General features: G+C 64.1%; 109 protein-coding genes and 1 tRNA gene (2 of these 110 cut by a window edge). 66 read left to right on the top strand and 44 right to left on the bottom strand.

The features are described 5' to 3' along the window. A protein-coding gene (locus A3E1_RS39540; RefSeq protein ID WP_020520365.1) for a cell division protein PerM crosses the window boundary here: on the top strand, positions 1–1,301 show its 3' portion. The gene continues 34 nt to the left of window position 1, outside the view; 1,301 of the gene's 1,335 nt are visible here — the last part of the coding sequence; its start codon lies beyond the left edge, outside the window; its stop codon occupies positions 1,299–1,301. Between the two features lie 44 nt (positions 1,302–1,345). On the opposite strand, the gene A3E1_RS39535 is transcribed toward A3E1_RS39540, so the two are convergent. After that, positions 1,346–1,618: a CD225/dispanin family protein gene (locus tag A3E1_RS39535; protein WP_020520364.1), complete on the bottom strand. Its 273-nt coding sequence runs from the start codon at positions 1,616–1,618 to the stop codon at positions 1,346–1,348. 170 nt (positions 1,619–1,788) lie between these two features. Continuing rightward, positions 1,789–2,208 carry a DUF4190 domain-containing protein gene (locus tag A3E1_RS44575; protein WP_157631405.1) on the bottom strand — a complete coding sequence of 140 codons (420 nt, stop codon included), beginning with the start codon at positions 2,206–2,208 and terminating at the stop codon, positions 1,789–1,791. Positions 2,209–2,696: 488 nt separating this feature from the next. Between A3E1_RS44575 and purN the strand changes: the two genes are divergently transcribed. Beyond that, positions 2,697–3,302 carry a phosphoribosylglycinamide formyltransferase gene (gene purN, locus A3E1_RS0108650; RefSeq protein ID WP_020520362.1) on the top strand — a complete coding sequence of 202 codons (606 nt, stop codon included), beginning with the start codon at positions 2,697–2,699 and terminating at the stop codon, positions 3,300–3,302. Continuing rightward, positions 3,299–4,837, top strand: a complete 1,539-nt coding sequence (gene purH / locus A3E1_RS0108645) for a bifunctional phosphoribosylaminoimidazolecarboxamide formyltransferase/IMP cyclohydrolase (protein ID WP_020520361.1) — start codon at positions 3,299–3,301, stop codon at positions 4,835–4,837. The genes purN and purH overlap by 4 nt, the downstream gene beginning before the upstream one ends. A gap of 327 nt (positions 4,838–5,164) precedes the next feature. Here purH and A3E1_RS0108640 read toward each other — a convergent pair whose 3' ends face one another. The 5 genes from A3E1_RS0108640 to A3E1_RS0108620 all read right to left on the bottom strand — a co-directional run bounded on the left by A3E1_RS0108640 (position 5,165) and on the right by A3E1_RS0108620 (position 10,857). Continuing rightward, positions 5,165–6,166, bottom strand: a complete 1,002-nt coding sequence (locus tag A3E1_RS0108640) for an ABC transporter ATP-binding protein (protein ID WP_026208234.1) — start codon at positions 6,164–6,166, stop codon at positions 5,165–5,167. Next, entirely contained in the window at positions 6,159–7,184 is a 1,026-nt protein-coding gene (locus A3E1_RS0108635) for an ABC transporter ATP-binding protein (protein WP_020520359.1), read from the bottom strand. Before A3E1_RS0108635 ends, A3E1_RS0108640 begins: the two co-directional genes overlap by 8 nt. Positions 7,185–7,192: 8 nt before the next feature. Beyond that, positions 7,193–8,161 (bottom strand): ABC transporter permease, encoded by a 969-nt coding sequence (locus A3E1_RS0108630; RefSeq protein ID WP_020520358.1) that lies wholly within the window; start codon positions 8,159–8,161, stop codon positions 7,193–7,195. Beyond that, complete coding sequence (locus A3E1_RS0108625; protein WP_020520357.1) at positions 8,154–9,083, bottom strand: ABC transporter permease; 930 nt, start codon at positions 9,081–9,083, stop codon at positions 8,154–8,156. The genes A3E1_RS0108630 and A3E1_RS0108625 overlap by 8 nt, the downstream gene beginning before the upstream one ends. Before the next feature lie 154 nt (positions 9,084–9,237). Beyond that, complete coding sequence (locus tag A3E1_RS0108620) at positions 9,238–10,857, bottom strand: peptide ABC transporter substrate-binding protein (protein ID WP_020520356.1); 1,620 nt, start codon at positions 10,855–10,857, stop codon at positions 9,238–9,240. A 413-nt stretch (positions 10,858–11,270) separates the two neighbouring features. On the opposite strand from A3E1_RS0108620, the gene A3E1_RS0108615 reads away from it, so the two are divergent. Then, positions 11,271–12,134: a bifunctional methylenetetrahydrofolate dehydrogenase/methenyltetrahydrofolate cyclohydrolase gene (locus A3E1_RS0108615; protein ID WP_020520355.1), complete on the top strand. Its 864-nt coding sequence runs from the start codon at positions 11,271–11,273 to the stop codon at positions 12,132–12,134. Beyond that, positions 12,121–12,789: a uracil-DNA glycosylase gene (gene ung / locus A3E1_RS0108610; RefSeq protein ID WP_020520354.1), complete on the top strand. Its 669-nt coding sequence runs from the start codon at positions 12,121–12,123 to the stop codon at positions 12,787–12,789. The genes A3E1_RS0108615 and ung overlap by 14 nt, the downstream gene beginning before the upstream one ends. On the opposite strand, the gene A3E1_RS0108605 is transcribed toward ung, so the two are convergent. Further along, on the bottom strand, positions 12,786–13,553 hold the full coding sequence (locus A3E1_RS0108605; protein WP_020520353.1) for an MBL fold metallo-hydrolase: 768 nt from the start codon (positions 13,551–13,553) through the stop codon (positions 12,786–12,788). The two genes, ung and A3E1_RS0108605, sit on opposite strands and share 4 nt — an antisense overlap. 75 nt (positions 13,554–13,628) lie before the next feature. Here A3E1_RS0108605 and A3E1_RS0108600 point away from each other — a divergent pair, with 75 nt between their 5' ends. Next, positions 13,629–14,831, top strand: a complete 1,203-nt coding sequence (locus A3E1_RS0108600) for a transglutaminase domain-containing protein (RefSeq protein ID WP_020520352.1) — start codon at positions 13,629–13,631, stop codon at positions 14,829–14,831. A gap of 42 nt (positions 14,832–14,873) precedes the next feature. Here the strand turns inward: A3E1_RS0108600 and A3E1_RS0108595 are convergent, their stop codons facing one another. After that, complete coding sequence (locus A3E1_RS0108595) at positions 14,874–16,091, bottom strand: NADP-dependent isocitrate dehydrogenase (RefSeq protein ID WP_020520351.1); 1,218 nt, start codon at positions 16,089–16,091, stop codon at positions 14,874–14,876. A 123-nt stretch (positions 16,092–16,214) separates the two neighbouring features. Between A3E1_RS0108595 and A3E1_RS39525 the strand changes: the two genes are divergently transcribed. Then, on the top strand, positions 16,215–16,691 hold the full coding sequence (locus tag A3E1_RS39525) for an RNA polymerase sigma factor (protein WP_020520350.1): 477 nt from the start codon (positions 16,215–16,217) through the stop codon (positions 16,689–16,691). Further along, positions 16,691–16,894, top strand: coding sequence for a hypothetical protein (locus A3E1_RS0108585; protein ID WP_026208232.1), 204 nt, complete (start codon positions 16,691–16,693; stop codon positions 16,892–16,894). Before A3E1_RS39525 ends, A3E1_RS0108585 begins: the two co-directional genes overlap by 1 nt. Here the strand turns inward: A3E1_RS0108585 and A3E1_RS44570 are convergent. The 5 genes from A3E1_RS44570 to A3E1_RS45600 are packed head-to-tail and all read right to left on the bottom strand — an operon-like array spanning position 16,875 to position 22,348. Beyond that, positions 16,875–18,068 carry a CysS/YqeB C-terminal domain-containing protein gene (locus tag A3E1_RS44570; protein WP_020520348.1) on the bottom strand — a complete coding sequence of 398 codons (1,194 nt, stop codon included), beginning with the start codon at positions 18,066–18,068 and terminating at the stop codon, positions 16,875–16,877. The two genes, A3E1_RS0108585 and A3E1_RS44570, sit on opposite strands and share 20 nt — an antisense overlap. Beyond that, positions 18,065–18,877, bottom strand: a complete 813-nt coding sequence (locus tag A3E1_RS0108575; protein ID WP_020520347.1) for an alpha/beta fold hydrolase — start codon at positions 18,875–18,877, stop codon at positions 18,065–18,067. Before A3E1_RS0108575 ends, A3E1_RS44570 begins: the two co-directional genes overlap by 4 nt. Before the next feature lie 9 nt (positions 18,878–18,886). Further along, positions 18,887–19,900 (bottom strand): galactose-1-phosphate uridylyltransferase, encoded by a 1,014-nt coding sequence (galT, locus tag A3E1_RS0108570; RefSeq protein ID WP_020520346.1) that lies wholly within the window; start codon positions 19,898–19,900, stop codon positions 18,887–18,889. Between the two features lie 49 nt (positions 19,901–19,949). Then, positions 19,950–20,858 carry a glycosyltransferase family 2 protein gene (locus A3E1_RS0108565; RefSeq protein WP_020520345.1) on the bottom strand — a complete coding sequence of 303 codons (909 nt, stop codon included), beginning with the start codon at positions 20,856–20,858 and terminating at the stop codon, positions 19,950–19,952. Next, on the bottom strand, positions 20,855–22,348 hold the full coding sequence (locus A3E1_RS45600) for a sulfotransferase (protein WP_020520344.1): 1,494 nt from the start codon (positions 22,346–22,348) through the stop codon (positions 20,855–20,857). Before A3E1_RS45600 ends, A3E1_RS0108565 begins: the two co-directional genes overlap by 4 nt. A 36-nt stretch (positions 22,349–22,384) precedes the next feature. Between A3E1_RS45600 and A3E1_RS0108555 the strand changes: the two genes are divergently transcribed. After that, positions 22,385–23,188: a WecB/TagA/CpsF family glycosyltransferase gene (locus A3E1_RS0108555; RefSeq protein ID WP_051104896.1), complete on the top strand. Its 804-nt coding sequence runs from the start codon at positions 22,385–22,387 to the stop codon at positions 23,186–23,188. Between the two features lies 1 nt (position 23,189). Here A3E1_RS0108555 and A3E1_RS0108550 read toward each other — a convergent pair whose 3' ends face one another. The 8 genes from A3E1_RS0108550 to A3E1_RS0108515 form a co-directional block, all read right to left on the bottom strand. Continuing rightward, positions 23,190–23,507 (bottom strand): hypothetical protein, encoded by a 318-nt coding sequence (locus A3E1_RS0108550; RefSeq protein WP_020520342.1) that lies wholly within the window; start codon positions 23,505–23,507, stop codon positions 23,190–23,192. A gap of 37 nt (positions 23,508–23,544) precedes the next feature. Continuing rightward, complete coding sequence (locus A3E1_RS0108545) at positions 23,545–24,564, bottom strand: glycoside hydrolase family 26 protein (RefSeq protein WP_020520341.1); 1,020 nt, start codon at positions 24,562–24,564, stop codon at positions 23,545–23,547. 85 nt (positions 24,565–24,649) lie between these two features. Continuing rightward, complete coding sequence (locus tag A3E1_RS0108540) at positions 24,650–25,399, bottom strand: class I SAM-dependent methyltransferase (RefSeq protein ID WP_020520340.1); 750 nt, start codon at positions 25,397–25,399, stop codon at positions 24,650–24,652. Beyond that, positions 25,389–26,873 (bottom strand): lipopolysaccharide biosynthesis protein, encoded by a 1,485-nt coding sequence (locus A3E1_RS39510; RefSeq protein WP_020520339.1) that lies wholly within the window; start codon positions 26,871–26,873, stop codon positions 25,389–25,391. Before A3E1_RS39510 ends, A3E1_RS0108540 begins: the two co-directional genes overlap by 11 nt. Next, positions 26,870–27,736: a sulfotransferase domain-containing protein gene (locus A3E1_RS0108530; protein WP_020520338.1), complete on the bottom strand. Its 867-nt coding sequence runs from the start codon at positions 27,734–27,736 to the stop codon at positions 26,870–26,872. The genes A3E1_RS39510 and A3E1_RS0108530 overlap by 4 nt, the downstream gene beginning before the upstream one ends. A 1-nt stretch (position 27,737) precedes the next feature. Further along, the gene (locus A3E1_RS0108525; protein ID WP_020520337.1) at positions 27,738–28,952 is read right to left on the bottom strand and encodes a hypothetical protein; all 1,215 of its coding nucleotides are present in this window, start codon (positions 28,950–28,952) and stop codon (positions 27,738–27,740) included. Positions 28,953–28,980: 28 nt separating this feature from the next. Beyond that, a complete protein-coding gene (locus A3E1_RS39505) occupies positions 28,981–30,333 on the bottom strand; it encodes an O-antigen ligase family protein (protein WP_020520336.1) in 1,353 nt (450 codons plus the stop codon). Beyond that, entirely contained in the window at positions 30,330–31,979 is a 1,650-nt protein-coding gene (locus A3E1_RS0108515) for a tyrosine-protein kinase domain-containing protein (protein ID WP_020520335.1), read from the bottom strand. The genes A3E1_RS39505 and A3E1_RS0108515 overlap by 4 nt, the downstream gene beginning before the upstream one ends. A gap of 218 nt (positions 31,980–32,197) precedes the next feature. Here A3E1_RS0108515 and A3E1_RS44565 point away from each other — a divergent pair, with 218 nt between their 5' ends. Beyond that, positions 32,198–34,114, top strand: a complete 1,917-nt coding sequence (locus tag A3E1_RS44565) for a CBM96 family carbohydrate-binding protein (protein ID WP_157631404.1) — start codon at positions 32,198–32,200, stop codon at positions 34,112–34,114. On the opposite strand, the gene cysC is transcribed toward A3E1_RS44565, so the two are convergent. Then, entirely contained in the window at positions 34,087–35,607 is a 1,521-nt protein-coding gene (cysC, locus tag A3E1_RS0108505) for an adenylyl-sulfate kinase (protein WP_020520333.1), read from the bottom strand. The two genes, A3E1_RS44565 and cysC, sit on opposite strands and share 28 nt — an antisense overlap. Before the next feature lie 115 nt (positions 35,608–35,722). Between cysC and ppc the strand changes: the two genes are divergently transcribed. Further along, entirely contained in the window at positions 35,723–38,506 is a 2,784-nt protein-coding gene (ppc, locus tag A3E1_RS0108500) for a phosphoenolpyruvate carboxylase (protein ID WP_020520332.1), read from the top strand. Between the two features lie 72 nt (positions 38,507–38,578). Further along, positions 38,579–38,986: a DUF2784 domain-containing protein gene (locus A3E1_RS45965; RefSeq protein WP_083929409.1), complete on the top strand. Its 408-nt coding sequence runs from the start codon at positions 38,579–38,581 to the stop codon at positions 38,984–38,986. On the opposite strand, the gene A3E1_RS0108495 is transcribed toward A3E1_RS45965, so the two are convergent. Beyond that, entirely contained in the window at positions 38,913–39,845 is a 933-nt protein-coding gene (locus tag A3E1_RS0108495; RefSeq protein WP_020520331.1) for a phosphotransferase family protein, read from the bottom strand. The two genes, A3E1_RS45965 and A3E1_RS0108495, sit on opposite strands and share 74 nt — an antisense overlap. Before the next feature lie 22 nt (positions 39,846–39,867). On the opposite strand from A3E1_RS0108495, the gene A3E1_RS0108490 reads away from it, so the two are divergent. Continuing rightward, positions 39,868–40,368 (top strand): hypothetical protein, encoded by a 501-nt coding sequence (locus A3E1_RS0108490; RefSeq protein ID WP_157631403.1) that lies wholly within the window; start codon positions 39,868–39,870, stop codon positions 40,366–40,368. Here the strand turns inward: A3E1_RS0108490 and A3E1_RS0108485 are convergent. The 3 genes from A3E1_RS0108485 to A3E1_RS0108475 are packed head-to-tail and all read right to left on the bottom strand — an operon-like array spanning position 40,365 to position 44,287. Next, on the bottom strand, positions 40,365–41,345 hold the full coding sequence (locus tag A3E1_RS0108485) for an NAD-dependent epimerase/dehydratase family protein (protein WP_020520329.1): 981 nt from the start codon (positions 41,343–41,345) through the stop codon (positions 40,365–40,367). The two genes, A3E1_RS0108490 and A3E1_RS0108485, sit on opposite strands and share 4 nt — an antisense overlap. Before the next feature lie 52 nt (positions 41,346–41,397). Next, positions 41,398–42,834, bottom strand: a complete 1,437-nt coding sequence (locus tag A3E1_RS0108480) for a M1 family metallopeptidase (RefSeq protein WP_020520328.1) — start codon at positions 42,832–42,834, stop codon at positions 41,398–41,400. 10 nt (positions 42,835–42,844) lie between these two features. After that, positions 42,845–44,287 (bottom strand): M1 family metallopeptidase, encoded by a 1,443-nt coding sequence (locus A3E1_RS0108475; protein WP_020520327.1) that lies wholly within the window; start codon positions 44,285–44,287, stop codon positions 42,845–42,847. Between the two features lie 113 nt (positions 44,288–44,400). Between A3E1_RS0108475 and mfd the strand changes: the two genes are divergently transcribed. Together mfd and A3E1_RS0108465 are read left to right on the top strand one after the other, a co-directional pair. Further along, positions 44,401–47,976 (top strand): transcription-repair coupling factor, encoded by a 3,576-nt coding sequence (mfd, locus tag A3E1_RS0108470; protein WP_026208231.1) that lies wholly within the window; start codon positions 44,401–44,403, stop codon positions 47,974–47,976. A 64-nt stretch (positions 47,977–48,040) separates the two neighbouring features. Then, positions 48,041–48,505, top strand: coding sequence for a methylated-DNA--[protein]-cysteine S-methyltransferase (locus A3E1_RS0108465; protein ID WP_020520325.1), 465 nt, complete (start codon positions 48,041–48,043; stop codon positions 48,503–48,505). A gap of 53 nt (positions 48,506–48,558) precedes the next feature. Here the strand turns inward: A3E1_RS0108465 and A3E1_RS0108460 are convergent, their stop codons facing one another. Continuing rightward, positions 48,559–49,008 carry a hypothetical protein gene (locus tag A3E1_RS0108460; RefSeq protein WP_157631402.1) on the bottom strand — a complete coding sequence of 150 codons (450 nt, stop codon included), beginning with the start codon at positions 49,006–49,008 and terminating at the stop codon, positions 48,559–48,561. Between the two features lie 617 nt (positions 49,009–49,625). After that, positions 49,626–50,825, bottom strand: a complete 1,200-nt coding sequence (locus tag A3E1_RS39495; protein WP_407637346.1) for a hypothetical protein — start codon at positions 50,823–50,825, stop codon at positions 49,626–49,628. 71 nt (positions 50,826–50,896) lie between these two features. Here A3E1_RS39495 and A3E1_RS0108450 point away from each other — a divergent pair, with 71 nt between their 5' ends. From A3E1_RS0108450 to A3E1_RS0108415, 8 genes are all read left to right on the top strand, one after another. Then, positions 50,897–51,526, top strand: a complete 630-nt coding sequence (locus tag A3E1_RS0108450) for a hypothetical protein (RefSeq protein WP_020520322.1) — start codon at positions 50,897–50,899, stop codon at positions 51,524–51,526. Further along, a complete protein-coding gene (locus A3E1_RS0108445) occupies positions 51,523–52,413 on the top strand; it encodes a MazG family protein (protein ID WP_020520321.1) in 891 nt (296 codons plus the stop codon). Before A3E1_RS0108450 ends, A3E1_RS0108445 begins: the two co-directional genes overlap by 4 nt. Before the next feature lie 9 nt (positions 52,414–52,422). Next, positions 52,423–54,012: a DUF885 domain-containing protein gene (locus tag A3E1_RS0108440; protein ID WP_020520320.1), complete on the top strand. Its 1,590-nt coding sequence runs from the start codon at positions 52,423–52,425 to the stop codon at positions 54,010–54,012. A gap of 13 nt (positions 54,013–54,025) precedes the next feature. Next, positions 54,026–54,709, top strand: coding sequence for a hypothetical protein (locus tag A3E1_RS0108435; RefSeq protein ID WP_020520319.1), 684 nt, complete (start codon positions 54,026–54,028; stop codon positions 54,707–54,709). Positions 54,710–54,788: 79 nt separating this feature from the next. Then, positions 54,789–56,072 carry a phosphopyruvate hydratase gene (eno, locus tag A3E1_RS0108430; RefSeq protein WP_020520318.1) on the top strand — a complete coding sequence of 428 codons (1,284 nt, stop codon included), beginning with the start codon at positions 54,789–54,791 and terminating at the stop codon, positions 56,070–56,072. A gap of 28 nt (positions 56,073–56,100) precedes the next feature. Beyond that, a complete protein-coding gene (locus A3E1_RS39490) occupies positions 56,101–56,595 on the top strand; it encodes an FtsB family cell division protein (RefSeq protein ID WP_020520317.1) in 495 nt (164 codons plus the stop codon). A gap of 4 nt (positions 56,596–56,599) precedes the next feature. After that, positions 56,600–57,103 (top strand): DUF501 domain-containing protein, encoded by a 504-nt coding sequence (locus tag A3E1_RS0108420; RefSeq protein ID WP_020520316.1) that lies wholly within the window; start codon positions 56,600–56,602, stop codon positions 57,101–57,103. Then, complete coding sequence (locus tag A3E1_RS0108415) at positions 57,096–57,605, top strand: amino-acid N-acetyltransferase (protein WP_020520315.1); 510 nt, start codon at positions 57,096–57,098, stop codon at positions 57,603–57,605. Before A3E1_RS0108420 ends, A3E1_RS0108415 begins: the two co-directional genes overlap by 8 nt. Here the strand turns inward: A3E1_RS0108415 and A3E1_RS0108410 are convergent. Next, on the bottom strand, positions 57,592–58,470 hold the full coding sequence (locus A3E1_RS0108410) for a Ppx/GppA phosphatase family protein (RefSeq protein WP_083929434.1): 879 nt from the start codon (positions 58,468–58,470) through the stop codon (positions 57,592–57,594). The two genes, A3E1_RS0108415 and A3E1_RS0108410, sit on opposite strands and share 14 nt — an antisense overlap. A gap of 114 nt (positions 58,471–58,584) precedes the next feature. Between A3E1_RS0108410 and A3E1_RS0108405 the strand changes: the two genes are divergently transcribed. The 19 genes from A3E1_RS0108405 (at position 58,585) to A3E1_RS0108310 (ending at position 74,863) form a co-directional block, all read left to right on the top strand. Further along, positions 58,585–58,986: a hypothetical protein gene (locus A3E1_RS0108405; protein WP_157631401.1), complete on the top strand. Its 402-nt coding sequence runs from the start codon at positions 58,585–58,587 to the stop codon at positions 58,984–58,986. 26 nt (positions 58,987–59,012) lie between these two features. Beyond that, positions 59,013–59,450 (top strand): LppU/SCO3897 family protein, encoded by a 438-nt coding sequence (locus tag A3E1_RS0108400; RefSeq protein WP_020520312.1) that lies wholly within the window; start codon positions 59,013–59,015, stop codon positions 59,448–59,450. A 151-nt stretch (positions 59,451–59,601) separates the two neighbouring features. Beyond that, entirely contained in the window at positions 59,602–60,285 is a 684-nt protein-coding gene (locus A3E1_RS0108395; protein ID WP_020520311.1) for a dienelactone hydrolase family protein, read from the top strand. Continuing rightward, positions 60,273–60,962 (top strand): uracil-DNA glycosylase, encoded by a 690-nt coding sequence (locus A3E1_RS0108390; protein WP_026208230.1) that lies wholly within the window; start codon positions 60,273–60,275, stop codon positions 60,960–60,962. The genes A3E1_RS0108395 and A3E1_RS0108390 overlap by 13 nt, the downstream gene beginning before the upstream one ends. Then, a complete protein-coding gene (locus A3E1_RS0108385) occupies positions 60,959–61,345 on the top strand; it encodes a YrdB family protein (RefSeq protein WP_020520309.1) in 387 nt (128 codons plus the stop codon). Before A3E1_RS0108390 ends, A3E1_RS0108385 begins: the two co-directional genes overlap by 4 nt. A gap of 41 nt (positions 61,346–61,386) precedes the next feature. Beyond that, positions 61,387–62,466 (top strand): hypothetical protein, encoded by a 1,080-nt coding sequence (locus A3E1_RS0108380; protein ID WP_157631400.1) that lies wholly within the window; start codon positions 61,387–61,389, stop codon positions 62,464–62,466. 47 nt (positions 62,467–62,513) lie between these two features. Next, positions 62,514–63,200, top strand: coding sequence for a DUF4129 domain-containing protein (locus A3E1_RS0108375; protein ID WP_020520307.1), 687 nt, complete (start codon positions 62,514–62,516; stop codon positions 63,198–63,200). Next, positions 63,197–63,748 carry a hypothetical protein gene (locus A3E1_RS0108370; RefSeq protein ID WP_020520306.1) on the top strand — a complete coding sequence of 184 codons (552 nt, stop codon included), beginning with the start codon at positions 63,197–63,199 and terminating at the stop codon, positions 63,746–63,748. The genes A3E1_RS0108375 and A3E1_RS0108370 overlap by 4 nt, the downstream gene beginning before the upstream one ends. Continuing rightward, positions 63,748–64,785, top strand: a complete 1,038-nt coding sequence (locus A3E1_RS0108365) for an AAA family ATPase (RefSeq protein WP_020520305.1) — start codon at positions 63,748–63,750, stop codon at positions 64,783–64,785. The genes A3E1_RS0108370 and A3E1_RS0108365 overlap by 1 nt, the downstream gene beginning before the upstream one ends. Before the next feature lie 2 nt (positions 64,786–64,787). Further along, the gene (locus A3E1_RS0108360; protein WP_020520304.1) at positions 64,788–66,143 is read left to right on the top strand and encodes a DUF58 domain-containing protein; all 1,356 of its coding nucleotides are present in this window, start codon (positions 64,788–64,790) and stop codon (positions 66,141–66,143) included. Beyond that, positions 66,140–66,682: a hypothetical protein gene (locus tag A3E1_RS0108355; RefSeq protein ID WP_020520303.1), complete on the top strand. Its 543-nt coding sequence runs from the start codon at positions 66,140–66,142 to the stop codon at positions 66,680–66,682. Before A3E1_RS0108360 ends, A3E1_RS0108355 begins: the two co-directional genes overlap by 4 nt. 70 nt (positions 66,683–66,752) lie before the next feature. Further along, on the top strand, positions 66,753–68,066 hold the full coding sequence (locus A3E1_RS0108350) for an NAD(P)/FAD-dependent oxidoreductase (protein ID WP_026208227.1): 1,314 nt from the start codon (positions 66,753–66,755) through the stop codon (positions 68,064–68,066). A gap of 19 nt (positions 68,067–68,085) precedes the next feature. After that, complete coding sequence (locus A3E1_RS0108345) at positions 68,086–69,765, top strand: GEVED domain-containing protein (RefSeq protein ID WP_020520301.1); 1,680 nt, start codon at positions 68,086–68,088, stop codon at positions 69,763–69,765. 162 nt (positions 69,766–69,927) lie between these two features. Continuing rightward, the gene (locus A3E1_RS0108340; protein WP_020520300.1) at positions 69,928–71,499 is read left to right on the top strand and encodes a glycoside hydrolase domain-containing protein; all 1,572 of its coding nucleotides are present in this window, start codon (positions 69,928–69,930) and stop codon (positions 71,497–71,499) included. Between the two features lie 74 nt (positions 71,500–71,573). Beyond that, complete coding sequence (locus A3E1_RS0108335) at positions 71,574–72,212, top strand: hypothetical protein (RefSeq protein ID WP_157631399.1); 639 nt, start codon at positions 71,574–71,576, stop codon at positions 72,210–72,212. Continuing rightward, on the top strand, positions 72,209–72,379 hold the full coding sequence (locus A3E1_RS47010; protein WP_020520298.1) for a SigE family RNA polymerase sigma factor: 171 nt from the start codon (positions 72,209–72,211) through the stop codon (positions 72,377–72,379). The genes A3E1_RS0108335 and A3E1_RS47010 overlap by 4 nt, the downstream gene beginning before the upstream one ends. Positions 72,380–72,435: 56 nt before the next feature. Then, on the top strand, positions 72,436–72,633 hold the full coding sequence (locus tag A3E1_RS0108325; protein ID WP_020520297.1) for a hypothetical protein: 198 nt from the start codon (positions 72,436–72,438) through the stop codon (positions 72,631–72,633). A gap of 492 nt (positions 72,634–73,125) precedes the next feature. Then, positions 73,126–73,710 (top strand): DUF6414 family protein, encoded by a 585-nt coding sequence (locus A3E1_RS0108315; protein WP_211215891.1) that lies wholly within the window; start codon positions 73,126–73,128, stop codon positions 73,708–73,710. Beyond that, entirely contained in the window at positions 73,667–74,863 is a 1,197-nt protein-coding gene (locus tag A3E1_RS0108310; RefSeq protein ID WP_211215890.1) for an AAA family ATPase, read from the top strand. Before A3E1_RS0108315 ends, A3E1_RS0108310 begins: the two co-directional genes overlap by 44 nt. 174 nt (positions 74,864–75,037) lie before the next feature. On the opposite strand, the gene A3E1_RS0108305 is transcribed toward A3E1_RS0108310, so the two are convergent. Continuing rightward, positions 75,038–75,820 (bottom strand): hypothetical protein, encoded by a 783-nt coding sequence (locus A3E1_RS0108305; RefSeq protein ID WP_020520293.1) that lies wholly within the window; start codon positions 75,818–75,820, stop codon positions 75,038–75,040. 416 nt (positions 75,821–76,236) lie between these two features. Here A3E1_RS0108305 and A3E1_RS0108300 point away from each other — a divergent pair, with 416 nt between their 5' ends. The 3 genes from A3E1_RS0108300 to A3E1_RS0108290 all read left to right on the top strand — a co-directional run bounded on the left by A3E1_RS0108300 (position 76,237) and on the right by A3E1_RS0108290 (position 81,998). Further along, complete coding sequence (locus A3E1_RS0108300) at positions 76,237–78,450, top strand: WD40 repeat domain-containing protein (RefSeq protein WP_026208224.1); 2,214 nt, start codon at positions 76,237–76,239, stop codon at positions 78,448–78,450. Positions 78,451–78,455: 5 nt separating this feature from the next. Next, positions 78,456–80,717 (top strand): toll/interleukin-1 receptor domain-containing protein, encoded by a 2,262-nt coding sequence (locus A3E1_RS0108295; RefSeq protein WP_020520291.1) that lies wholly within the window; start codon positions 78,456–78,458, stop codon positions 80,715–80,717. 99 nt (positions 80,718–80,816) lie between these two features. Beyond that, positions 80,817–81,998 carry a hypothetical protein gene (locus A3E1_RS0108290; RefSeq protein WP_026208223.1) on the top strand — a complete coding sequence of 394 codons (1,182 nt, stop codon included), beginning with the start codon at positions 80,817–80,819 and terminating at the stop codon, positions 81,996–81,998. A 19-nt stretch (positions 81,999–82,017) separates the two neighbouring features. Here A3E1_RS0108290 and A3E1_RS0108285 read toward each other — a convergent pair whose 3' ends face one another. Further along, the gene (locus A3E1_RS0108285; protein ID WP_020520289.1) at positions 82,018–84,345 is read right to left on the bottom strand and encodes a CHAT domain-containing protein; all 2,328 of its coding nucleotides are present in this window, start codon (positions 84,343–84,345) and stop codon (positions 82,018–82,020) included. After that, positions 84,342–84,716 carry a hypothetical protein gene (locus tag A3E1_RS0108280; RefSeq protein ID WP_026208222.1) on the bottom strand — a complete coding sequence of 125 codons (375 nt, stop codon included), beginning with the start codon at positions 84,714–84,716 and terminating at the stop codon, positions 84,342–84,344. The genes A3E1_RS0108285 and A3E1_RS0108280 overlap by 4 nt, the downstream gene beginning before the upstream one ends. Positions 84,717–85,372: 656 nt before the next feature. On the opposite strand from A3E1_RS0108280, the gene A3E1_RS0108275 reads away from it, so the two are divergent. Both A3E1_RS0108275 and A3E1_RS0108270 read left to right on the top strand, forming a co-directional pair. Beyond that, entirely contained in the window at positions 85,373–85,804 is a 432-nt protein-coding gene (locus A3E1_RS0108275) for a hypothetical protein (protein ID WP_020520287.1), read from the top strand. Between the two features lie 95 nt (positions 85,805–85,899). Further along, a complete protein-coding gene (locus A3E1_RS0108270) occupies positions 85,900–87,078 on the top strand; it encodes an SMI1/KNR4 family protein (RefSeq protein WP_020520286.1) in 1,179 nt (392 codons plus the stop codon). A 738-nt stretch (positions 87,079–87,816) separates the two neighbouring features. Here the strand turns inward: A3E1_RS0108270 and A3E1_RS0108265 are convergent. Next, positions 87,817–87,899: transfer RNA gene (locus A3E1_RS0108265), tRNA-Leu, on the bottom strand. An 80-nt stretch (positions 87,900–87,979) separates the two neighbouring features. On the opposite strand from A3E1_RS0108265, the gene A3E1_RS0108260 reads away from it, so the two are divergent. From A3E1_RS0108260 to A3E1_RS0108245, 4 genes are all read left to right on the top strand, one after another. Next, positions 87,980–89,722, top strand: a complete 1,743-nt coding sequence (locus A3E1_RS0108260; RefSeq protein WP_020520285.1) for a glycosyltransferase family protein — start codon at positions 87,980–87,982, stop codon at positions 89,720–89,722. Positions 89,723–89,754: 32 nt separating this feature from the next. Then, positions 89,755–90,108, top strand: a complete 354-nt coding sequence (locus A3E1_RS0108255; protein ID WP_157631398.1) for a hypothetical protein — start codon at positions 89,755–89,757, stop codon at positions 90,106–90,108. A 65-nt stretch (positions 90,109–90,173) separates the two neighbouring features. Further along, a complete protein-coding gene (locus tag A3E1_RS0108250) occupies positions 90,174–90,968 on the top strand; it encodes a Bax inhibitor-1/YccA family protein (protein ID WP_020520283.1) in 795 nt (264 codons plus the stop codon). Between the two features lie 53 nt (positions 90,969–91,021). Beyond that, positions 91,022–91,309, top strand: a complete 288-nt coding sequence (locus tag A3E1_RS0108245) for a hypothetical protein (protein WP_026208221.1) — start codon at positions 91,022–91,024, stop codon at positions 91,307–91,309. Here A3E1_RS0108245 and A3E1_RS0108240 read toward each other — a convergent pair. From A3E1_RS0108240 to A3E1_RS0108230, 3 genes are all read right to left on the bottom strand, one after another. Further along, the gene (locus A3E1_RS0108240; protein ID WP_020520281.1) at positions 91,290–92,537 is read right to left on the bottom strand and encodes an acetyl-CoA C-acetyltransferase; all 1,248 of its coding nucleotides are present in this window, start codon (positions 92,535–92,537) and stop codon (positions 91,290–91,292) included. The two genes, A3E1_RS0108245 and A3E1_RS0108240, sit on opposite strands and share 20 nt — an antisense overlap. A gap of 530 nt (positions 92,538–93,067) precedes the next feature. Continuing rightward, positions 93,068–93,850 carry an SGNH/GDSL hydrolase family protein gene (locus A3E1_RS0108235; RefSeq protein WP_020520280.1) on the bottom strand — a complete coding sequence of 261 codons (783 nt, stop codon included), beginning with the start codon at positions 93,848–93,850 and terminating at the stop codon, positions 93,068–93,070. After that, on the bottom strand, positions 93,847–94,884 hold the full coding sequence (locus A3E1_RS0108230; RefSeq protein ID WP_020520279.1) for an SGNH/GDSL hydrolase family protein: 1,038 nt from the start codon (positions 94,882–94,884) through the stop codon (positions 93,847–93,849). Before A3E1_RS0108230 ends, A3E1_RS0108235 begins: the two co-directional genes overlap by 4 nt. 44 nt (positions 94,885–94,928) lie before the next feature. Here A3E1_RS0108230 and A3E1_RS0108225 point away from each other — a divergent pair, with 44 nt between their 5' ends. From A3E1_RS0108225 to A3E1_RS0108190, 8 genes are all read left to right on the top strand, one after another. Continuing rightward, entirely contained in the window at positions 94,929–95,288 is a 360-nt protein-coding gene (locus tag A3E1_RS0108225; protein WP_020520278.1) for a YkvA family protein, read from the top strand. Between the two features lie 9 nt (positions 95,289–95,297). Continuing rightward, entirely contained in the window at positions 95,298–96,659 is a 1,362-nt protein-coding gene (locus tag A3E1_RS0108220) for a cystathionine beta-synthase (protein WP_020520277.1), read from the top strand. Between the two features lie 556 nt (positions 96,660–97,215). Next, positions 97,216–98,232, top strand: coding sequence for a hypothetical protein (locus tag A3E1_RS0108215; RefSeq protein WP_157631397.1), 1,017 nt, complete (start codon positions 97,216–97,218; stop codon positions 98,230–98,232). Further along, entirely contained in the window at positions 98,229–98,777 is a 549-nt protein-coding gene (locus tag A3E1_RS0108210; protein WP_020520275.1) for a hypothetical protein, read from the top strand. The genes A3E1_RS0108215 and A3E1_RS0108210 overlap by 4 nt, the downstream gene beginning before the upstream one ends. A gap of 22 nt (positions 98,778–98,799) precedes the next feature. Continuing rightward, a complete protein-coding gene (locus A3E1_RS39480; RefSeq protein WP_157631396.1) occupies positions 98,800–100,047 on the top strand; it encodes a hypothetical protein in 1,248 nt (415 codons plus the stop codon). Positions 100,048–100,097: 50 nt separating this feature from the next. Next, a complete protein-coding gene (locus tag A3E1_RS0108200; protein ID WP_020520273.1) occupies positions 100,098–101,555 on the top strand; it encodes a bifunctional glycosyltransferase/class I SAM-dependent methyltransferase in 1,458 nt (485 codons plus the stop codon). Between the two features lie 13 nt (positions 101,556–101,568). Next, positions 101,569–101,943 (top strand): EamA family transporter, encoded by a 375-nt coding sequence (locus A3E1_RS0108195; protein WP_020520272.1) that lies wholly within the window; start codon positions 101,569–101,571, stop codon positions 101,941–101,943. A 31-nt stretch (positions 101,944–101,974) separates the two neighbouring features. Beyond that, positions 101,975–102,193, top strand: a complete 219-nt coding sequence (locus A3E1_RS0108190; protein WP_020520271.1) for a hypothetical protein — start codon at positions 101,975–101,977, stop codon at positions 102,191–102,193. Here A3E1_RS0108190 and A3E1_RS0108185 read toward each other — a convergent pair. Continuing rightward, positions 102,190–103,035 (bottom strand): SDR family oxidoreductase, encoded by an 846-nt coding sequence (locus tag A3E1_RS0108185; RefSeq protein WP_020520270.1) that lies wholly within the window; start codon positions 103,033–103,035, stop codon positions 102,190–102,192. The two genes, A3E1_RS0108190 and A3E1_RS0108185, sit on opposite strands and share 4 nt — an antisense overlap. Positions 103,036–103,102: 67 nt before the next feature. Here A3E1_RS0108185 and A3E1_RS0108180 point away from each other — a divergent pair, with 67 nt between their 5' ends. Beyond that, complete coding sequence (locus A3E1_RS0108180; RefSeq protein ID WP_020520269.1) at positions 103,103–103,492, top strand: winged helix-turn-helix transcriptional regulator; 390 nt, start codon at positions 103,103–103,105, stop codon at positions 103,490–103,492. Here A3E1_RS0108180 and A3E1_RS0108175 read toward each other — a convergent pair. Beyond that, complete coding sequence (locus tag A3E1_RS0108175) at positions 103,449–104,309, bottom strand: alpha/beta fold hydrolase (protein ID WP_020520268.1); 861 nt, start codon at positions 104,307–104,309, stop codon at positions 103,449–103,451. The two genes, A3E1_RS0108180 and A3E1_RS0108175, sit on opposite strands and share 44 nt — an antisense overlap. Positions 104,310–104,356: 47 nt before the next feature. Here A3E1_RS0108175 and A3E1_RS0108170 point away from each other — a divergent pair, with 47 nt between their 5' ends. Next, the gene (locus A3E1_RS0108170; RefSeq protein WP_020520267.1) at positions 104,357–105,016 is read left to right on the top strand and encodes a winged helix-turn-helix transcriptional regulator; all 660 of its coding nucleotides are present in this window, start codon (positions 104,357–104,359) and stop codon (positions 105,014–105,016) included. Between the two features lie 88 nt (positions 105,017–105,104). On the opposite strand, the gene A3E1_RS0108165 is transcribed toward A3E1_RS0108170, so the two are convergent. Further along, a complete protein-coding gene (locus tag A3E1_RS0108165) occupies positions 105,105–106,088 on the bottom strand; it encodes a phosphotransferase enzyme family protein (RefSeq protein WP_020520266.1) in 984 nt (327 codons plus the stop codon). A gap of 137 nt (positions 106,089–106,225) precedes the next feature. Between A3E1_RS0108165 and A3E1_RS0108160 the strand changes: the two genes are divergently transcribed. After that, positions 106,226–107,284 (top strand): hypothetical protein, encoded by a 1,059-nt coding sequence (locus A3E1_RS0108160; RefSeq protein ID WP_020520265.1) that lies wholly within the window; start codon positions 106,226–106,228, stop codon positions 107,282–107,284. A 52-nt stretch (positions 107,285–107,336) separates the two neighbouring features. On the opposite strand, the gene msrA is transcribed toward A3E1_RS0108160, so the two are convergent. After that, positions 107,337–108,044, bottom strand: coding sequence for a peptide-methionine (S)-S-oxide reductase MsrA (gene msrA, locus A3E1_RS0108155; RefSeq protein ID WP_020520264.1), 708 nt, complete (start codon positions 108,042–108,044; stop codon positions 107,337–107,339). 30 nt (positions 108,045–108,074) lie between these two features. Between msrA and A3E1_RS0108150 the strand changes: the two genes are divergently transcribed. Both A3E1_RS0108150 and A3E1_RS39475 read left to right on the top strand, forming a co-directional pair. Next, entirely contained in the window at positions 108,075–109,211 is a 1,137-nt protein-coding gene (locus tag A3E1_RS0108150; protein ID WP_020520263.1) for a cystathionine gamma-synthase, read from the top strand. A 38-nt stretch (positions 109,212–109,249) separates the two neighbouring features. After that, positions 109,250–109,951, top strand: a complete 702-nt coding sequence (locus A3E1_RS39475; protein ID WP_020520262.1) for an ArsR/SmtB family transcription factor — start codon at positions 109,250–109,252, stop codon at positions 109,949–109,951. On the opposite strand, the gene A3E1_RS0108140 is transcribed toward A3E1_RS39475, so the two are convergent. Continuing rightward, the gene (locus A3E1_RS0108140; RefSeq protein ID WP_020520261.1) at positions 109,920–111,626 is read right to left on the bottom strand and encodes an ABC transporter substrate-binding protein; all 1,707 of its coding nucleotides are present in this window, start codon (positions 111,624–111,626) and stop codon (positions 109,920–109,922) included. The two genes, A3E1_RS39475 and A3E1_RS0108140, sit on opposite strands and share 32 nt — an antisense overlap. 94 nt (positions 111,627–111,720) lie before the next feature. Beyond that, positions 111,721–112,356, bottom strand: coding sequence for a hypothetical protein (locus A3E1_RS0108135; protein ID WP_157631395.1), 636 nt, complete (start codon positions 112,354–112,356; stop codon positions 111,721–111,723). 64 nt (positions 112,357–112,420) lie between these two features. Here A3E1_RS0108135 and A3E1_RS0108130 point away from each other — a divergent pair, with 64 nt between their 5' ends. Both A3E1_RS0108130 and ilvA read left to right on the top strand, forming a co-directional pair. Further along, on the top strand, positions 112,421–113,794 hold the full coding sequence (locus A3E1_RS0108130) for an amidase (RefSeq protein WP_020520259.1): 1,374 nt from the start codon (positions 112,421–112,423) through the stop codon (positions 113,792–113,794). 36 nt (positions 113,795–113,830) lie between these two features. Continuing rightward, a complete protein-coding gene (gene ilvA / locus A3E1_RS0108125) occupies positions 113,831–115,048 on the top strand; it encodes a threonine ammonia-lyase (protein ID WP_026208218.1) in 1,218 nt (405 codons plus the stop codon). A 48-nt stretch (positions 115,049–115,096) separates the two neighbouring features. Here ilvA and A3E1_RS0108120 read toward each other — a convergent pair whose 3' ends face one another. Further along, positions 115,097–115,343, bottom strand: partial view of a hypothetical protein gene (locus A3E1_RS0108120; RefSeq protein WP_040390630.1) — the final stretch only. Its footprint extends 743 nt past the window's final position; only the last 247 of its 990 coding nucleotides appear in the window; the start codon falls outside the window, past its right edge — the gene reads right to left on this strand; its stop codon occupies positions 115,097–115,099.

The following is a 115,343-nucleotide window of genomic DNA, read 5'->3' as shown; positions in this document are numbered from 1 at the left end:
CGCAACGGCAGCCTTCCGAGGAGGAGCTCGCGGCGCAGCTCACGGTGCGTATCCCGTGGCAGCACCAGCCGGCCCCCAGCAGAAGGCAATCTCACGCGCCGCTCGCGGTGACTGTCGCCGTTGGAACCGGCCTGGCGGCCCTCATCAGCCTGGCCGCCGTGCTCGTGCTGGTCGTTCTGGGACAGGTGACCTTAGGCCGCAAACCTGATGGCGGCGCCGTCATCATCGCGGTCGCCGGCTGGCTGCTCGCCCATGGCGTGCCGTTGCAGACACCTTCTGTCTACGTTGGACTTGCCCCGCTTTCCGTTACACTGCTCGCCCTATGGCGCCTCAACCGCGCCGGGGTGCACGCCACCAGAGGCATAGGCGCGCGCGGTTCCGGGTCCGTGCGCCAGGCACTCTTCGTCGCCCTCAGCATCGGCAGTGGGTACTCAGTGATCGGCGCCGCGGCCGCGATAGTCATTGACAGTCCAGGTTTGACGGTCAGTGTCGGGCGTTCGGCGCTGCACCTGTTCGTGTGTGGCACGGTGGCTGGTCTGGTCGGAGCGCTTCGCGCGACCGGTGCCGTGCGGTCGATCGCGCGGCGGACCCCGCAGTTGCTAAGAGACGGTCTGCGTACGGGCGTGGTCGGGTGCTTCCTGTTGATAGGCGCCGGCGCAGGAGCGGGCGGGTTGGCGATCGCGCTCAATGGCGGTGAGGCGGTTCAGCTTTTCGGGACTTTCCCGTCTGGCGTCGCGGGCCAGGCCGGGGTGACCGTGATTTGCCTGGCGTTCGCGCCCAACATGGCGTTGTGGGCCACCAGTTATCTGGCCGGAGCTGGTTTCGTGATCGGTCCTGGCGTCATCATCAGCGCGGGCACGGTGACCATGGCCGCCGCGGAGCCGGGTCAGCCGCAGGCTCTGCCGCCGTTGCCAGCGTTCGCGGGACTGCCCTCGTCTGCTTTGCACGGTCTGGCGTGGATGATGATGGCGATTCCGGTGCTTGCCGGGCTTACGGCGAGCATGCTGTTGGTGCGGCGCCGGTTGCGGGCCAGGCGCACGCGTTCCGGTGACATGGTGCTGCCCGATCCCCGGTGGATGCGGATGTTCGGTTCGGCCGCCTTGGCCGGTCCCGTCGCTGGTCTTCTGATCGCCGCCGCGACCTATGCCGGGTCGGGCAAGCTGGATGGCGGCGGACCGTTCCCGATCGGGGCGGTGCCTTGGCAAGCAGGCGCGGGAGCCATGCTCGCGATCACTCTCGGCGCGTGTCTTGGGGTGGCTGGAGCCTTTCTCAGACAGCAGCTCGTCTCGCGTCCTGAATAGACAAAAGCGGCCCGGGAGACCCGGGCCGCGCTGAGGTCAAAACCTCACATGCTGCTGGCAGCGGTTCCGAGGCCAATGAGCGCCACGTATCCACCACAGCAAACGACGTAAAGCGCGATGCCGACGATAATCGCGATCTTGCCGAACTTCTTAGCGCTGTCCGCAGCCGTCTGCGCGCCAGCGATGTCGCCCTGAGCGACAAGACCGTCGACCTTGAGCGCGTTGATGAGGGCGAAGAGTCCAATCGGCCAGAACACGATGAGGCCGGCGATGGAGATGCCCAAGTTCTTGTCGACCGGCGATCCGGGGGTGGTCACTTTGTGTTTCTCCTTTGTGGATAGAGCTCGCTGGCGCCGCCTCGGCGCAAGCTCAGGCGTTCATGCTGGCGATAGCGTGATCGCTGGTCAAGGCCCCATTCGTGCCTAGTTGGAGACACATGACTGAGAGGATGCCCGGCGGACATCCCCTCAGCTGCTGAAATCGATGGTTACGGATTGTTAAATTGGCGGTCGTATTCGTCTGTGATTCGGCTGTCCCAGTCCGTCGTCAGGCCACAAATGGCTCCGAGGATGGCGAGGGCGCCCAGAATGATGCCAACCCAGCCAAGCCAGGCCATCGTGGCCTGACCTTTCTTGACCTTCTGCAGGTGCAAGAAGCCGAGCACGATCGCTGGGATGCCGCCCAGGAAGGGTGCTCCGTTGATCCAGGGGCAGCAGCAGCAACCCGTGCCAATGATGCCGAAGACCAGGGACAGATAGCCCAGAAGGTTCGCCTTGGCGTCGCCGCGGCCACCATAGGTGGTGCCGCTGGGGTTGAGCGGCGGGCCGGGAGGTGTCAACGGCGGCGTCGTGCCCGTGGGCGGTGTTGACGCGTAAGTCCCTCCGGACACGGGAGGAACCGGTGGCACAGGCGGCGTATAGCCACTACTGCCACCCATACCTGCGGCTGACGCCCCCGCGGCGCCAGCCGCACCTGCGGCCGTAGCCCCTGTTCCGCCGGAGACCGGCGGAACAGGAGGAACGGGTGGTACGGGAGTGGGGGCCGGCGGCATCGGAGGCGTCGGTGACGGCGGCTCTGGCGCGGGCGGCATGGGAGGCTGCGGAACCGGGGGCATGGGTGGTTCCGGCGTTGGCGGCTCGGGTGGCGTTGGCGGCAACGGCGGAGGTGGTGGGGGAATGGTCGAATCTTCAAAGGACTTGCCCGGCCTAGTGGCGTCGGGCAGGTCGTCTGAGTTATGTGGTGTATTCGGTGGATAAGACAACGCTGGCTCCCCTCGCGGCAACAATCACTTAGTCCTAATATCCGCCTAAGATCCGATTTCTGGGGTAAAACACCCTGATTAGTCTCCGCGACCGTGCTCAACAGGGCTGATGAGCCTGGCGGTAGAGTGCACGGGTGACCGCTCGGCTCGTCGTCTTGGTCTCCGGCTCCGGCTCTAACCTTCAGGCGCTCCTCGATGCCTGCGCCGACCCCGCGTTCGGCGCGCAAGTCGTCGCGGTCGGCGCTGACCGCGACGACACTGGCGGCGTGGCCCGTGCGCAGGATGCTGGGATTCCCTCGTTCGTCTGCCGGGTCAAAGACTTCGGCACACGTTCCGAATGGGACATGGCGCTGACGGCCTCGGTCGCGGAGTTCAAACCAGACCTCGTCATCTCGGCTGGCTTCCTCAAACTCGCTGGCGACGAGTTCCTGGGCCAGTTCGGCGGGCGTTACGTGAACACGCACAACGCGCTATTACCCGCATTCCCCGGAATTCATGGGCCCCGCGATGCCCTTGACTATGGCGTCAAGATCACCGGGGCGACATTGTTCATTGTGGACGAAGGTGTGGACACTGGCGCCATCATCGCGCAGGTCGCGGTGCCGGTGCTAGACGACGACACCGTTGAGAGCCTGACCGAACGGATCAAGGTGGCGGAGCGGGCCCAACTAGTCGACTATGTGGGCCGCATGGCTCGCGAGGGCTGGACGATTAACGGAAGAAAGGTCACTGTCCCGTGATTCGACGCGCACTCATCAGCGTCTACGACAAGACCGGAATCACCGACCTGGCGGAGAGGCTCCACGGCGCTGGCGTGGAGATTGTCTCGACCGGGTCCACAGCGGCGGCCATCGCCGCGGCCGGCGTGCCGGTGACCAAAGTGGAGGAGCTGACCGGTTTCCCGGAGATCCTCAGCGACCGCGTCAAGACATTGCACCCCAAGGTGCACGCTGGGCTGCTCGCCGACGTGCGGCTCGAGTCGCACCGCGCGGAGCTCGCCGAGCACGGGATCGAGCCGTTCGATTTGCTCGTGTCGAACCTCTACCCGTTCCAGGAGACGGTGGCCTCCAAGGCCTCGATCGAGGAATGCATCGCCCAGATCGACATAGGCGGGCCAGCCATGGTGCGTGCCGCGGCCAAGAACCACGCCAACGTCGCTGTCGTGACTTCTCCCCGCTTCTACGACCTAGTGCTGTCCGCTTTGGAGCGCGGTGGGTTCAGCGATGAAGAAAAACGGATGCTCGCCGCCCACGCTTTCGCTGACATCGCCGACTATGACGTGGCTGTGGCCGAGTGGTGCGCACAGGAGCTGCACCCCAGCGACCAGTGGTGGCCCGACTTCGGTGGCCTGGCGCTGCGCCGCACGGCGGTGCTCCGCTATGGCGAGAACCCGCATCAGCGTGCCGCTCTGTACACCGAGCCCCGGGCTAAGGGCCTCGCTCAGGCGGAGCAGCTCGGTGGCAAGGAGATGTCTTACAACAACTATCTCGACGCCGACGCCGCCTGGCGCACAGCCCATGACTTCAGTGTCCCGGCAGTCGCGATCATCAAGCACCAGAACCCTTGTGGCATCGCCATCGCCGACAACGTGGCCGAGGCGCACCGCAAGGCCCACGCCTGCGACCCGACGTCAGCGTTCGGTGGCGTGATCGCGGTCAACGGTGAGGTCACGGTGGAACTAGCCGCGCAGGTGGCGGAGATCTTCACTGAGGTGATCGTGGCACCGTCCTATGCCGACGGTGCCGTGGACATCCTGTCGCAGAAGAAAAACTTGCGGATCCTGCGCGCTCCGGCCTACGCCCCACAGTCCATTGTGGAGCTGCGCCAGATCAGCGGCGGCTATCTGACCCAGACCCGCGACGACTTTGGCGCTCCCGGCGACGAAGTCGAGGCGTGGCAACTGGCCGCCGGCGACCCGGCATCCCCCGAGGTGCTCGACGACCTCGAATTCGCTTGGGGCGCCGTGCGTGCGGTCAAGTCCAACGCCATCCTGCTCGCCTCGGGCGGCGCCTCCGTCGGCGTCGGCATGGGCCAGGTAAACCGCGTCGACTCCTGCCGCCTCGCCATCGCCCGCGCTGGCGATCGTGCCAAGGGTTCGGTCGCCGCTTCCGACGCCTACTTCCCGTTCCCGGACGGGCTCCAGGTGCTCATTGACGCGGGCGTCACCGCCGTGGTCCAGCCTGGCGGCTCCATCCGCGACGAGCTAGCGATCGAAGCAGCCAACGCCGCCGGAATCACCATGTACTTCACCGGCGCCCGCCACTTCTACCACTAATCACCCTCCCTCCCGCCCGTGCCGCTTGCCCCCGCCCAGTCCTGATCCACATCCCTTGAGACGTGATCAAAGAGCCTTTTGATCACGTCCGACAGGCTGTGGATCTCGTTCTGGGCTGTGGATCACGACTAGGTCGCCGCAAAGCGGCGGCCGTGAGCCGCGGGGAAGGCCGTGGAAGCGCGGCATGGCGAGCCCGGGATGCGCGGACCTTGCGTGCCGCGCGGGAGCTCGCGGTCTGGACCACGGCGGACCGGCGAATAAAAGCGCCCCAAACGCCTAGGCAAAGGCTGCGCCGCAACGGGTTGAACCGTTGCGGCGCAGGGACCGTCACGCTACGACGTGGCGCAGCTCGGCGAAGTGGCAGGCTGACGGGTGTGGCTCGACGGCGCGGCGGATGAGCAAAGGCTCCTCCAGCGCGCACTTTTCTTGAGCTTTCCAGCAGCGGGTACGGAAGCGGCAGCCCGATGGTGGATCCGCCGGAGAGGGCACGTCACCTTCGAGGCGGATGATTTCGCGGTGCTCGCGTGCCATCGGGTCGGGCACGGGAACCGCTGACAGCAGCGCCTGCGTATACGGGTGGGTCGGACGGTTGTAGATTTCGTCCTCGGTGCCGATCTCGACAATCTTGCCGAGATACATGACGCCCACGCGATCCGAGATGTGCCGCACGACGGACAGGTCGTGTGCGATGAAGATGTAGGACAGCTGCAGTTCGTTTTGCAGACTCTCCAACAGGTTCACGACCTGAGCCTGGATCGAGACGTCCAAGGCGGACACTGGCTCGTCGCAGACGATGACCTCGGGCTTGAGGGCGAGCGCGCGGGCGATGCCGATGCGCTGGCGCTGTCCGCCGGAGAACTGGTGCGGATAGCGGTTGATGTGTTCCGGGCTCAGGCCGACAAGCTCAAGCAGCTCTTGGACTTTGCGTTCCCGGTCGCCTCGCGGTGCCACCTCGGGGTGGATTTCGAACGGTTCACCGATGATGTCACCGACCGTCATGCGGGGGTTGAGCGACGTGTAGGGGTCCTGCATGACCATCTGCACATTGCGGCGCAGCCTGCGCAACTCAGAGCCGGACATCTTGAAAATGTCCTTGCCGTGCAACGTCGCTCGCCCGGCCGTGGGGTGTTCCAGGCGCATCAGCAGTTTGGCCAGTGTGGACTTGCCACAGCCGGATTCGCCAACGATACCAAGCGTTTCACCCTTGTGCAGCTCGAAGCTCACCCCGTCGACCGCCTTGACGGCGCCAACCTTCTTCTTGAACAGAATCCCGCGGGTGATGGGGAAATGCTTGACGAGGTTGTCGACCTGCAGGATCGATTCACCCAAGTTCGCCACTGAGCATCTCCTTCGCGAAGTGGCACGCGCTGGTGCGGCCGTTGCCGAGGTTCAGCGAGCGGGGCTCGTCCGAAACGCAGATGGGCTGGGTGTATGGGCAGCGCGGGTGATATTTACACCCGGTCGGCAGACGCATCAGGTTGGGCGGCAAGCCTTTGATGGTCTTCAGAACCGTGCCCTTGTCGTCGAGCCGCGGAATCGATTCGAGCAGGCCCTTGGTGTAGGGGTGGGCGGGCTGCTTGTAGAGCGCGCGCACGTCGGCGTGCTCGATGATGCGGCCGGCGTACATGACGGCGATGCGGTCGGCCACGTCGGCCACGACACCGAGGTCATGTGTAATCAGGATCATGCCCATGTTCAGGTCACGCCGCAGATCCGCGAGCAGGTCCATGATTTGGGCCTGCACCGTGACGTCAAGTGCCGTGGTCGGCTCGTCAGCGATCAGCACCTTCGGATCCATGGCGAGCGACATCGCGATCATGACGCGCTGGCGCATACCGCCGGAGAACTGGTGCGGATAGTCCTTCAGCCGGGCTTTAGCCGCGGGAATCTTGACCTGATCCATCAGCTCGACGGCCCGCTTCATGGCGTCCGCCTTGGACATTCCCATGCGGGTGCGCAATGTCTCGGAGATCTGCCAGCCCACGGAGAACACGGGGTTCAATGCGGACAAGGCGTCCTGGAAGATCATGGAGATCTGCTGCCCACGGATATCGCGGCGCTTGTCCTCCGGCATCTTCAGCAGATCCTCACCGTTGTAGAGGATCTGGCCCTTCGGGATCTTCGCCGGTGGCATGTCCAGGATGCCCATGATGGCCTGCGCGGTCACGGACTTACCCGAACCCGATTCCCCAAGCACCGCAAGCGTTTCACCGGGATCGAGATGGTACGAGACCCCGTTGATGACCCGGGCGACGCCGTCACGGGTGTGGAACTCGACGAACAGATCCTTCACCTCAAGCAGGTGATGTCCTTGGACCCGTTCGGTTTCGACGTGGATGTCAGTCATGGAAGTCCTCATCGCAACTTCGGGTCGAAGGCTTCACGGATGGTGTCGCCCAGGATGATGAACGCGAGAACGGTCAGAGCCAGGAACGCTGAAGGCACCGCGAGCGGAATGGCGTTCTCCCGCATGTAGGGATACATCTCCGAAATGGACAGACCCCACGACTGGCTCGGCGGGATGAGGCCGACGCCAAGGAACGAAAGCGTCGCCTCCGCCGCGATGAACGCACCGAGTGCCATCGTGATGATGACGATGAACGGCGCGAGCGCGTTGGGCAGGATGTGCCGCAACATGATCCGGCCGTGTCCAGCGCCCAGCATCCTCGCCGCGTGCACGTAGTCCTGTTGCTTCGCCGTGATGACGGAGCTTCTGATCACGCGTGCCGCCGTCGTCCAGCCCAGGAGACCCAGAATCGCGATCAGCGCCCAGACCCGGGCGTTCGCCCCGCCACCAGCGTTGGCCACGCGGCGCATGAACACGATGCCCGCCAACAGCAACGGCAAGCCCAGCACGATGTCGACGACGCGGGAAACGATCGCGTCCCACCACCGTCCGAAGTAGCCCGCCGTGACACCCAGCAGCATGGCGACGACGCCCGCGAGCAGGGCGGCCAGGCCACCGATCATGAGGGAGTTCTTCGTACCGTAGACGGCTTTGGCGTACACATCGCAGCCCTGCACGTCGAACCCGAAGATCGCGCCGCCGGAGGCTGGGGCCATGCGGCGGCTCAGCTGACAGGTCTGCGGGTCCGCGCTAGTGAATAGCGACGGCCAGAAGGCCATGACGAGCGCGAAGAGCGCGAGCACGAGGCCGATCCAGAACAATGGCTTGCGGCGAAGCTCCCGCCACGCGTCAGCGCCCGCGCTGCGGGGCTTTTGCGTCTCCATCGAGTGCGGCTGGCTGGGAGCGTTGACGTCACCGGCCGGACCCGGCTGAGCGGTATGAAACTCCGTCGCCGCAACAGTTTCAAAATCACTCATAGCGAATCCTTGGGTCCAGCACAGCGTAGAGAAGGTCGACGATGAGGTTCGCGACAAGGAAGATGATCACCAGTACGCTCACGAGCCCGACCACAAGCGGAGCGTCTTCCGTGCGCAAGGCCCGGGCGAGGTTGAAGCCGATGCCGTTGACGTTGAAGACACTCTCAGTCACGATCGCGCCAGCCATCAGCGCGCCAAGCTCGATGCCGAGGAACGTGATGATGGGGATGAGCGAGTTCCGCAGCACGTGCACACCGATCACGCGCCGGCCGGGCAAGCCCTTGGAGCGGGCCGTCCTGACGTAGTCAGAGCGCAGGTTCTCGTTAAAGGACGCTCGTGTTAGCCGCATCGCGGTGGCCACCGAAAGCGCGCCGAGAATGATGCCGGGCAAGAGCAACGCGTATATATCGTCTTCGCGGCCGGCCGCGGTGGCGGGGAACCAGCCGAGCTTGATGCCGAAGATGTACTGCGCGAGCGGAGCCAGCGTCACGATCGGAATGCCGATGACGATTAGCGTCAGGACGAGCGTGCTGTTGTCGAAGATGCTGCCCCGGCGGACACCGGCGATGATGCCAGCCACGACGCCGACGACGATGGTCGTGATGATCGCGATGAGCGCTAGCTTCGCGGTGACCGGCAGCGCTGAGGCGATGATTTCGCTGACGTCGCGGCCGTTGAGGGCCTTGCCGAAGTCAAGCCTGAGCAGGCCGGTCAAGTAGTTCCAATAGCGCACGAGGAAGGGCTGGTCCAGGCCGTAGAGCTTGGTGAGCTGAGCGCGTTGCTGTTCGCTAACGGGACGTTCGCCCGCCAGCGCCTGGATGGGGTCTCCACCGGTCGCGTACATCAGCGCGAACACGATGAAGGTGGTGGCGACGAAGACCAGAATCATCTGGAGGAATCGCCGCACAAGATAACGGAACATCGTCGAAGTCTCTCTTAGCCGTTAGCAGCCCCAATATGTACGAAATATGTGTTCTTCGTACCATGCTGCTGAGGTCGACGGAGCGGATGTGCCTAAACCGGCCGGTGGTGCCGGCCCCCGAAGGAACCGGCACCACCGTTTGGGCTATGAACCCTTAGCTAACAGCTTCGATCTTGTTCAGGTCGACGCGGCTGAATAGATCCAGCTCAACGTTCTGAACCTTGGTCGAGAAACCGTAGTTGTTCTGGCCGAAGCGGAGCGGGAGGACAGGCATGTCCTGCACGAGGATGTCCTCGGCCTCCTGGTACTTCTTGATCGAGTCGTCCGGGGTCGGAGCGGCAGCGCCTTCCTTCACCAGAGTGTCGAACGCCGGGTTGCTGTAGCCGTAGTAGTTCGACGAACCATCCGTGGTGTACAGCGGGCCGAGGTAGTTCTCCATCGACGGGTAGTCGAAGGACCAGCCGAGCCGGAACATGCCGACCTCAGCCTTGTCTTCGACCTTCTGCAGCAGGTCGGCGAACTTCGCCTCCGGCGTGCCCACGCACTCCACACCCAGGTTGGCCTTGAGCTGGTTGCAGGTCGCGTCGACCCACTGCTTGTGGCCACCGTCAGCGTTGTAGGTGATGTTCAGGCTGGAAGGTCCACCGGCGGCCTGGTAGGCAGCCTTGGCCTCGGCCGGCTTGAACTCACAGTTCACGCCACAGGTGTTGTCGCGGTAGCCCGCGACGACCGGTGAAACGAAGGAGTAAGCGGCCTTCTGTGAACCCTGGAACACCTGCTGGACGATCTCTTCACGGTTGATCGCCATGGAGATCGCCTTGCGCACCTCGGGCTTGCTGAAGCGAGCGTCGAACGTCGGGAACGCCAGGAACTGGAACGACGACGAAGGCGACTGACGGAAGCGGTCGCCGAGGTCACCCTGGACCGTGGCGAGCGACTCGGTCGGGATCGTCTTGACCACGTCGAGGTTGTTGGCGAGCAGGTCGGCGTACTGAGCGCCCTGGTTCTGGTAGATCCGGAAGAGGATGCCACCGACCTTGGGCTTCTCGCCGGTGAAGTCGGCGAAGCGCTCGACCTCGATCTGCTGGTCGTGCTGCCAGTTGCCCTTGATCTTGAAGGCACCGTTGCCGATCGGGGCCTGCTCGAAGTCGGTCTTCAGCACCAGCGGAGTGGCCGCGGGGTCCTGGAAGGCCGCCTTGGGCAGCGGGTAGAACGCGGTGTAGCCGAGCAGCGAGCGGAACTCGGTGAACGGCGCGGACAGCGTTACTTCGATCGTCTTGTCGTCGATCTTCTTCAGACCCGAGAGGGTCTTCTGCGTCGGCACGACATTGGCGTCGCTCGGGTTGAGATCCGCCCAGCCCTGGAACTTGTCAAAGAAGAAGCTGTTGTCCTGGGCGTTGGGGCCGTAGGCGGTGAAGTTCCAGGAGTTGATGAAGCTGTCAGCGTCAACAGCCTCTCCATTGTGGAACTTGCCGTCCTTGAGCTTGATCGTCCAGACCTTGTTGTCGGTCGAGGTGATGCTCTCCGCGGCAACCTCGAACGGCTTGCCGGCCTCATCGAAGTTGACCAGCGGTGAGTAGAGAGCGGCCATGACCTGGGCGCCCTCGGTCTCGTGGGTGTTACCCGGGAGAAGGTGCTGTGGTTCCCCGATACCGATCGAGATAACACCGTCCGGGTTTGAGCTGCCGGAACCGCCGCCCGAGCCACACGCGGCAAGAGCGAGTGCGGCGGAAAGGGGCAGCGCGACCCAGGCGGCGAGCCTGCGGACCTGCATTGAGCCTCCTAAATTTCATGCGTTTCACGCGTGACGAAGGCAGGGCAGACCTGCAATGTCACGCAGTGCAACATCCGGCAAAGGTAGGACGAAGTCCGGGCGCTCACAAACTCGAAGGTCACAACTAAGCAACCAATTGAGATATTGGGACTTGCGGATTCCACCTTGCCTTGGTATTGCTAAACACAAAGTTATCTGACTATTTGCGATAGTATGCCCGATCTTCTGAACACCTCGGCGACGTGCCCAAACGGACACGTGCGACTCCGGGTTGAAGTGAAATGTCCCAGATACGGATTCCCAGAGTATGGAAACGGAGTTCACGTTATCGTTTCGTGATCCATCTAACTGTCACGCAAAGTGATGGGCGCCCGGTTCAGCTGCACACCCGTGTCGCTGGCAGGATCTAAGGCATGACGGCAACAGTCCTGGACGGCATCGCGACCGCGGCCGCGATCAAAGCTGACCTAACCGAACGCGTAGCCAAGCTGAAGGCCGCGGGTATCACCCCGGGCCTGGGCACGATCCTGGTCGGCGAAGACCCGGGCTCCGTTTGGTACGTCAACGGAAAGCACAAGGACTGCGCCGAAGTTGGCATCGCGTCCATTCGTAAAGACCTTCCCGAAAGCGCCACGCAGGAAGAGATCGAGCAGGCGGTGCGGGAGCTCAACGACGACCCGGCGTGCACCGGCTATCTCGTGCAGCTGCCGCTGCCCAAAGGCCGCGACGAGCAGCGCGTGCTCGAACTCATTGACCCGGCCAAAGACGCCGACGGTCTGCACCCGATGAGCCTTGGCCGCCTCGTGCTGAACGCGAAGGCACCGCTGCCGTGCACTCCTAAGGGGATCGTGGAACTGCTGCGGCGCTTCGGGGTGCCGATCGCTGGCGCCGAAGTGGTCGTGATTGGACGTGGCACAACGGTCGGCCGCCCACTCGGCCTGCTGCTCACCCGCAAGAGCGAGAATGCCACGGTTACCTTGTGCCACACCGGAACCCGCGATCTCGCTTCTCACACGCTCAAGGCCGACATCATTGTCGCGGCTGCTGGGGTGCCGCGGATGATCACGCCGGACATGGTCAAGCCGGGCGCGGCCGTCGTCGATGTGGGCGTCTCACGCGAAATCGTTGACGGAAAGAAGCGTGTCGTTGGGGATGTCGCGCTAGAAGTGTCGGAGGTTGCTGGTTTCCTTACTCCGAACCCCGGTGGCGCTGGTCCCATGACCCGCGCCATGCTGCTGACCAACGTAGTGGAGCTGGCTGAGAATGGACTTGCTTGAGCTTCTTCCGCCGGAGTGGCGCGATGTGATGAAGCCGCACCTCGACTTGACGATTGTCGAGAGTCTTTCGTCCTTTGTGGACAGTGAATATGCGGCGGGCCCGGTTTACCCGCCCGTTGAGGATCTGTTCAGCGCGTTCCGGCTGACCAGCCCGGCGCAGACGCGAGTGCTGATCCTAGGCCAGGACCCTTATCACAAGCCAGGTCAGGCGCATGGGCTCAGCTTCAGCGTCCGGCCGGGAGTGTCCGTTCCGCCGAGCTTGCGCAACATCTATAAGGAGTTGCAAGACGACCTCGGCGTCAAGCCACCGTCCAATGGCGACCTCACGCCGTGGGCCAAGCAGGGCGTCCTCATGCTCAACGCGGTGCTGACCGTCCGGGGTGGACAGCCGACGAGTCACGCCGATAAGGGCTGGGAACACTTCACCGACGCCGCGATCAAGGCTGTCAACGACTCGCCTTACCCGGTGGTGTTCGTGCTGTGGGGCGCTTACGCCCGCAAGAAGAAAAGCCTCGTCCGCAACGCGCATCACGCTGTGCTGGAAGCGGGTCACCCCAGCCCGATGAATCCCAAGGGATTCCTTGGCTGCAAACACTTCTCGCAAATTCAGGACGCGCTTGCCAAGGCGGGCCGGGGCTCGGTCACCTGGAGCTAGAGCCGCACGAACGGTTCCGTGAGGTGCGGGGTGGCGAGCAAGCCGTCCCGCCCCTTCACCGTCGCGAACAATGAGGTCCGTGAGGCCGCGGCCTGTTCAGGATCCATTTCATTCGAGTACGCCGTGAGCGGGGCCACCAGCTGCATTGCGTGAACGAGCAGATCTCCGGTGACGGCCATCAGGTCGTCACCGGAGTCCACGAGCACAGACTGATGCCCAGGGGTGTGCCCGGGCGTGGCGACGATCCGTGTGCTGGCGCTAAGGCGGGAGTCTCCGTCCAGGAGCACCAGCTGGTTATCGGGCAGCAGCTCCCGCATCCGCGGTGAGATCCAGTCAAGTTCGCTGCGCTGCAACAGGATCGCCGCGTTGGGGAACAGTCCTGAGACCGCCCAGCCGACGTGGTCGGTGTGCAGGTGAGTCAGCACAACGGTTTCAATGGAAGCGGGGTCGATGCCAGCGAGCGCGAGTTCGAGGGGGAGCCGGCCGGGCACGGGTGCCCACGTTTTGGCGGGTGCGTCAGCCGGGCCGATGCCGGCGTCAACGAGGGTGACCGGTCCGTCATCGGGGCGGATGGCGAAGACCCGGAAGTGCAGCAGCCATTCGCCTTCGGGTGTCACCGCGCCAGGATCTAAAGCGTCAGCGCGTGCCCAGTCTGCTGTGGAGGCGGAGGCGAACGCTTCCGCGCGGGGCGTAAAGAAAGTGCCGACGCCGTCAGTTAGGGCGGTGACGGTTACCGAGCCGATCCGTTGCGAAATGACCTTCACGACTTCAGTCTAGGCAAGCGTGTTGCCCTTCCTCGTCAGGGCGCGGTAGATTCCGGCCCAAACGGGGAGGGCACTATGGTCGCAGAGTTGCGCCGCAATGCTATCGATCTGGCACGCGCCTATGACTGGGCTGGAATCTTCGCCCTGCGCGACCAATTGCGTGCCGACCACGAGCAGTGGGTCAACGTCTGGGCGCCTCTGATCGCGGTTGCCGCACGAAATCTAGGCGAGGCCAGCGCTCGCTCCTATTTGGACGAAGCTGTCGCGGCCGGTTTCTTCCAGCCGTCGATTCATGAACCGCAGCTGTCCATGGCCTTCGCCAGCGAGCCCGATTGGACCCAGCTCCAGGCCGCGATGGCGGCCAATACGCCTGCCGCGCCACTGGAGTTGCTCGAATGGCCGACGATCCGGCCGACAGCGCCCCTGGAACTCTTCCGGGCCAGCGATGAGACTCAGCTTCGCGCCCGGGTTCCTGTTGAGCCCAGTGATGCGTGGGAGACGGCGAAAGCGTTGCTGTCGTGGGTGACGCACGCTTGGGAGCACACTTCCAACGATCACCTCGTTGGTGCCAGCGCACTGGAGATCCTTGACGAGGTGGCTCGCGGCAGACGGTTCGCCTGCAAGGAATACACGGTCGTGCTCACCCAAACCCTGAACGCCTTTGGCATCCCGGCCCGCCGCGTCGCCCTGCTCAACGCGACCCATCACGCTGGCGTGGGCACGGGTCACGAGGTCAGCGAGGCTTGGATCGACAATCTCAACAAGTGGGTCGTCCTCGACGGGCAGAACGGCCTCTACTGGGTGTCAGCCGACGGGACGCCGCTGGGAGTTGTTGAGCTGCAAGAGCTTTACTGCTTGGGGACCCGCGCGGAAACTGCCGGCTTACGGAAGTCCTTTGACGACAGTGAACTCGACCTTTGGTGGACTTACTTCGCTTTCGCTTTCGCCACGGGCGTGATGTGGCCCTCGCAGCGTGTGGTGCCGTTCTTCGAAGGCCACGCCGTGCGGCTGCCCACGATGGTGGCCTCCCCTGAGCACGCCTACCCCGACCTGAGCGAGATCGCGTTGTCGTTCACAGTTGAGGCCGAAAAGCCTGCGCTGCAAGTGCATCCCGCCCATCCGTTCGCGACCGGATACCGCGTCGACGACGTGGACTACGCGCTCGGCGACCCTTGGATCTTCCCCGATCGCGGCACAGGCACCCACAGCGTCCAGCTCAACACCCTAACCCCTTACGGCCCAACCCATCCCACCACCATCATGTGGAAGACAGCATAGAAAAGCGCCCGCGGATAACTCCGCGGGCGCTTTCCGTAGTAACTACTTGCCGAGGCGCTGGGCGAGGTTTTGGTCGAGGGTGTTCATGAACTCCTCGGTGGTCTGCCACGGCGCATCCTTCGAGATGAGCAGCGACAGGTCCTTGGTCATCGCTCCGCCTTCGACGGTGTCGATGATGACCTGCTCCAGCGTGTCAGCGAAGTTGGTGACCTCCGGCGTGCCGTCGAGCTTGCCACGGTGGGCCAGGCCACGGGTCCAGGCGAAGATCGAGGCGATCGGGTTGGTGGAGGTCTTCTCGCCCTTCTGCCACTGACGGTAGTGCCGGGTGACCGTGCCGTGCGCTGCCTCGGCCTCGACGGTCTTGCCGTCGGGCGTCATGAGCACGGAGGTCATCAGGCCGAGCGAGCCGAAGCCCTGGGCCACGGTGTCGGACTGCACGTCACCGTCGTAGTTCTTGCAAGCCCAGACGAAGCCACCCTCCCACTTGAGCGCGGCGGCGACCATGTCGTCGATGAGCCGGTGCTCGTAGGTGATGCCGGCGGCCTTGAACTGGTCGGCGAACTCGGCGTCGAAGACCTCGGCGAACAGGTCCTTGAAGCGGCCGTCGTAGGCCTTGAGGATGGTGTTCTTGGTCGACAGGTAGACCGGGTAGTTGCGGGCCAGGCCGTAGCGGAACGACGCGCGGGCGAAGTCGCGAATGGAGTCGTCGAAGTTGTACATCCCCATGGCGACGCCGCCGCCGGGGAAGTCGGCAACCGTGAACTCCATCGGCTCGCTGCCGTCTTCGGGCTGGAAGCTGATGGTGACCTTGCCGGGGCCGGGGACCACGAAGTCGGTGGCCTTGTACTGGTCGCCGTGAGCGTGACGGCCGATGATGATCGGCTGGGTCCAGCCCGGGACGAGCCGCGGCACGTTGCTCATGATGATCGGCTCGCGGAAGACCACGCCGCCGAGGATGTTACGGATGGTGCCGTTCGGGGACTTCCACATCTTCTTGAGGCCGAATTCTTCGACGCGGGCCTCATCCGGAGTAATCGTGGCGCACTTCACGCCAACACCGTGCCGCTTGATGGCGTTGGCGGCGTCGATGGTCACCTGGTCGTCGGTAGCGTCCCGGTGCTCCATGCCCAGGTCGTAGTACTCCAGCTCGACATCGAGATATGGCAGGATCAGCTGCTCGCGGATCTGCTTCCAGATGATCCGGGTCATCTCGTCGCCGTCGAGCTCGACGACCGGGTTGTTTACCTTGATCTTCGCCATGTCGTATGGGCTCCTTGCTTAGGCGGCTTAGCAGTACGAGCGTACTGGATAAAAAGATGGTTGCAACCCGGGGACCGCCTAATTCGTGTTGTGCCTGACAAGCCCACAGCGGGGAGGAACAAGGTGAGCCCACCGGACTTCGAAGACCTCTACACCGCTCAGTTCCGGAAACTGGTGCTGCAAGTCAACGCCTACTTCGGTGACCTTGAGCAGGCGCAGGACGTCGTGCAGGAGGCCTTTTGCCGCGCTCTGGACAGGTGGAAGAAAGTTTCCACCTACGAGGACCCGGCCGCCTGGGTGCGCCGCGTCGCGTGGAACCTGGCGACCAGCCAGTACCGGCATAAGAAAGTCGCCCGCACCTACCTCGCCAAACAGCGCGAGGAAAGCCAGGTCGGCCCCGGGCCGGAACGCGTTGCCCTGGTGTGGGCACTGTCCGGCATCCCGGAAAACCAGCGCCGTGCCGTAATTTTGCATCACATAGGCGATCTGTCGGTGGCGGAGATCGCTCAGCAAGAAGGCGTGCCTGAGGGAACGGTGAAGTCGTGGCTCTCCCGGGGACGGTCCGCGCTGTTTACTCAGCTCGCGTCGAGGGGGAAATGATGACGATAGAGTTCGATGGCGATTTCGTCGAAGATGTGTTCACCGAATACCTCGATGAGACCACGGGACGCATTCGCCCGCCGGGCACCGCGGCGGCCCGCAAAGCTGTCCGTTCACGGCGCCGAAAGCGCATCGTGATGTTCGCTAGCCTCATCTTCGCCGCGATCGCGGTGCCCGCTGTGGCTATCCTGCTAAGTCAGTGATCGTCCACTGTGGACCGTCTGGAGTGTCCCTGACCTCGACGCCGCCGTTGGCCAGAGCCACCCGGATCTGATCGGCGGCGGCGAAATCCTTGCGCTCGCGGGCCTGCTCACGCAACTGGACCAGCTGGCTGACGAACGGCACCGCACCCGAACCAAGTGCTCCGACGCGCACAATCATGCCGCGCAAGATGCCCCTCGCGTGGTCGGCATCGTCGGAGACGTTGGTGTCGGCTGTCCACTCCGTGATCGCCTGCTCTAGCTCCAAAATGGACGAGACACAACCGTCGACGTCTTGGGCGCCAAGGCATTCGTCGAAACGTTTTGCCCAGGCGTCGGCGACTTCGCGCACCGAGGCGGCTTCGTGCACGGGCTCATCGATGACCGGCACAGCGCTGATAAAGGTGCCCGTCGGGGAGTCGAGCGTCAGCGGAAGAACCGCACCGGTTTCGTGCCGCACACTCTCGCCCTGTCGCCGCAGCGTTAGGCCGCCGTTGCCAACCACGGTCGCCGTGCCGGCTTCAAGGTCGCAGATCAGTGCGGTGTGCTCGTCAACGCCGACGATCAGGGTGCCTTCGGGCAACTGACGCTCCAGATAGGACAGACGTGGCTCGCCCAGGTAACAGAACCTGGTGTCGTGGTGTCCGCCCTCGGCATTGTCGTAGTGCGGAATCACCACCGCGGGGACGCCAGTCAGCTGCTCGAAGAGATTCAGTCCCGGTTCCCAATACGGATCCAGGCCGGCCTTGTAAATCTCGTAGACGGGGATCGTATGTGAGCCAAGGGTTAGCGCCGCCGCACTCGCGAACACCAGTGCCTCGGCTTCGGTCAGCATCGAGGGCAATTCGGTGTCACGCCACTGGCGCAACGCATACGTAGGTGATCCAGGGCCGGCGAAGACCCAGTTGGCGCTACGCAAGGCGGTCAGCGGCCGTTCACGCTCCAGCCCGGCTGGCGGAGTCGCCCGCCACGACGCCACTTTCACGAGCCGGCCCACACTCTGCGCGAAATAGGCCACCGTGCGGGCACTGATCTCATCAGCGTTGAGCTGAAAGCCATATGGCGTGTCAAGCAACACCGCGCTATCGCCAGGCAGCGACTCGAAAATGCGGCGGTGTGGCTTAATCATGGTGGGGGTGGTCTCGCCAGACCCCATGATTACCAACAGTTTTGTCATCGCGGTTCCACGAGGGTCAACAGGTCGCTGGCGAGTCGCTCCGGGTGCTGGGCATGAAGATCATGATCGCTTTGGGGGTACCAGGTAATGCGCGCGTTCGCGCAAAGTGACGCGGCCTTGCTCACACGTTCCGCCTTGGGATCCGTTGGTGCCAAAGCGGGCAACATGAGGACCGGTGCGGTGATGAGTGGCAAATCCTCCCACGGCGGACCGTCCCACATGGAGCGCAGGATCTGCAGGTGATGCTCGATGGACAGGCGCCGCCCCAGCATCCCGTCGGCGTTGACATGGAAGTTGCCGACGGTCGCCTCGACCGCCTGCTCTGACCAGTCAGGGTGCGATTTGGTGATCCAGGAACGCAGCTTGTCGACGTGCACATCGCTCATGTCGGGTGGCCGCAACGCTTTGCGGCACTCCTCCCAGTCGCTGAAGACCGCTGGCAGATCGATCCAGCCACCGTCGACAAGCCCAATGGCACCAACGAGTTCCGGGTGTTTGGCAGCCAGGCGTGTGACCACGTTGCCGCCCCAAGACTGGCCCACGACGATCGGGCGCTCAAGTCCCAGGGTCTCGATGACGACAGCCAGGTCGGCGGCTGCCGTTGCGGTGTCATAGCCGGAGTCGGGCACTGACGACAGACCGTGGCTGCGCAAGTCGACGGCATAACTGGGATGACCGCCCAGGTGCCCGGCTGTCTCGCCCCACAACAGCGCGTTGGAGGATAGGCCATGCACTAGCAAAAATGCCTGGCCCGCCCCTTCACGGTGGCGGACGGCGAGTTCGGCTCCTGGTTCGGCCTCGATCCTCATGAGACCAACTTAGAGGGTTACCTCCCGGAGCGCAGCGGCCGCTTGTTCTGGCGAGATGTCATTGATCCAGGCGCCCATGGCCGATTCGGTGCCCGCGAGGTATTTCAGCTTTCCGGGCGCTCGCCGCACGCTGAACAGCCGCAGGTAGAGCCAGGAAAGGTCGCGGCCCGTCCGCACGGGAGCCTGGTGCCACGCGGCGATATACGGCATCGCGACGCCGAAGAGGCCGTCCAGGCGCTGCGTCAACTCCAGCCAAAGTGGGGCGCAGCTGTCCCGCTCCTCGGCGGTCAGCTCAGTGTGGTCGGCGACTTGGCGATGCGGGGCGAGATGGATTTCGTACGGGTACCGCGCCGCATAGGGCACGAACGCCGTCCAGTGCTCGTTGCTAGCGATAACCCGTTCGCCAGCGCGCTCACGCTCCAGCATCTGACCGTAGAGGTTCACGCCCGCTTGCTCACACAGCTCCAGGTAGCGACGGGTAACCGGGGTGACGTATGGAAACGCGTAGATCTGCCCGTGCGGGTGGTGCAGCGTCACGCCGATTTCGACGCCCCGGTTCTCGAAGCAGAACACTTGCTCCACTTGCGGCAGGCGAGACAGCTCGGCGGTGCGGTCAGCCAGGGCGTCCAGCACCGTGCGCACCCGGCTGACGCTTAGATCCTTGAAGCTGGCGTCATGGTCGCTAGAAAAGCACACGACTTCGCAGCGGCCCGTCTCGCCGGCGAAAGAAGGAAAGCGGTTCTCGAACACCACGACGTCATAGCTGTCCGAGGGCACCTCGGTCAGGAAGTCACCCGTGGTCGGGCACAGTGGGCACTCGTTGCTGGGCGGCAAGAAGATGCGGGCCTGACGGTGCGCCGCGATGGCGACGACGTCACCGGTCAACGGGTCGGTGCGCAGTTGCGCTGGGGCGCCTTGAGCTGGCAGCTCCCGCCGATCGACCGTCGCCCGCGCGGCGTCGTCACCTTCGTCGAAGTAAATGAGCTCGCGCCCATCAGCAAGATCTATTGAAGTGCGCTTCACTGGAACTCATCTCTTTCAAACATGTTCCAACATAATAGCGCACGATCAATTAGATGCCATGCCCACGTTTGTGCAGGCTCCCGAGCACTCGCTCGACACTCGTGACCCGGCTGAGCGCGGCCAGCGCGATGACCGCCCTCGGCTCACGCCAGTTGGCCTTGACGGTCTGTTTGGTCCAGCGCCACGCGTTCTTGCGATCCCCGGCCGCGACCGACCAGCAGGCCAGCTGCCCATAAACCCGTGCCGCGCCCGGCGGGCAGCCCGCGATCTCGGGATGCCGCGCCATCATCCAGCGCAGACTTGAGATCTTCGTGCTGTACTCGTTGGCGTAGAAGCTGGTGCGACCCCACAACACTCGCACGAGCGGTTCGTCCACGTGCACGATGGGGCTCACCCGAGCGGCCCGGATGAGCAGGTCCCAGTCTTCGTTCTGGCTTCCGGGAGCGTCCTCGGCGACCGGTCCAATCGCACCGTCCTTTAACAACTCTGTCCTTCGCGCCAGAAAGCTCGACGAGTGCAGCATCGCCATGCGAGACCGGGCTAGCTGATCAACCGTCACGGTTTCGCAGCCGGCGAGGCGCGGGTGCACACGTTCCTGGAACTCGACTTCAATCGAGCACGTGGCGAATAGACCGTCTTTGAGCGCAGCGACTTGCTTGCTCAGCTTCTCGGGATGCCACACGTCGTCGTCGTCGCAGAACGCGACGAGATCGGTGTCGAGCGCCATGATTCCCGTGTTGCGCGCGCCCGCGAGGCCGGGGTCACGCCAGTTCGCGAGCACCATGACGGCCGGTTCTTCATTGGTCGCCAGGCGCCAGTCCGGCTCCTCCTGGTCGTAAACCACGATGATCCGCACCTGCCCCGCATAGTCCTGCTTACGGACCGCGGCGATGGTGCGCCGCAAGAGTTCCGGCCGGTCCCGGGTCGGGATGACCACGCCAACACTGGGCGCGCTCACCGTGCTACCTCTTCCTCAAGTCCCCACACGGACAGCCACTCTTCTTCCGGCTCCGTTTCCTTTTCCGGTGATCCAGATCCGTCTAGACGTGATCCAACCGCCTTCTGATCACGCCCCAAGGGCCGTGGCTCATCAAGCAGCGGAACCAGCTCGCCGTCATCGAACCCGTAATCCTCTTCGCCACCAAGCATCTCGTCACTGGGCGAAGAAGCACGAGAAGCGGGAACCACACGCGGGACGGGAACGGTAACCGCCTCAAAGGAACCACCCTCCGATGCGGATGCACCCTCTCCGCCAGAAACGGCGAACGAGTGCGGTGCAACGCCAGCATTCGGCTCAGTAGGAGCGCCATCAGTTGCGAGCGTGCCGGGGCTTGTGGCCGACGGCGAAGCGGGCGAGCCGGCATGCGCGCTAAGTGGCTCGGCGGAAAGGGAAGGTGGCCCGGACGAAACGGGGTCGTGGGAAAGGGAAGTGGGTGAAAGAGAAGAAGGCGGAGGGGAAGCGAAGGTGGGGCGGGAAGGGCGCGACGTGGCGGTGACGGGAATGCGGGGGAAGGGTGCCGAGCTGGATAGGGGATAGCCATAGGTGCGCAGGAGCGGCGCGCAGACGGCTCCGACGATGGCTCGCTGGCGTGGGGGCAGGGCGGTGCGCCAGGCGTCGTCGGGGCGCAGCGGGACCTCGCCGACGGTGAAGCGCATGGGGTTTCCGGCCGCGCTGTGGCACTGTCCTAACTGGACAGAGCCCGACCCGAGGAACGACAGCTCGGCGGTTGACGTGTCCAGCCCAGCGAACGCGGCGACTTTGTCCACGGTGCCGCGCGGATCGGCTAGGAAATCCTCGTACCGCAAGCGCCGCACCGCCACTCCACGTTGCCGCAGCAAACCGAAGGCGGCGTTGTGCGCGTTCCACAAAACCGCGCTGCGAGCGGGCGTGTAGCGCGTCATCTCAGAGCGGCCGTCGGTTTCCGGGCGAGCCACGGTTTTGGTCCACGAATACGCGACGCCACGCGGGTCGCGCACGACGTGGAGTACCCGCAGATCAATCTCTTCGCTGTAACGCAGGCACCAAGCCAGCGCGCTGTGCTTGGAGGAGTCGATGATGGCGGCCGCCCCGCTGACCGTCGCGGCGGCTTGATAGATGGCCGCGTAATACTCCGCGTACTCAACGGCGAGCGCGTTGAAGTCACGCTTGTGCCCGGCGGCGAGCATGGGGATGTGGCGCGTGCGCTCGACGAGCTCCTGCAGCTGCAAGATGCGGTGCACGTCGACGCGCGCCCAGCCACCGAAGGCGAGGTCGCCCACAGCGGTCCAGAAGCTACAGTCGTGGAACGACGAACCGCAGCCGCAGCGTTCGTTGTCCCGCAAGTCCCGCTGCCACAGATGCACCACCTCGCCTAGGGCACACATGCCTGGCAGTTCGCCAAGCACCCGTTCGATGAGGGTGGTCCCGCTGCGGCCCAGGCCGCCGATGTACAGCACGCGCGTCTTCACAGACCTACTAACGATTAGTCTGTAAAGTCCGTTTTCATGAGTTTTGCCGGTACTGTCTACGGCCGCCGGGTGCGCATCGGCGGGGAGTGGTTTGACGCGGTAACGGAAGAAACTGTGGCTGACCGGGTGCTCACGGCACTTGCTGAGGGCAAAGGTGGGCGGATCGTCACGCCCAACGTCGATATTTTGCGGCTGGCTAGCGCTCACGGGCGCATCGGTGCCGAGGTGAGGGGCTTTCTTAGCGACGCGACGCTGATCGTTGCCGATGGCATGCCGCTGGTGTGGGCGAGCCGTCTCGCGGGCACGCCGTTGCCGGAACGCGTGACCGGCTCGGGCCTGATCTGGACGCTCAGCGCGGCGCTTGGCCGGGCGAGGAAGTCGGTCTATGTGCTCGGTGGCGCGCCCGCGCCCATGTATGACGGTGCCGAACGAGCCGCCGCAGCGTTAGCGGCGTCGTGCCCAGGGCTGCAGATCGCCGGGCATCACGCTCCGGACTTCGGTTTCGAACATGACCCCGACACATACGCGAACGTGCTTGACAAAGTTATCGATGCAGAGCCGGATTTCGTCTACGTGGGCATCGGATTCCCCAAGCAGGAGCGTGTCATCTCTGACCTGCGCCCGGAGTTGCCTGAGGCCTGGTTTCTTGGCTGCGGAGCCGCGGTCGGATTTGTCGCGGGACAGCAAAGGCGCGCACCGTTCTGGATGCAGCGATCAGGGCTCGAGTGGGCACACCGCCTAGCTAAAGAACCCGGCCGTCTCGCCGGGCGCTATCTCGCCCACGACGCGCCCTATGCCATGAAGCTATTGGCATCCGCGGCTGTCCAAAAGCGACGGTAGCCTAGCTCGCCACCACCAGTTGGCTCGTCGGCACGGTCAAGATGACGGTGTCGTTGTTGAGATCGCCAATCTCATCGGCGGAGGCGTATTTATCGCTGCCGAGCAGATCCGTGTGCGCGATCTTGATGTAGCCGGAGCGGATCAGCGGCGTCACCTCTTCTGGCTCCACGGCTGGTTCGCCATCGTGCGCGTCAGGGTCGGCCAGCCCGTCGGGGTCGCTCATCTTGACGAGCACGACGGAACCAACGGCCTCGCCGTCACTGTCAACGACGTCCATTCCTTCGGTTACGGAGGCGATGAGCGCATGTTCTTCTGCCATGGCACCCCCATACCCTGTGCGTCGTAACGCAAACGCCTTACCGCGCGTGGAACCAGGGGTCACGGGCTGTGTCGCGAAACGCCTCAAGCACCTCAGGGTCATCGCTCACGGAAAACACTCCGTGCTCGGTGCGGTCCTCAGGATCGGATTCGAAGTAGAGCACCGCTTTGATTTGCGGATTGGCCCGGAAGACATCGGCCGCGGCGGTCAGCCAAGCCGCGCGCTGCGATGATGGCCATGCCCGGCTAACCCCATATTCGCCAACCATCATGGGCCTAGGCCGTTGCGCGCCCCACCGCAGATAGGGCTCCAGCAATTCCTTCATGGGTACTAGGTCAGAGCCGGCGTATACATCAACACAAGTCCAGTCGACCTGATCATCGCCTGGGTAGAAGGCGGCAGCGTGCCCCGAGGCGAACCCTTCGGCGGTGGGGCAAAAAACCCACGAGACGTTGCGTGCCTTCTCCTCAGCGAAGATCCGCCGGACGTAACGCCAACTCTCCTGATAGGACTCGGGCGAGCCGACCGAGGCGGCGAGGTTGGGCCGGTCCATCTCCCAGCGCAGCCGCAACAGCACCGGCTGGCGCAGGCTCTTGACCTGCCTGGCGTGCCGCCGGATCTCGTCATCGATCGCGCCACTGAGAATGTCCACACTGGACGATCCAGCCCAGCTGATCATCAAGGTCTTGCCGTCGCGCAGAAAGGCCAGATCCGACTCGGTCGCGATGTCCTCATGCAGCCGTCGATAGGTGTTGACGATGTCCAGCGGCCGCCCGAGTTGCTCCTCAAACCTGGTGATCGCGTCGTAGCGGCCAGGCTGGGAGTAGCTGTCCGGCTTCACCCACGCGCCAAACCAGGCCCCGTGCGTGGGCGCTTTCACCGGTCCCGTCACGGCCGGCGTCGCCGTCGCGACCGCGATCGGCTCCTGAAATACCGGCCGCGCCGAGTCACACCCGGCTGCGCTCGCGGCCAAACCAGCAACAGCGAAGGCAAACCACGCGCGCGTGATGGCAGTGGTGCCGCGGAGAGGTTCCCTGACCACCAAGCGCCGGTTCACCCACGAACCTGTCGGCCGGCACGCCATGGCACGCGCGATGGTGGTGAAGGCATGCCGGGCGGATGCACGGCCCTGGCGAAGGCGGCTATTCCACACGGGTGCGGCGGGCGACGTAGAGGACGTTGACGGACCAGCGGCTGAACCACGAGGTGCGGGCGGCCACGTCGTCGAGGAACGTCGCGAAGGGACGCAGCCAGCGCCTGCCGTACCAGCCGCGGCTGAACAAGGCGAAGCCGCGGCGCTCGACGACGGTGAACCCGTGCCGGTCCAGGAGTTCGGCGATCTCGGTGTGGTCCAGCTCGGCGAACCACGGCGACTCCTGATGACGGTGGTGCCTCAGGTGCCGAAGCGATTGCCGGTTGCCATGGTTCTCCACGATGAGCAAGCCCGCGTCATAGTTGCGCAAGGCCTTGGCGCTAAACGCCACGGCCCGATCACGGACTTCTTCGTCCACATTGAGCAGCAGCCGGAAGATGGTTACTAGCACGGGGGAGTCGGCTGGCTGCGGCTCGGGCACGTCTCCCACGGCGGAAATGTGATGCAGCTCAGCGTAGGCACCGATCTCGGAGGCCTTGGCGAGCATCTGGGCCGATGTGTCATAGCCGTGCGCACCGCGCACTAGACCGTGCAGCAGCCTGATCGCCCGGCCGGTTCCGCAGGCGAAGTCATGCTGAACCGGCCGCCGGTAGGGGAAGGCCCGCTTGACGAGGCTGCGCAAGTAATGGCGCTGCCGCTTGCTGATCGCCGAGGAATAGCTGTCAGGCGCGAAGACGACATGTTCGTACTTCTCGACAGTTGCCTCGTCCTGGAAGATCTCCGTGTAGTCAGCGCGCACGCCGCCTCCTCGCAGCAAGAATGACCGCCAATTCCAGCCGGGTGGAAAGCAGCCACAGCCCGAGGGCATAGGCCGCGATGCCCAGGCCGGCCCCGGCCGGGCCGGTGAGCACAGGGATGACACCAAAACTGAATCCGGCGAGGGCCATCGCCGTGAGTGTCTGTTTGCCAAAGGGGTGCAGGCGCAGCGAGATGCCCAGCTGTGCCAAGGGAAGCAGGTTGTTCACGACAACCGCCGCGGCCAGCCCGATGGCGGCGCCGACGATGCCGAGTGCGGGGATCAGCAGCACGTCGAGCGTAATCATCGTGCCGAGGGCGATGAGGACGTTCATGAGATTCCACGTCGTGCGCCCTGCCATGGAAAGCACGATGTCCACCATGCCGCACCCGGTGCCGATCAGCATGCCGAGGGCGAGGATGCGCACGGCGGGCACGGCCGAAACGTAAGCGGGACCAAAGAACTTCAGGTAGAACCCGGCGTAGTTCAGCACGAGCAAGTGCAGTGGCCACGAGATGAGCACGAGCCACGCGGTCGCTGTCTGATAGAGCCCGCGCGCGGTCGCTCTGTCGCCAATGGACAGTGATTCGGCCAGCCGTGGTTGCACCGCTTGGGAAATGGCACCGTTGGCAAGCTGGCCGACGACGATGAAGCGGCCCGCGACCGCGTAAGCGGCCGCGGGGACGAGCCCCGCCAATGCGGCCACCAGCATGACGTCGACGCGTTGCAGGGCGGTCTGGGCGCCACTGGCGATCGCGCGCGGTGCCGTGAAGCGCCAGAACTCGCCAGCCATGCCGTGCGAAGGGCCGGTCCGCGGCACCTTGCGCCCCACGAGCACGGCCGCGGCGATGAAGATGAACACATAGGGCAGCGCCCACGCGAACGCCCACTCGGCGACCGACGCGGTGAAGCCGAACAGGGCAAGCAATCCGATGCCGAGCAACTGCCCGCCGGACCGCGAGATCTTGTCTAGGACCACGGTCGGGCGCATCATCCGGTACCCCCTGGTGGTTGCCAGAAGGGCCTCGGCCAAGGCGGCCAGGGGCAGAAAGACGGCCAGCACCCGAAGCGGCGCTTGATAATGCGGGAAATAGTGTGGCGCGGCGAACCACAAGACGATCGCCAGCACGATGCTCAGCGCGGCAACGGGAACGAGCCCAGCGCGCAGGCAGGCGCGGATCAGTTCGGGATGTCCTTGTGCGCGAAGGCGTGCGGGCCAGTACACGAGCGCGGTGGAGGTGCCCAGCCGGGCGATGCTTCCCGCTAACACAAAAGCTGACGTCGCCGCGAAGAACGAGCCTGCCTGCTCCGGCCCGAGACTGCGCGCCACGAGCCACGTCACGCCCACTCCGGCGACGGCGGCGATGACGGCGCCCACGAGATTGGCCAAGCCACCCCGGGCAGCGCCGACCAGCCCGGCCTTGGCCTCGTCGCGTTGCGCCGGAAGCCGGGTGGATTTCAGTGAATCAGCGGTCATGCGCGCCAAACGGGAGTGCGCAGTAACCATTGCTCTAGGGCCAGATCGTGCTCGGCGAAGTGGGCGGTGAGATCCGCGCGCAGCTGTGGGTCCAGCTTGCTCACGCGGGGCCGGGCGTTGTGCTGCTCGAATTCCGGGTACCCGAGGTGTGGCAGCCCAAGGAAGTTGAGCACCGTGTCGTAGGCCGGTTTCGGGTCAGCGAAGAACAGCTCGCTTTCCAGCACGAGGATGTTCTCGCGGCCCAAGTGCTCGGCCATCGTCTCCAAATAAGACGCGTACTCCCCACGAGCCCGGTAGGCGTGATGCTGATGCGAGAACGAATACGCGAGCGGATCGGCCATAAGGCGTTCGATCTGCCCCCGCATCCGCACCGGCTCAAGCTGAAGGGCGGTCGCGAAGTCCTGTTCCGTCTCGAAACCACGGGCGACTTCGTGCGCGTGCTGTGAATACGCCCGCTCGACCGGATCCCGCACGAGCACCACCGCTTTGGCACCGGGCAGATCACGGGCGATCCGGGCGGGCGCGTGCGGATGGTAAAGGTAGTAAGGGCTCGACTCGAACGTTTGAGCGGGCAGCCCATATTCCTTCTCGGCCCGCGTGGCGGTCATCCGCAGCGGGAAATGCCCTTGATACCAGTTCATTCCGTGGTGATAGTTCGTGTCGAAGTAGTGCACACCCTTGTGCAGCACCGCTTTGAGCACGAGCGGATGTGCCGCGAGCGCCCGGTAGAGCGACGTCGTCCCGCAGCGCTGCCCGCCGCAGATGAGAAACGACGGCAGCATGCGGGCCGGAGCCGTGAGCCGGCCAACCGACCGCGATCCAAAGTGGACGGCGTTAATCACCGCCGGAGGCAATCCGTTCACCTTACAGCCGTCCTACTCGCTCGACGAGCACCGGCAGCAGCCACGTGCCCAAAACGCCAAGGCGCGCACCGGCTTCAGCCTGCCGGTCGGCCAGATAACGGGCCGCGAGGTCAACAAGATAAAGCAGTGCCGTGATTTCAGCGCTGTCCGGAACGACCTCAAACGGTGAGAGCAACCCGCCCGCGTTGCGGATCGTCTGCTCCACCGCTTCGCGTGGGTCAACGCCCGATTGCAGACGCCATTGCAGATCGTGGTGCAGAGCGTCAAAGCCCAGTGGCACGCCCGGGGTGAACCGTTCCCAGTCCCAGACGAGCAGTGCGTCGGGCGTGCTGGCCATGTTCCACGGGGCCCAGTCGCCGTGCCAGGCGCCATAGCGCAGCCCCAGATCGGAGCAGTGCTCGACGAGGCGCCGCGCGGCGGTGTTTAGCGCGGCGCCGTCTTCTTGATCCGTGACCTGGCTTAGCCGGGAGCGCAACTCCGCCCAGTAAGCACTCGTCGCGAGCCAGCCCTGAGTGTGTCCACAGGCTCCGGCGATCTCCAGCATGGCTTGCTGCAACCGCGAGCTGGTCAACGGAATCCGGGGCAGCCAGATCGGCAGCGGTGACTGCACAAGAACCTGGTGACCGTGCCACTGCCCGGCATGCAACACCGTGGGCACCGTGACCCGGCTGAGCTTAACATGCGAAAGTGCTTGCAGCGCAGCGGTTTCCGAGCGCACAAGCCGTCTCGTGAGCGGACCCGTGCCCAGTTTGGCGAAGCCGAGTGTGTCGCCGGTGGCGTTGAGGAGCTGTAATACGGGCTTGCGGTTGGCGCGGGCAGGTCCAATGTGGACGCTGACGCGCAGGTCCTGGCCGATGGCGGACTTCAAATAGGTGTCGATGCTGTCCGCGCTCGAGCACCGGACCCGGTCCCGCAACAAAGCAGGCCACGTGCCCGAGCGCAAGGCCAGCACCACGGCGTCGCGCTTGAGCCGGGCCATGCGGCTCTGCGGTTCAGTGAAGCGGCGCACGGCGGCGATGGCGACCCGGCGTGAGCCCATCGGAACGAGAAGCTTCGGACGGCGCGCGTCCGGGATGACGAGATATTCGGTCGAGGCCTGCCCGGTCGTGCCGGCCGGACTCGTGGGATAGAGCAGGGCCAGCACCTCCCGCAAATATTGCCCGCGCAGCTCCGCGTCACCCGCGGTCAGCTGTGCGGGAGCGGTCTTGAGGCTCACGCTGGCACCGCGTTACTTTGTTGCTCGCTCATGCGTGCCCTGCCTCCGCTGAAGAAGTTTTTGTGCTGACCGTGGGTTCAACGGCGACATCGGTCATGTTGTTGCGCCAAAGCAGCACATAGGCTGCAAACGTGAAGGCCAGGGGCGTGACCAGCGAGTTGTACCAGAGGGCGGCCACGAAAGAGCCAGCTATCGCGCATGAGGCGGCCAGTCCGATCGCGGAGCGGTCACGGCGGAAGCGCCACAGCCCGTAACCGAAGAAACCGAAGTAGGCCAGCGTGCCCGCGAGCCCGTGGGCGAAGAGCAGTTGCCAGAGCTGACCGTTGCCGCCGATGGTGAAGTTGCCGCAGCGTTCGCAGCCCTCACTCTCCCCGACCGTGATCGACTGCCGTCCGCCCATGGTGTTGCGTGTCGTGCCGAAGCCGAGCACAGGGGACTCTTGCATCCCGGCTAATGCCCGCTCGGTCAGGAACATGCGCACGCCATTGGACTTTCCGTTGTCCAGGCGCTTCTCGATCACGTCGCCAAGCGGGGAGGCGGCCGTGCCGAAGGCGAGGACGCCGCTCGCGGCCACCGCCACGATCAACGGGCGGGCCTTGCCGGCCAGTGCCTGGCGCACGCCGAGGAACAGAGCAGCCGCGCCTATGCCAATCCACAAACCACGGTTGAGCGAGTGCACGACCGGGATGAGCGACAGCACGAGCACGGCTGCTCCGCCCGCGCGGATGAGTGGTCTGTTCGTGTATTTCCACAGGGCGACGACGAACCAGCCCATGAGCAGGCAGTAGTTGTTGCCCCAGGTGTTGGTGTAGCCCCAGGGCGCGGCCGGGCGTGGCAACGGGTCGCCGACGATTTCGTGCAGCTGTGCGGCGTACGGGTGGACGAGGGATTTGATGAATCCCTTTCCGGTCCAGCTCTTGGGCAACAGCATTTCCACCGGGGACGTCATCTCCAGGTGACCGGCGAAGGTGCCGAGCAGTCCACCCACGACGGTCACGACGAACAGCCACGCGAGCAGCAGGACGAGGCGGCGCTGGCTGAGCCGGCGCAACGGCTGGCTGCCCGCATAGATCAGAAGCACTGTGAGCGAGGCGTACTGCACGAGCCGGTAGGTCACGCCGATGATGCGGTCGCTGAAGCCACCCGCGACGGCGCCGTCTGGCTCCGCGTTGAGCGCCGCGATCCCGGCCACCACGACGAGGCAAAAAAGAAGCCAGAGCACAAACCCTGGCGGCATGCGGACCGGGTCTTCGCCCGTGACGCGCCATCGGCGGTGCTGACGGTAAAGCGAAATCGCCATCAGCACCGCCGCGATGGGGAAGATCAGCACCCCTAGGCCGAGCAGCCACCACAGGGGATAGAAGCCGAGCAGCGCGATCATCGGCCGGTGGCTTGATCCAGGGCCGCGAGCGTTTCTGGGTCCAGAGTGGACAGCATCTCCGTCTGGTCCTGCGGCAGGTCGTCATGACCGTTGAGTTCTGGGCCGGGCGGAGGCATGACCACGGTTGGCTCGGCCGCTTCGAGAGCCGGCTGTTTGCGCGGCGCGATCCGGGGCATGATCACCGCTCCGAGCAGTGGCGTGCCGACTCGGCGCAACTGTTCGGCCGCGTCACTGACCTCGGGGCGGCGGGTCCGCCGGACCTCGACCGCGAGGATAGCCGCGTCGGCGAGGCTGGCCAGCGACTGGGCATCGGCACCGGTCGACGTGGACGGTGCCTCAATGACGAGATATTCAGCGTTGCCACGCAACGTATCCACCATCTCGCGCAGTGCCTGAGACTGCAGCAGCCCGGCCGCGCTGCCAGTGGCGCCGGCGGTGATCACGCGCAATGTGGGATTGCGGGCCGCCCGCTGCGTGACCTCACTGAGGTTGGCCCGTCCCGCGAGCACATCGGACAGTCCCGGCGCGGGGGAGACGCCCATGAGCCGGGCGAGTGGGGCCGGGTCGATGAGCGAGTCCGGGGCGTGGGCGCCAATGAGCACCACGTTGGTGCCGGTGCGGGCCAGGGCGGCCGCGAGGTTTGCCGCGACGCTGGTGGCCGCCGCGCCCCGGCTCGCGCCGGTGACCACAACGACCTGCTCGCCGGGCTGCATCGCGGCGACGACCTCGTTGCGCAGACGGTTGAACGCTCTTCCGCCACCTGAGAACGGCGCGAACACATCGTCTTGCGGGACCGCCTTGTCCGTGATCTGGCCCAGCACCGGGATGCCGCAACGGTTCGTCACGTCGGTGCGGCCGCGCACGCGACGGTCGAACCGTTCCCGAAGACCGGCCGTCGCGAAGCCCACGAGCAGCCCGAGGACGGCTCCCGCGGCGACGTTGACGGGAGTGTTGGGCTTGACCGGCTTTCCGGGCAGGCGAGCGTCCCGGATGATCACACCACCGCTGACAGTCTCCGTCGTCAAGCCATTGATCTTCCCGGTGAGCTGATTGATCTGCCCGACCGTCATGTCCCGCTGGCTGTCCAAAGTGGCGTATGCCGACGAGCCACTGCGAGCGGTCGCGAGCTGGGTATTGATCTTCGTCAACTCGCTAGTGAGCTCCGCGAGCTTGCCCTTCAGTGACTCGATCTGGCCCGTCAGTGTCGCTTTGGCGTTCTCTTCGCGATTGTGCAAATACGACTCGGCGAAAGCGCGAGCGCCCGCCTGGGCTTCGGCCGCTGTCGTCGCGTTGAACTTGATCTGAAGCACCGAAGTGTTGGGCGGCACCTCCACCGCAACTCGTGCCGTAAGCGCCTCGATGTCGTCACGGCCGAGCCGGGCGGCGGCCTGGCTGACCACGGCTGTCGAGCGCACCAGCTGAGCTTCGGTGTCGAGGTTGATCTCGTCGCGCGTCCGTCCACCGGCGACATTGGCGTCCTGGCCCGCTGGCCGCACGAGAACTTGAGCGGCCGACACATATTCGCGCGGTAACTGGTCGTTGTAGGCGTAGCCCGCAGCAAGTCCCGCTGTGAGTGCCAGCAGGACAATCCACCAGTGCCGGCGTGCCATGGTCAGGTAATCGCTGAGCTCGTATGACGCGTCCACGCTGAGTCAACGCTGCCTGCTATACGGACGTAACTCGCCGTTCTACCCCATAACACCCGTTTCGCTGTTTCCGCAGCTAGAAAGGTTTTGTGAGGACAAGCTGCGAAAGGGATCAAAAAGGGTAATATGCCGGTAACTGGCGTAAACGGGACGTCAGCCCCCCGGCTGGAAGGCATAACCGCATGGGTGGTATGCGCAGGGTAGCGAAAGCTCGCGCCTTGACCAGCTTCGCTGCAGCCTTAGTGGCGCTTGCCGCAGCGATTCTGATCGGCATCATCGGTGGCAAGGTCGCGGCCTTGCCCCAGCGAGTAACAACGGCCGGGGACGCCTATGCCCTGACCGCGGCTCCCGAAGAGACGAGTGGAACCCAGGACTATCTAGCTGCAGGTGGCATCGATGGCGGCGCGGCCATCAGCTACGTCAAGTTCGACGTCACCCTGCCCGACAACGGTCAGCTGCCGAAACGGACCTGGCTGTGGCTCGGGCGGCACTCCGGTCAGCTGCCGGAGTTGCTCGAACTGACCCACGTTCCCGATGCGGGCTGGGATGAAAAGGAACTCGCCGCGGACACGGCACCCAGGCTCGGCGACGTCGTCGCCATGGTCGAACCGAGACCCGATGCCCCCGCTGTCGCCTTTGACATCACGAGCGTGGTCAAGAAGTCCGGCACGTTCGCGTTCGCGATCACCAGCCCGACGAGTCTTGAGTACGCCAAGTTCGTGGCACGGGAAGCCTTGGAAACGCTCACTGGCGCCCCGACGATCACGTTCGACTGGTGGGTGGACAACCCGTCGGAGTCGGCGTCCTCGGGTCCATGGAACCCGCCGTCGTTCACTCCCACGCCGCGCACCTCCGAGCCGGTGACCGACCCCTGGCCGACCGCTTCGCCGAGCGTCACGGAGAGCGCGAGCGTTTCACCATCGCCAACCGACAGTCCAACCCCGACGGAAAGCCCGAGCGAAAGCCCGAGTCCGACGGAGAGCCCGTCTGAGAGCCCGAGTCCGACGGAGAGCCCGTCTGAGAGCCCGAGTCCGACGGAGAGCCCGTCCGAGAGCCCGAGTCCGACCGAAAGCCCGAGTCCGACCGAAAGCCCGAGTCCGACCGAAAGCCCGAGCGCCAGTCCAAGCGCGACAGAAAGCCCGAGTGCCAGCCCCAGCCAGCCGCAGAAGTGCACGGTGCGCGATCGACTCGTACCAACATGTGGTGCTCTTTGGGGTGTAGCCCCTGGCGCGCACACCTCGCAAGATCGCATCGAGGCGCTTAAGAACTTCGATCGCCTGGCGGAACGCCCGCAGCTGATCTATCACGCCTATCATCGGGGACACGAGCTGTTCCCGACGCAGGCCGAAGTTGAGCTGACGCGTGACCCGGACTTCCCGCGGATCCTGTTCCTGAACTGGAAACCGCTCGGCGTGACGTGGGCCGAGATCGCCCGCTCCGATCAGCGCACCGATGCCTACCTGGACCGGCTGGCCGCGCACATCAAGAAGGTGCATCCGGAACAGTTCTTCTTCACGATTCACCACGAGCCGGAAAATGACGTCCGGGACCAAGAAGGCAGCGGGATGACGGCCAAGGACTACGCCGCCGCGTTCCGTTACGTCGTCAAGTACTTGCGCGGCAAGGGTATGACCAACGCGGTCACGGTGATGTCCTACATGGCCTACATCCCGTGGAACACCAAGCCGTGGTTCGAAGACCTTTACCCAGGAGCCGATGTCGTCGACTGGGTGGCGTGGGACATCTACTCCTACAGCGACCCTGGCTACGGCTTTGGTGACTTCGCCGAGATGATGAACCGGCGCTCCGGTAGCCGCAAAGGCTGGCCCGGTTTCTACAACTGGGCCGCGAAAACGTTCCCCGACAAGCCTTTGATGGTTGGCGAGTGGGGCGTCTGGTACTCGCGCAAGAACCCGGGCCATCACGAAAAGTTCTTCGATTCAGCCCGGTTGCAGCTTGACCTGTTCCCGCGAGTCAAAGCGTTCGTCTACTTCGAAACGCCTAATGCGGACGGACGCGACTCCCGCATTCAGCACACGAGCGGTGGCCAGCGGGCGTTCCAGAAACTGAGCGACCACCGGGCCTTCGACGTTGAGCTGGGCCGCACCTATCCGCGAGGGTTGATCCAGCCCTGATCGGCGAGGTAGGTCAGCACTTCGCTGACCGCCTCGCTGACCGTTCCCACTGAGGCGTCGATCGTGAGCTGCGCGTCCTGCGGCTCCTCGTAGGGATCGTCCACTCCGGTCATTCCCGTCAGCGTGCCTGCCCGGGCGCGGGCGTAAAGGCCTTTGCGGTCGCGCTGTTCGCAGACCTCAATGGGCGTCGCGACGTGCACGAGCACGAAGTCGGCTCCGGCAGCGTGCGCCATCTCGCGCGCGGCGGCACGGGCAGCGGCGTAGGGCGCGATGGGACAGCAGATCGCCATGCCGCCGTGGCGGGCGGCCTCCGCGGCGACCCAGCCAATGCGGCGGATGTTGCGGTCTCTGTCCTCTTTGGAGAATCCGAGCCCGGCGCTCAGCTCGCGCCGGACCACATCGCCATCGAGCAATGTGAGCGACCGCTCCCCGGTTTCGAGCAGGGCGTCGGAAACGCCACGCGCGATGGTCGACTTGCCGGAACCCGAAAGCCCGGTGAAGAAGAGCACGAGACCGCGGTGGCGGCGCGGCGGGCGGGCCCGGCCGAGTTCCTTGGCGACCGCGGGCGGCGTGTGCCACTCGGGAAGCGCGAGACCATCGTCGAGCAGGTCGGCGATCTCGCGGGTCTTCAGCGGACGGCGCTCGAAGCGTTCCGGCACCTCGTCGCGGTCGCGCCACTGTCCGTCGCGGGCGTCATACGAAAGCTCGCGCGGGACGATCAGTTTGACGCCAGCTCCGGTGACGGTGCCCGACGTGGACAGCAGGTGGGTCACGCCGTAAGCGGCGGCGACGCGCGCGCGAAGCAGCGCGTCGATCAGCTCCGAGCCACGTTCGGCCAGCGGAACGGCGATGATCACGGGCGAGGGCATCCGGTCGCGTGCGGCCAGCACACTGCGCACGAGAGCCTCTGGCGTGAGCCCATCGGGGCTCGGTCCTGAGACGGGGATCAGGATCAATACCTGCGCGGCGAGCTGGCGCGACGCGTGCACGAGCTGAGCCAGCTGCGGCCGGTGCAGCGGACGGTCGGCGAAGATACCGAGCACACGTGGCTCGGTCAGGTAGGACCGGACGGTTTCCGTGTCGGCGCGAAGCCGGGAGAACGGGGCGTGACCTCCGTCACCATGACGGTGAACCGGCCCGGCGACACCGTGCCAGCCTGGCCGGGTCTCCCACGTTTCCTCGATAAGGACGATCGCCACCGGGGCACCCTCGGGGTCGGTCACCACCAAAGGTGTGGGTTGCCCGGCCTCAATCCCATCGATCATTCCTGATGGAATTTCCAGTGTGATGGGCACCGGCCAAGCCGCGCCACTGGGAAGTTTCCCTGTCCGCGCAACGGATTCAAGATCGGCTGGTCCCATGAAACCGGTCAGTGGCGCATACGCGCCGGCGAGCAATAGCTCCAGATCAGAGAGCTCCGTTGCCGACGGTGTCCACGACGGGGCGCCGCGTAACGACTCCTCGCTGATCACTAGCTCACTACGCTCTCCCATGGGTGACTAGTTTGGCAGGCCAGGCCGGGGAGGTCGAGCACACCTCTGGGTAACTAGAGATAGCATCATCGGCGGACATCGGCGTCCTTCTGCACCACGTCTGGAAGGAACGCACGTGAGTTTCGACGATGACGCCACCGCAGGTGAGGATGCCGCCCTCCGGGCCGACATCCGGCGCCTAGGCACCCTGCTCGGCCAGACCCTCGCTCGCCAGGAGGGCCGGGCCCTTCTCGACCTGGTCGAGGAAGTCAGAGCCCTCGTCCGGTCCGACGCCGATGGAGCCGCCGCCAAGCTCGGTGGCGTCGACGTCAGCACCGCGACACTGCTCGCCCGCGCCTTCTCGACCTACTTCCACCTGGCCAACATCACCGAGCAGGTGCACCGCGCCCGGGAGTTGCGCCGCCGCCGCGCGCAACAGGGCGGCTGGCTCGACGGCGCCGCTCAGCGCATCGCGGCCCGGGAGGTTCCGGCGAAAGAACTCGCCGCTGCCGCGCGACGGCTCGCCATCCGGCCGGTCTTCACCGCCCACCCCACCGAGGCCGCGCGCCGCTCGATCCTGACCAAGCTGCGGACCATCGCCGATCACCTCGACAATGAGTACGCCGAAGCCGCCCTCTTTGGTGACACGACCAAAGCCGACGGCCGTCTGGCCGAACTCCTCGATCTCTTGTGGCAGACCGACGAGTTGCGCCTCGATCGTCCTGACCCGACGGATGAGGCCCGTAACGCGGTCTATTACCTGCGCGACTTGTACGACGACGCGGCTCCCCGCGTACTGGCTGATCTGGCTGAGACGCTCAAGCGGCTCGGCGTGGAAACCGCGCCCATTTCGCGGCCGCTGACCTTTGGCACGTGGATCGGTGGAGATCGCGACGGCAATCCGTTCGTCACGCCGGCCGTGACGCGTGAAGTCCTTATCCTGCAACATGAGCACGGCATCCGTGCGGTGGAGAACGCGCTCGACGAACTCATCAACGAGGTCTCCGTGTCGCGCCGGCTGCGTGGCGTGTCGCTTGATCTGTCCGCGAGCCTGGCTAAGGATCTGGACGCGCTGCCCGAGGTGGCGTCCCGTTTCCGCCGCGTCAACGCCGAGGAGCCGTACCGTCTCAAGGCGCGCTGCATGAAAGCCAAGCTGGCGAACACCCGCTCGCGGCTGGCCAACGGCACGGCACACGAACCGGGTCGCGACTATCTGGGCTCGGCTGAGCTGATCACCGACCTCGAACTCGTGCGCGCGTCACTGGCCCGTAACGCGGGACAGCTAACGGCGACCGGTCTGCTCGCCTCGGTGATCCGGGTCGTGAGCGCGTTCGGTTTGCATCTGGCCACTTTGGACGTTCGTGAGCACGCGGACGCACATCACGTTGTGCTGTCTCAGCTTTACGCTCGCGTCGGCGAAGTGCCCAACTATGACTCACTGTCCCGTGAGGAGCGCACGGCGCTGCTCACCGAGGAGCTGACGGGCCGCCGACCACTGTCCAGTGTGGACACTCCGCTCACCGACGCGGCCCGCAAAACGTTTGATGTCTTCAAAACGATCCGCGATGCCCATGCGCAGTTTGGCGCCGATGTCATCGAGTCCTACATCATCTCGATGACCCGCGGCATCGACGATGTGCTTGCCGCGGTCGTGCTGGGGCGCGAAGCGGGCCTCGTCGACGCGCACGCGGGACGGGCCGCCATCGGTTTCGTTCCGTTGCTGGAGACGGTCGCTGAACTGGACGCTGGCGGGGCTTTGCTCGATCAGCTCCTCCGGATCCCGGCCTATCGCGCGATCGTCGCCGCGCGCGGTGACGTGCAAGAAGTCATGCTCGGCTACTCCGACTCCAACAAGGAAGCCGGGATCACGACGAGCCAGTGGGCGATCCACAAGGCACAGCGGTCCTTGCGCGACACCGCCGCCAAACACGGTGTGCGGCTGCGGCTTTTCCACGGCCGGGGCGGCACGGTTGGCCGTGGCGGTGGCCCGACGCACGAGGCGATCCTCGCCCAGCCCTACGGCACGCTCGACGGCGCTATCAAGGTCACCGAGCAAGGCGAGGTCATCTCCGACAAGTACACGCTGCCGGCCCTGGCTCGCGAGAACCTTGAGCTGACCGTCGCCGCGGTGCTTCAGGCCACGCTCCTGCACACCACGCCCCGTCAGCCCGCGGAAATGCTGGCCAACTGGGACGCTGGCATGACCCGCATGTCGGATGCCGCGTTCAAGGCCTATCGCGAACTCGTCGACGACCCGCACCTCCCGGAGTATTTCTGGGCCGCCACGCCCACCGAACTCCTTGGCGCGCTTAACATCGGCTCCCGTCCGGCCAAGCGCCCCGACTCGGGCGCCGGTCTCGGCGGCCTGCGCGCGATCCCATGGGTGTTCGGCTGGACCCAGTCGCGCCAGATCGTGCCGGGCTGGTTCGGCGTCGGCACCGGGCTGCGAGCCCTGCGGGAAGCCGGGCAAGCCGATCTGCTGCGCGAGATGCACGAGAACTGGCACTTCTTCCGGACGTTCTTGTCCAATGTGGAGATGATGCTGACCAAGACCGACCTGACCATCGCGCGGGGCTATGTCCAAGCGCTGGTGCCAGCGCCGTTGCGGTCGATCTTCGAGACCATTGAGCGGGAGTACGAATTGACCGTGGCCGAAGTCCTGGCGGTGACCGGAGAATCCGGTCTGCTGGAAGGCCAGCCGGTGCTCAAGCGCACGCTGACGGTTCGTGACACCTACCTGGAGCCGTTGCATCACCTTCAGGTGGCGCTGCTGCGGCAATACCGCGATCACGGGCACGCTGGCCGGTCGATCTCGACGGCCCCCGGCTCACGGCGCACCAACAGTGGCGACCCGACCCTGGAACGCGCGCTGCTGACCACCGTCAACGGCATCGCGGCCGGCATGAGGAACACAGGTTGAGTAGTTTCGCCGTGGTCGCTTAAGCATCTTGCCCCTGGCCTCAGCGGAGGTCAGGGGCATAGTGTCGTATTTATGTGGTACCGGCTGCTGGGCGACGTGACGATGGTGTTCCACTTCGCGTTCCTGGTCTACGTCACCCTGGGCGGCTTCCTGGCGTGGTGGCGGCCCTGGCTCATCTGGCCCCACATCGCGCTAGCGGGCTGGGGCTTCTCCACGGTCCTGGTCGGGTTCGACTGCCCGCTTACCTACGTGGAAAACTGGGCCCGGGACAAGGCCGGACAGCAGGGTCTAGAGCCCACCGGTTTCATCGACACCTACATCGAGGGTGTCATCTACCCGGAGCAATACACCAACCTTCTGCGTGCGCTAGTCGCCGGGCTCGTGCTGGTCTCGTGGATCGGTGCGTTCATCCGCTGGCGAGCCAGGAAATCTCGGCGTCCAGAAGCTGTGCCACATAACGGATCCGCTGTTCCTCAGTGATGCCCCGGCTGGGCACCTCGACGTGCATGAGCAAGTAGAGATACATGCGGTAGAGGGCTAGCCGTCGCTTGTGGAGCGCCACCGGGCCATAGCCGCGCAGGAACGGGTGCTCAGGCTGGTCTTCGATCTTCTGAAACAGCGCTGTGGACACAAAGTCAAACAACGGGTCGCCGAAGAAGTATCTTTCACCGTCCACGAGTCCGGTCAGTTTGCCGTTCTGGCACAAGACGTTGCCGTCCCACAGGTCGAAGTGCACGAGACGCGGCTCGGTCACCTCGTCGAGCACGGCACGGCTTTGATTGACCACCGCCCGGATCACGCCGGCGCTTTGGGGCAGCGGCACTTTCCACCGCACAGCATCGCCGAGTAGCGCATCGACCATGCCCTGGAACGCCTTGGACCACGTCTCGGCTTGTGGGCGCGTGCTCGTGGGGTACCCGAAGAGGGGTCCTTTGATGTTGTGGATCCTGGAGAGCACGGCTCCGGTCTGCTCCCGCACACGCGGATCATCGTCCTGATCGGACAGTGGGGTGCCCGGCAGGTACGTGACGAACAGAAAGTCCTTGTCGCCGTAGAGAACCGTGGGCACGGGCGCGTCCGGGAGGTGCGACCGCACGAGCCGGTAATACGCCGCCTCCGACTCGATCATGTCGGCTTCGTAGGTGAGCAACGGCGTCTGCGGCGACGGCCCGGCCTTCAGCACCGTGTCGCGGCCGTCGCTCAACCCGACCCGCCAGACCGCCGCGAACGTCCCACCATTGAGCGGCTTGCATCCGACTACCGAGACCTCAGGAAACGCCTGCCGTGCATAAGCTTTGACCTCGTCATCGGTCAACTGGCGTTGCGTAGGGCTCGTCATGCCGAAATGCTACTTTGCGTTCGTGCTGGATTATTACCTCGTCGGCCCGAACACCGTGCTCGTCGAGGAATTCGTCTTGGAGCCAACCGGGGCTGCCATCGGCATTGACAGTGTTTGCTTCTCACCGTCAGCCTGGGCTAGCGGTGCGTCGCTAAGCCGTGAGATCCGGGCAGATGCGGCGCTGCGGGAATCAGTGCGGCCCGTCACGCGTGCCGAGGCAGAGCAAGCCGCTGACCTGCCAGCCGAATCCGTGCTGTGCTCCCTGTTCACTGACCGGATTCCACTGGGTGCGCAGCCGCTTTCCTTTGGCGATGAGAGCATTCTGCGCCTGCTCTTCGCAGGCCGGCGAGATGCGCCGTCATTGTCGATAGTGGACGTTCAGTGGAAGCTTCGCGACGTCGGTCCTGGCCTCGCGTGGGCGGTCGACCTTTACGGCCCGGCGACGCCGGCGGTGGTGCACCTGGTCAAATCCCAGATGCACCGTCAGGGCTTCCTGCCCATCACCATCGAACGCCTTGGCTAGCTTGACTTGTGCCAAGCGGCTAGGACTTCGGCTTCCTCTTCGGCGGTTAGCCCGGCTCTGATGGCGGTCCCTTCGCCTGTGGCGGCGAGAGTGTCGCGAGCGGTTTCAGCCAGCGGGCGCTGGATGAGACCGGCAGCCAGGGAGGGCGAGACGTCGTGCGACATGAACCCCGCGTACTCAGGCAGCGGCAGCCACATCGGCAAGGATCGCTCACCGGCCCAGGGGCTAACGTTCTGCTCGGCCAGGAATTCCTGCGGAACCCACGTGAGCGACGGCGCGACGGACAGTCCAGAGGCGATGCCATCAAAGAACTCTGACCGTGTCACTGGAGCGCCGATGCCGTCGAACGCGCCCGTCAGCCCGGTCTCGGCGGCCTTCACGAGCCACGCGCCCAGGTCGCGTACGTCGATCCACTGCACGTAGTCCTCCGGGGTGCCCGGGGCGAGGATCTCGCCGCCACGGTCCAAACGCGACACCCAGTAGCTGAACCGGTTGCCGATGTCTTCCGGCCCAACGATGAGGCCAGCGCGGCAAACAAACGTTGGCACACCGGTCGCCGCGAACAGTTGCTCGCATGCGACCTTCGCCGGACCGTAGTTCTCCATCACCTCTTCGCCGTCTTCTGGCAGCGGGTCATGCAGCGGGAGTTGGTGGGCCAGCGCGAGCGGGACGCTGTCGTCGGAGTAAGCGCTGCAGCTCGACACGAACGTCCAGTGCCCCACGCGACCCTCAAGCGCGGCAAGCGAGTTGCGCACGTGCGAAGGCCAGCGAGCGACATCGATAGCCGCGTCAAACGTGCCCTCCAGGGCGGAAAGCCCGTCCGGTGAACTGCGGTCGATCTCGACGAACGTCACGCCGTCGGGCACCGATCCGGACACACCGCGGGCGGCACAAGTGACCTCGTGCCCCGCTTCGACCGCCGCGCGGGCGGCGGCCCGGCCCAGGAACACGGTGCCGCCGAGAATCAGGATCTTCATGCCGCCCAGCTTGGCGCACTATTGGCCGATGCCCAAGCGTTTCTGCCAAGAGCTAAGTAGCCGGTGGTGTGACCGGGGAATCGAGCCAGGTGTCGATCAAGGGCTTGAAGTCGCGGCCGGTGTGCTTGGTGACGAAGGCGGTGAACGAGGCGCGGTCCTGCACGGTGTTCTTGTTGGCCGTGACCCAGGCTTTAGCCATGTCGAAGAAAGCCTTGTCGCCCAGCTGTTTGCGGATCTCGTTGAGCATCAGGGCGGGGCAGATGTACATGTTAGACCGCCCAAAGTCAGCCGCGTTCGGCTTGCCCGGCGGGCCAAAGTCTTGCCGCAGCTTGGCATCCGTGGCGCGGATGCGGGCTTCCCACTGCTCCCACGAGACGCCGTCGCGCTCGTTTTCGAACATGATCTGCCCGAACATCGTCCAGCCTTCGTTGAGCCACAAGCTGTCCCAGCTGTTCGTGGTCACCGTGTCGCCAAACCAGTGGTGGATGAACTCGTGCACCAGCACGCCTTCGCGATAGACATGATCGGCTGCTTCCAGCCGGTTTGCCAGACCCATCGTGACCAGCTGCTGTGTCTCCATCGCTGACGTCGCCGGGACGATCAGCACTCCCGCGGTCGGGAACGGGTAGGGGCCGAACTTCGACTCGATCCAGGTCAGGTAACGCGGCGAGTGCTCGACGGTGGAGAGCATGGCGTCATCGCGGCCGGGAACGTACCAGTACGTCAAAGGCAAGCCGTGCGGGCCGGTCGCCGTCTTCTGGCGATAAGGCCCAGCGGCAAGCGTCGTCAGGTAGCTCGCCATCGGGTCGGCGGACTTGTAACGGAACGTCTGTCCGTCCCGCCCCGCTGGCGTTCCGCCCGCGATGCCCGCCCAGCCCTCGGGAACCGTGATCGCGATGTCATAGAGCGCTTTATCCGAGGGATGATCATTCACTGGGTACCAGGTGAAGGCACCGAAAGGCTCTTGCATCGTCCACAGTGAACCTTCTCTGGTCACGCGCAACCCGAGCGTGGAAAAGTCCTGCCGGCGCGTGGGTGCGGTGACCACAGCGGGCGTGCCGTGATATTTGATGACCAGCCTCGCGCGCTGATCCTTCTTCAGCTGTGCGGGCACCGTGAGGTTGTCGTCAGCCGGGCTGCCCGTCTTGGCGACGCCATCAAGAGTCACTGAATCAGCCTTGAGCGCGCCGGAAAAATCCAGGGTCAGCTCACTAAGGTCCTTCGCCGCGCGTAGATGAATCGTCGCCGTGCCGGTCAGTTTCTTCTCCGACGGCGACCACGCCAAGTCGAGTCCATAGTGGAGCACGTCCACGCCTGCGTTGCCGTGCTGTGGATAGACCGGGTCGGCGATGGGTTCCGACCGCCCAGCTTCATAGACGGCGTAGTCGCCGTTGTAGCTGGTCTCCGGGGCAGGCTGCGGCAACGGCGCTGGCGTTGGGGTGCAAGCGGCGAGGACAGCGCAAAGGACTAACGCAGGGGTGCGGCGCATGCGCTCAACGTTATTTAGGCGTCGTGGGGCTGTCTAGCCAGGTATTGATCAGAGACGTGAAGTCCCTGCCGGTCTGCTTGTTGACGAAATCGATGAACGAGGCGCGGTCCTGTGTGGTGTTCTTACCGAACGCCGCCCACGCCTTGCCCAGTTCGAAGAACGCTTGATCACCAATCTGTTTGCGGATCTGGTGCAGCATGAGCGCCGGGCAGTAGTACACATTGGACTCGGCGAAACTGTCCGCGCGCGGCTTTCCGGGCGGGCCCGACTTGGCCCGCAGCTGCGCGTCACGGCTGCGAATCCACGTCTCCCACTCCTTGTCGGACAAGCCATCCCGCTTGTTCGACCAGTGGAACTCCACCCACATGGCCCAGCCCTCGTTCAGCCAAACGTCGATCCAGGTGCTCGGGCCGACCGTGTCACCGAACCAATGGTGGGCCAGCTCGTGGATCATCACGTCTTCCCACAGTTCGTCGTTGTCCGCGCTGCGGGCAGCCTTGATCGTGCCCAGTGTGATCATCTGCTGGGTTTCCATGCCCGACTCCGACGGCACGATGACCACGCCGGCACTCGGGAACGGGTACGGCCCGAAGCGCTCTTCCAGCCACGCAAGGTATTCCGGCGTCTTGCGGATCATCTTCATCATGGCGTCGTCGCGACCCTTGACGTACCAATACGTCACGGGCAGGTCGCGGGGACCCTTCGCGGTTTCCTTGGTGTACTGCCCGACCGCCAGCGTGGTCAGGTAACTCGCCACGGGATCGGAACTCGTGTAGCGGAACGTGTTTCCGGTCTGTCCCGCTGGCGTGCCACTGGCGACCCCGGACCAACCCTCGGGCACAGTCACGTTGATGTCGTAGAGCGCTTTGTCCGACGGGTGGTCGTTCACGGGATACCACGTGAAGGCGCCGTAAGGCTCTTGCATCGTCCACAGTGAACCGTCAGCCGTGACTGTCAGCCCCAGGTCCTCGGCGTCGCTGCGATGAGTTGGCATGGGCACCGGCTTGGGGGTGCCGTGATACTTGATCTCCAGCGTCGCGTACCGGTCTTTGGCCAGCGCCGCTGGGACAGTGATGTTGTCATCAGCCGCGCTGCCCGTCGTGGCCACACCATCGAGCGTCACCGCGTCGACCGTCATGGCCGTTGACAGGTCGAGCTTGATCTCGGGCACGTCAGCGGCGGCCCGCAACCGCAGCCGTGCCGTTCCCGTGAACAGTTTCGTGCCCGGCTCCCAGCTCAAATCCAAAGCGTAGTGCAAGACGTCGATGCTTGGATTGCCGTGCTGTGGGTAGAGCGGGTCAGCGACCGGCTTGGACAAGCCCGCCTTCCACGGCGTGTAGTCCTGCGAAGCCTTAGTTTGCTCGGCTGGAGCTGGCTGTGGAATGACGGGAACTGATGGTGAGCAGGCGCTAAGCGTGAGGCCAACCAGCAGCACGAAGGGGGTGCGGCGCATTGGTGCACGATAACGTCAGTGGACGCGAGTAAGCTGTCCCTATCACCCCGTCTCCCGCCCGGAACGGGGCATTTCGGCGTGTTCACAACGCTGGCGAAAGGATGCACGTGACGATGCTCACCGGACTGCTGGAAGCCGCCTCCGCCGATCCAGCGCTGCGGCGCGTCCACGAACTGGCCGCCGCCGAGGCAGAGGTGGAGGTCACCGCGCCCGCCGCGGCCCGGCCTTTCCTTGTCGCCGCGGCCGCCCAACAGCGGCCCGTGCTCGCGGTCACCGCGACGAGCCGTGAGGCCGAAGACCTCGCGGTCGCCCTGTCCGCCTTCCTCGACCCGGAAGAGGTTGTCGTCTTCCCCGCGTGGGAAACGTTGCCACACGAGCGTTTGTCGCCCCGATCCGACACGGTCGGCCGGCGGCTCGCTGTGCTGCGGCGCCTGGCTCACCCGGGCAAGGCACCGATCCGTGTCATCACGGCGCCGGTGCGCAGTCTGCTGCAGCCGCAACTCAAGGGCCTGGGCGATCTAGACCCGGTCGAGTTGCGCGCGGGACAGTCCGTCGAACTGAATGCCATCGTGAGCCGGCTCATCGACATCGCTTATGCCCGCGTCGATCTGGTGACCAAGCGCGGCGAGTTCGCCGTGCGCGGCGGCATCCTTGACGTCTTCCCGCCGACGGATGAGCATCCGTCGCGAGTGGAGTTCTGGGGCGACGAGATCGAGGAGATCCGCACCTTCTCGGTTGCCGACCAGCGGACGATCGAAAAAGTCGAGTCCCTGTGGGCACCAGCGTGCCGTGAGCTGTTGCTGACTCCCGATATCCGGGAGCGGGCCGCTGAACTCGCCGCCGATCACCCGGCGCTAGAGGAGATGCTCACCAAACTGGCCGAAGGCATTCCGGTCGAAGGAATGGAGTCCCTCGGGCCCGCCCTGCATCGCGGCAAGGATTCGATGGAACTGCTCATCGATTGTCTCGCGCCCGGCACGCTTGTCTTGCTGTCCGATCCGGAGCGCATCCGCACTCGCGCGCACGATCTGTTGCGCACCAGCGACGAATTCCTCGAAGCCTCGTGGGCTGCCGCGGCAACCGGTGGTAAGGCACCCATCGATCTCGGGGCAGCCGCGTTCAAATCCCTAGCGGGGGTTAGAGAACACGCGCTCGAGATTGGCCTGCCCTGGTGGACGGCCTCTCCGTTCGGCCTCGCCGAGACGGTGACCGCCGACGACGCCGAGCCCTGGCTCGACAAACCGTCCGTTGACGTTTCTCCAGACACGGCAATGGTTTTGAGTCTCAACGCGGTGCAGGCGCCGGTTTATCACGGTCAGACCGCTTCAGTGGTCAGCGATGTGCAGGGGTGGCTCAACGAGGGCTGGCGTGTGGTGCTCGTCTTCGAGGGGCACGGTCCGGCACAGCGTGCCTCAGAAGTGTTGCGCGACGCGGGAATCGGAGCGTCGCTTGTGGACAGTCTAGCGGTCGCACCGTCGGCGGGCGTGTTCGTGACGACCGGTCCACTCGACCATGGCATGCTCGTGGCCCCAGCGAAACTGGCCATTCTGACGGGCACTGACATCTCGGGCGGGCGCGGCGCGGGTACCCGCGAAATGGGAAAGATGCCCGCACGGCGGCGCAACACGATCGATCCCCTGGAGTTGCGGGCTGGCGATTTCGTGGTGCACGAGCAGCACGGCATTGGCAAATACGTGGAGTTGGTGCAGCGCAAGGTAAACGGCGCGGACCGCGAATATCTTGTCATCGAATACGCCGCTTCCAAGCGCGGACACCCGGGCGACCGGCTCTTCGTGCCCACGGATTCGCTCGACCAGCTCAGCCGTTACGTCGGTGGCGAGCAGCCAACCCTGCATAAGATGGGTGGCTCTGAGTGGCAGAAGGCCAAAGCCCGTGCGCGCAAGGCGGTTCGCGAGATCGCGGCGCAGCTGATTCAGCTCTATGCGGCGCGCCAGGCTGCGCCCGGCCACGCCTTCGGCCCGGACACGCCCTGGCAACGGGAGCTGGAAGACGCGTTCCCCTATCAGGAAACCCCCGACCAGCTGACCGCCATTGACGAGGTCAAGGAAGACATGGAGAAACCGGTCCCGATGGACCGGCTGATCTGTGGCGACGTGGGCTACGGCAAGACCGAGATCGCGGTCCGGGCGGCCTTCAAAGCGGTGCAAGACGGCAAGCAGGTCGCGATCCTTGTCCCGACAACGCTTTTGGCGCAGCAGCACTTCAACACGTTCTCGGAACGGTTCTCCCAGTTCCCGATCGTCATCCGGCAGCTGTCGCGATTCGCGACACCGAAGGAAGCCACCGAGACGATCGCGATGGCTGCCGACGGACGGGTCGATGTCGTGATTGGAACGCACCGGCTGCTGCAGCAGTCAACCCGCTTCAACCGGCTCGGGCTCGTCATCGTCGACGAGGAACAGCGCTTTGGTGTGGAACACAAGGAAAAGCTCAAGGAGATGCGGGCCAACGTCGATGTGCTGACCATGTCGGCGACACCGATTCCGCGTACCCTCGAAATGTCTATCACCGGCATTCGTGAGATGTCCCAGATCACGACGCCGCCGGAAGAGCGTCATCCGGTCCTGACCTACGTCGGTGCTTATGACGACAAGCAGGTCGCGGCGGCCATCCACCGTGAACTCTTGCGCGACGGTCAGGTCTTCTATCTGCACAACCGCGTGGATTCGATCGACAAGGCGGCCCGCCGCATCCGCGAGCTCATTCCCGAAGCACGGGTCGGCATCGCGCACGGCCAGATGGGCGAAGACGCGCTGGAAAAGGTGATGGTTGGCTTCTGGGAGAAGGAATACGACGTTCTCGTGGCCACGACCATCATCGAGTCGGGCATCGACATTCCCAACGCGAACACGCTGATCCTGGAGCGGGCTGACCTCCTCGGTTTGGCTCAGCTGCACCAGATCCGGGGCCGCGTGGGCCGTGGGCGCGAGCGCGCTTACGCCTACTTCCTTTACCCGCCAGAGAAACCGCTCACGGAACACGCCCACGAGCGCCTCGCGACGATCGCCCAGCACACCGAGCTCGGCGCCGGCATGTATGTCGCGATGAAGGACCTCGAGATCCGCGGCGCGGGAAACCTGCTCGGCGGCGAACAGTCCGGTCACATTGAGGGAGTCGGGTTCGACCTCTATGTGCGCATGGTCGGCGAGGCCGTGGCCGCGTTCAAGGGTGACGGCACCGCTCAAGAAGAGGCGGCAGAGGTCAAGATTGACCTGCCAATCGACGCGCACATTCCGGAGTCCTACATCGAGTCCGAGCGCCTTCGCCTGGAGATCTACCGCAAGCTCGCCTCAGCCCGCTCGGAAGAGGCGTTGCAAGAAGTCATCGCCGAAGTCACGGACCGTTATGGCGCGCCGCCCGCCCAGGTGGCAAACCTCGTGTCCGTCGCGAAGCTGCGCCTGCTCGTGCGTCACTACGGGCTGACTGAGATCTCGATGCAGGGCAAGCACATCCGGTTCTCCCCGATCGAGCTGGCAGACTCGAAACAGTTGCGCCTCAAGCGTTATCACCCGGACTCGGTCTACAAAACGGCCACCTCCCAAGTGTCCGTTCCCGTCCCGATGACACGCCGTGTCGGCGGCGAGCCAATGCGCGACCAGCAGCTGCTCGACTGGTGCGCGCAGCTGCTCAAGGACGTGCTCGGCGCACCCGCCCCGGTCGCCGTCTAGCGGATTTCGGACGTGGCGGTCTGGGGCGTGGTTGTTGTCGTAGGGCGTGGTTAGGCTTGGTTTCATGCGGTGGGCATATGTTGAATCACCTATTGGCGACCTGGCTTACGCCCTCGACGACAGCGGTCTGTGCAACGTCCACTTTGGAGGGCGCCCGGGAGCACCCCTGGGCACCGACGACGTGGCCGACCAGCTGCGTGCCTACTTCGCTGGTTCGCTGACCTCGTTTGACGTCAAGCTGTCCGTCACTAAGGGCAGTTCGTTTGAGCGTGCCGTGTGGGATCAGATGCTCCAGATCCCTTACGGGGAAACCCGTTCCTACGGTTTCGTGGCGGCTGCCGTTGGCGAGCCCGGTGGCGCGCAAGCGGTGGGCACAGCGTGCAATCGCAACCCGATTCCCGTGATCGTCCCGTGTCACCGCATCGTCGGCGCTGACGGCAAACTCGTCGGCTTCGGCGGTGGCCTTGACCGCAAGCGCATCCTGCTTGAGCTGGAAGCCAACGTCAAAATGCAGCTCGACTGGTCCTAAGGCGCCATCCCGGCGCTAACGCGGTGCTCGCCGGGCTGCTTCGCTTCGCTGAGTTAGATCTCGACGTTGTCGATGGTCACGCCTTCCTCGCGTCCCCTGAACGTGCCGAAACACTGAACGTCCTCACGCGCGCCACCGCAGTGCTCGATCGTCACCGTGCCCTCGACGCCCATCGTCCGCGCGATGACTTCCATCCCGACCGGGGCGACGCCGCTCAGCGGATCCACCGCGAGCAGCACCCCGAGCACGACCAGCACCCCGCGCGTCCCTCTGCTCGCCTTCCGGCTCCCGCCGCCTTCCGGCTTCGCGGCTTTCCCTTCGCGTTCGCCTTCGCCCGCGCCTGCCTTCGCGCCTGCCTTCGCGCCTGCCTTCGCCTTCGGCTTCAATGGCCCCGCAACATAGCCCCACCGCACCACCGCGTCCACCCCTTCCGTGCGCTGTCCTGCCTCCTTTCGCCGCCTTCGTTTACGATCGCGATGTCGATCTTCATGGATGATCCACATCCCAATTGGAGTGATCAAATGGCCTGTTGATCACCCTTTTCGGGCTGTGGATCGTGCTCAGAGATCAGATATGCATCGAGCGATGCCGATTTACGCTCAAACCCCATTTTTCCGATGCCCGTCGTGGTCCCGGCCGTCCCTCCCGCGAGGCCCTCGAGGTCCGCGCATCCCGGCGGTCCCGCTTCCTGGCCGCGTGTTCAAGGTCGGTGCGGCTCTTGCTTCCACATGTAGTGCATTTGGCTGAGGGAGGAAATCCTCCACACCAACTCACAACTGTGGAGGATTTCCTCCCTCACCTAGAACGTCCTATATGGAGAGGTGGAGCCGCATCCTAAGACGGACATGCCGAAGCGCAACGCCTGAGGACGAGCGCTAAGTCGAGGCGATGTAGGCCCGGGAAAGCACGAGGAGAAACTGCGGCAAAACCCAATGGCCGGAACGCAAGGGGTGAACGAGCAGGGGGCCACCCGAAGGCGGGCCTTGGCCTACGCGGCCGCGGGAGGGAAGCCGGTGGGAGGGGGTGGAAGCGACGGGGGAAGGGAAGCGCCCCGGCGGAAGGAGAGGCCGGGGCGCGGGAAAGCAGTGGTGTAGGAAAGCAGTGGTGCGGGAGCGCGGGGTTAGGCGCTAGGGGTGGGGGCGGAAGGGCGCGAGAGGTAGGTGGGGATCAAGGTGATCGCCAGCCAGCCGATCGCGAGGATTAGTCCACCCCAGACAAACGCGGTGTAGTCGATGGGTGGGTTGCCGAGCAGTTGGCCGTTGAAGAAGCCCTGGACCCAGGCCGCCACGGCGAGGGCGCCGGTGGCCACGGCTGCGCCGAAGACGCCCGCGAGCACGAGACGGGCTCGTCCGGTCGGGGCGGGGAAGGTTTTAGCGGCGTCGGCTCCGGGGCGTCGGTCGGCGGCGAAGGCGAGGAACACGAGGTCGATGAGCACGGCACCCGCGAGCAGCATGAAGGGCGGACGCGAGGGCGGGAAGCCGGTGCCGGTCAGCAGGACCCACGCGATCACGCGGTAACCGAGGTAACCGGCCGCGATAGCGGTGGCGGTGAACCGGGCGCCGACGAAGTAACGCGCCGCGACGAGGGTCAGCAAAGCCGCGCCGGTGAGCCAAGCGGGGTAGACCCAGGAATCGACCGGTAGGGCGAAATTCGAAACGGCGATCTCATCGATCTCGCGCCCGATCTGCTTTGCCGCGAAGTCGAGAAGGTCGAACTCGGCCGTGGGGTCGCCGGCTTTCCAGGCGGCCAGCGAGTTCACGCCATATTCCTGGTGCTGGGCAGGGAAAAGGACGTTCTCCAGGAAGAAGCCCCACAACACAGCACTGACCACAGTGCGGGTGCGGCCGGGAGGCGTCGAGATCCAGTAGCCGCGGGCGCAGCCCAGGAGCATGAACGCGGTGCCGATATAGAGGAGTGCGTGGCTGGCGCTCCACGCCGTGATGTCGAGCCCGTTGATCTCGTGGTTCAGGATGTCAATCGGGATCGCGATGAGGAACATCCCCGTGCCGAAAACCATGAGGCGCTTGGCCCACTTGTCAACGCCGACGTTGTAGCGCGCCTGGAAGATCACGAGTGCGACGACGATCACGGTGCCGATGGTGTTGAGGATGTGCGGTGGCGCGGCGGTGTCGCGCAGCCACATGAAGTGCCACGACATGTCCCACGTTGAGCCGAGCATTTTCAGCACGAACGCCACGAGCCAAAGGCGATAGATCATGGTCGTCAGCGCTGGGCGCAGGGCGTCAGCGGGGCCGAATCGTGCGATCCCCACCCACTCACCAGCGGATCGGGGCAACATTTGCGTGGTCACGCGCTGCATTCTGCCCTGAAAGAGGCGTGAAAGTTAACCCTGAAAATTCCCCTAAGCGATCGCCGTGAGAAGGTGAGCGCGTGCGCATTCGTCTGGTAGCCGCCGCCGGCTTGGCCCTTGGCCTGGTGTTCTTGACTTCGTGCCGATCGGATCCGAAGATCGCGGCCTACGTGGGGGACGCCTCATTATCCGAGGCTGAAGTAACCACTTTGGTCAACGATTACAACACGACGGTTGAAGCGGCCGCCGCGCAAACGGGACGTCCGGTCACCAAAATCCAGAACCGCGACGCGGTGTACGTGTGGACGGGCCTTGAGCTGTGCCGCCGCTTGAGCGAGCAAAAGGGCTTCAGTTTCCAGGCGACACCGTTGCCAGACGAGGTCCCCGCAGCGATCAAGAACAATCCGCTGTTCGGGATGAATCAGCAGCTGGAAGCCTGCTTCGCGGCGATCCCGCCAGAACTCGGCACCTCGACCGACGCTGAAACGCAGGCGCTCTACAGCCGGGTGTCCGGCCCGAACACCCCGCCCTACGAGCAGGTGCTTCCGCAGTTGCAGGCCGGCGTCCGGGTCCACAACGCGCTTCTGAGCGCCGACAAGCTAACGCTTAACCCGCGCTACTCAGATGTGAACTTCGTCGGGCTGCCACTGGCGCCGAGTGTCGTGACCGAGGCGCAGCGTCAAGCGACCGAGACTCCCAGCGAGCCGTGATCCGGCGGATCGTTCTGCTCGTTACCTCGCCCCGGGTCCCGGCTGGGCTGCTTACCGCGGCCGCTTGGGACCTGGTGCGTCAGGTGCCTGTGTTCGCCGGCGCGGAATCTGAACTGACGCACGCTCTGCGGTCACATCAAGTGACCGTGACCATCACGGACGCGCCCGCGCAAGCATTGCTGACGAGCACGGATCAGACCGTGGTGTGGTTGTCCGGCCCCGAGGGCGACGAGGCGATGGCGCGGGAACTAGGGCTCAAGCTGGCGCGAGAACCAGGGCTAGCTGAACTGGAACTCATGTACGGCTCGTGGGACCCGCCGGGCGCCCGTTTACTCGACGCGGTGCACGTGGTCGACCGGCTGCGGGCGGAAGATCCGTGGAAGCGGGAGCAGACGCACCGGACACTGGCGAAGTATTTGCTCGAAGAAGCCTACGAAGCACATGACGCGATCCTGAGCGAGGATCACGACGAGCTGCGCGCCGAGATGGGCGATGTGCTGTTCCAGGTGCTGTTGCACGCGAGGCTCGCTGAAGAACTGCCCGAAGACGAACGATGGTCCATTGACGACCTCGCGGGCGACTTCGTGGCGAAGATGATCCGGCGCAATCCGCACGTGTTTGGTGACGTCAAAGCCGAAACCGTGGATGAGGTCGTCGAAAACTGGGAGCGGATCAAACAAGAGGAGAAGCCGTCGGCGATCACGTGGTCGTTGCCGTCTTTGATTCTGGCTCGCAAACTTCTCAACCGGGCGCAGCGTCACGGAGTACCAGCACCAGAAAGCGATGGCACCCTCGGCGGTGACTTGCTCGCGTTGCTGGCGCGAAGCGATGAAGATGCTGAAGCCGCGCTAAGAACGGCACTGCGCCGGCTGGCGGAGAACCTATAACCTTGCGGAATGTCGCAAGAGTTTGTGCCGCTCGCCGAAAACATCGTCGAAGCGATGCTCAAAGAGAGTCCTGCTACCGCCGCATTCGCTGGTGATCACCGGTTCGACACGGAGCTTCCGGACTACTCGCCAGACGGCGTCCTGGCGCAGCTGAACATGCTGCGTGACGCCTCGGACGCACTGTCGCAATTGGACAGTGACTCGCTGCCGCTGGCCGAGCAGGTCGATCACGCGATTTTGACGTCGCTCGTGGAGCGGTCGACCTTTGAGCTATCGGAAACCCGTTCGTATGAATGGAACCCGATGCTGCACAACCCGGGATCGCTGCTGCACTCGCTCATGGCCAGGCCGTTCGCGCCTGTGCCGGATCGACTGGAGTCGATCGCCGCGCGACTGGAGAAGATCCCCGACGCGCTCGCTGTCGCACGGGGCGTTTTGCGAGACTGCCCGAAGATTCACTTGGAGACTGCGGCCGGGCAGTTCACCGGCACCGCTTCGATGATCCGTGATGAGCTGCCCAAGCTCCTCGCCGAGTCGCCTGGCCTCAAGAGCCGGGTCGTGCCGGTGGCTGACGCGGCAAGCAAGGCGCTGGAGGAGTTCTCCGCCTGGTGCGCCTCGCGGGAGGGCGAGCGTGATCCACGTTTGGGCCGCCGGTTGTGGGACGCGAAGCTTTGGTACACGCTCGACACCGAGCTGACAGCCGCCGAGGTGCTCAAGCGCGCGTGGTCTTGTGTCGAGGAGGTCACCGAACAGCTCAAAGACTTGGCGCCCAACGGAAACATCCGCGAGCTGCTCGACCGGCTGGCCGACGATCACCCGGACAACGACACGATCGTCGCCCTGGCTCAGGAGAGTCTCGAAGACACGACTAACTTCGTGCGCGAGCACGACCTGGTGACGCTTGTCGATGACCCGTGCATCATTCAGGAGATGCCCGAGTTCAACCGGGGCATCGCCGTGGCTTATTGCGACCCGCCGGGTGTCTTTGAGCCAGCGCACGTTCCGACCTACTACTGCATTTCCCCGACGCCGAATGACTGGACGCCCGAGCGGGTGACCTCGTTCTTCCGCGAGTACAACAACCACATGGTGCGCAACCTGACCGTGCACGAGGCGATGCCAGGGCACTTCCTACAGCTGGCGCACTCTCGGCGCTACCGGGGCAGCAGCCGCGTACGCGCGCTGGGGTTCTCTGGTCCCTTCGTCGAAGGCTGGGCGGTCTACACCGAGGAAATGATGGTGCAGCACGGCTTTGGTGGCATGGCTGTCCGCGCACAGCAGCTCAAGATGCAGCTGCGGATGGCGATCAACGCGATCCTCGACCAGCTCGTGCACTGCGAGGAACTGTCCGAAGCGGACGGTATGGAACTCATGCTGGGTAAGGGCTTCCAGGAAGAGGGCGAGGCCGCGGGCAAATGGCGCCGCGCCCAGCTGTCATCTACGCAGCTATCCACCTATTTTGTGGGGTACTCCGAAGTTCGCGACATCGCGCGGCTAAAGCCCGCTAATGTCCCGTTGCGGCAGTGGCACGACGCGATGCTGTCCCATGGCTCCCCGTCACCGCGCCACCTGCGGACTCTTCTGCAGGCTGGCGTGTGAGAAGGTAGCCGTTATGCCCCGTCCCCTCCGGCTGGCTGTCCTGTTCGCGTTCACGCTGGCGGTGGCAGGCTGCGGCCTCTTCGACGATGCCGTGTCGTCGGCTGAACGGGCGCGGCTCATCGATGACATGGCCAGTCAGCTGGAGCGCGGCAACAGCGTGAGTTACGTGGCGTACTACCAGCTGGCCGGTGGTGTGCGGGCGACGGTGGCACATCACGCGGAGCCTTCGCGCACGGTGATGACGTTTCCGGGCGGGCTGATCCTGCAGGACGCGACGGGCCAGACGCAGTGTGAGACGACGTTGCATCCGGTCAAGTGCCAGGTGCGCACGCTGACGCCCGCGGCGGCCGGTCTGGCGGACAGTTACGCCGAGGCGACCAAGCGTGGCCTGATCGCGGGTCCGGTGGTCCGCGACCTTCTAAGACTGGCGTGGGAGCAGCCGTCGGCGGTGCTGGAGCCGCTGGACGCGACGATCGTGGGGCATCCGGCCAGTTGCCTGAAAGTGTCGGGTCTCACCGGTGCGCCAGCGTCCAGTTTCACCGCGTGCGTGACCTCTGACGGTGTGCTCGCGAGCTTTACCGGTGACCTGAACGGACTGCTCGTGGACCAGGCCCTGGTCCGTGTGGGAGGAAAGCCACCGGATGAGACCTTCGCCCTTCCCGAGGGAGCGAAGATTCAGGACCTGCGTCAGTCGTAGGACCGCGATTGAAATAGGCTGGCGTGCGGTTAGGCCGCAGGGTCGCGGCTTTGTGGCAATCACGCGTGAAGGAGCAACAGTGGCCACTATTTTCGTAGTCAAGGCACGCGAGATTCTGGACTCCCGCGGCAATCCCACCGTCGAGGTGGAGATCGGGCTCGATGACGAGACGATCGAGCGTGCCGCTGTTCCGTCTGGTGCCTCGACGGGTGCTTTCGAGGCGCACGAGCTGCGTGACGGCGACAAGAGCCGCTACAACGGCAAGGGTGTCGAGAAGGCTGTCGCCAACGTTGAGGATGAGATCGCGGAGAAGATCGTTGGCTTTGACGCCAGCGAGCAGCGGTTCATCGACCAGACGATGATCGACCTCGATGGCACCCCGACCAAGAGCAAGCTTGGCGCCAACGCGATTCTCGGCGTTTCGCTGGCCGTGGCGAAGGCTGCCGCTAAGAGCGCGCAACTGCCGCTCTACCGCTACCTGGGTGGGCCCAACGCGCACCTGCTGCCGGTGCCGATGCTGAACGTCATGAACGGCGGCGCCCACGCTGACTCCAATGTGGACATCCAGGAATTCATGATCGCCCCGATCGGCGCGCCGACCTTCCGCGACGCCATCCGTTCCGGCGCTGAGGTTTACCACGCGCTCAAGACGGTGCTCAAGAAGAAGGGCCTGTCCACGGGGCTTGGTGACGAAGGTGGCTACGCGCCCAACCTGCCGACCAACGAGAACGCCCTGGAGCTGATCGCCGAGGCGGTTAGCGCGGCTGGCTACACCCTGGGCACCGACATCGTGTTCGCCCTGGACGTGGCCGCGACCGAGTTCCACAAGGACGGTGCCTACCACTTCGAGGGCGGGCAGAAGTCAAGCGACGAAATGATCGCGTACTACGCCAAGCTCGCGAGCGACTTCCCGATCGTGTCCATTGAGGACCCACTGGGCGAGGACGACTGGGCCGGCTGGATCGCGATGACCGCACGGTTCGGCGACAAGCTGCAGATCGTGGGCGACGACTTGTTCGTCACCAACACCGACCGGCTTCAGCGTGGCATCAAGGAAAAGGCGGCCAACGCTCTGCTCGTTAAGGTGAACCAGATCGGCTCGCTGACCGAGACGTTCGACGCCGTCGACATGGCACACCGCGCTGGCTTCCGCTGCATGATGAGCCACCGTTCCGGCGAGACCGAAGACACCACCATCGCTGACCTGGCCGTCGCCACGGGTTGTGGCCAGATCAAGACCGGTGCGCCGGCGCGGTCCGACCGCACGGCGAAGTTCAACCAGTTGTTGCGGATTGAGGAAGAGCTGGCCGACGCGGCCCGTTACGCTGGCGCCTCGGCGTTCCCGCGTTATCGTCAGTCTTAGGCTCACGTAGAGCGAGGGGAGAGGGCCGATGCAACAGCGACGGCAACGGGCGTTGCTTGGCCCTCTTCGCCGCTCCCGCAGCAAACCTCGCTCTGGTGCACGTCCAGCCGCCGTCAGGCGGCCCGCGGCACAAGGGGCCGCGAAGCGGACCCGGGCGCCCGGCCAGCGTGGCCTCACGGGACGCGCGACGATTCTGCTCGTTGTCCTGGCGGCGCTTGCCCTCGGTTACGCCTATCCCGTGCGGGTCTACTTGACGCAGCTCGCCGAGATCGATGCGATGAGCCAAGCTCAGGAGCAGCAACGGCGGCACATTGAGGCGCTGGAAGAAGAAGCGGCCAAGTGGGAAGACGAAAACTACGTCAGAATCCAGCTGCGCAAGCGATTTTTCTGGGTGCGCAAGGGTGAGACACCGCTGATTCCCGTCTGGGAAGGCACGCTCGACACCGGGAAACCGGCTGCGCCGCCCAAGCCCACCAACTGGTACGAGACCTTATGGTCCAGTGTGGACGCTGCTAATGGATAGAAGCATGCTGCCCGCTCAGGAGCTGAGCGAGGCGAGCGAGGAAGACCTCGAGGCGGTCGCTAAACAGCTCGGCAGGCCAACACGCGGCACCCGTGCGATAGCGCACCGCTGCCCTTGCGGCCGCCCAGATGTGGTCGAGACCATGCCACGGCTGGCCGACGGAACGCCGTTTCCGACGCTCTACTACCTGACCTGTCCGCGAGCGACCGCTGAGTGCAGCCGTCTCGAGTCGGCCGGGGTGATGAAGGAGATGTTCCAGCGCCTTCAAGAGGATCCGGAGCTTGCTTCGGAGTACCAGAAAGCGCATGAAGGTTATTTGGAGCGGCGCGAAAGCATCGGAAGTGTGCCCGAGATCGAGGGCATCTCGGCCGGTGGCATGCCTAACCGGGTCAAGTGTTTGCACGTGTTGCTCGGGCACGCCTTGGCGGCGGGGCCCGGTGTCAATCCGCTCGGAGACGAGGTCATCGAGATGATCGAGCCGTGGTGGACTGCGGGTCCCTGTGTCTGACGTCGAAGCTGTGGTCCGCAAGGCGAAAACCCGTGACGCTAAAGGGATCCGGCGCCTGATCGACGACTACAGCGGTGAGCGGCGGCTGCTGAGCAAGGACACTGTCGCGATCTACGAAGACATCCAGGAATACCGCGTCGCCGTCGACGATGACGAAAACCTGCTCGGCTGCGGTGCTTTGCACGTGCTCTGGGAAGACCTCGCCGAGATCCGCACGGTGGCGGTGAACCGGGAGTCGCGCGGTCAGCGCATCGGGCACCGCATCGTTTCCGCGCTGATCGATGACGCGCGTGAACTTGGTGTGAAACGCATCTTCGTGCTGACGTTCGAGACGCACTTCTTCGGATCGTTCGGGTTCCAGGAGATCGACGGCGCGCCGGTGCCGCAGAAGGTCTATGAGCAGCTGCTGCGTTCCTATGACGTTGGTGTGGCTGAGTTCCTGGGTTTGGAGCGGGTGAAGCCAAACACGCTTGGCAACACCCGCATGCTCATGCACCTGTGATCGAGGCGGCGATCCCGTCGAGAATGTCGTGTTCGGACACGGTGACCGTGGGCAGGCCAGAGATCCGCATGATTTCGCACAGGATCGTGGCGCCCGCGATTATGACGTCAACGCGGCCGGGGTGCATCACGGGAATGGCGGCCCGCTGCTCATGGTCCATTGTGGACAGTCGCGTGACGACCCGTTCGACGTCGTCCAAAGACAGCACGCTGTGGTGAATGCGATCGCGGTCATAGGCGGGTAGCCCTAGCGCGATCGCGGCCGTCGTCGTGACCGAACCAGCGAGTCCGACGAGCTGCGCACCTTGACTGCCAGTCACCGCAAGACCCTCGTGGACGGCCGCCGAGATGTCGCGCAAGGCGAGTGCCAGTTCTTCCGGCCGCGGCGGATCAGAGTGCAGATGACGTTCCGTCAGGCGTACGCACCCGATGTCCACGCTCTTGGATCGCTGACCGCGCACGAATTCCGTTGAGCCACCACCGATGTCCACGATGAGATAGTCGGGCCCGGTGGGCAGATCAGCGACCGCGCCAGCGAATGACAAGGCCGCTTCTTCGGTGCCACTGATCACTTCTGGCGGCTGGCCGAGCGTCGCGATGACCATCTGCCGGAAGTCTTCGGCGTTGGAAGCGTCGCGGGTCGCTGACGTGGCGACCATCCGGATCCGGTGAATCTGATGCTTGTCGATGAGGGCGCGATACTCGGCTAGTGCGGCGCGCGTGCGTTCAATGGCTGCCGGGTCGAGCTGACCCGTCCGGTCAACGCCCTGGCCGAGCCGGACGATCCGCATTTCGCGGGCGATTTCTCCAGCCGGTGAAGTGAGCAGAAGGCGAACGGAATTAGTGCCACAGTCGATAGCGGCCACAGGCTCGGTCACGGGGTCACATTATCTGGCCGGAGCTGGCAGAATCTCGGGGTCCACACCGATGGGAACCCCATGACGCAGCCGTACCAGCCCTATCACTCTCCGAAGTCAGGCATGAACAGCAAGGTGATCTTTGGCATCATCGCTGGCGCCTTGGCTGTGTTGCTGTGCTGCTGCGGCGGCATAGGGGTTTACCTGTGGCAGAGCGGCATCATCGAGGAAACCATCGCGCAGGTGGAAAAGGACGCCGCCGAGCCAGATCCCGATGATTTCGAGGCTATTAAGGCGGGAGACTGCCTGACGAGCATCGAAATCTCTGGCGGTTTGGAGCTGCGAAATTGCCTTGAACCGGACGCGATCTATAAGGTGTCGTCCGTCATGGATGGTAAGACCGAGCGCCAGGGCGCCGACGAATGCTTCAAAACCGGTGCCCCCGAACGCCTCTTCTTCGCTGATGGCAGTGCGGAAGGTTTGGGGCGCACGATCTGCCTGAAGCTAAACCGGGACAACCGATAACCATCCCCTCACAAAGGACTCCTCTTGTGACTGAGCAGAACCCAGCTACCCCCGAAACCGCTCCTCCTGCCGCCCCCTACGGTGAGCCAGCCGCGGCCCCGCAGAAGGGTGGCGCCGGCAAGAAGATCGTCGGCATCATCGTGGCGGTTGTGGTCGCCATCCTCGCATTCGTCGTCGTCCGTGTGGTTCTCCCCGCCGTCTTCAACGGGTCTGACCCGTCTAACGCCAGCGTCGGCGACTGCCTGACCGAGGCACCGGACGTGAACGACGTGAAGATCGTCGACTGTGGCGACGCCACCGCCAAGCAGAAAGTTCTCGGCACGCTGGAGAACAAGAACCAGGCCGAGGCCGAAGAAGAGTGTGTCAAGGTCGAAGGCGCTGAGTCCTACCTCCTGCTGAGCAAGGACAACCCCATCAAGGCTTCCTCCAAGGGCAAGGTTCTTTGCCTCGGGCCGAAGGCCTAATCACCGAAACATTGGTTAACGCGGCGTGGCGAAGGTCGTAACATTCGCCACGCCGCCGGTGTCTTTCCCGATTCGGTCAGGTGTGGTTGGCTACGCGGTACGCCATCACTGTGCGACCAGCCAACGACGACTGACCGACAGGAGGACGAGTGTGGGTGAGCTCGTAAGTTTTGCCAGCAACGGTGGCACGAGCGAGGGCTATCTGGCGATCCCGGAGACAGGCAGCGGACCTGCGGTCATCGTGATCCAAGAGTGGTGGGGCCTGGTGCCGCACATCAAGAGCCTCGCCGACCGTTTCGCGGCAGCCGGTTTCGTCGCGCTGGCGCCTGACCTATATCACGGGGTCCAGACCACAGAGCCCGATCATGCGGGCAAACTCATGATGGGCCTGGCGATGGATCAGGCCGCCAAAGACATCGCCGGTGCGGCTGACTACCTCGCTGACCGAGCCGAGGTCACCAGCGAAAAGATCGGTGTCGCTGGCTTCTGCATGGGTGGCAGTCTCGCGCTCTGGTCCGCGACGCTGAGCCCGCGCATCACCACCGCCGTTGGTTTCTATCCCGCGATCCCGTGGGAACGCATGCCGATGGCTTGGTCCAACTACGACGGCAAAGTGGCGCTCATCCATTGCTCCGAAGAGGACGGGACGTCGCAGGCGCTAGGGGTTCAGACGGCGGTCCGCTCGATCACCGAGGCGGGCGGCAAGGTCACCACGCACGATTACCCCGGAACGCATCACGCTTTCCTCAACGACGACCGTCCAGAGGTCTACGACGCGGCCGCCAGTGCCAGCGCGTGGGCTCGCACGATCGAGGTCTTTAGATCGACGCTTTAGCCAAACTTGATGCCCAGATCTCGGCCTGCCGGGCGTGCCCGCGCTTGGTCGCCTGGCGGGAACAAGTCGCACGAGAGAAGCGGGCCGCCTTCAAAGACGAGGTGTATTGGGGACGGCCCGTTCCTGGTTTCGGTGCCAGTGACGCTCGCATCCTCATTCTCGGGCTGGCCCCGGCCGCACATGGCGGCAACCGCACCGGCCGCATTTTCACCGGCGATCGCAGCGGTGACGTATTGTTCGCCGCGATGCACCGGGCAGGGCTGGCCAATCAGGCGCTCAGTGTGTCCATTGACGATGGACTTAAACTGGTCGATGTAAGGATCGCCGCGTCGGTCCGCTGCGCTCCGCCGGATAACAAGCCCACGCCTGAAGAACGCGACACTTGCGCTTCCTGGCTGGTACAGGAAGTGGGTTTCCTCAAACCCACGTTGCGCGTCGTGCTCACTCTGGGCGCGTTCGCCTGGGGCGCGTGGTGGCCCACCATGTCCAGTGTGTACTCCGTGAGCCCACCCCGGCCACGGCCAACGTTTGGTCACGGTGCCTTGTGGCGCGGTGACGGTGTGCCAACGGTTATCGGGAGTTTTCACGTGTCTCAGCAGAACATCTTCACTGGCAAGCTCACCCCGGCGATGCTTGATGACGTCTTCGCCCTCGTCAAAGCAGAGGCTGGGCTGTGAGCGCGAGCGACGGCAAGATGCCCGGGTGGAATCTGCTGCTGCGTTTCGTGCTTGAGCTGGCGGCCCTGGCCGGATTCGGTTATGGCGCTTGGAGGCTCGCCGATGGTGGCCTGATTGGTGGTGCGGCGGCACTTTTCACCGTGGCCGCTGTCGCCACGATCTGGGGAACGTTCGCGGTCCCTGGTGATCCCAGCCGCAGCGGCAACGCCCCGGTGCCGGTGCCCGGCTGGCTGCGGCTCGTGATTGAGCTGCTCGTGCTCGGCGGTGGGGCGGCCGCGTTCGCCTGGGCCGGACTGCCCGTCGTGGGCCTCGTGCTCGGCGCTTTGCTGTTGCTGCACTTGGCTTTCTCGCTGGGCCGCCTCGGCTGGCTCCTGCGTCACTAACTGGGGTGCAACCGTCACCGCAGGGCAAGCGTGTTGACGCTGTGAATGAGACGGAAAAGCCCGAGCTGAACGCGTTCCAGCCTGTTGAAGGTGAGCCTCCGGTCGCGGGGGCACCGCCGGTCAAAGGTCGGTTCTATCTGACCGTCTATCTTTCCGCGTTGGCGATCGTGGTCGCCTCGGCCACCGATTTCCTGACGGTGCGCAAAGACCCGGGTAGCGGCCAGCCTTCGCAGAATGCCAAGGCGGCGGCCGCTCCGACGTCGGCTTCGCCCGGTCCCACGGACAGCGCCACCGACGATGCGCTCAACGAGGAAACTGTCTTCGCGGCGAAGTTGAAGTTGCAGCCTTGGAGCCGGGAGCCTCAGTGCTCCACCGAGCTCAAGCCGGGCAACAACATCACTATCAAGAGCCTGATTCAGTCTAATGTGGACAATGATGCCGTCCTGGAAACGGTGGCTCTGCTGCACTGCGTTGTGTCAAATCAGATGCAGCAGCAGCAAGTCATTGTGGTTGAGCGGGACGCGGCCGCAAAGATAGTGATGAAGGGACGAGTCGCGGCTTCCTCAAACGCCTCACGCTGGATCTCGGCGATTGAGCCGCTCGTCAGAGGGGTCGCCGTGACCTTCTATGAGATTCCGCCCGACCTGGGTGTGCCGGTTAACCCACAGGTCCGCCAATTCGCCTGGGATACTGGCGAATTCCGGCAGATCAGTGGGCCGCAGGAGTTCGGGTTCCAGACGGGTGCAGCTGGCATCGAGGTCACCTCATCGGTCCTGGCGTTTGGGCCAGCGGGCGCCGACGGCAAGCGCACGGGACAGGTCACCGTGACGTTGCGCAATGTGTCCACCTTGGAGAGCGGCTCGGTAGGAGTCGTCTTCGGCGGGCCGCTGATCAATCTGGCTTCGTATCCTTCTATCGTCCGCATCTATCCCATCGCCGCGGGGCGATCAGTTTCCTTGACCGTCACGTTCACGACCAGCCAGGCGACCCTTCCGGACCGCACCCTTCACGTCGCTGTGCAGGTGTTTCCGCGCAATTTGGGTGCTGATCGCGAAAGCTTCCCCTTCAAGACCGAGGAAAAGCCAAACCAGCCGGTGCGGGTAACCGTCGCCGGGGAGTGAGTGGCTATCTGTGCTGAACCTGCGCGGCATGGCAGGATTCTCCTTCGATGGGAATGCTTCGCCGATGGGCTCCGATGCTTGCCGTGGCTGCGCTGCTAGCCGCCACGGGAATCGCGGCATCCATGACGCAACTGCCGCTGTGGCACTCGGTTAGCGAGGAGCCTGTCTACACCGGACCCCCGCAGGAAGAGCGCCCGGCGCCGAGCGGTTCGGCCCAGCAAGAGGCCAGTTACACCGATGTCCAGCTCCCCGGCTGGGTGACATCGGTGCTGATCGCCCTCGTGGCGGTCGCGGTGCTGGTGCTGATCGTGGTGCTCGTGCGCGCGGTCGGTGGGTCGGCGACGCGGTTTCGCCGCCGCCCGTTGCGACGGCGTGACGCACAGCAGCCCCCGGCGAGTCTCGAAGAAGAGGTGGTCGCCGCGATCGAAGCCGGGCTGCTCGATCTCGGCGAGATCGGCACCGACCCGAGACGGGCCGTCATCGCGTGCTGGGTGCGGCTGGAGCGGGCCGCCGCGGCCGCGGGCACGGCACGCCAGCGTGGGGACACGTCCTCTGATCTCGTCTTGCGGTTGCTCGCTGGCCATCACCTCAGCGAGGGCGTGCTGACCGGGTTCGCCGACGTTTACCGTCAGGCCCGTTACGCCTCACGTGACGTTGACGAGTCAATGCGCGATCACGCGAGAGCGGCGTTGACGCGCTTGCACGGCGAACTGACCCAGGCGGCGACAGCATGACGATCGATGATCTGTTTAGTGGCGCTGAGGTTCAGCGCCCGGCCAAGCCGGCCGCTCCCATGGCTGTCCGCACGTTCAGCCTGCTGGCGATCGCCTGTGTGCTGACCGCCTTGGCATACATAGCGTTACGGCTGATGGAGCTCGAAGCACCGGTGCCGGCCTTGTTCGGGTTCGCCCTGGCGATTGCGGGACTGGTCCGGGTTACCAAGCGCCTGCGGCCCGGGCCAAGGGCCCGGCACGCTGGCTTCACGGTCGAACAGCCACTGTCCATGCCAGACGGGCTGAAGGTCGCGGTCAACAGCTGGGACATGATGCTCGATTGGAGTCATACCGACGCGAGCCGCTTCAACCGCCGTGTGCTGCCCCGCCTCGGGGAGCTAGCCGATGAGCGGTTGCGCCAGAAATACGGGATCACGCGAGCCAGCGACCCCGTTGCCGCCCGCGAAAAGCTGGGCGATCCACTTTGGACTTTCGTCACGATGCCACATCGCCGGAGTCCTCAGGCCAAAGAGCTTGACCACATCATTGCTGCACTGGAGAAATTGTGATGGACGCGAAAGAGATCGGGCGCCTGTCCGCCCAGGTGCTAGACCGGGTCGGCACCATCGTGGTGGGCAACCGGGAGTCGCTAGAGCTGGTGCTGGCGGGAATTCTCGCTGGCGGCCACGTGCTCCTGGAAGACCTGCCGGGTCTGGGCAAGACGCTCACGGCGCGTTCGTTCGCCCAGGCGCTCGGGCTCGACTTCCGCCGGCTTCAGTTCACCCCTGACCTGCTGCCCGCCGACGTGACCGGGTCGTTCCTCTACGACCAGCGCAAGCACGACTTCACTTTCCGCGCCGGGCCCGTGTTCACCAACCTGCTGCTGGCCGACGAAATCAACCGGACGCCACCGAAGACGCAGGCCGCTCTGCTGGAAGCCATGCAGGAGAAGCAGGTTTCGGTCGAAGGCGTGACCTACCGGCTGGAGCCACCGTTTCACGTGCTCGCGACGGCGAATCCGATTGAATACGAAGGCACCTACCCGTTGCCCGAAGCCCAGCTCGACCGCTTCATGTTGCGCGTTTCGTTTGGCTATCCCGAGGCCGACGAAGAGCTGACCGTCTTGCGGCGCCGCATGTCCCGTAAGCAAGAAGAGGCCGTGCTGGAGCCAGTGGCCGACGCGGCCACGTTGCGGCGCATGCAATCCGGTCTCGAAGACATCGAAGTCGAAGACTCCATCAGCCGTTACGTGGTCGCTTTGACCGGTGCCACCCGCGAGCATCACGCTGTCCTGGTTGGCGCCTCGCCACGCGGATCGCTTGCGCTGCTTCTGCTTTCACGGGCGCGGGCGGCTATGGCTGGACGCGACTATGTGATTCCCGAAGACGTCAAGCAGGTCGCCGTGCCAGCCTTGGCACACCGCATTTCGCTGCGCCCGGAGATGTGGCTCAAGCGCGTTGACCCAGCGGCTGTCGTCGCCGACGTGCTCGCCGCGACGGCCGCTCCGGCGAGCGGTGCCGTGCCGTCCTACACACAGCAGCCCCGCTATGCCGATAGCGACCTCGACTTGCTGCCCGCCTCCACCCCGCGCCGCAAGGCCAAATAGCCGTGCAGTTACGGCCCGCGGATCCACCCCGCGATTTCGATGACGCAGCGCCTGACGAGGATCAGTGGATCCCGACAACGGCGCTGAGCCGGGCTGTGTTCGTGTGCGGCGTGCTGCTCATTCTCGCGGTGCTGTTTGGCCGGGCCGATTTCGTCGTGCTGGCCGTCCCGCTGGCGCTCAGTGTCGCGTTTGGACTGTCACGCCGTCCGCGCGGTGCTCCCGGGCTAAGACTGTCCACGGTGGAGACACTGCCGGTCGAGGGCGGTGAGCTCGGCGCCACGATTGAGGTGGAAAACAGGGACATCACCGGGTACGACCTAGCGGTGCTCCGGGTCCAGCACTCGCCCTGGCTCAAACTCGCCGACGGTGACCGGCCGCAGGTGACCTCCGTGGCGCGGGGAGTGGCTGCCGCCGTGGAGATGACGGGACCAGCGATCCGCTGGGGGCGCCAAACCCTTGGCCCAGCTTCGGCTTACGCCGTCGCCTGCGACGGCCTGCTCATCAGCCGTGCCGTGGTGACGGGAGCGCTCGGGGTCCGGGTCTATCCGATGACCGAGCCGTTCGCGGCCGACGAAGCGATGCCACGGGCGGCCGGCCTCGTCGGTCAGCACCGGTCACGCCGCGCGGGTGAGGGCGGTGAGCTCGCCGGTGTCCGTCAGTTCGCGCCGGGGGACCGGTTGCGCCGCATTGACTGGCGCGTGTCGTTGCGCACTGAACGGTTGCACGTCGCGGCGACTTTGTCCGATCGCGACGCTGAAGTCGTCATCCTGCTGGACTTGCTGGCCGACGCGGGCCGTTCCGAGGGCGTGCACGGGACAGCTTCCGTGCTCGACCGCGCGGTCCGGGCGAGTGCCGCGATCGCCGAGCACTATCTGCACCTTGGGGACCGGGTCTCGCTGCTCGAATATGGCTCGATGGCGCGCAAGCTGCGCCCGGCCAGCGGCCGCCGTCAATACCTCACGGTGCTGGAGTGGCTGCTCGACGCGTACCCGAGCCCGACGGCGCAGGAGCGAGGCGGAGCGCAACTGGCGGCGAGCATCTCAGCCGACGCGCTGGTCGTGGTTTTGACGCCGTTGCTTGACGCCCGGTCGGCCGGAATGCTCGCCGGGCTCGTGCGGGCCGGGCGATTCGTCATCGCTGTCGATACGTTGCCGGCCGGGCTCATCGCGCCGGTCACCTCCAGCGGCTGGTCGGAAGTGGCGTTCCGGTTGTGGAAGCTGGAGCGGGAGAACACGATCGGCCAGTTGCGTGAGCACGGCGTCCCGGTCGTGGCCTGGGCGGGGGCGGGCAGCCTCGACAGCGTCCTTCGCGACGTTTCCCGGCTGGCGTCAGCGCCGAAGGTGGGTGCCTACCGATGATCGACAAGTTGCGCCGGGTAACCCCGGCACCGCTCATCATGCGGGCTCTGGTCTTCGCGACCGGGTTCGCCGCGCTGTGGTCGGCGGCTCCCGGGGCGGCGCTCTCGCCGCGGTTCCTGTTCTTCATCGGGGTGCTTTCCCTGGTGCCCGCGTTCGCGCCGGGATCGCGGTTCGTAGACGTGATGATGGTGCTGGCGGTGATTTTCTGGGTGGTCGCGACTCTCGGGACCGGACAGACGGTGACCGGACCGGGAACGTTCACCACCGCGTGCGCGCTCTATCTGCTGCACTCGTCGGCCGCGCTGGCGGCGGTGCTGCCGTATGACTCCATTGTGGACAGCGCGGTCATTTTGCGCTGGGCAGCGCGAGCGGCTTTGGTCATTGTCGTGTCAGCGGCCGTCTCCACGCTCATCGTGCTGACAGTGCCGTCCGTCACGCCGGGCGCGTCCGTGCCGGTGCTGCTCGTGGGGCTGGGTGCGGCGGCCGGGATCGTAGCTGTGCTTTCGTGGGCGGCCAGGCTGAAGAAACGGGAGCTGTGAGCGCCGTCGCTAACGGAGATCACAGCTAAATCGGCGTTTGAGCGTGTTCAAAAGCGAGTAATTTGAAGGCGTGACACCAACTCGGATATTGGTGGTGGGCGCCGGCCACGTCGGCCTTTACGTCGCCCTCAGACTCTCGCGCAAGCTCCGCGCCGGAGAGGCCGAGGTTATGGTGGTCGATCCCCAGCCACACATGACCTATCAGCCTTTCCTCCCGGAAGCGGCGGCAGGAAACATCTCGCCACGGCACAGCGTGGTCCCGTTGCGGCGTGAACTTCGCAAGTGCACCATCCTTGCCGGTGCCGTGACGAAGGTTGAGCACTCCCGCAAGGTGGCGACAGTGCAGCCGTTGTCTGGCCCGCCGCGCGAGGTTCCCTATGACCACATCGTGGTCGCGCCGGGCAGCGTCTCCAGAACGTTGCCCATCCCCGGGTTGCGTGAGCACGCCATCGGCTTCAAGACCATCGGCGAAGCGATCTATCTGCGCAACCACGTGCTGGAGCGGCTCGATATCGCCGCCGTGACCGAAGACCCGGCCGTGCGCAGTCGCGCGCTGACGTTTGTGGTCGTGGGCGCGGGCTACGCCGGGGTTGAGGCGCTGGCCGAGATGGAAGACATGGCCCGCGACGCGTTGCGTTACTACCCCGAGCTAAAGGCCTCGGACATGCACTGGGTGCTCGTCGAGGCGACTCAGCGCATCCTGCCCGAGGTCGGCCAGGAGATGGGCGCCTACACGGTCGAGCAGTTGCTCAAGCGGGACATCGACGTCCGGCTCGGGACACGGCTTGAGTCGTGCGTGGACAATCTCGTGAAGCTCTCGGATGGGGCGGAGTTCTACGCCGATACGATCGTGTGGACCGCTGGCGTCAAGGCACATCCGCTCGTCAACGCGACGGATCTGCCGCGCAACGCCCGGGGCGCGATCACGTGCGAGCCAACGCTGCGGATCGTCGACGACGGCAAAGTCGTTGAGGGCGCTTGGAGCGCAGGCGACTGTGCTGCCGTGCCTGACTTGACGGCCGCGGCCGGGGAAATGTGTTCCCCGAGCGCGCAGCACGCCGTGCGCCAGGCCAGGCGGCTCGCCGACAACGTCGTGGCGACCTTACGGGCCAAGCCGATTCGCCAATACCGCTACAAGCACGTGGGATCGGTGGCGAGCCTCGGCCTGCACAAGGGTGTGGCGCGGCTGTTCGGCGTCAACATCAAGGGCCTGTCGGCGTGGTTCCTGCACCGCACCTACCACTTGAGCCGCATTCCCTCGCTCAACCGCAAGGTTCGTGTGGTCATCGACTGGACCCTGGCGCTGTTCTTCAAGCGGGAGGTCGTCTCGCTCGGTGAGCTCCAGGACCCCTTCGTGCCTATCCAGGAAGCCACCAAACAGTAACTAAGTCGTTACGCTCGGTGTGATTACCTTTGTCCACAAGCGACTGATCAGCCTGCCGCTGGCCATTGGAGCGCTGCTTTTGAGTGCAGCAGCGACCATTCCGCCAGCGGCAGCGCCGTTTCCGTCGTGCCCGAACCTGGGCTACATGTTCTCGTCAGCGTCTGGCAGCCAATCGACGCTGAGTTTCTATGACATCTCGAAGGCTTCCCTAGTACCCATCAAAGATCTTGTTCTTGGGTCTAATCCCATCGTGGTGAACGCGGCTGGGTATTCCAGCACTCAGAACGTTTTCTGGGGCACGCATGCGGTGAAGAACCCGCCGAAACCCGGTGAGGGACCGTTCCCTGACGAAATCGTGCGCGTGGACTCGCTTGGGAACACCGACTCGATCGGCGCGCCCGGAAACCTTGCCGCCCTTGGGCATTCAGACTATCTCGCGCTGGCTGGCACGGCTCAGGGCAACCGGTATTACGCGCACACGAAGCAGCCCGCCAACCACCTGTTCGTCATCGACATCGATCCCGCGAGCGCGACCCTGGGGCACATCCTCACCGACGTCACGCTTTCGCGGATTTCGCCGGGCAACCCGGACGCGATGCTGAACATCGGTGACTGGGACTACAACGATTCCGATGGTGGGCTCTACGGCGTAGAGCTTTCCGGCGGCAAACGCAAAGTGGTCAAAGTCGATTCGGCGAGCGGTGTGGTCACGGATGTGGCTGACCTGTCGGCGGATCTGCCCAACAGCGACAACTATGGCGCGGTGTTCATGGAGGACGGCACGGCCAACTTCTATGTCGGTGCCAATAACGCCAATATGAGCGGGCAGAGCAAGACCTTCATGGTGCGCCTCGACCTGACACCGCCGTTGGTGCAGCCACTCGGCTCGGCAGCTTCGTTGCGCATCAACGATGGCGCCGACTGTCTGCTCGCGACAGATTTTGGCGACGCTCCGGACACCTACCAGACCTCTTCCGCGGCAAAGGGTCCGGCACACGTGATGACGCAGGTCTTCGACAGCTCGCAACGATTCCACTTGGGAACGCTGGTGGATTCCGACATCGACGGGTTCCCGTCGGACACCTATGACAGCGATAACACCAACGTTCCCAGCGCCAACGACGAGGATGCGGTCCCGGCGGGAACCGTGCTCAACAGCAACGCGCCCAAGCTGACGGTGCCCGTAACCAACAACACGGGCAAGGCCGGTCTGTTGGCCGGATGGCTCGACCTTGATGGGGACGGCACGTTCAGCGCGGCCGAGCTGGCGACAGCGTCGGCGCCGGCGAACAACGGCACGGCAACGCTTTCATGGCCCGCTCGCAAGGCATCCCTTGCCCGCCAAGCGACTCCGGCTGCGCTGCGGCTGCGCTTGTATGCCGACGCGGAAGTCACGCCCGACAACACGACCTGGGTTGATGGCGGCGAAATCGAGGACCACCTCGTCGCGCTCGAACCCGGTGCCACACCACCGGCTGCGGGTGCTCCGCCAGTGGTTTCCCCGATCGTCGGCGATCCGCCCGCCGGATCGGCGCCCGGGGATCCCGGGACAGGTGTTTCGGGCTATGCCTACGACCCAGACACTGGTACTTGGCTGCCGCGCACGGGATCGCCAGTATTGCCGCTCGTCGGTCTCGGCGTGGTTGTCCTCGGGGCGGGAGCTCTGCTGCTTCGGCTGAGCCGGCGCCGACTGGTGTAAGAAATCGCTTGGTGGCGTGGAGAACCGTCCTGGTTCTCCACGCCACTTTTCTTTCCGCTGATCAATGCCTCGTCAAGCACTCTAGCGAGCGCGGTGAATGCATGGTAAGAATTCTCCAAACTAGTTACGACTTTGTGAAGGATTCTTACCGAGGAGGCTTGGATGAGAAAGATCCTGGCGGGTGTGGTCGGCCTCATGTCCGTGCTATACCTCGCTATCACTCCAGCTTCGGCGGCCACGGCACGGCTCATCGCGTACCAGGGATATCGGGTTGAAGTGCCCTTGACCTGGCGCGTTGTCGACTTGAGTGCCCACCCCGACGCCTGCGTTCGTTTTGATGAACCTGCTGTTTACCTGGGGCGCCCAGGCAATCAGGAGTCCTGTCCGTCCGACCTAAGAGGACGGACCGCGGGCCTGATCATCGAGCCGATGGCGGCGGAACGCCTGAGTCAGTCGACTTCGGACACAGCGCAGTTCCGGGCCGGCGGAGTTCTCGTCACCGCACACTTCACCCCAGACACCGAAGCCACCGTGCGCGGCTTGGTTGGAAAGACGGCGACTCCGGTCGCGGCTTCGCTTCCCGCGGCGGCGGCGGTCGCCCCGCAACCGGGCATCTACACCGGACGCGGCTTCGACACGTGTGCCGCGCCATCGCAGTCAACGATGAACGCGTGGCGCAACAGCTCGCCCTACCGTGCGATCGGCATCTACATCAGCGGAGGCAGCCGGTCTTGCTCGCAGCCCAACCTCACCGCGAGCTGGGTGACTAACCAGACCAACAACGGCTGGCGGCTGATCCCGATCGAGCTCGGCCGCCAAGCTCCTTGTGGCACAAGGACTCCGAAGATGTCCAGCGACCCGGCGACGGCGCGTTCACAGGGCATGACTTCGGCTTCTAGCGCGGTCAGCGCGGCTCAGGCGCTTGGCATTCCGCCAGGAAGCGCTATTTACAACGACATCGAGCACTACCCGTCCAACGCCTCGTGCCGGGCAGCCGTGCTGTCCTATCTGTCCGGCTGGACGCAACGTCTGCACGCGCTTGGCTACCTATCCGGCATGTACTCCAGCGGATCGTCCGGCATCACGGATGTGTGCAACGCTTACCACGACCCGCAATACACGCGGCTCGACCACCTGTGGATCGCGTGGTGGAACGGTGTGGCTGACACCGACGCGGGCTCCTACTGCCCCGATGACTACTACTCCAACCATCAGCGGCTGCACCAATACGCCGGGGACGTTGACGAAACCTGGGGCGGCGTAAGGGTTCACATCGATCGCAACTATCTCGACGTGTCCACGACGGTGGAAGAACCACCGCCGGGCTTCACGGAAATCGTTGACAACACAACGGCTGGGCGGTTCACGGCGAGCGCTAACTGGGGCACGTCAGCGTTCTCCGCACAGCGCTACGGCACGGACTATCGCTTCGCCAACCCGGTGTCGTCGAGCGATGTCGCCTGGTACAAGGTGGCGATCCCGGAAACAGACACCTATGAAGTGTCCGTCTGGTACCCGGCTAACTCCGGCTATAACGATGCGACGCCTTTCATCGTGGCCACGACATCGGGCAACCAGTCGGTGCTGGTGAACCAGCGCGTCAACGGCGGGCAGTGGGTCTCGCTGGGCGTCTTCACGCTGGCCGCAGGCGATGCGGACAGAGTTGGCGTCAGCCGCTGGACGAACGGCACCGGCTACGTCATCGCTGATGCGATCCGCATCACCAGAGTCTAAGAACGAGGGCCAGCCCCACCATCGCGGTGGGGCTGTGTCTTCCCTCTCTTGACGGGGGCGTCCATTATCAACTCGTGACGGATCATGCTCCTGTGCGTAAACCGGCGAAACCGAAGGCGGCGACTCGCAGGGTCGCGGCGCAACGCGGCATGGAGATTTCAGCGCGCGCGAGCGACGCCGACGTCAAGCGAGTGCTTGAGTGGGACGAGAAACCGGCCTCCCGGCCAACTATGGTGACCGGCGCCAAGTATCCCGGTTTTGATGAAGCCAAGGCGCAAACCTATGCGGCGAAGCCCGAAGAGAAGACCGCCACCATCGTCATCGAACCGCCGGAGCACGACACCGTTATCGATGTGCCGCAATGGGGCAAGGGTGCGACGCAAACCTTTACCGGGTCGTGGGTGCGGGTCCAGGAACCAGGCGACGCGGCAAAGCATTACGGCTCCGCGCTCGCCGAGTGGCTCGACATGCACGAGCGCATCGCGGGCACACAGGACAAGTGGCGCAAGGTCGTGTCGGTCGAGGCCTACCAAGCCGAGGGTGGCGAGAAGATTCGTACCGTCCTGGCCAGCGGCCTCGATGAGGTTGGCGTGCGCGGAAAGCCAAAGGCACGCACCGCTAAGGCCGGCCAGTGGATCGTGCGCCAGAAGAACGGCGAGGTCCAGATCGTCGACGACACGAAGTTTCGCCAGCTCTACAATTTTTCTCGGTGAAGCGCACCCAGCCCGGCGATGGGCCCGTGTCCCAGAGCATGACTTTGAGCTTCGAAGCGTTCTATCACGGGACGTCACCGCGGCTGTTGCGGTTCGCCTACGGGCTGACCGGCGATAGGGCACAGGCGGAAGACTTTGTGCAGGAGGACCTTCGGGCAATGATATAACGCCGGCCAACCTCAGCACCCGCGACGCGGCATGGATCGACTCTGCTCACTTGGTCATGCGTGCCAGATATGAGGACAGTGAGCTCAAGGTCCCGCCAGGGCAGCACTACACCTTGCTCGCCCTGACCATCATCTCTATCGAAACCGGCCAGGAGACCCTGCTGGGCCGTCGTGCCCTTCTGGGCGAGTGCGGCAGCGCTCAGGGTTTGTACATCTGCCCCGAACACGACGGCTTCATGATCCACAAGTATTAAGTGCCCGGGGCGGGGCACGCAAGAGATCCCAACGGCCTAATGGCCCGCCGCTGGGGCAGTTGATCATTCAGGAACGGGTGGTTCTTCACCGCGCCTAAACTCTGTTTGTCCTGGTCGGCCGCGTAGCTGTCGGCCAGGCTCATTCTGTTGTGGATGGTGCTGGACGAACCATAGCAGTGCCTCGGTGAAGGCCTTCTGCTGGATTCGCAGAAGCTCTGCCGCCGGTGGACCGTCAACGATCACGAACTCGAACCGGACCCTGATCTTCTTCGGGTTCGCTTCACCGGTGGCCTGTGTGGTCATCACGTCCCCCCTTTGTAGCAGTCCTGTTGCTTCTGTGCCTCCCTTGTGTGGCGGTCGTGGTCCGTCCTGATGACAGCGGCCGGTGCTGCTTCACCCCATCGAGGCACTATCGGGCCGTGGGGCGCGCCGTACGCATCTGGCAGCGCGGGCTGATGGGCGTCCGGTCACCTGGCTGCGAAGTTCAGCTGGTTGCCGTCCATCGGTGCTTCCGCGGAGACGGGTGCTGGTATCGATGTGTCCAGGGCCGGGAAGAGCATTCTCAGTAAAACGCTGTCTAACACAATCCTTACCGATTACCTTGCGCAGGTCGAAGGCGATGACCGGATCAGGCGGCTGCGCGGTCTGCGGGTGACAGCGTCAAAGGATTCGATGGCCTATATGAAGATGTACACGCCATACATGGTCATTGCGAAGACCGAGGAGTTGGGCGTCGATTTGGCCCGGCTGGATGAGGCACTTGAAAGTGCGAAGGGTTATTACGAACTCGTTGGCGAAGAAATGGCGACGGGTTCGAAGTGCGTGCTGCGTTTCAACTTCAGGGCATTCCGGAACAATTACGGACTGACCGACCTTGGCCGGATGCGGCTTGTCTTTCACGGCATCCTTGTTGGGAGCACTACTGAAGACGGGCTTGGCATGCAGGCCGAGATGTCCGGCGGCACCAATGCGGAACCTGTAACTGCATTGGAACTGCTAGACGGCCCCGGCGCGGTGGCCGAAACGTTCCTTGATGTGTACGACGTACTTTTGGCGGGCGTCGAACATGCCGGGTGACACCAAGGTCACCGTCTACTGCGGGCCGCTGTCCTGGTTTGAGGAGCAGCTCGGAAAGCAGGCGGACGAAAGCCTCCTGGACATCGTCTACGCGCGTGACGAAGCCCGCCGCCTTTTCAAGATCATCGCCCCTGCGCATAACGAGAGCGAACTAGACGATCTGCAGCCAAAACGGCCCAAGCGCATGGTCGCGCAGTCGAGCGACTATGCGAGTCTCAGCGAGCACGTGATCACCAACTTTGCAGGGCTGATTCGTTCCATCAACCCGAAGCACGTACATCTGCACAACCCACCGGCCCACGCACTGGCGCAGTTGCAACGGGCTTTCCCCGCCACCGTCCTAAAGCGGTATGAATATCCCGCGGTGACTAGAGAGACGCTCATACACTTCCGTGACGGCTTCGCTGACCACCTCGTCGGGCAGGCGACAGTGATGCAAAAACTCCTCGCAGCGCTGTACCCGCTAACCACAGCACGACAAGCCAAGCCCGTCGTGCTGATGTTTTACGGTCCCTCCGGCGTCGGCAAAACCGAGACCGCCCAGTTCATCAATGGGCTCCTCGGCGGCACACTCATGCGCAAACAGTTCTCCATGTTCCACAATGACAAGTTCGCTTCATACCTGTTCGGCGGGACACATTCCGAGCCGTCGTTCGCCCACGACCTTCTGGACCGCGAATCCGGCGTCATCCTGATCGACGAGTTCGACAAGGCAAACCCCGTCTTCCACAGCGCCTTTTACCAGCTTTTCGACAGTGGCATCTTCGAAGATAAGAACTACAGCGTGCACCTCGGTCCGTCGCTGATCATCTGCACCTCCAATTACGGTTCGGAGAAGGAAATCCGCGACGCGTTCGGCGACGCGCTCTACTCCCGGTTCGACTCCCTAATTGGCTTCCAGCCACTTTCCCGCGACGAGATCATTCGGGTAATTGACAAACTAGCCGAGGACCGCTTCGTCAAGCTCACGCAAGACGAGGAAAAACAGCTGGACCTCGGCGATCTCAAGAGCCTCTTGTACCCGCTCGCTGACAAGTCCTCCAACGTCCGCAAACTCGGGAAAACCGTGGATGAGCTCATCTCGCTAATTCTCGTCAGATCACTTCTCGACGAACCGCAGTCAACCGGAGTGGCTTCCACCAACGCCGGTTAAAGACTGTCCTATTTGGTGAGTCTTCGGTAGCTGATCAGGACACCTGCGAGTTCGGTCAGGTACAGGTGTCACTCGTATCTGCGCCTCCCATGATCGCTGGTACGGCATGTGATGCAAGGTAGACGGCTACAGGTTGGCTATTCGTGCCCCTAACCTACTGGCCGCCGCCTTTTCTTATGGCCTCCACTGCTGGATGGCCGCTTCAACAGCGTGCCTAGGGAAGCCCGCTTCGCCTAGGTTGCAGATCCAAATGGCTTTCTTGTTGGGGCGAAAGGCCGACATGGTCGGCTCTGTGGTTAACAGCAATGACCCGGCACGGGGAAAGGCGATCAACCATTTGCCGCTGCCCCAGTAAGACCGGACCTCTATATTGGTGATCTCGCTCCAGGGCACGATCATGGGAGTTCTTCTGCCCTTGGTGAACGTCACGGCCTCACCCGTGAACTCTAGCGTCCTGCGGCTGCTCCTCACCAGGACGAGTGCCGTAATAGCGCAGGGCAGGAAGATTATCGTCAATCCGAGCCCGACGGGCCAGGGATAACTTTCGTAGAGACTCGGACCTTTTTCAGCTGCGTCGAAGAACCCTTTGTCTGCTGCGCCAGGGCCGGGAATCCAGCATGTGAGGGCAAGCAGCACCATGAGTGCACCCATCACCCAAAGAGTCTGATATAGGCGACGACGGTGCTGCTGACTGGTGTCGAGCGTTGTGCCGAGCACTCGCGACTCGCCTTGGACCGGCCGCAGTTCGACCTCGACCTTCCCCTCGCTGGCTTCGACCGTGGCTCCTGCTGCGTGTCTGTAGGCCTGAGTAGCGAGGAACAGCCCTAGCGCGATGGTGCCAAGCCATACCCATGGCGCCCAGCTGGGAGGGATCTTCACCGAGTTTGTAGCCAGGTTGCCGACGAGGGCGAACAATATAGGAAAGATCGCCCCAGCACTCCAGAGCAGTCGCCGCATCTATCGTGTCCCGGATCGTCGCGTGGCGTGGTCAGCAATATTTTGCGCGCGCATGTGGCGCTAAGTGCTGATGGGAACCAGACGTTAGCAGAACTCGTGGTTCAGGGAAATGCCGCCATTTGCCTGGCGTCCAGATTGACCAACGGGTAAGTGCTACTTGAAACATCGGCTGGAAGGGCAGTTCAATCGTAGATGCTCGGGCGCTTCAGATGAATTTATGCCGGATTAGGCCCGGCGGGTACGTATCCCCCGAAGGACGTGAGTGAATTCAATTTGAGCGTGGGTCCTCTGACAACGGCGACAGCAAATGTGTGGGAGTGCAGACGCAAACCAACGCTGGCGTGAGGCCAACCATCTAGAGAGATTTGCATGATTGATTGAGTCGCGGCGCTAGGTCCCGGCTCCAAAATGGTCACGTGGCCAAACCCCGGGACAGCCGAAGCAACACCGTTTTGGTAACCCTCGTCCATCATCCGGCCGATTCACCAGCCGCGACTGAGCTCGCCACACGTCTCGCGCAGGCAGGGGTGGGCGTACGCGGTGATGGTAGGTCCGAAAAGGACCTGCAAGTAGTGCTGCTATCTCTGCAGGCGCTGACTGACCCCGACTGGATAGCACAGGTGCGCCGTGGTGGCCCGATCGTCGCGGTGCGGCTGGAGGCAGTGAGCGCGGGGGACGTGGGACGGCCCCTCACCGAAAACGAACAGCTGAATCTCGCGCGTCTATTCGAGATTAACCAGGTTACCTGGCTGCCCGGCGATCCCGGGCCGGAAGGCGGCATCGGGGCGATCCTTGCGGGCATTGCCTTTGACCGGGCCGAGTACACGCTGGAGCGGCAGTTCGCCGAAGCGGTGCACGCTTGGAAGAGCGACCTGGCCGATGAGAGCCGTCTGATTGATGACCTGCGCCTCGTTCACGAGATGCGCCACCTCATGCGGGGCTTCACCCAGCTGCAGTGGCACCGATGGGATTTGCAGCCCTGGCCGGCCCAGCAGTTCATCGAGGCATCACTGCGAAAGGCGCGCAAACGGTCTCGTCGCAGGCTGCTTTGGGGTACGGGAGCCGTGATCGCCGCTGTCCTTGCCATTTGCACTGCCGTAAATTTGGTACCGCGACTGGCCCAGCGCGAGCTGGATAACCGGGCGGCTATCGCCACGATCGGTGACCCGGAGCTGCTAAAGGAGATTCCTGATTGGAGCGCGGCGCAGGCTGCCTCGCTGCTCCTGCACGGCAGTGTGGCACAGCAGGAATTGGCTCGCCGAACCCTTCGGGAAGCCCTTGCGCTGCCTTGGAGCGTCGGCACTATCTACACCTATCCGGATGCCAGCTCGTATGTGCTGCTTAATGGAGGGCGGCAAGCGGCGGTGATCTACCGAGAGGGGGCAGCGAGTTCGTTCGCGTTGCTGCAGATGCCTGCCGGGGAAGTGCTGTGGGCCAAACCGTTGCCAGCGCTTTACCTTCAGCTTGCGGCGTCACCGGACGGAAGTATGGCGCTTGCCGTCGGTGCGGCTGGAGCGGTAAGCATCGACATCGGCACCAGAGAGGTCAAACCTGTCAGCGATAAGCGGTTGAGCCAGGCCCGTTTAGCGAATCGCGACGTCGGGTTCGCGATCAGTTTTGACAACGCGGTGATCAGACTCGACCTACAGAGCGGCACCGCTGCGGCGTTAGGGACGTTCGCGTCTGTTGCTGACCTGACGGTCACCGAAACGGGTGCGGTGCTTGTCTTGGCGGAAACGGCCGATCGTCAGATCGTTTTGGTAAACGATGGTGTGCGGGTGCTGACCGTGCCTTCGGGCGCGCTGCGCGCGGTTGGTGGGGGTATCTCGCCGGATGGCCGCCAGGTAATGGTTCCAGGAGCTGATGGCCAGTACTGGGTTGCCGCAGCCGGAGCACCGTTGCGGCCGACGGGCATCGTGGTCCCGTACCTGCCACGAAGTCTCATTTGGACGACTGGCGACCGCGTAGTAATCCTCAGCTCCGATCGCCGCGGTGAGGTCTTCTACCTGCCTGGTGCTATCCCGCTAGGCACTGTCTGCAAAGACATGATCCGCCCAGCCAGAATTTTGGTGTACCCGGAGGCAGCTCTCGTGAGCTGTGTCAGTGATGGGCTACATAGCGTTTGGCGGTTACCTGAAGCGCCGGTGGCCGTGGCGGTGCCCGCCGGGTCGGCTAAGGCTGGCGTGTCGGCTAGGGCCGACGGCCGGACGGTCGTGATCTCGGCGTCCGGGTCCATTCCGGAGACGACGATGACGGGGTTCAAGGGCGAGGTGACCGCGGTGGCAGTACGAGGTGACGGCACACAGATCGTTGCGGGTGACTCCTGGGGCAATGTCGCGATCATCGAGAAAGGCACCAGTGAGTGGACCGTGGTGGTGCCCTGGGCGGTGCCTGGCGGGGCGGCGGTGACGGCCGTCGGGTGGGGCGACGGGCCACTCGTGGCTACGGCGGCCGGGCACACGTGGCGGGCGCCCGAATGTGACGGGTGCGCGACGGACGAGGGCCTGCTACGGACATTTCGGGAGCGATTCGACCGCTGCTTCACTTCACGGCAACTGTCGTATATAGACATAGAGACTCGCGATAGTCTCGGTATTCGTGTCTGTGGCGCTTCGCTTGGCAGGGAGTGAGGGGAATGCAGCACGTTTTCATTTCATACAGCCGCAAGGAACGGCCGTGGGTCATACGGCTCAAGACGGAGCTCGAGGCCCGTCACGTTCCTGTTTGGATCGATGAGGACGATATCCCGCCCACGATTGAGTGGAAAGTCAAAATCCTCGAGGAAATCGAAGCCGCCACAGCGGTTTTCGCTTGCCGGTCGGTGGCGTTCGACGCTTCGGATGAGTGCCAGTCCGAGGTTAAACACGCGCGCCAGTTCGGCACTCGGGTGCTGGAGTGTTACGTCGGCGAGGACCCAGCCGCTGCCGCGGACCGGTTGCTCGAAGTGCTTGTCGTGGAAGGGAATGAGGGTCAGCTTACGCTCGACGACGTGCACAGGGCGGGCCGCATCGAGCTTCGGCGAGCCGCAAGGGACTGGCAGCAGAGCGGCCGTCGGAGGCGAGGGCTTGCCAGCAGAGCCAGGCGCCGGGTGATGGTGCGCGGGCTTCGGCTTCCGCCGCAGGCCGAGCCTTATGAGCTGGATTATCTGCGTGATAGCCGCTCCCGCACGAGACGCCGCGCGGCGATGGCAATGGCCGCAGTCGTGCTGGTCATTGGCGGATTCGGTTTGTCTTCGTGGTATGCGGCACGCAATGTGGCGGTGGGATACGCGAACGAGGTGCAGGCAGCCACCTATTTGGAGGAACGTGCCCGGCAGGACGAGATCTCTAAAAGTATCTACCAAGGCCTGTTCCTGGCAGCCAAACTAGGCGATGACGAGTCGGCCGCCAACGCCAGCGTCATCACCAGAGCGCTGGCTCACCGCGTACCAGATGATGCTTTTAAAGTTGATTCTTCTGCTGGCGATATTCGCTTTGCCAAGCGTCCTATAGCCACCGACATCGTTGTGACCGACAGTGCCGGAAAGTCATGGACACGGCCGACGACCCAGGATGTGCGTGCGGCTACTGCCATAGGCTCGGTGGCCGTAGAACACCAGCAGCCCTGGCCAGCAGAACTGACGCTAGGCCCACTCAGCCAAACCGGCACAGTCCTGGTCAACAGATCGGGCCAGCTCTGGCGCACAGTCCATTTCACTGTCCCGCCGGTGGCCATCCAGCTGTCACCAGACGGCCGGCTCCTAGCAGCCGCCGCCGGATCCGGAGTGCAGGTGGCCGACTTGAGCACCGGTGTCGTGCGGTTCGGCCTGCGCGGGGCTCCCGGCGCCCTCGTGGATGTCGCGTGGAGCACGGACTCTTCACGCGTGTGGGCACTGGGCACCCGCTGGGCGGTCACGTGGCGGCTCAGCGATGCCACCACGTTGCGCAACGATCCGGCCGAGTCTTACACCGCCCTGCTGCCGTCGGCGGACCCGCGCATGTGGTGGGTGGTTGGCCAGAGCGGTCTGAAGAAGCTCGACACCACCGACGGAAACGTAACGGCGACGCGCACTGTGCCCGATGCACTCAGGCTCGGTGGCGGAGCCAGCGATGGTTCGGTCGCGGCCGTGACAGGCGAGCGACTCTGGGTCGTTCCGCTGGTGGAGGACGGACCAGCCAAACCAGTTGACGCGCCAGGATGCCGGTTTGGCCGCCCGGTTTTCGTGAACCCGGCAACGTTCTACCTCCCATGTCTCGACGGCGACCTACTGACGGTCAGCGTGGCTCAGGCTGCGGTCACCGGCCGGCTCAGTGACATCGCCGGGCTCGCGAGCGCTGCCATCATCCCCGGAACCGAGGTCCTCCTTGCGGGGAACCGTTACGGCGACATGTTTCTTGTTGCGGGTAGGTCGGTGCAGCGCTTGGGCGGCACCAGTTGTGGTACCGGCGCAAACCGCATCGCCTTGGCTCCCAACGGAAAGACCATCGTCGTGGTAGGACAAGGCTCCGGTGTGGGAACCTGCGGCACCATGTGGCATCTCACCGGGGCCGACCCAGCACAGGCGCCATCCTGGACCTGGCAGGCGATTGCCGAGCCCGAGCACCGGTCAATAGTGGGCACTTCTGCCGCGTTGAACCTCAACGGGGACGCCTTCGCGACGGCTTATTCCAACGGGACCGTCATCTTGCACGCCACGGCGAACCTGACCCCGGCGGTGGTTGTGGGGACTGCGGTTGGTGCCGTCCGTGATCTGGCAACCACCACTGACGGCCACCTGCTCATCGTGACGTCGGAGGGGATGGTGCAGCGAACTCCGTTCTGCGATGGCTGCGTCACCAACGCCGCGCTGGCGAAAGAAGCCGCTGCCCGGCTGGAGCGTGCCTTCGCTCTGGATCTTGCCACCCGAGTCGGCTCATAACCAGTGACAGCCGCGATGATCGCAAAAGCCAGCCATCTCTGCCGGTCGGGACCACGCGGTTCGCGCACTGCCACCTATCTGCGGGCACAAACGGGATAGGTGATCACCGTGGTGAAACGCGAACGGCCAGCTCAAAGGCAAGCTGGCAGAGTCGCCTGGACCATCATGCTCCTGCTTGGGGATTTATCCCTACTCGACGGCCTTACAGAAAACTACGGAACCCAACCACCAGTAGGAGCCGCACTCGTCAACGTCTTCGGCGAAGTCGACACAACCCTCGCCACCCTGCTAGCCGCAAACTGGAGCAAACTCAATCAGCACCTAGAACCAGGCTGGATAAAGCGGCTCGCCTCCCGAATGGCTGACAGCGATGAGTTCAAGCAAGTTTGGGCCGGCCTCGCCACCGTCGCACACCTGAATCCTGAACTAGCCCAGCAACTACGAGACCAGATCCAAGCCGACCCATCACTACTCGAACAAGAACTCGTGCTCAGCTGGTACCTCAACGACAGCCCCAACGATCCGCAAAACCTGCAAACCTTGTTCGAAAGCCTGCGTAAACATCAGACCAACAACACACCGCCGACAATCCCACTCCTGGCGAAGTTCGCCACAACAGAGCAAATCGGCCAGTGGCTCAGCGAACAACGATCCAACCTGGACAGCCGATGGAACGAAATTCCGACCGAACACCTCATCAGCGGCTGGGGTGTGGTGCTGCTGGCGGAAACCATCCCAGACGACGCACAAGTCCGCGCGATGTACAACCGCCTGCGCGCCGACCTTTCGTCCGGTACTGCTCACCACTGGGGATGGCCTGTAACAATTGCGCTCACAGTCGCCGTCGCACCGCCCCAAGCCCTTCCCATCTGCTACCTACAGCTCACCGCACGGATGCAGACAGGAGACGCCGAATACTTTGGCCCGCAACTTCTTGCAGCAGTGGCCAAGCGACTGCGCCGGGATCCACAAGCGGTTGAAGCTTGGGCCGAAGCGATCGCCAATCCCAGCGACATCGGTGCAGCTGAGGCGATCCTCCCAGGGGCCGAGAAGTCGATCCTCGGTCTGGACGTCAAGACTGCAGAGCTCATCACACAATCGCTCCTTGCCTCGGTCCTCGCAGCCACAGCCCATATAGAACCTGGCCTCGCAGACAAGCTGCGCGCCACAGGCGCTGTGCTGGATTCGATCACTGCGGCACCTGTGTTATGGCAAGACGCCATCGAAACTAGTCGATCGGTGTGGCTTGAACAGGCCGACGTATTCGATACGACGGGATAGCCAACGACGGTAATCGCTACTACTTGGTGCCTACGCAGCAGTAGGAAGCCCATATCAATGGAAGCGCCAAGTTTGCTGAGGAGCCTGGCAGTCCCGGAGCTTGGAAGTTTGTGAAGTCGTGCTGACTCGCTCTCCACTCGCGGAGTGCGGCGAGTTGAGCTTCGCGAAGCGCCCATGCCACATCGGAGGCTTCCCGAAGCCGCATGGCCAGAGCGAGGTCAAACCTTGTCGTGAAGCGGGTATCCCAGATGCTCCAGTTTGTTGCGATGATCTGCCGGCTTCCTCGCCAGAGCAGTGCCGCCGCGAGGCCAAGCCACTCACCGGCTGCACCTCCTGCCGCTCCGGATGAGGAACACGCACTAATGATACTTCGTGGCGGGAAGTTGAATGAACCCCCGTCAGGGCCGAAAAGGTCTGCGGCTGATAACGTTTCGCCGTTGGAAAGCACGAGGCCGTCTTCGTAGTCGCCGCCCAGCCCGTCACGCCCGGGCGATATCGCGTGCCCGGAGTAGTAGAAGATGCCGGCCTCGCCCGCGTTGGTTTCGAGTGCGGCAATAAGGTTTTCACGGCTGGCCGGTTTTCGGCCTTCTGTTGGGCTGCCCAGCACGACCCTAGCGCCGTCGGGAGCTGTACGGCTGTTCTTAAGATCGCCGCGCGGATCGACGCACGCCACGATGATTTCGTGCGGCCCCGCGCTTTGGCTGTAGGCATTGGAGATCTGCTCAAGGATGACAGCCGGTGGTGCTACCCGCAGGACCGCCGATTCGATTAGGCGTACGGCCTGGATGAACGGGTTCTCCCGCACACCAAGGAGGCAGATGGGCAAGATCGCATGGAGGTTCCCCGCTAGGACCAGGGATATGGGCTGTGCTTCCTCGGCTGCCAGGACTGCTGCCCGCAGGCGTGGCGGGATAAGTAACTCGCCGAGGTCGGCTGCCAGGAATTCCTCGGAGGCCACGTTTCGGCACCAGTCTCCCGTGATGCGGTCGGCGATCGACGTGTCATCGTTTTCGAAAATGGCTTTGCGGAGCAGTTCATGTAGCTCAGTACCAGGTTCGGCGGGGATCCGTCCGCATGACCAGACTCCGCGATGTAGGAGCGTCCAGTGAACCGCGCCCTGGAAGGCCCATACACCCCACCATGATGCTGACTCGCCACCTACGCGGTTGATCGCTGTCTCAAGCGAAAGCGGGGCGCCAACCCGGCCGGCGCGGTAGTGTTTCGCAACTCGTGATTCCCCGCCAACGGAGATAGGACGCAGTCCCAGCAGGCGGCCGGCCCATTGTCCGTCGCTGTTGGCCAAGTCATCTGGCAGCACTTGAAGTCTTGCGGACTCGATCAGCTCAGCGGCGAGTTCCGGGCTGTTCATAGCGACCGCCAGGTGCAGGGCAGTCTCGCGTGCCTTCTGGCCCGCGTAGGTAAGTGCATCGCGTACGTGAGACGACTTTGTCATGAGGAGGTGTTCATCATGGCGCGCAACGCCTTCAAGCGCCATTGCCAAGGCCGCAGCAGGCTCGCCATCTTGGTCGAGCAAAGCGGCGCCAACGGCTAACATGTCCCGCTCAAGATCAAGCCGTCCAGCTTCGCGAGCGCGCTCCAGAGCAGAAGACACGGCGTTGCCGGCCCATGAAGGCAGTTTCAGCTGATCCCTGTAGAGGTCATGTAAGCCAAATAGGACGGTGCATGCATCTTCGACTGTCCCGTGTTTCCACAGATCCCTAAAGGCAGTGTTGGCCGTGTCATGGATTTCCTGCAAGTGATCCTTGACGTTTGGGACGCTGTGAAGCGCCACGACCAAAGCTTGCGCGGCGACACCTCGTTGCCTGCCTGGTGGCGCTTTCTCCACTGCATGGCGCAAGGCATCAATTTCGGTCTGGCTGGCTGTCCCTGTGCGCTTCCGCCGAAGGTTCGCCATCAACCTGTCAGCGTGGTGAAGGTTGCCGCTACCCACGTCGTTGAGAATGTCGCTGGCGGCTTCTGCATACCGTTCCGCGAGTTCAGTTGAGAATCCGTTGAACGAAAGCGCTTCGGCGACTTGCAGAAGGAAGAGGCCGTATTCTTCACTGGCCCCTGCGCGCTTGTAGCGGCTGTCTGCCTCCGCGAAGGATTCAACGGCGCCGTCAAGGTCACCAAGTCGCAAATGGAGTTCTGCCTTCATCCCGAACGCCCGTGCGGTCATCGTGGACATTGTTTTGCCGCTCAGTTCGGCTTCTATCTGTCCAATCGCTACACGGACTGCGTCAACTGCGTCAGATAATGCCTGCCTGGTCGTGATGGGATCGTTTTCCAGCATCTCAGCGATCGAATTAAGCACCGAGAACGCGTTGTCGAGGCCATCCGCGGTCACTCCGAATTGCCCCCAGCCTCAGGCTGGTTTAACACATCCAGGATTTGTACCACGACAATGTCGACCGATTTTGAGGAATCGGCGACCACAATTTGCGTTCTGCCGGTCGTGCTCTGTACCTGAATCTCGTGCTGAACTGGGGGCCCGTCACCACCACCAGAACGCCGGAGCCAGGTCAGCAGCCGCCGCACAACCGTCGGCATCGTTTCCACCGCCACGACTATCGACACCAGGTTCGCCGCAAGTCCCACGACCGTAACAACGGCCTGAACCACCTCCCCTGCGGACCGGTTACTGCCCACTATTCCTGCGAGGTCCTCGGAAAACAGATCATCCGCGACCTCGGCAGGAACATCTAAATGAATCAACATAGTGCGAGAGTTTAAAGGCGCCGGAGACGGCACTCAACGCATCCACCCGAAAGCGGCCGATGGACCACGAACGCCGAGACGAGCGGCCGCTGCGGCGCGCTCGATAGTGGCCCGGACGGCGGACACACCAGCAAACGGCCAGCCGATTAAGCCAGAATCTGTCTGCCGCACGGCCGATATGGCCCCTGACCAGGGTGGATGTGGTCCGGATTGTGCCACATCTGGTCCACTTAAGTGCATGAATATGTTTCTGAACTGGGAAACGCGGTTCGTGAGACGTGCATCGATGCCGATCTGATGATCGGCCTCTGCCATTTTCGGCTTAGAACCGCGGGCTCGGGCGTGATGAGCTGGGCTTTTGTGATTCCGGGTTCGGCGGGTCGTGGTGTGGGTGACTTGAGGTGGCAGAATCCGAACCCGGTTGGATCCGATCCGCTCGACCACGCGGAGCCGCGCCTATTTGTTTGAGCAGTTGTGCGTGTTTTGTTTCAGTACGCGAGGACATCAATCCTGTGCGCGACGCCGCCCGGCGCAGCGGGCATCCAAATGCGCAGGTGGGTGGACTTTGCTTCTCCCTGGAGCCAAAAGGTCACCTACAATGACCTTGGCCACGGCTCCCTAGCACGAGCCGCACAAAACTGACCCGAGGTCGATCAATGTCTGAAGAGCCTGATCCACCCCTAACCCCAAATGGGCCCAACGACTCTGCGCGCCGGCTGTTCCAACCCACGTATGTACGCGGTGTCGCTTACCTGGCGATAGCGCTCGGAGTCTTCGCTGCTGGGATCTGGACAGGCTTCTCGTGGGGGCGTTCCACCGACTACTTCACGGGAACCATCACCGTTATCAACGGTGACGGCGACACGGCGTGTGTGAGTTCCCCTGACGGGGAGATCTGTGGTGCTGTCCATCCAGGAGTTGGGGCACTCGCCAGCCAGCTAACCGTGGGCCAAGCTGTCCTTGTCGAGATTGGCAAGATTAATACCACCTACGACCAGGGCGAGTACCAACTTAACGTCCTCATCCTCACCCCCTGCGCGCCAGCCGATACAACCAGCACAAGTCAGCTGCCCGCCTGCCGTTCGTAGGCGCACTTGGAAAAGGGCCATGAACTTCCAAGCGCATTGAGGATGCAAAAGCGGTTAGGAAGGCCGCGTAGTACTCGAGCAGCAGCGAGCGCAACTTGTTGAAAGCGCTGGTGCATCGCCCAGATGACACCATCGAGCGCCAGAGCCTTACCGGAGATCCCATGCCCACTCAAGCCATCGAGCAGCTCTTGAGGGTGACTGGCAACCCGCCAAATGCGACCCGGGCGGCTGTGGACTGGGCCACGGTCGAAGATGGCTTGGGGATCAGTCTTCCCTTCGACTACAAAACCTTTGTCGACCAGGCGCCAGCAGGGACGTTCGGCAACGAGCTCCTGCCCACCTATCCGGGGCTGCTCGGCTACCCAGCTAACGACTTCCTGGCCCCCAAGGCGCACATCCTGGACACCTTCATGAGGTGGCGTGAAAGCGGGGACGGTAACTTCCCTTTTTCGCTGTATCCCGAGCCGGAAGGCGTGCTGTTGTGGGCCAGCGGCAACAGCTTCTGCTACTGGTGGCTCACCGGATCCAATGATCCAAACGACTGGCCTGTTGTCACATCAAACCGCTCTTTCACCCAGTGGCAAACCCACAAGCATGGCATGGCACAGTTCGTCTTGGATGAGCTTGATGCCGGACGGCTGCCCCACTTCAAACCGTATCCCGCCGCAAGGCCGCGAGTCTTTGAGCCAGCGAAGGCAAATGAGAAAGCGACCGAAGGCTTGCCCCTGCCGCAAGACCACAGTGCAGCGCTGATCGTCGCCATCGGCCCACCGTCCACATGGAAAACGCATAACAACTGGCCAGCGATTGAAACGCGGCTGGGAACCGCTCTACCGAACGACTACAAGACCTTCATCGACGCCTGCGGCACCGGAACCGTCTGCGATATCACCATCTTCGGCCCCGATATGTGCGAAAGCCGCGACATCGCATTCCGCCAGGGCGACCAGGCTGCCGCCGCCGATGATGTTGGCCTCGCGCAGTACATGAGCTTCCACCCACGCAAGCGCGGGCTGCTGTGCTGGGGCCGCAGAGCCGACGGCACCTACCTGAGCTGGAAAACCGCCAGAGACAACCCCGAACAATGGACGGTCGCCGCGTTCCTCCCGCACATGCGATCCCATCAATTCTTCGAAGACATGTCGTTTAGCACATTCCTATTGCGCTACTCCGGTGTCACACCACCCACTGCCGTGATCGTCGGCGCCCCGTGGCTCACCAGCATCACCTTCGACCACCATCAGTGTCTACAGGAACAACCGCCCCAGGTTTAACCCCCGCCGAATGAGACTGGGTGACGGAGCAACGTCTTGCCGAATTGCTTCAAACCTTTATCGGCATGGGTGACAGCGACTCTCGCGGCAAGAAGCAGACAAGATGGACTCGGCCAATACAACAGATATGAGGCGTGCCAAGCCAGCAAGTTAGGTGGCTGCTAATGACTGGGGTTCCTCTCGGGGCCGTTGCGCTATCAGGGATTGAGGTGGCGTCCAGCCTCAGCAGCACGGCGACCTTCTTGTAGAGGGCAAGGCGATCATCGCCAGCCCCGTACTGCTCGCCGCTGCGGTCCAGGATGAGTTTTAGCAGGCTCTCGGTGAGTTCCTTGCACGACCCGATCGCCTGCCGGGTCGTCGGTCATGGTGGCACGGATGCGGTTGAGGTGTGCTGCAAGACCTCGGGATCGGTGAGGACACCGGTGCGCGACCGCAGCCCAGGTTCGGGCGTGTTGCCGTGGAACGCGCCGCGGCGACGGCCCTCGAAGATCGGGCACGGCCGAAACTCCCGAAGGGAAGGACCGTCACCGTGGCCACTGCTTGTACCCCGCTTGCGGTGTGGTGTCCGGGTGGACCAAACAGATGATAGGCAGATCAGCCGAAAGACGATCGGTGAGGCACAAACCCGCACGCCTGTGACCAGCAGAAACGTTGTTCCAACCGCATGCCAGGTGTCGGCAAGATCGCACAAATTGCCAGCTGAGCTGGCAATAGTGACTGATAGGAATGTCCGTTTTGTGCCCGGGGCGGGACTCGAACCCGCACGCTCTTTCGAGCAGTCGATTTTAAGTCGACGGTGTCTGCCATTCCACCACCCGGACCGCGATGGCATGACACACGGTAACCGGTCGGCATGGTTCCGCTCCAGCACCATACGGGTGGATCCATTAAGGTCATGCGGATGACGTGGCGGATCGGCAGGCCTGCTGACTGGGGCGCTTGCCTCGCCTATCTGCTGCTCGCGCTCTGGGTCGCGGGTGGGTTGCTGCGGGATCCGCAGGGACTCGAGCTGTCACAGAACGCGAGCGACCAGACGCTGGTTGAGTGGTTCCTCGCCTACGGCAGCCGGTTCTGGGATGGAGATCACAGCCTGCTTACCGACCGGATGAACGCGCCGGACGGGATCAACTTGCTCACCAATGCGGCGACGACGGGGCTGGGCGTGCTGTTCGGCGCCGTCACCATGCTGTTCGGGGCGCCGGTGACCTTCGCCGTGCTCATGGTGCTCAACCTGGCTGCGACGGCCTTCGCCTGGTACCTCCTGTTCCACAGGGTTTTGCACGCGTCCCCGATCGCGGCGGGCCTGGGCGGCGGGTTTTGCGGCTTCGCGCCAGGGATGGTGTCGCAGGCCAACTCGCACCTGCACATGACGGCGCAGTGGCTGGTTCCGGCCATGATCTGGTGCGTCGTGGCGCTCTTCCGGGCCTGTGGTGAGGAAGGAGCACGGGTCAGCCGGATCTTGCGCCCGGCCGTGGCGTTTGGACTGCTCGTCGTCGCGCAGGTGTTCATCGGCGAGGAAGTGCTGTTCCTGACGGCCGCGTCGCTCGCCGTCTTCACGATCATCTACGCGCTGGCGGCCCGCCCGCCGTGGCATCAGGTCTGGCGTTTCGCGGCCGGGATCGCCATCGCGGTCGGGATCGCGGTGCCGCTGCTGACCTATCCGCTTTGGCTTCAGTTCGCGGGGCCGCAGTCTGTCCCGAATGGAGTGTTCAACCCGGACTACTTTTCGGCTGACCTAGCCAGTTTTCCCGCCTATTCGCCGCTTTCGTTAGCGGGCGACGTGAGCAACGCCAGCTTGAGCACGGGGCCCGCCGAGTACAACACCTTCTACGGCGCCCCGCTGATCTTGCTGGTGCTCTGGCTGGTCTTCTGGCTGCGCCGCTCACCGGTCGCGTGGGCGAGTGTGATCACCGCGCTGGCCATGTCCGCACTTTCCCTTGGCGCGAAGCTTGTCGTGGACCGGGAACGCACGGAGGTCGAGCTGCCCTACGGCTGGCTCAAAGACATTCCCGTGATCGACGGGGCGCTGCCGATGCGGTTCGCCCTGGCGGCGATCCCGCTCATCGCTCTGCTGATCGTCCTGGGCTGGGACAAGGCGATGGAAGAAGTGGGACCAGCGCACTGGGTGCTGCCGCTGGCCATCGGTGTGGCGCTCGTGCCGCTCGCCCCGACTTCTCTTCCCGTCCGGGAACGGGCACCGGTGCCTGTGTTCTATGCCGAAGGGCACTGGAAAAGGTGCGCGGAAACCGGCGACGTCATCGTTCCGGTGCCGATCGCGACGCCGTCTCTGCCTGGCCCCATGCGTTACGCGACGGCCAGCCGGGCGGCCTTCGGGATGCCGGAAGGCTTCTTCATCGGCCCCTACGGCAGGGACGGCCGGGCAACGGTTGGCACGTGGAAGCGGCCCACCTCGCACCTGCTCGACGAGGTGGCGAAATCAGGGGTGCCCGCGCCGGTGGGGGATAAGGAACGCATCCAAGCCGGGATGGACTTCGCGGCCTGGAAAGCGAGGTGTGTGGTGCTCACCAGCCATCCACATCGGACCGCCCTGCAGACCGTGCTCGAAGACATGCTCGGCCCGGGTGAGCAAATCGCTGACGCCCTGGTTTGGAAGATTGGCGAACCCAGGACATCGCAAGGCTGACTGGGTAACACTTATCAGCTATGACCTACCACGTGAGCAGCCGGAACGTTATCGAGCTGATCGACCGTGCGGCGACGGCCGCCGCGGTTGCCCCCGTTAAGGGGCCGTGGCGAGATCCGGAGATTCGCCGGACCTTCGATGGTGACGATCCGGACCGCATCACGGGCGCTCTCGGCTGGGTGCTCGCCGAAGCGGGACTCAAGGACCGCAAGGCGGTGGCCAGCTTGCCTGAGCTGCCGTACAACCTGTGGCCAGCCATCGAGGTCGACGGAGCGCGCCTGTTCGAGCCCGATTTGTTCGTGTTCCGAGCACTGGCCGCGGCTTGCCGCAACGAGCCTGAAGCCGCGCCGGATCAGGCCCGGGCCGCAGCCTGGCCGGGTGCGTGACCCCACTGCGTTGACACGGGCAGCTACCCTAGTGCCGGGTATCTGTCTACGCAGGAGGCGTAAGAGTGAAAAGCACCAACCCCGTGCTGGGCCGAATAGGCAAGGCAGCGCAGCAACCGCAGTACTCAGTACCCGGTCAGGGCGCTGAATACGGCTACACCTACCAGGGCTCGCCAGTCCAGACGGGCACTCAGGACGTCATGACCATCGACGATGTCGTGGTCAAGACGGTCAGCCTGATCGGCGTGACGACCCTGCTCGCCGCTATCACCTGGGCAGTTGTCCCGGTGACGGCGCTCTACCCGACCTTCATCGCCGCGATGCTTGTCGGTCTCGTGATCGGTCTGATCATCTCGTTCGCTCAGGTGACGAACCCGATCGTCCTGTTCGCCTATGCCATCGTCGAAGGCATCTTCCTCGGTGCGGTGAGCAAGGCGTTTGAGACGCTCTATGACGGGATCGTTGTTCAGGCTGTCATCGCGACCCTGAGCGTCTTCCTCATCATGGCTGGCCTCTACAAGGCGAAGGTCATCCGGGCGACCCCGATGTTCATGAAGGTCGTCATTGGAGCGGCCGCCGGCCTCGCCGTCGTCATGCTGATCAACTTCGTCATCTCCCTCGCGACCGGCGAACCGACCGCATTGCGTGACGGCAGCCCGATCGCCATCGGCTTCAGCCTTATCTGCATCGTGGTCGCGGCTCTGATGTTCGTCGTGAACTTCAAGCAGATCGAGGACGGCATCGCCGCTGGCCTGCCCCGCAAATACGGCTGGCTCGGCGCTTTCGGCATCCTGGTCGAATTGATCTGGATGTACCTCGAGTTCCTGCGTCTGCTCAGCTACTTCATGGGCGACGACTAAGCATGAATAAAGATCGCCGTTCCTGGGTAACCCCGCGGGACGGCGATCTTTTTATGTATGAGGTGCATATGGAAGAGTTGCGGCAAGTCACCCAGTTGGTCGTCAACCAGGTGTCACATTGGACTCCGGCCCGGTGGGGGAGCCGGGGCGATACCCTGCACCAAGTGCTGCAGCGTATCGCCGGTCCAGAACACGTCGTGCCGCGACTTTCCGATGTGGCTCTTGCGGATCAGCTTCGCGTTCTCGTCGCCGATCTGATGGAGAGCACCCCCGATCAGGCCCGGCTCAGTGAAGCCATCGAAGCCTTGCGCGAGTTGCGGGCTAGCTTAACCGCTCAATGATCATGGCCATGCCCTGGCCGCCACCAACGCACATGGTTTCCAGGCCGATGCTCTTGTTGTGCCACTGCAGCGAGTTGATGAGCGTGCCCGTGATGCGTGCGCCCGTCATGCCAAACGGGTGACCGACCGCGATCGCGCCGCCGTTGACGTTCAGCTTCTCGATCGGAATGCCCAGCTGCTGGTAAGACGGAATCACCTGCGCGGCAAAGGCTTCATTGATCTCAGCCAAGTCGATGTCAGCGATCGTCATGCCTGCGCGCTTGAGCGCCTCCTGCGTCGCGCCGACCGGGCCAATGCCCATGATCTCAGGGCTCATTGCCGTCACACCGGTGGAAATGATGCGCGCCAACGGTGTCAGGCCAAGCTCGCGTGCCTTGGTGTCGCTCATGATGACCACTGCGGCGGCACCATCGTTGAGCGGGCAGCAGTTTCCGGCGGTGATGCGCCCATCCGGCCGGAACACGGGCTTGAGTCCAGCGGTCGCTTCCAGCGTCACGCCCGCACGGGGACCGTCGTCTTTGGACACGACTGTCCCGTTCGGCAACGTGACCGGAGTGATCTCGCGAGCCCAGAAGCCATCCGCGATCGCCTTTTCAGCAAGGTTCTGTGAGCGGACCCCAAACTCGTCCATCTCCTCCTTGCTCACGTTGGCGATCTGAGCGAGATTCTCGGCGGTCTGCCCCATGGTGATGTAGATATCGGGCAGTTCGCTTGCTTCCCGTGGGTCTGTCCACGTTGGAGTTTTCTCCCCGGCCCGCTCAGCGGTCCGTCCCCCGGCGGCTTTGAACCGCGGGTTCTTCCAGCTTCCCCCAACGATCGCGGCGGCATCCGCTGGGAGCACGTCAGAGTTGCCGCGCGCGTAACGTGACACCATCTCTACACCGGCGCTGATGAACACGTCGCCTTCACCGGCTTTGATCGCGTGGAACGCCATCCGGGTCGTCTGCAGGCTGCTTGCGCAATACCGCGTCAGCGTCGCACCGGGCAGATTGTCCAGCCCCAGCAGCGTCGCCACGACCCGCCCCATGTTGAACCCTTGCTCGCCTCCGGGAAGCCCACAACCGAGGTACAAATCATCGATCGTGTTCGGGTCGAGCTGTGGCACCTTGTCCAGGGCCGCTTGCACGATGGTGGCGGCCAGGTCATCGGCACGCAGATCGACCAGCGACCCCTTGCCAGCCCGGCCGATCGGCGACCGGGCGGTCGCGACGATCACAGCTTCAGTCATGCCTCTGACCTTACTCGCGAGTAAACAACGGCCCAAGCCGCAGAATCTCACACCCTGTGCCGCCTGCCGCGCTGCTTCGGCGCCGCACGATGGGCGCGCCATAAACCCGATTTCCGATGTCCGCCGTGGTCCAGACCGTCCCTCCCGCGAGGCCCTCCCTGTCCGCGCTTCCCAAGCTCCCCCCCCCGGGCCCGCGCCGCAGCCGCCTCGCCAAAGGCGCATCGAAAGAGCCACCGGATGATCCACATCCACAAAGCAGATCCACATCCGGTGAGACGTGATCAACAGGGCATGGGATCACGTCTCACCGGATGTGGATCTCAGTTAGGGATGTGGATCAGGGAAATGGCGCGGTCGAGCCGTGCCCCGGATGGGGGAGACCGCGATCGGCGATCGCCTCAGACGGTTGCGCCTCGGGTTGGCCGGAAGGTGATCACTGAGCGAGATCCATAGCCGGAAAAGGGTGATCAAACCGCCTGTTGATCAACCTTATCGGGATGTGGATCAGCGCCGGAGATCAACAAGGGTGTTTAGGGCAGGCGGGGAGTGACGCCAGCGGCGTGGGCGACGGCGGGCAGCAAGGCGTACGCCCACACGCGGTAACCGTCAGCGGAGGGGTGGTAGCGATCGTGGCAGAGGGTGTTGGGGTCCGCCCGGAACACGGGTCCCGTCTCGGCGCCTAGGTCGACGACAGCTCCGCCTGCGGCGTGCACGGCGCGTACTTGAGCACGAGCCACCCGGCGCCCCAGCCAGCCCACGATCTGCCGCAGCGGCGGCGCGATCGCACGAGCCGCACCCAGGTCGGGGCAGGTGCCGACGACGACTTCCACTCCGGCGTCGCGAAGGCGGCGGACCGCCGCGCCCAGGTAGACAGCCGCATCGGTCGGCCGGCGTAGACCCGTGGCGTCGTTGGCGCCCACCAGGATCAGTGCCACGTCGGGGCGTTCGCCGAGCAGACAGCGCGCGACCTGCGTCGCTAGGTCGGAAGAACGCGAGCCCGCCACGCCCACGCTCGAAAGTAAGACCTGGCGTCCATCAGCGGACAACAGCTCCGCGAGCTGACCGCCAACCGTGTCGGTCAAGTGCTCAACGCCAACGCCCAACGCGGTTGAGTCGCCGAGCAGCACGAGCCGCAGGGCCGAAGCGTCAGCCGAGCCGATCCGGGCCCGCAAAGCCAAGCCCAGCGCGGGCTTGGCGTATTTGCGGTTGCGGGCGATGACGGCCTCTGTCGCGAGGATGGCAGCACCACCGGCCGTGCCAGCGATCAGGGTGATGGCCGCGGCCTTTCCGATTTTGCGGGCAAGTGAGGTCATGCGCGCTCCAGGCTATTGGCGTCCACAGCGGACGGTACTTCAGCTGGGCGAACCGCTTCCCAGACCCGGCGCCGCAATTGTGCCCAGCGCCCGGCTGGCCCGCGCTCACGGCCAGCTACCTGCACTCCGCTCACTTCGGTGCCGGCGTGCCTGACCGCCTCGGCAGCGGCCTGTGGCAGCGAACTTACCTTCTCTGGGGCGATTTGCGCAGTGGCGATCGGGCCCTTCATCGCGGCGACCATGGTCGGCAGGAGCACCGACGCCGCCAGTGCATAGCCTTCCGCCGATGGGTGGAACCGGTCGCGCGCGAACATGCGGTGGGGCTGAGCGGCGAAAGTTGGCCCAAGGAGGTTGCCCAACGAGACCGTACGCCCGCCCGCCTCGACTACGGCGACAGTTTGCGCGGCGGCCAGTTGGCGGCTCCATCCGCGCACGAGCCAGCGAAGCGGCGGCCTGATCGGCTGCACCGCTCCTAAGTCGGGACAGGTCCCCACCACGACGTGGCAGCCGGCGGTCCGCAAACGGCGCACGGAATCCGCTAGATGACGGACCGCTGCAGCCTGGCCCGCCCGGTGCGTGACGTCGTTGGCCCCGATCAGGATCATCGCCAGGTGCGGCGAGAACTCCAGCGCCTCGTCGACTTGATGCAGCATCCGTGCTGACGTGGCCCCGACAACGGCGAGGTTACGCAGCTCGACGGGGCGATCAAGGCGACGGCTCAGTCCGGTGGCGACAAGTGCGCCTGGTGTCTGGCGTCCGCGATGGACACCGAATCCGGCCGCGGATGAGTCGCCGAGCACGACCAAGCGCAGCACCGAAGCCTTGCGGGAGCCCCCGTAAACGCCGTCAGCGCGCGGTGGCGGGGCTTCAGCGATGGGAATGGTTCGCCGTGCGGCCTCTGCCTGGCCAAGAATGACGCCTGCCGCGGCGATGCCTGCCGCCGTTATCATTCCGCCGCCGTAAATGGCGATCCGGGTCCAATCAGCGATCCGGGGCCGTTCCCGGGCGGCCCCGGCCGAAGTACTCTCGGCCATGAAGGAAGGCTATCCAATCCTCATAGTGTGGCGGTGGACCCCCGATGGCACAGACACTGCGCCGCGCTGCGGCGCTTAAGGCGATCTGGAACGCGCTGACCAAGTCAGGCGGTCCGTCGCTGGGCAAACGCCTGGTGAGCATGCCTCGGATGTTCTGGTACTCGGTGACCGGCCGGTATGACGGTCTTGGAAGACTGGTTCTCATCACCGCGGCCACCGCCTATGTCGCGTCTCCGATCGATTTGTTTCCCGAAATCGTGCTTTTACTCCCCGGTCTGATTGATGATGCCGTGGTCGTCGCCTGGATCGCGGGCGCCATTCTTAGCGAAACGGAACGTTTCCTCCTTTGGGAACAGGGCCGGACAGTTAAGCCCGTGCGGGTTGTCGATGGAGAAGTCGCTTAGGCTTGACCTGTGCGTTATTACGAAAACGTCGTCGACTTGATCGGTAACACCCCGCTGGTCAAGCTCCGCAATGTCACTCAGGGCATTAGCGCCACCGTCCTTGCCAAGGTCGAATACCTGAACCCGGGCGGTTCGGTTAAAGACCGCATCGCCGTGAAGATGGTGGAAGCCGCGGAACGGGACGGGCTGCTCAAGCCCGGCGGCACCATCGTTGAGCCGACCAGTGGAAACACCGGTGTCGGGTTGGCGCTCGTGGCGCAACTCAAGGGGTACAAGTGTGTCTTCGTCTGTCCTGACAAGGTCAGCGAGGACAAGCAGAACGTGCTGCGCGCCTATGGCGCCGAAGTCGTCGTCTGCCCAACAGCGGTCGCTCCCGAGGACCCACGGTCCTACTACAACGTGTCCGACCGTCTCGCCAAAGAGATCCCGGGGGCGTGGAAGCCGAACCAATACTCCAACGTGAACAATCCTCTGTCGCACTATGAGCAGACCGGTCCGGAGCTGTGGGAGCAGACCGATGGCCGGATCACGCACTTCGTCGCGGGCGTCGGCACCGGGGGCACGATCTCTGGCATCGGGCGTTATCTGAAGGAACGCAACCCAGACATCAAAGTCATCGGCGCTGACCCGGAGGGTTCTGTCTACTCCGGCGGGACTGGCCGTCCCTATCTGGTCGAAGGCGTGGGCGAAGACTTCTGGCCCGAGACCTATGACCGCACTGTGTGCGACCAGATCATTGAAGTGACCGATAAGGACTCGTTCGCCATCACGCGCCGGCTGGCTCGTGAAGAGGGTTTGCTCGTCGGCGGTTCTTGTGGCATGGCGGTCGTCGCGGCACTCGAAGTCGCGCGTGAAGCGGGACCAGACGACGTTGTCGTCGTGCTCCTGCCCGATGGCGGCCGTGGCTATCTGTCGAAGCTCTTCAACGACGACTGGATGGCTCGTTACGGCTTCCTGGGCACGGGCGAGCAGGGCGGGACGGTCGCGGATGTCTTGGCGGCCAAGAAGCCTGGGCTGCCGCCGATGGTGCACGTGCACCCGACTGACACGGTCCGCGATGCCATTGACATCATGCGCGAATACGGCGTATCGCAATTGCCCGTCCTCAAGGCCGAACCGCCCGTGGTCACCGGTGAGATCGCCGGATCCATTGTGGAGAAGGACCTCATGGACGCGTTGTTCACCGGTGGTGCGCACTTGCACGATCCGGTCGACCGGCACATGGGCCCGGCGCTGCCGATGATCGGTGGCGGCCAGCCCGTGACCGAGGCGGTGGCGTTGCTGGAGAAGTCTGACGCCGCCATGGTGCTCGTCGACGGTAAGCCCGTCGGGGTCATCGGCCGGCAGGATCTCCTCAGCCACCTGGGCTAAAAGCGCACATCCTGTCCGATGTCCATCGAGCGTATGGGCGTTGATAGGAGTGTGAAGTCAGCAGAGATCATCGATCCGCTGTTATGGCGGGATGCTCAGCACATGCTTGGCAGGCACAGCGAACCTGACGAACAGAACAATTGCGCCTGGTGTGGGCAGGCTTGGCCTTGCCCGCCCAGGCGCCTTGCGGAGCGAGCGGCCGCCGTCTCCAGCAAGCCGTGGGTCCAGTCCTGGACCACTAGAAATGACCTGCGCTCACATCCTCGCTGGCAGGTCAACCTCCACAGATAGAGCTTGTCTCCCTCCGGTGTTGCCGTCGCGCCCCGCCGGCGCCGGCGATGCCATCACACCGCGCCAGAGCTATGTGCCAGCATGCCTCCGCTGGCCGTAGCGGTCCGGTTGCCTCCGGCCAGGCACCCGGTTCTTTCCCCTGGTGCGGTGCTACGGGCGAGGGTGTGCGACCGGTTCCCCGCAGTCCGGTCCGCCGCCCTCGCCCGAATCATTTTTAGGACATTAGAGGGTACTCAGTGAGCCGCCCGTGCCATCCTGAGCGGCAATGAAGCCTGCGTTAGTCATGCTGATCATGGCTGCCATGGCGCCGCCCGCACAGGTCGCGCCGGCCGCCCAGATCCAAGTGCGCACAACGGTTTTCGAGGCTGGCGCGCTGCCGGGAGCAACACAGCCGGCCAAAGTGGACTGTCAGCCGGGCGAGTTCGCCGTCGGCGGCGGATACACGTTGCGCGGCCCTGAATTGCGGGTGACCGCGAGCTATCCGGCTGGGCCGGCCTGGGTCGTTGAGATCGTCAACGCGGCGAAAACGCCTGCGGCGCTTAGCCTTTCGGTCGTGTGCCTGAGCGGTGCGCAGCCCACGACGGTCTCGTCCACGACGGGCCGGGTCACGTGCCCGTCCGGTGCGCTGGTGGCCGGCGGTGGCTATCAAACGCGGGGCCTGACCGCGGCCGGGTCAATGACGAATAGTTATCCGAGCTTGAATGAGGGCTGGGTCGCGGACGGTCCCGCGGTCGCCAAGGTTTTCGCCGTGTGTGTTCGCGGCACGGAAACCGTGCGGACGGTTACGGCGACGATGCGCGCACTGGCCGGATCGCCCACGTGTGCGCAGGAACCGGTGACGTCGGCGTTGTGCTTCTGGCCCAGATCGGGCTCACAGCAGCTTTCCTGTGCCAGTGGAGAGTTGCTGACGATGGGTGGCCAGCGGACCGTTAGCGGGACGATTCCGCCCTATGGTGTCTCTGCCGCCGACACCACGGGTCCAATGTGGACCTTCGCGATTAGTGGATCGGGGCGTGACGCTGAGCCACTGACCGTCGAGGTGAGCGCGGTCTGCCTGCGTTATGCGACCGAGCCACCGCCGGGACCACCGCGAAAGGTGGACCTGAGCTGGCCCGTCGTTGGCGGTGCGGCCCTGCTGCTATTGCTGCTCTTGGCTGCGCTCTTTGCCACGGTGCGGCATCTGCGGCGGCGCTCGCCTTCGGCTGCCGCGCCGCAACTCGACATCGTCCTGACGGGACAGCGCACGACTTTGCGCCACGATGCGTTCCGGGAAGTCCAATGACGACAGTGCGGGAATTGCTCTTTGGCGCCGCGGCTGACGAAGCCCGGGCCGTGACGGGTGTCGCGTCAGCTCTGCCGGTCCAGGAGGTGCCGCCGGAGACGGCAGCGCGTGCTGTGCTCGCCAGAGTCGCTGGGCTGCTTGAGTTTGAGGTCACTGACGTCCTCGTCCAGGCGTGGCGGGCGCGCTCCGCGCTCGCTGACGCTGCTCGCCTAACGCTGGCCGAACCAGGCACGGTCCGCCGGATCAACCTTGCCGTCTACGCGATCCCTTGGGAGTACGAGATGGAATTTGATCTGCGCTTGGCGGGGAAAGCTTTGACGACGGTTACCGTCTCCGTTGGCTTGGATCTGGAAGTCACCGCACTGACCGCCAGTGTCCAGCGCGGCCGGCTCGTCAGTGTCGACGGCGGGCAGTACAACGTCGCCGCGACGCTTGCCGTGCAAGGGATTCCGGTGCTGGCTAAGGAACGCGTCTTCGCGCTGGCCTACGAGATGAAGGTGGGCAGCGGCATCCCGCTCACGGACGGGGCTGCGGCGAGCGTCTGACCTGCGGCTAAGCTGGTTAACCGTGACATTTCGCCCAGGTCTGCGGTCGCTCGTGCTGTTACTGGCGCTGCTGGCGACAGTGGTGAAACTTATTCTGGCCGCAACGACTTTCGGCACGAATGACGTTCACTATTGGATCGCGTTTGCCGCTGGTGCCAAGGAATTCGGCCCGGTCGGGATGTATGTGAACCCTGAATACGGCAGTGCTCCATACAATCATGCGCCCCTGACCGGTCACATGCTGGTGTGGCTCAACTGGCTCGACAGCGTAACGGGTAAAGGCATCCCGTTCTTGATCAGGATGATTCCCTCTGTCGCCGACACGGTGACCGCGGTCGTCATTTTCGAGCTGGTCCGGCAGGAGCGGCCGGTCAAAGTGGCGGCGGTGTGCGCGATCCTTGCCGCGTGGGGGCCGGTGATGCTGATCGTCTCGGGTTTTCACGGCAACACTGATCCGCTGATGATGATGTTCGCATTGCTCGCCGTCTTGCTGGCGACCAAGGGATGGTTCGGCTGGTCCGGGGTATCGGCCGCGCTCGCGCTCAGCGTCAAACTCATCCCGGTCATCATCTTGCCCCTGCTGATCGTGGTCGCCATCCGGGCCGGGTGGAAGGCTGTCGCTAGGTTGGCGGCGGGTGGTGCACTCGTTTTCCTGGTGCTGTGGGTGCCTGTCCTTTGGGGACACGGCCAGCAGTTCATGGCTTCGGTCGTCGGTTACAAAGGCATCGGCGTGCGGGAGTGGGGTATCTACCAGTTCGCGCTGTGGGCAGAACTCGACGAAGGAGTGAAGACGGCGTTTGTCGACCACGGCCGGTTCGTGGTGCTGGCATTGGCGGCATTCGCCTCCGCGTGGTTTGTTTGGCGCAGGCCCGGAGCCGTCGTTCCCGCGACCGGCCTGGCCTTCGCTGGCTTCCTGCTGTTTAGTTCAGCATTCAGCATGCAGTATCTGGTTTGGCCAGCGCTCGCTGTATACCTGGTTAGCCCGTGGCTCGGAGCGCTTTTCAACGTCGCCGCAGGAGCGTTCGCCATCTCTGTTTACAACAGCTGGAACGGCGATCTGCACCTATGGCAATGGAATGAGGGCCGGGCTCACATGTTCGAGCCACGGCATTTCGTGTTTATGGTGATCGCCTGGGTGACGTTGGCGATGCTGGTGACGAGCGGTGTCGCCGGCCAGTTCCGGACACGATCGGGTGGTGTACAGCCCGGCGGCAAGGCAAACGCCGGCACGGCGGCGCCTTCAGGTCACATGATTGGCGTCTCGAGCTAGGTACGATAACCCGCATACCGTGACCTGGGGAATTGTCATGGAGCACCAGAATGTCGCCAGCACCGCGGATCGGGATCATGGTAGTCGCCTATAACGCGACTTCTACATTGGAGAAAACCCTCGACCGCATTCCCGCGAGCTTCCGTGATCAGATAGCGGAAGTGATCGTTCTCGATGATGCGAGCAATGACGACACGGTCGGTTATGGACAGTCCTGGGCCAGGCGTGGCGATACGCCAAAGACTTTGGTCATCCGGCATACGAAGAACCTTGGCTACGGCGGCAATCAGAAGGCCGGTTATCAGCTAGCGATCGAACGTGGGCTCGACATCGTGGTGCTGCTTCACGGCGATGGCCAGTATGCCCCGGAAATGCTGCCCGAGATGGTTGCCCCGTTGGTCCGGGGAGAATGTGACGCGGTTTTCGGATCCCGGATGATGACGAAGGGCGCTGCCCGCAGGGGCGGGATGCCGCTCTACAAGCGTTTGGGCAACCGGATTCTGACGACGTTCGAGAACTGGATGCTTGGCACGAGCTTGACCGAATTCCATTCTGGATACCGCGCCTATAGCGTCCAGGCGCTCAAGGACATTCCGTTTCCGCACAACACCAACGACTTCGACTTCGATACGCAGATCATCATTCAACTGGTGCACGCAGGCAAGCGGATTGTCGAGATCCCCATCCCGACCTATTACGGTGACGAGATTTGTTATGTCAACGGAATGCGTTATGCCAGAGACATCTTTCTGGACGTGTTCGCGTACAAGATGGCGGCCAAAGGGTTTGGCACCGCACAGTGGATCGATTCGCCGGACGAGTATCACTTCAAAGACGGCGATGGAACGTCGCACGCGGTCATTCTCGAGATGATGAGCAAACTCCCCTCCGGCCTGAAGGTCCTCGACATCGGTTGCTCTGGCGGGCGCTTGGCTGACTTCATCCGCAAGAGTGGGCACCACGTCACAGGCATGGATTTCGTGGAGATTCCGGGTGTCCGCGAGCGCACGGACAATTTTGTCAAAGCCGACCTTGTCAACGGCATCCCACCGGAGGTCGGCAGCGGGTTCGATGTGATCATCGCGGGCGATGTGATCGAGCACCTTCCCCGGCCGGGCCAAACGTTGCGTGAGATCGAACAGCTGCTATCGCGGGGCGGCCAGGTCATTTTGTCCGTGCCCAACTTCGGGCACTGGTATCCACGCACGCGGGTCCTGTTTGGTGCCTTCGGTTACGACCGGCGCGGCATCCTTGACGACACGCACCTTCGCTTCTTCACCCGGCGAACGTTGCGCCGGCTGGTGATCAGGGCTGGTTTCGACATCCTGGAGCAGCGGCCGACCGGGCTTCCACTAGGCGTGGTTTCGCCCGGTGACGGCTGGAAGATTAGGACGATCCGCTGGCTCGACAGCCTGCTCGTGGGGCTGCGTCCCACGCTTTTCGGCTATCAGTTCGTCATGCGGCTCACGCCGCACTCGGAGGAGGCCCTCGTTGTCGAGGGCGAGTGAAGGGCGGGCGCGCGTGACCGCGTCGAGTCTCATATTGTTACTGACCGCGGTGTCTCTGGCGGCGACCGGCCAGGTGCTGCTTAAGCACGGCATGCGCTTGGCAGCCGAGAGCGCTCAGCAAGCCCAAGGCTCACTCGTGCTCAAGGCGGCGACGTCGCCATGGGTGTTGCTCGGGCTAACAGTTTTCGCCGTTTCAGCCGTTTCCTGGCTGGCCACGCTGAGCCGGCTGCCGCTGAGCATCGCCTATCCCTTCAACGCCTTGGGCTTCCTTGGCATCTTGACGGCGAGCGCGCTGATCCTCCATGAGCGCACCAACATCTGGACCTGGATCGGCACCGTGTTAGTCGCTGGCGGACTGGTGCTAGTCGTGCTCACTAGGCCGCGATAAAGCGCGAGACAGCCTCGATAAGCTGACGGTTGTGCCAGCTCCTCATGGATTTGACTACGTCACGCGCGCGGACGGTTCCGTGGTGATCACTCACCACGGCCGCAGCGCGACTGTCCTACGTGGACAGCGGGCCGCGACCTTCATCGCCGAAGCCGAAGCTGGCGATCCGCAAGAGGTCATGGCCCGCTGGACCGGAAACTACCGTCGTGGCAACGAAAGAACGGCCCGCAATCATCCGCGTAATCGTTAGAGCACGGCTGAAAGTGCCGCTGCCAACGTCGTTGTCGGGCGCCCGATGAGGCGCGACAGATCGCCGCTCGCGGTTGTCAGTTCGCCGCGGGCGATCCCCGAGTCGGCGTCAGCGAGGATGTGCGCGTACTGCTCCGGCAGCCCGAAACCCTTTAGCGCGGCAGCATACTCAGCCTCGGGAAGGTCTTGATAGGACACTGGCTTTCCGGTCTGTCGCGCGACCTCGGCGGCTAGTTCGGCGAGGGTGAACGGAGTGTCGCCCCCGAGTTCATAGGCGCGGCTCGTCAAATCCTGGCTCGTCAACACCGCCACTGCCGCGGCGGCAAGGTCGGAACGAGCGGCCGCCGCGACGCGTCCCTCACCCGCGCTGCCGAGAATGACCCCGTGCTCCAAGGCGGACGCGAGATTCGACGTGTAGTTCTCGAGGTACCAGCTGTTGCGCAGAAACACATGGGGCAGCCCAGAGTCGCGAATGAAACCTTCCGTCGCCTGGTGGTCCGCCGCGAGCGCGATCGTGGTCGTCTCCGCGTTCAGGATGCCGGTGTAGATGATCTGGCTCACGCCAGCGGCCGCTGCGGCATCGACAACGTTGCGGTGCTGTTGCTGACGCTCGTTGGTGTCACCTGAGGAAATGAAGAGCAGCTTCTGCGTACCAGCAAAGGCTTTTTTGAGGGTTTCGGGTTGGAAATAATCAGCTTCCCGGACGGCAACGCCGAGTGAACTGGCCTTTTGCGGGTTGCGCGCGACCGCGGCGATGCGGGCGGCGCTCACCCCCTGGCTGAGCAGCTCTTCGATCACGAGTCGGCCCAATTGTCCGGTTGCCCCGGTGACGGTGATGGTCATGCGAGCTAGTTTGCACTAACTTTTCGAAAGTGCCAACCTCTAGAAAGTGTGAGGTATCTTGGAGGGCGTGACCCCGCCAGAACCCTCCGATGAGCTGATCGCCGACGTCTTCGCGCGCGATTGCGCCTCGCGCAGCACGCTCGAAGCGATCGCGGGCAAGTGGGGCATCCTGGCGCTCGCGGCTTTGAGCGAGAGCAGCTTCCGCTTCAACGCCCTGCGCCGGCGCGTTGACGGCGTGAGCGAAAAGATGCTGGCGCAGACGCTCCAAACGCTGGAGCGCGACGGCATGGTCTACCGCGATGTGCAGGCGACCATCCCACCGCGCGTCGAATACAGCCTGACTCCTCTTGGCCGCAAGGTCGCCGAGAAGATTGTCGATCTCATCGAACTTGTCGAGGCGGCTGTTCCCGAAGTCAGGACCGCGCAAGCCCGGTATGACGCAGGATCGACGGGATAACCACATCCCAAACCTCGGGTGGCGGCATTTGATGACCCATACCATCCACTGGTACCAGGTAAGCGTCCCGGATTTCCCGAGTCAGCGCCTCGCCATGTCCGATCGGAAACAACGGGTCGGCAGTGCCATGCAGCACAAGGGTTTTCGCCGTGATCTCACCCAGGCGCGGCCGGATCGGCTCACCGCCTTCCAGGATCCAGTGGTTGGTCTGACTTGCCGCGACATCCCTAGAGCGGTCATAAGCGCGCCCCGCGATCTCCCGGATGCGTTTGTCATCAACGGGAATCGTGCCCGCGAACGAGTGCTCGCCAGCGACGAAGAAGTCGAGCACGGCCTCACGGTCTGCCCAGTCGGGCTCTGGAGCTGGCTCGGTGAACTGTTTGACAAGGCGTTCGGCCATCTCGGGCAGGTCTGGTTGCGACGGCCCGCCCGGCCCGCCGGGACTGGTCGACAGCAACGTCAGCGTCAGCACCCGCTCGGGATGATCGAGCGCGATGCGTTGCGCGATTCCGCCACCCATCGACACACCCGCTAGATGAGCCTGTGAAATCTCAAGCGCGTCAAGCACTCCGACCGCGTCATCAGCGAGATCCTGTGTCGTATAAGGCGGCTCGCCCGCGGGGAAGCTCGCGGACTGCCCAGTGTCGCGGGTGTCGTAACGAATCACGTGTAGCCCACCGTCGGCGAGCTGCTGGCAGAAGTCATCCTCCCACCAGTCCATGGACGCCGCCGCGCCACCAATAAGCAGAAGAGCCGGGTCATCTTTAGCGCCAAAGGTCTCTACACACAACTCAATGCCGTTCGCTTGGATCATCATGCGACCGACACTACTACGGAAACTGTAGTTCGTGCTACAGTTTCTGTATGAGTTCGAAGCGCGGCTATGGTGAGGCTTGCCCCGTGGCACATTCCCTCGACGTGATCGGGGACAGATGGGCCCTTCTCGTGCTGCGCGAGCTGCGCCTCGGCCCACGGCGCTTCACCGACCTGCAAGCCGCCTTACCTCAAGCTGGCCCGACCATCCTGTCGCAACGGTTGCGTGAGCTGGAATCCCACGGCGTGATTGAGCGGCGTTGGCAAAAGCTTTACGCCCTGACGCCCTGGGGTGCCGAACTCGAACCGGTCTTTCGCGCTCTCGCGCGCTGGGGAATGCAGTCACCCAACGAGCGCGAGGGCGACGTCACCAACGACACGGTGATGCTCGGCGTGCGCACGTTCTGGAAAGCTCCGTCGCCAAGCTGGACCGCCGACTTCACTATCCGTTTGGGGGACGACGGTTACTATCTGTCCATTGTGGACGGTGAGGTCGCCTCGCTATTCCGGGGCGAACCGCCACGTGCCCCGTCCGCCGCCCTCACCACAGACCGCCACACCTTCGCCAGGGTCACGTCTCGTGAGCTAACCCTTCCCGCGGCCCAGAAGGCAGGCGTCCTCGACCTATCCGGCTCCCGTGAGCACGCCCAACTGCTTGTCTCCGCGCTCAGTTCGAGTGCGGCTCGGCGTGGCTCGGGCGTGCGAACCTAAGGCTCTGGCAACGTCGCCTTAGCTCCTGTGTGGACTGGTCGCTTTTCCGCTGCGGACGCTTGGCCGGATCACGTTGCTGGCTCGCCCGCTACAGGACCCGGTCGAGTGAGCGCTGGAGCCAGCCCATCGTGCGGTCCATGTCGGCCGCGAATGCCGGATTGACTTGTGCCATGCCAGCGAACCATAGGCCGAAAGCGACGTGCCGCGTGGCGATGAAGTCGTTGAGGTGGCTCAGATCGGGCAGTTCGCGGTGTTCCCGGTAGCTGTCGATGAGTGCCGCACGAATCGTGTCGTAGTCGTCTCGCGCTAGATATTCCCACAGCGGCACCGCGAGATCGTAGAGCCAGTAACCGAATCCGCAGTCGTCGAAGTCGATGAGCCGCACCGCGTCACCGTCAAACAAAGCGTTCTCGAGGTGCAGGTCGGCATGGATAAGCCCGAAGGCGTCCGGCTTGGACCCAAGGTCTGCCATGACTTTACGCATCCGGCGCGCGATGTCGTCGAATCGGGTGCGCACCAGCTTTGGCAGCAGGTCCCAGCAGCCGGCAGCGGATACGCCGCCGTACTCCATGGTGTTGCCGAAGAAGGTTTCCCAGTCCCACCGCATGCGCGTGAACCCGGCTGGCGGTTCCCACGACGAAGTGTGATCGTGCAGGCGGGCCAGGACGCCGCCCAAGCGCCGGAAGTGCACCGGCCGTGGATGAGCCGACTGCATTCGCCCGTTCTGCCAGCCGAGGAGCGAGCACACCAGGCCGTCGCTAACGGTTGTCCACTGTCCACTGTGAGTCCGGATTGGTGTCGGCACATGGAGATCCGTGTCTGCCTGCAGTGCGGCGAGCCAGGCCAGTTCCGATCCCACCGCGACGGTCGAATTGACTCCGGGACCGTGACGGTTAGGGCGGTGCACACGCATCAGGTATCGGCCATCGCGGGAGTCGACGCGAAAGGTGGTGTTCTCGCCGTGCGTGATGAAGGACAGCCTTGGCTCGACAACCGGGTAGTCGCCAAGCGCCCGCACAGCCGTCCGGCGGATGCGGGCGACCTGTGCGCGTTTGGACACCAGTTCGGCCATTCGCGCAGCGTATCGGCGCCCGCTCGCTCGCCGCCACGCATTTATCGACAACTGTCAGTCGTAACATGTCCTCGGCCAGTTGCTGGCCACAGCGGTCTAGCCAGCCGTTGACCGCGCCGCTTACCTTCCGCACGCGGATGGATGACGTCGTGAGCTACACCTGCCAGCTCAACGACGGTCCGGAACAGACGGTCAGCGCGGGCGCCGATGGCGTGGCGCAGCTGTCCTACGTGCCAGCGTCTCAGGGCGGCATCCTGACGGTGCGGAGCACAACGAGCACAGGGCTGCGGTCGTACCCTAATTACCTCTACCTCACGGTGACCTCCCAGCCGGTGGTCACTTCGGCGGAGTTCAGGTTCGACAGTGAACCCAGTGTGCCCGTTGGAAAGTCCGGCACCTTCACGTTCGCCCCGCATATGCACGGCGTGGTGGAGTACGTGTACCAGTTCAACCGGGGCCTGGAAGACGAGCAGTCGCAACAGATCGTGGCCGCTGGAGCCGACGGCAAGGTGAGCATTCCGTTTACCACAGCAAGGTTTGGCGGGCACTCGCTGCACGTCGTTTCGCGTACCGCGAATGGAACGGTCTCTCAGGAGACCGAGGTCTGGTTCTATCCGCATTCCATCGCCCCATCAGTGTCCTCTTTGGACTACCCGGAGTACTGGGAGGCTGGCGGGCCTGGTGTCGCTGGCACGTTCAGCTTCACGCCGGGAACCGAAGACGTCGTGGAATACCTGTACCAGTTCGGCGACGAACCGGAGCACAAGGTGACCGCGGGCGCTGACGGCAAGGCCACGATTGTGCGGACGCCGTCGGAAGGCAAGTGGTACCAGCTGATCGTGCGCACGCGAAGCGCCAGTGGGCTGATCTCGGACCCGCGGTTTTACGCCGTCAACGTGGCACCGCAGAGCCCCAGCGTCGAGTCTCCGGCCATCTGGACCGACGCTCACGCTGGCGTCCCGGTGACCTTCACCTTCACGGCGAACCTGCCGGGAAGCACGGAGTTCGTCTACCAATTCGACAGCGATGCGACCGGGCCGGGAACGCAGCAGACTGTCGCCGTGGGGCCAGACGGGACGGCCCAGATCACCTGGACCGCACCCGCCGAAGGCTTCTACAGCTTGACCCTGCACAGCAGAACCGCAGCTGGCCACACCTCATGCATCTGGGGTAGCTGGTTCTACATCAACAACTGAGGTCAAACAGCCAGCCTGCGGTGTCAGTGCCGCAGGCTGGCTGCCCAAGCTGTCAGTCCTGGCGCAGGTCCTCGGCCGAGAGCGCGAAGTTGCCCGCTGCGGGGCTTGCTCCCGGGATGCCGATCTGGCACGTCATGCCGTTGGGGCCGATGCCGCAGTATCCGCCGGGGTTCTTCGCGTCGGATAGGTACTGCTGGTGATAGTCCTCGGCGAAGAAGTAGGTCGCCAGCGGGGCGATCTCCGTCGTGATCGGACCGTAGCCCGCTGCCGTGACGGTTGGCTGGAAGGTGTCGCGGGACGCCAGGGCGGCCGCTTCCTGAGCCGGCGTTGTCGTGTAGATCGCGGAGCGGTATTGGGTGCCGATGTCGTTGCCTTGGCGCATGCCCTGGGTCGGGTCGTGGTTCTCCCAGAAGATCTTGAGCAGCTGCTCGTACGAGATGAGGGCTGGATCAAACACGACCTGGACGGCTTCGGTGTGACCGGTCATTCCCGAGCAAACCTCGTCGTAGGTCGGATTCGGGGTGATTCCGCCCGCGTAGCCGACGGAGGTCGAGTAGACGCCAGCCTGTTTCCAGAAGATCCGTTCCGCGCCCCAGAAGCAGCCCATGCCGAACACGGCGACTTCCATTCCTGCTGGCCAGGGGCCGGTCAGGGGAGTGCCGAGCACCGTGTGGCGGGGCGCGACGGTCAGCGGGGTGTCCCGGCCAGGCAGGGCCTCGGCCGGAGTGGGCAGGTCGAGCTTCTTGCGTCGCAGAAACATGTACCAAGTGTGCCCCGTTAGGCTGACGTTATGTCTTACGGCTTTGAAACGCTTGCCATCCACGCGGGCCAAGAGCCTGATCCGCGCACGGGTGCGGTGATCCCGCCCATATTCCAGACGTCGACCTACGCGCAGGACGCGGTGGGGGCGCCGCGGCTGGGCTACGAGTATTCCCGGTCGAGCAATCCGACCCGCGACTCGCTTCAGGAGTGTCTGGCGGCGCTGGAGGGTGCCCGGCACGGCCTGACGTTCGCCAGTGGCCTGGCCGCCGAGGACACGCTGATCCGCGCGGTCTGCCAGCCCGGTGATCACGTCATCATCCCGGACGACGCCTACGGCGGCACGTTCCGGCTCTTCGCCAAGGTCGCGGAACGGTGGGGCATCTCGTGGAGCACCGCCGGTGTGTCCAATGTGGACGATGTCCGCGGCAAAGTCACGGCGAGCACGAAGCTCATCTGGATCGAGACGCCGACGAACCCGCTGCTGAACATCGGCGATATCGCGGCGCTGGCCGGGATCGCCCGTGACGCTGGCGCGCTGCTTGTCGTGGACAACACGTTCGCCAGTCCCTATCTGCAGCAGCCGCTCGCGCTCGGTGCCGATGTCGTCGTGCACTCGACGACGAAGTACATCGGCGGACACTCAGACGTGGTCGGTGGGGCGTTGCTGCTCAACGATGACGAGGTGGCGAACCAGCTCAGGTTCCACCAGAACGCGATGGGTGCTGTGAACGGGCCCTTCGACGCTTGGCTCACCCTGCGTGGCGTCAAGACGCTGGCGGTCCGCATGGAGCGGCACTGCGATAACGCGGAACAGGTGGCTCGCTTCCTGGTCGCGCATCCGAAGGTGACCCAGGTGTACTACCCGGGCCTCGTGGAGCACCCAGGTCACGAAGTCGCGGTGAAGCAGATGCGCCGGTTCGGTGGCATGATCAGCTTCCGGACGGGCGACCCGGTGGAGGCGGAACGCATTTGCAACACCACCAAGGTGTTCACGCTCGCCGAATCGCTGGGCGGCATCGAGTCACTCATCGAGCATCCGGGCAAGATGACGCACCTGAGTGCGGCTGGTTCGGCGCTTGAGGTGCCCGCTGATCTGGTGCGACTGAGCGTTGGCATCGAGACTATCGATGACCTCCTCGCCGACCTGGCTCAGGCGCTCGGCTAAACGGCAACCTTCGGGCGGGCCTAGCGCGTCCCGAAGTAGTGGAACTCCTGTTCACGCATGAGGACTTGGGGCGCACCCGGGTAGCCACGCAAGCGAACGTCTCGGTGGAAGTCGAGTCCAGCTTGCGGCTGCTCCGGGAGCGCCCACACCCGTGTTTCGCGAGGTGGCGCCGGAGCCTGCCGCGCTACCTGCGCTCTCAGTCCTACGAGAAGGTGGCGATCGAACCGTTCTGGCACCGGATCGAAATGCTGATCACGGCTGACCGCGCTCGCCGCATGAACCAGTTGCTCGACGGTGGCCTCGACGCGCTACTCAACCGGTTGCATCCCGGGATCCGCTGGCGCGCGCCGCACTTGACGGTCCGCGAGGGGCAGCCGGTTCGCTTGCGGGGACAGGGATTGCTGCTGCAGCCCTCGGTGTTCTTCTTTCGTGCTCCGGAAATCAGGGTGTCCGGCTCGGGTCAGGTTGTGCTCCTGTATCCCGTGAGCTGTGAGATCGACGAGCCCGCCGCACCCGCGAAGGTGAGCCCGCTCATCGGCCGCACCCGCGCGAGCTTGCTGCGGCTGCTGTCGGTGGGGCCGGCGACAACGACCGATCTGGCCACCGGCACCGGAGTGTCGATGGCCGCGATCAGCCAGCATCTTGGCGTGCTTCGAGACTCAGGCATGGTCGTGACGCAAACCCTTGGCCGGTCTCGCCTTCACACGCTCACCCCCGTCGGTAAGCGTTTGCTAGGTTAGGCCGGCCCGTTAGTCCACTGAGGAAGGTTCCGCCGACGGCAGGGCCGTGCAGCAGGAACGATTTGCTGTGCACCGTGGGGATCAGGGGAGCGTGCTCGCGCATGATCTCCCGGTCGAGCGCACCATAGCGTGTCGCGGCGGCGGTCCGATCCGTAAGCGTGGCAAGGTATTCCAGCTCCTCGTTCACACAAGCGTCGTCGAAGAGCGAGAAGTTGATGTTGCCTTCGTCGCGGATCAGGTTTCCGTCGAGCAGCACACGCAAAGTGGCGTCCCCGTCTGGGAAGTCGGCCACCCACGCGCTGTAAATCAAGTCGCATGTGTTGGCACGGCTGCCAACCAGTCCCCAATAGGACGTGGCGTCCAAGGGAGCCAACGTGATGCGGAATCCCGCGGCTTGCAGGCCGGCTTTGATGACGCCCGCCTGAAATTCATCATCGGGGGTACTAGGAAAGCAGTAACTCAGGCTGGGTTTACGCCCCTGCAGCAATCGTTTCGCCTTGCTCACGTTCGTGGGATAGGCGTCATAAGCAAGATGCCCCGGCACGGTCGGCGCGAGAATCGTCGTCGCCGGTGCCGCGACAGCGCTGCCTCCTTGCGCCGCGATGAGTTCCGCGCGGCTGAACGCATAGTTGAGCGCTCGCCGAATCGAAACGTCCGGCACGCGTTCAGTATTGATGTTGATGTACTTGACCAAAGGCGTTGCCCCGGCGAGAACCCGTGCCATCAGAGCGGGGCTTGCCTGAACGTTGGCGATCTGGTCGGCTGCCACGTTCGCCGTCATAACGGCGCCGGCATCATCACCTGCCGCCGCGATCACGCGTTGCGTTTGCGTGGCCCGATCAGCGGTCCAGTCAAAGTGGATGGTGTCGGCATACTGATGGCGGATCGGATCGCTGGCCGGGTCCCAATGCGGGTTACGGCCGAGCGTCAGCGAAACACCGGGTTCCTCAGCGATTCGTTGGTACGGCCCGCTGGCGAGCCAGGTGCGGTCGTAATTCTCCCGCGTGTCCTTGCCCTTCGGCACCGGTGTGGTCGTGGGAAACGCGGCTAGATAAGGGAACTCGGGATGCGGCTGGGCGAAGGTGAACACGATGGTCGCGGCGTCCGGAGTGGACACTCGGGGCGGAAGCTCTTGCCCGCCATAGGGTCCGCTGTAGGTGCCGGACGGATCGAGGGCGAGCTGAAGATAGTGCGGACCGTAGAGTCCCTGCTCACTAAAGGAACGCGCGATGCCATAGGCGATATCGCTTGAGGTGATGGCGGTTCCGTCGTCGAACTTCAGGTCTGGCCGCAGGTGATAGGTCCAGGTCCGGCCGCCGTCACTGGTGACTCCCGCGTTGGTGGCCAAGTCGCCGACTAGGCGCATGGGTCCGCCACCCGGATCCTCTAGATATCCGGTTAACGTGCGATGGAACAGTTGCGTGGACACGTCAATGATGTCGTAGATCTGCTGCGGGTCGAAGTGAGCGGGTGCGTATTCCTGAAGCCAGGTCAGCCGTCCGCCCGTGGTCGCTCCGGGCACCCCTGGGGCGGGGGTGGGCGTGGCGCCAGCGAAGTCGATGACAACACTGCTGGTGGCCGCGTGAGCTGTTGTCGCGGGAACGGTGGCGATCGCTCCAGTGGACAGAACCGTTGTGACGGTGCCGGCGACGAGGCGCCGGATGCGTTGCCGCACAGTAGTTTCCTTTCCCTAGGCGGGGTTGAGGAAACGACCGTAAGGCGGTTAGGTGCCAGGCACCGCCACGTTTCGGCAGGAACTTAAACGGCGCTCACGTGGCCGTGCCAGGTGGAACGATCCGCTTGAGCTCGGTTGACCCGTTCTCGCCGAACATCCGCAGATCATTGCCTTGGCAGACAAAGGTTTCGGAGCCGAGCGAGGCTTTAATCGGCTCGGTGTCCTCAGTCTTGCCGTTCACTTTCCACGTCGTCGTGCCGTCGGCCTGCGGATTGCTGTAGTGAATGTTCTTGTCATCAATGACGTAGTTCATCTTGAGCGATCCGTTGTGGATGACTTCGTAGGTGTCTCCATCGGCGGTGCCTGACACGACGACGTTTTGCAAGGCGTAAACGACTTCGGTGCCGGTGAACCGCACCAGGGTTCCCTTGCCGGACAACTGAACCTTGGTGCCGTAGATGTTGGAGTTGCCCGTGTAGTTAGTCTCCAGCCAGTCGCCGATGAGGCAATCCGCGCCAGTTTTGGGCGGTGCTGGGCTCGCGGGGGTAGCAGAAGGGGTAGCAGGCGCCGATAGGCTAACGGACGGTTCAGCTTTATTGGCCGAGCGCCAGGTGAAAAACGCGGCCGCAATGCCCGCGACGCAAACGACCAGGATCAGCACCAGGGCGGCAATGCCCAGGATGAGGGGAACTGTCCAATTACGACGGGGCGGAGGGGGAATCGGCGCCATAACCCCAGCATCGCACGCGCCGGCCTTGCCTTCATACTGGAGCGACTATCAACGGAGGTTCGCAATGGCGGAAACCTGGGTCGGCGCCACGGCAAAGGAAATAGCCCGGGGCGTGCGGCGAGGTGACACCTCAGCGACACAGGTAATCACCGATCATCTTGAATACATCAATGAGCTGGACAGCAAGATCGGCGCCTTCCGGATCGTGCGCGCCGGTGAGGCGGCAGCCGAAGCGGAAAAAGTAGACGACGAGGAAGATCTCGGCAATCTCCCGCTGGCGGGAGTCCCGATCGCGGTGAAGGAAAACACGCCGGTCGCCGGGCTGCCCACGTGGAATGGTTCGGCGGCGGCGCAAGCCGGGGTGTCCGAAGTGGACCACGAGCTGGTACGCCGCCTGCGTGGCGCCGGCGCGATCGTGCTCGGCACGACGCGCATGCCTGAGCTGGGCATCTGGGGAACAACCGATGATGCTGACGTCATCACCCGCAATCCGTGGTCGCTTAACCACTCTCCGGGCGGATCGTCGGGCGGGGCAGCCGCGGCCGTCGCCTCCGGCCTGGTGCCGATCGCTCACGCCAACGACGGGCTCGGATCGGTGCGCATTCCCGCCGCGTGCTGCGGTCTGATCGGGCTCAAGCCCGGCCGGGGCGTGCTGCCCGTGCAACTTGGCGATGAGGGAAGCTGGTTTGGCCTGGTAGAGCACGGCATCCTAGCCACGACCGTCGCCGACGCGGCGCTCGGCTTCGCTGTCCTAAGTGGACGCACACCGGCCCCGCTGACCCAGCCCGACCGGCTGCGCGTCGCGATCTCGCTCAAGTCTCCGGTCGAGGGTGTCCGGCCCGACGAAGGCAACCGCACCGCTGTGTTCTCCGCGTCCAAGCTGCTCGTCGAGTGCGGACACGACGTGGTGACAGCGGACCCTGAGTACCCACGCGCCATTGGGTTTAAGGGTCTGGCCACCTGGTTCGCGGCGGTCTATCGCGTGGCACTGGAACAGGGTCTTGATGTTCAGAAGCTGCAACGGCGGACCCGCCGGCACATCAAGCTGGGCGAGTGGGCCTGGCGCCGGGGTTACGTGCAGGAGGCTGACCGCGAAGCCTTCCGTCAGCTCAGTCTGGACTTCTTTAGCGGCAACAACTTTGACCTGATGATCACTCCGGCGCTCGCCCGTTCACCGTTGGAGGCCAAACACTGGTCGCGGCGGAGCTGGCTGGCCAATATGGTGGCCAACATTCGTTATGCCCCCTATGCCGGTCCGTGGAACATCACCGGCTTCCCCGCGCTGACCGTCCCCGTGGGCACCCGCAGCGATGGCCTGCCGGCCGCGGTGCAGCTGGTTGGCCCGCCCGGGTCCGAACTGCAACTGCTAGCGGTGGCTGGCCAGCTGGAGCTGACCGCACCGTGGCGCCGCCACGCCCCTGGCTACCCCGTCCGCTAACTAGTTACGAGGGGAAAGTGGCACGATCTAGGTGTGATACCTAGCCTGGTTAGCCTCGCCGACATCGAGGCAGCCCGTGAGCTGGTCGAAGGGGTCTTCCGCGTCACCCCGCTGGAACCCTGCCGTCCCCTGACAGCGAAGCTGGGCGGCCCCGCCTGGCTCAAATGCGAGAACCTGCAACGTGCGGGTTCCTACAAGGTCCGTGGCGCCTACGTGCGGATTTCGCGCCTGAGCGATGAGGAGAAGGCCCGTGGCGTGGTCGCCGCGAGCGCTGGCAACCACGCTCAAGGTGTCGCCCTCGCCGCTGGCCTGAACAACACCAAGGCGACCGTGTTCATGCCCATAGGTGCGCCGCTGCCCAAAGTGGCTGCGACCAAGGGCTACGGCGCCGATATCGAGCTGGCCGGCTCCACTGTGGATGAGGCGCTGGTCGCGGCGCAGAAGTTCGCGGAGGAGACAGGCGCGGTGTTCATTCACCCGTTTGATCATCCCGACGTGATCGCCGGGCAGGGAACCGTCGCTTTGGAGATCTTGGAGCAGTGCCCTGACGTGGGCACGATCATCGCCGGGGTCGGCGGTGGTGGACTGATCTCTGGAATCGCGGTCGCCGCGAAGGCGATCCGCCCCGACATTCAGGTCATCGGCGTGCAGGCCGCGGGCGCGGCAGCGTTCCCACCCTCACTGCGTGCGGGGGCACCCGTGCGGATCAGCAATTTCTCCACGATCGCCGACGGGATCATGGTGGGGCGGCCGGGCGACCTCACGTTTGCGCACGTGTCCAAACTGGTTGATGAGATCGTCACGGTCACCGACGAGGAGATCTCGCGCGCGCTGCTTATGTTGCTTGAGCGCGGAAAGCTCGTCGTGGAACCAGCTGGCAGCGCCGGTGTGGCTGCCCTGCTGGCAGGCGTGACGAAGGTCAAAACCCCAGTGGTAGCAGTGCTTTCCGGCGGCAACATCGACCCCATGCTGCTCATGCGCGTCATCGGGCACGGCCTGTCAGCGGCGGGCCGTTATCTGAAGATCACCGTTCGCTGCGCGGACCGCCCTGGCCAGCTCGCGGCACTGCTCGCACTGATCGGTGAGCAACGGGCCAATGTGGACGATGTGATCCATCAGCGCAATGACCCGCGGCTGCGGTTAGGCGAAGTCGAAGTGGTGCTGTCAGTGGAGACAAGGGGTGCCGAGCATTCCGACCGTCTCATCAACACCCTGCGCGCGGCCGGTTACGCCGTCATCACCGACCGGGACTAAACGAAAACGGCCCTGCGGAAACCAGTCCGCGGGGCCGAAATCTTGCTATTACATGCGCGGAACGACCGGGCCTTGCTCGCTTTCGGCCGCGGCACGGGCACCAGCCGCGCCGTTGGGGGCGCTGCCACCACCGGGGGTGAAGACGTTGCCGGGGTGACCGGCGGGGTTGATGCCGTAGGCGTAGGGGTCGCTCATGACGAAGCCAACGACGTCGACGATCACGACCGCGGTCTGGTTGAGCCGGATGGTGAGGGTGAGCTGTGGGCTCAGCGCCGTCTGCGTGAAGTTGGCGACC

This window comes from Catelliglobosispora koreensis DSM 44566, from assembly GCF_000379685.1.
Taxonomy (GTDB): domain Bacteria; phylum Actinomycetota; class Actinomycetes; order Mycobacteriales; family Micromonosporaceae; genus Catelliglobosispora; species Catelliglobosispora koreensis.
The sequence above is the reverse complement of the archived record's forward strand: the minus strand, read 5'-3'. Positions and strand labels throughout refer to the sequence as shown.

What these genes read in the sequence shown, in the direction of transcription:
- A3E1_RS0108185 (WP_020520270.1), bottom strand. Translation starts at nt 103,035, where the DNA reads ATGACCATCACCGTCACCGGGGCAACCGGACAATTGGGCCGACTCGTG.
- A3E1_RS0108240 (WP_020520281.1), bottom strand. Translation starts at nt 92,537, where the DNA reads ATGACTGAAGCTGTGATCGTCGCGACCGCCCGGTCGCCGATCGGCCGG.
- A3E1_RS0108295 (WP_020520291.1), top strand. Translation starts at nt 78,456, where the DNA reads ATGCAGCACGTTTTCATTTCATACAGCCGCAAGGAACGGCCGTGGGTC.
- A3E1_RS0108440 (WP_020520320.1), top strand. Translation starts at nt 52,423, where the DNA reads ATGTCGCAAGAGTTTGTGCCGCTCGCCGAAAACATCGTCGAAGCGATG.
- A3E1_RS0108615 (WP_020520355.1), top strand. Translation starts at nt 11,271, where the DNA reads ATGACGGCAACAGTCCTGGACGGCATCGCGACCGCGGCCGCGATCAAA.
- A3E1_RS0108630 (WP_020520358.1), bottom strand. Translation starts at nt 8,161, where the DNA reads ATGAGTGATTTTGAAACTGTTGCGGCGACGGAGTTTCATACCGCTCAG.
- A3E1_RS0108175 (WP_020520268.1), bottom strand. Translation starts at nt 104,309, where the DNA reads ATGATGATCCAAGCGAACGGCATTGAGTTGTGTGTAGAGACCTTTGGC.
- A3E1_RS0108620 (WP_020520356.1), bottom strand. Translation starts at nt 10,857, where the DNA reads ATGCAGGTCCGCAGGCTCGCCGCCTGGGTCGCGCTGCCCCTTTCCGCC.
- A3E1_RS0108600 (WP_020520352.1), top strand. Translation starts at nt 13,629, where the DNA reads ATGGTCGCAGAGTTGCGCCGCAATGCTATCGATCTGGCACGCGCCTAT.
- A3E1_RS0108555 (WP_051104896.1), top strand. Translation starts at nt 22,385, where the DNA reads ATGAGTTTTGCCGGTACTGTCTACGGCCGCCGGGTGCGCATCGGCGGG.
- A3E1_RS0108280 (WP_026208222.1), bottom strand. Translation starts at nt 84,716, where the DNA reads ATGTTGATTCATTTAGATGTTCCTGCCGAGGTCGCGGATGATCTGTTT.
- A3E1_RS0108130 (WP_020520259.1), top strand. Translation starts at nt 112,421, where the DNA reads ATGGCGGAAACCTGGGTCGGCGCCACGGCAAAGGAAATAGCCCGGGGC.
- A3E1_RS0108460 (WP_157631402.1), bottom strand. Translation starts at nt 49,008, where the DNA reads ATGTGGATCATCCATGAAGATCGACATCGCGATCGTAAACGAAGGCGG.
- msrA (WP_020520264.1), bottom strand. Translation starts at nt 108,044, where the DNA reads ATGTTTCTGCGACGCAAGAAGCTCGACCTGCCCACTCCGGCCGAGGCC.
- A3E1_RS0108575 (WP_020520347.1), bottom strand. Translation starts at nt 18,877, where the DNA reads ATGAGGATCGAGGCCGAACCAGGAGCCGAACTCGCCGTCCGCCACCGT.
- A3E1_RS0108170 (WP_020520267.1), top strand. Translation starts at nt 104,357, where the DNA reads ATGAGTTCGAAGCGCGGCTATGGTGAGGCTTGCCCCGTGGCACATTCC.
- A3E1_RS0108225 (WP_020520278.1), top strand. Translation starts at nt 94,929, where the DNA reads ATGGCACAGACACTGCGCCGCGCTGCGGCGCTTAAGGCGATCTGGAAC.
- A3E1_RS0108310 (WP_211215890.1), top strand. Translation starts at nt 73,667, where the DNA reads ATGTGTACGACGTACTTTTGGCGGGCGTCGAACATGCCGGGTGACACC.
- A3E1_RS0108210 (WP_020520275.1), top strand. Translation starts at nt 98,229, where the DNA reads ATGACGACAGTGCGGGAATTGCTCTTTGGCGCCGCGGCTGACGAAGCC.
- A3E1_RS0108150 (WP_020520263.1), top strand. Translation starts at nt 108,075, where the DNA reads ATGTCTTACGGCTTTGAAACGCTTGCCATCCACGCGGGCCAAGAGCCT.
- A3E1_RS0108275 (WP_020520287.1), top strand. Translation starts at nt 85,373, where the DNA reads ATGTCTGAAGAGCCTGATCCACCCCTAACCCCAAATGGGCCCAACGAC.
- A3E1_RS0108260 (WP_020520285.1), top strand. Translation starts at nt 87,980, where the DNA reads ATGACGTGGCGGATCGGCAGGCCTGCTGACTGGGGCGCTTGCCTCGCC.
- A3E1_RS39490 (WP_020520317.1), top strand. Translation starts at nt 56,101, where the DNA reads ATGCAACAGCGACGGCAACGGGCGTTGCTTGGCCCTCTTCGCCGCTCC.
- A3E1_RS0108465 (WP_020520325.1), top strand. Translation starts at nt 48,041, where the DNA reads ATGCGGTGGGCATATGTTGAATCACCTATTGGCGACCTGGCTTACGCC.
- A3E1_RS0108235 (WP_020520280.1), bottom strand. Translation starts at nt 93,850, where the DNA reads ATGACCTCACTTGCCCGCAAAATCGGAAAGGCCGCGGCCATCACCCTG.
- A3E1_RS0108160 (WP_020520265.1), top strand. Translation starts at nt 106,226, where the DNA reads ATGGATGACGTCGTGAGCTACACCTGCCAGCTCAACGACGGTCCGGAA.
- A3E1_RS0108495 (WP_020520331.1), bottom strand. Translation starts at nt 39,845, where the DNA reads ATGACGAGCCCTACGCAACGCCAGTTGACCGATGACGAGGTCAAAGCT.
- A3E1_RS0108215 (WP_157631397.1), top strand. Translation starts at nt 97,216, where the DNA reads ATGAAGCCTGCGTTAGTCATGCTGATCATGGCTGCCATGGCGCCGCCC.
- ung (WP_020520354.1), top strand. Translation starts at nt 12,121, where the DNA reads ATGGACTTGCTTGAGCTTCTTCCGCCGGAGTGGCGCGATGTGATGAAG.
- A3E1_RS0108595 (WP_020520351.1), bottom strand. Translation starts at nt 16,091, where the DNA reads ATGGCGAAGATCAAGGTAAACAACCCGGTCGTCGAGCTCGACGGCGAC.
- A3E1_RS0108480 (WP_020520328.1), bottom strand. Translation starts at nt 42,834, where the DNA reads ATGCGCCGCACCCCTGCGTTAGTCCTTTGCGCTGTCCTCGCCGCTTGC.
- A3E1_RS0108375 (WP_020520307.1), top strand. Translation starts at nt 62,514, where the DNA reads ATGGGAATGCTTCGCCGATGGGCTCCGATGCTTGCCGTGGCTGCGCTG.
- A3E1_RS0108370 (WP_020520306.1), top strand. Translation starts at nt 63,197, where the DNA reads ATGACGATCGATGATCTGTTTAGTGGCGCTGAGGTTCAGCGCCCGGCC.
- A3E1_RS0108325 (WP_020520297.1), top strand. Translation starts at nt 72,436, where the DNA reads ATGCGTGCCAGATATGAGGACAGTGAGCTCAAGGTCCCGCCAGGGCAG.
- A3E1_RS0108230 (WP_020520279.1), bottom strand. Translation starts at nt 94,884, where the DNA reads ATGGCCGAGAGTACTTCGGCCGGGGCCGCCCGGGAACGGCCCCGGATC.
- A3E1_RS0108355 (WP_020520303.1), top strand. Translation starts at nt 66,140, where the DNA reads ATGATCGACAAGTTGCGCCGGGTAACCCCGGCACCGCTCATCATGCGG.
- A3E1_RS0108475 (WP_020520327.1), bottom strand. Translation starts at nt 44,287, where the DNA reads ATGCGCCGCACCCCCTTCGTGCTGCTGGTTGGCCTCACGCTTAGCGCC.
- A3E1_RS0108340 (WP_020520300.1), top strand. Translation starts at nt 69,928, where the DNA reads ATGAGAAAGATCCTGGCGGGTGTGGTCGGCCTCATGTCCGTGCTATAC.
- A3E1_RS0108405 (WP_157631401.1), top strand. Translation starts at nt 58,585, where the DNA reads ATGAACAGCAAGGTGATCTTTGGCATCATCGCTGGCGCCTTGGCTGTG.
- A3E1_RS0108435 (WP_020520319.1), top strand. Translation starts at nt 54,026, where the DNA reads ATGCCCCGTCCCCTCCGGCTGGCTGTCCTGTTCGCGTTCACGCTGGCG.
- A3E1_RS0108245 (WP_026208221.1), top strand. Translation starts at nt 91,022, where the DNA reads ATGTATGAGGTGCATATGGAAGAGTTGCGGCAAGTCACCCAGTTGGTC.
- A3E1_RS0108485 (WP_020520329.1), bottom strand. Translation starts at nt 41,345, where the DNA reads ATGAAGATCCTGATTCTCGGCGGCACCGTGTTCCTGGGCCGGGCCGCC.
- A3E1_RS0108365 (WP_020520305.1), top strand. Translation starts at nt 63,748, where the DNA reads ATGGACGCGAAAGAGATCGGGCGCCTGTCCGCCCAGGTGCTAGACCGG.
- A3E1_RS45965 (WP_083929409.1), top strand. Translation starts at nt 38,579, where the DNA reads ATGTGGTACCGGCTGCTGGGCGACGTGACGATGGTGTTCCACTTCGCG.
- A3E1_RS0108585 (WP_026208232.1), top strand. Translation starts at nt 16,691, where the DNA reads ATGACGATAGAGTTCGATGGCGATTTCGTCGAAGATGTGTTCACCGAA.
- A3E1_RS0108625 (WP_020520357.1), bottom strand. Translation starts at nt 9,083, where the DNA reads ATGTTCCGTTATCTTGTGCGGCGATTCCTCCAGATGATTCTGGTCTTC.
- A3E1_RS39505 (WP_020520336.1), bottom strand. Translation starts at nt 30,333, where the DNA reads ATGATCGCGCTGCTCGGCTTCTATCCCCTGTGGTGGCTGCTCGGCCTA.
- A3E1_RS39510 (WP_020520339.1), bottom strand. Translation starts at nt 26,873, where the DNA reads ATGACCGCTGATTCACTGAAATCCACCCGGCTTCCGGCGCAACGCGAC.
- A3E1_RS0108635 (WP_020520359.1), bottom strand. Translation starts at nt 7,184, where the DNA reads ATGACTGACATCCACGTCGAAACCGAACGGGTCCAAGGACATCACCTG.
- mfd (WP_026208231.1), top strand. Translation starts at nt 44,401, where the DNA reads ATGCTCACCGGACTGCTGGAAGCCGCCTCCGCCGATCCAGCGCTGCGG.
- A3E1_RS0108305 (WP_020520293.1), bottom strand. Translation starts at nt 75,820, where the DNA reads ATGCGGCGACTGCTCTGGAGTGCTGGGGCGATCTTTCCTATATTGTTC.
- A3E1_RS0108165 (WP_020520266.1), bottom strand. Translation starts at nt 106,088, where the DNA reads ATGGCCGAACTGGTGTCCAAACGCGCACAGGTCGCCCGCATCCGCCGG.
- A3E1_RS44570 (WP_020520348.1), bottom strand. Translation starts at nt 18,068, where the DNA reads ATGACAAAACTGTTGGTAATCATGGGGTCTGGCGAGACCACCCCCACC.
- A3E1_RS0108200 (WP_020520273.1), top strand. Translation starts at nt 100,098, where the DNA reads ATGTCGCCAGCACCGCGGATCGGGATCATGGTAGTCGCCTATAACGCG.
- A3E1_RS0108135 (WP_157631395.1), bottom strand. Translation starts at nt 112,356, where the DNA reads ATGGCGCCGATTCCCCCTCCGCCCCGTCGTAATTGGACAGTTCCCCTC.
- A3E1_RS0108420 (WP_020520316.1), top strand. Translation starts at nt 56,600, where the DNA reads ATGCTGCCCGCTCAGGAGCTGAGCGAGGCGAGCGAGGAAGACCTCGAG.
- A3E1_RS0108550 (WP_020520342.1), bottom strand. Translation starts at nt 23,507, where the DNA reads ATGGCAGAAGAACATGCGCTCATCGCCTCCGTAACCGAAGGAATGGAC.
- cysC (WP_020520333.1), bottom strand. Translation starts at nt 35,607, where the DNA reads ATGGGAGAGCGTAGTGAGCTAGTGATCAGCGAGGAGTCGTTACGCGGC.
- A3E1_RS39495 (WP_407637346.1), bottom strand. Translation starts at nt 50,825, where the DNA reads ATGCAGCGCGTGACCACGCAAATGTTGCCCCGATCCGCTGGTGAGTGG.